Origin of the sequence: Grimontia kaedaensis, assembly GCF_023746615.1 — a bacterium.
Taxonomy (GTDB): domain Bacteria; phylum Pseudomonadota; class Gammaproteobacteria; order Enterobacterales; family Vibrionaceae; genus Enterovibrio; species Enterovibrio kaedaensis.
Window position 1 is genome coordinate 1,268,774 of the sequence record NZ_CP082276.1, and the last position, 115,343, is coordinate 1,384,116.

Sequence of the window (115,343 nt, forward strand, 5' to 3'; positions counted from 1 at the left end):
TACGCTCATTCAGCGTATCTTCCAGCCAACGGATGGTGTCGATGTCCAGGTTGTTCGTCGGTTCGTCAAGCAACATGATATCCGGATCAGCAAACAGTACCTGAGCCAAAAGCACACGCAGTTTCCAGCCCGGTGCTACCGCGCTCATCAAGCCATAGTGCTGTTCAACAGGAATGCCAACTGCCAGCAGCAATTCGCCAGCCTTGGACTCTGCCATGTAGCCGTCCATCTCAGCAAACTCAACTTCCAGATCAGCCACACGCATGCCGTCTTCTTCGCTCATTTCTGGCAGAGAATAGATACGGTCGCGCTCTTGTTTCACAGCCCATAGCTCTTTATGGCCCATGATAACCGTGTCGATAACTGTGAAGTTCTCGTAGGCAAACTGATCCTGGTTCAGCTTGGCAACACGCTCATTAGGCTCAACGCTAACGTTACCACTGGTTGGTTCCAATTCACGGCTCAGGATCTTCATAAACGTCGATTTACCACAGCCGTTCGCGCCGATTAGACCGTAACGGTTGCCTTCACCGAACTTAACGGAAATATTTTCGAAAAGTGGCTTGGCGCCGAATTGCTGTGTGATATTAGCTGTACTAAGCAAGGCAATAATCCTGAACTGAGAATGGAAAACGCCGCAAGACTACAGAGTTCAGCCCACTACTTCAAGCAAACGTAGAAACAAGTCACATTTCTGTCATTGCCTGTCCCGTTTTGCGGGAAAAATTTGCGCCATGTCCCAAGCTCCTACATTCCACCTACAAGACCCCAAAATCGGGGAATTTCTAACTACACTTACTGGATTACTTTGTCTCAAATTAAGAACAGCCGTCGGCAGTCCAAGAACACTCTCGAGACCACTATGAATAACAAGACTAACTCGACATTTTCCCGCTTCATCAACTTACCTCTCCTTGGCCTGGTTGTAGGCGCATTTTTTTCAACCATTCTGGTTGCTGCAGCCTCTTCTAATGCTTCAGCAGAAGCTGGCGCAAAGCAGGTGCTGTATGTCAATGCGTTTCACCGAGGGTATGGCTGGAGCGACGAAATAGAGAGCGGGATCCGAGATACTTTTGATGCATCCGGAACCAATATCAATCTGTCAGTGGTTTACCTTGACTCCCTTCGTTATGAAGAAGAGCCAGTCAGTGAGAAAGTCGCGGAGTTATTAGCGCTCAAGAAAGTCGCTGACTCGACAGACTTGGTTATAACTTCAGATAATGCTGCTCTCGATTTTTCCTTGCGCCACCAAAAAGCACTCTTCCCGAACCAATCAATCCTTTATACCGCGCTGAAAGATTACTCTGCCGAGACATTAAACCAGTCGTTGAATTCAACGGGGATATCTGAATACACAGACTATAAAAATGCCGTCGATCTGGCTTTGTCACTTCATAGTGATGCGCGATCTATCATATTTATCGGCACAACCGAAAAAGGCCATAACCAACGGGTGGTAGACATCGTCAAAGAAACTGTTCTTCCTGCTTACACTGATATTCTTGATACCGAAATCATCGTTGATAAATCTATAGAAGCACTGGATAAGGAATTGAGCCAGTTCCCAGCAGATTCTCTGGTTTTTCTGCTTAGCAATACCCTACCTAAGTCAGATGGGACAGATTACAGCCCAGCAGAAACAGCACGACTGCTTTCTTCGATCATCCCCTTCCCAGTTTATACCTACTGGCACTCACACATCGGTCACGGGGCCGTTGGGGGTCAGATAGTCACTGGTTACAGTCAGGGCAAGGCGGCCGCTCAGCTAGCGCTTGAGGTGCTTTCAAAAGACGTGGCTAGCGCACTGCCTTCTGCAAAGTCTGCCCCTGCTTCCTTGTTTTTCGATCTCGATTCTTTGGAAAAGCACAATATATCGCGAGATGCCTTACCTGAAGGTACACGCTTTATTAACTATCAACCGCCTATTTGGCAGGAATACAAAACTGAAGCCTTAACCACGCTTGTGATCATTTTTGGTCTCGCTTCCTTAGTCCTTGCTTTCTCACTGCTGACTAAAAGACAAAGTGAAACCATTCACCAGATCAATGATGAAAAGGTCGAACTCACCCATGCGTTAGACTTGAATCAGGAAGCACTTCATGATGTGACCCACCAACTCGAAGAGGTGAATCCGATTGATGAACTGACAGGATTGAGTAACTTTCGTCATTTCAATGATATGCTAGACAAAGAACTGCGCCGAGCCAGTCGCTACAAAACTCCACTCAGTCTACTGATGATATCGGTAGACCAGTTTGAAGGTTACAAATCAGCGCAGGGTGAAGAGAAAGCCAACGCTGTGCTTACAGGGATCAGTCAAGTCATCTCTGAAACCTGTCAACGCTCATCTGACGTACTGGCCCATTTAGTAGATGAAAAGTTTGCCATCATCCTTCCGCACACGACACGCGAAAACTCGCACATTGTTTGCCAGAAATTGCACGACCATTTACGCGCTAAAAACCTGCCCTTTATCCTTTCCAGCACGGGCGCTGTCACCCTCAGTATCGGCTTGTCATCGCTTGAAGCGAGTGGTGAGCGCATTAATCCCCAGCACATGTTCAATACCAGCGAAATGATGCGAGTCGACGCAGAGAGACAAGGTGGGAACGGAACCCGCTCTGACGTTATCGCTACACACTCTGAGCCGGGTTCCTCAAACAACGGTTAAACTTCCACAGCGACTTCCCTTCACTCCCAAATAGCACCGATCATCATGATATTGGTGCTTTTATCGCATAACGCTTTCACTATCTCTCAATTCAGTTAATGTGACTTCGTTGGTTGTTTTTCCTTAGATTTTTTACGGAAAAGCTACTGTGCATCCGAAATACCTTATCGAAAGGCGCGCATGTTTTATGCTGCGCCTCTTTTTTAAGCCCATAAACAAGAACATCTCTACCCATAAAAATAAGTCGGGAATCAAAAATCTCGATCATCATCACCAATATAAGGACGGCTAGGTATTTCACGTTGAAGCAATAAAAACTAACATCCTATTTGTTAGGAAAGATAGAGCACAATGAACCCTACAATCCCATACCTAGAACGTACACGCGTTCTCGTCGTTATCGGAGTTTGCTCTGTAATTGCGTACATTACAGGCTTTCTCTTCGGCGGCGCATTTTTGTATCACCTTGCCATTTCACTTGGTTACGGTATTACCTTCAATTCTCTTCACGTTTTTCTGCTGCGAAACTTCCCCCAATGGTCAAATCCAGTGCGCACCACAATTGCTATCACGACTGGATCGGTCATTGGCACCATGAACATGCAGCTATGGATATACCAATATCGCGGATTTTGGCGCCCTGAAGTCTTGCTTCCTACGCTTATCTTTACGGTTTCAGTGGCTATATTCACAGCTTGTTTCTTTATCATGCGGGAGCGGGCAAGAAGGGCTGAAAACGAACTAAAGGATTCAAAACTCCAGCAAGCCGAGCAGGAAAAAGCACTGATAAACAGTCAGCTCAAAAGCCTACAAGGTCAGATGGAACCCCACTTTCTCTTCAACACGCTTGCTAATATTCAGGTGCTGATAGACATCGATGCCCCAAAAGCCAAGCTGCTGCTTGAGAAAATCACAGATTTGCTTCGTGCCAGCCTTAAACAGCAGCGCAAAGACACTGTCTCACTTAATGACGAGTTAAAGCTTCTAGATAGCTACCTCTCTATTCAGCAAATCCGTCTGTCAGATCGCATGGGGTTTGAAATCAAGGTTGACCCTTCTATTTCAAAACAAACCCGTATTCCGCCCTTTCTGATCCAACCGGCCGTAGAGAATGCCGTGGTACACGGTATTGAGCCTGCAGTAAAAGGGGGCTACATCCAAATCAGTTTTTCGAAGCAGGAAGACATCCTCACCGTAGAAGTGTCCGATAACGGTATCGGTTTCAATGACGGCTCCAAAGGGAATGGAGTGAGCATGAAAAACGTGAAAGAACGCCTTTCAACACTCTATGGCGAGAAAGGACGACTCAAACTCATCCCCCATCAAGGAGGGGGATTCACGACAAGGATTTCATTTCAATGCGAGCAATAATTGCTGATGACGAACCCATTCTTCGCCATCATTTGAGTCGACTGCTTGGTGCAGTTTCATCAGATATTGATGTGGTTGGCAGTGCGCAAGACGGCATTGAGGCTTTGGATCTCATCAAGAAGCTACAACCTGATGTGGTATTTCTTGATATTAGAATGCCTGGATTGGATGGGTTGGAAGTCGCCAATCTCATCGGAGAGATGAAAAACGCACCACGCATTGTTTTCGTCACTGCATACGATCATTACGCCATCGAAGCTTTTGAGCATGGCGCGATTGACTACCTGATTAAGCCTATCGATGAAAAGCGACTCACCAAAACCTGCTCGCGTTTGAAAACCCGAACCAAACCGACGCTTAATGCCGATGAGTTCACCCAAATACTCTCTCAGGCACAGGAAAAACGGTCCGCGCCTCTCACTTGGCTGAAAGCTGCCAAAGGTGAAGATATTCACCTGATTCACGTTGATGATGTTGAGTATTTTAGAGCAGAGGATAAATACGTCACTGTCGTCACAAATGATTCTGAATACATCATCCGCACGCCGCTGCGAAACCTATCTCAGATGTTATGCGAAGAAACATTCTGGCAGATTCATCGCTCCGTCATCATAAAGGTATCCGCTATCGGCCGGGTGTTTAAAGACATTACAGGTAAAATGGTCGTTGAAGTGGCTTCCAACCAAAACCAACTGCCTGTCAGCCGAAACGCCCACTCTCTGTTCAAACAAATGTAGGGCTCTTCTTCAGGCAGCCAAAAGCTGCCTGAGTCGTACGAGGGGCCGTTGACCTTTGGTGATAATTTTTGCAGCAGTTTGTCGGGATTTTATGCTTTGTTGAGGTGTATTTGCTTAGAATGACTAGGCGACACATACCTCGCCGCGCCTAAAACGCTTATAGCGAGAACAAAATTTAACCACCAAAGGTCAACAGCCCCTCGTCATTTCAAATCCGCTAAATGCTGTTTATCACTCAAAATTGCATTTGGTCTCATCGTCCTTTCCTTTCTGACGATCTGGTGTAGCTTGGCAACCTGAAACAACGTCAACCCCTCAGGAGAAACGCAATGAACATTAAGGACAATTGGCTGAGCCGCATCGCGCTGTTTAGTATTGTCGTTTTCATTGCGGCAACTCCGGCCTGGTTAAACCAGGTTAATGCTGGCCCTACACAAAAGACGCTTCAAGACGCCTTCATGGATGCCAGCACAGGTAATAGTGATGCAGGCGAGCACGTACTCAGTACTGTTGAAGACTTGCTCATTCAATACCCAGAAGATGCGTTACTGACAGCTTACTATGGCAGCACCATGTCAATGAAAGCACGTGACGCTTGGTTACCATGGAACCGTCAGAAGTTTTCACAAATCGGTGTCGATTCACTCAATAAATCATTAAATCAACTATCAGATGAGTCATTCGACAAACCTTATTACGGGCTCAATGAAGGGCTTTACATACAGTCGCTTGCTGCCATCACCTTCATTAACCTGCCAGAATCCCTCGACCAGCGCGAGCGCGGCTTTGCCATGCTCAAAGATATGATGGCGTCGGAAGAATTGGGTTACTATCCATTTGGCCCGCGCGCTTGGATCCATATTGGTGCAGTAAAAGCCGCGATTGATATGGAAGACACGCCTACCGCTACCAAGTGGGCCAACGAGATGCAGCGTCTTGCCCCGACCCACCCCTATACGCAACAAGCAATAGAATTGGTCGAAAATTAATCGGCCGCCTTCCAAATACGCAACTTTCTGTCCATCGCTGGGGTCTATATATTGTTACCACGATCCTTAACTCCCAAGACGAGGCGATGTTATGTCCGCGCGAATTTTCCCCGTTCTCTTTGTACTTTTACTTGGCGGTTGTGCCAAAAGCGTTTATACCGATTTTGACCAACAGTTCCCCTATCAGGAAATAGAGAGCTACGATATTGCAATGAAATCGTCTACTTCTCCTATCTCATTGGATGACAGTCGCATTGAAAGAGCGCTTGAACAAGAAATGGCGGCAAAAGGAATTCAGGAAACTGACGCATCTCCAGATGTGACGTTACGCTATTTCGTGCAACCAAAAACTGAAGCCGTGGCATATGGACCCTCTTTCAGCTTTGGATATGGCAGTCGTCGTTTTGGTGCTCGCTATGAAACACCAGTAAGAATTGAAGAAAGGGATTATGGTCAGTTGGTCGTAGAAATGGTCGATAACCAAAGTAATCAGGTTGTTTGGCGCGCAGTATCCAATAGAAAGCTCACTGATAGCATGACGCCTTCAAGTAAGAATGACTTTATCAACGAGCAAGTGAAAGACATGTTTGAAAACTTCCCACCTTCAAATAGCGAAAAGTGAGTAAGTTAACACTAACTTTTATAGCTTATTCGGTCATAGACCCACCTACCACTCCATTTTAAACAGCTAACGTCATTTCTTCTGCTGCTCAAAGCATCGAGCAGCAGAGTATTAAACTCCAACACTAAAATATCAGCCTTTTATTTTATGAATTCATCTCAGCAAAAGACTTTCCATTAAAATCTGCATTTAATACCGCATTTATAAACATTTTAATAAAAGGCAACCGATTACAAATGTGATTTAACTTATCCTTCAAATCTACCAGAAGGAAAAATAAATTATTTAATTCATTGAGTTAAAAGAGGCCATTCAAAATAACCCTCAAAAATGCGGGTTATTCGATTGACATCACACATTTGGCCGATAAAATACCGCGCCGTTTAACCGATAGAATCATATCGGGCGCGTTTCTCTTTGTTATTGAGGTGTAAAATGGCAGCGGACAACAACTACAGCCTGGGACCAGTCCCACAGTCAGCTCGAAAGGGCATCTTATCCCTGACGATGGTCATGTTGGGATTAACCTTCTTTTCGGCAAGTATGTGGACAGGAGGAACGTTAGGCACTGGCCTCTCTTTCAACGATTTCCTCCTCGCAGTCCTCATCGGTAATCTTCTCCTCGGTATTTACACTTCATTTCTTGGTTACATCGGCGCTTCTTCTGGCCTTTCTACTCACCTTCTTGCTCGATTCTCATTCGGAACCAAAGGCTCCTGGCTTCCTTCCCTCATTCTCGGTGGTACACAAGTTGGTTGGTTCGGTGTTGGCGTTGCCATGTTTGCCCTGCCAGTCCAGAAAGCAACAGGCATTGATACCAACATCCTGATTGCAGTCGCCGGTCTGTCGATGACTGCCACCGTATATTTTGGTATTTCTGCCCTTATGATTCTCTCCGCCATCGCTGTTCCTGCTATTGCTCTTCTCGGCGGTTACTCAGTCATCGAAGCTCTCGACAGCTTGGGTGGTATTGAAAAACTTCAACTCATCTCTCCTGAAAATCCAATGTCATTCTCTACCGCGCTGGTTCTGGTGGTTGGTTCATTCATTTCGGCAGGAACACTGACTGCAGATTTCGTGCGATTTGGTAAGAGCGCGAAGGGCGCTGTAGTGGTCACCATGGTGGCATTCTTTATCGGCAACAGCCTGATGTTTATCTTCGGTGCAGCTGGCGCGGCAGCAACAGGTCAGTCAGACATATCAGAAGTGATGATGATGCAAGGGTTGCTCCTTCCAGCAATCATTGTGCTTGGCTTGAACATCTGGACGACGAACGACAACGCCCTCTATGCATCCGGCCTTGGCTTTTCCAATATTACTGGTTTGCCAAGTAAATACCTGTCCGTTGCCAACGGTATCATTGGTACTCTATGTGCACTTTGGCTGTACAACAACTTTGTTGGCTGGCTGACCTTCCTTTCAGCGGCGATCCCACCGATTGGTGGTATCATCATCGCCGATTTCATCAAGCACCGCGCGCGATACAAGAACTTTGCCAACACAGAGTTCAAAACCGTTAACTGGTCTGCGATTGGTGGTGTGGCCGCTGGTATTGCGGCTGGTCACCTGCTGCCAGGTATCGTGCCTTTAAACGCCGTACTGGGTGGTGCAATCAGCTATCTTTTGCTGGATATGCTAAACGATAATAAAAAGACTGAATCTGCTCGCGTATGAGCCTAAGAGGAAACCTCAATGTCAGCTTCTCTACTGATTAAAAATGTTGTTATTCGTGGTCAGGAAACACCTTCTCAAATCCTGATTGAAGGTGGCGTTATTCGCGCCATTGAAGGCAACGGCACTGAGCTGAAAACAGATGCAACCGTGATTGACGCAGAAGGCGGTATGGCAGTGCCACCTTTCTGTGAGCCTCACATCCACTTGGACACTACGCAAACCGCTGGTGAGCCAAGCTGGAATATTTCAGGCACCTTGTTTGAAGGTATCGAGCGCTGGGCTGAACGTAAAGCCATGCTGTCTATAGACGATGTGAAAGCACGTGCAAAACAAACCCTGAAGTGGCAAATCGCTAACGGTATTCAACACGTCCGAACCCACGTTGATGTGTCAGACCCTACCCTGACCGCGTTGAAAGCCATGATTGAAGTGCGTGAAGAAATGAAGCCTTGGGTTGATATTCAAATCGTGGCGTTCCCTCAAGAGGGCATTCTCTCTTACCCGAACGGCAAGGAATTGCTGGAAGAAGCGGTAAAAATGGGGGCTGACGTTGTAGGTGCCATTCCACACTTCGAGTTCACCCGCGAATACGGTGTGGAATCCCTGCACTACGCCTTTGAATTGGCGCGTAAATATGACCGCCTGATTGACGTGCACTGCGACGAAATAGACGACGAACAATCACGCTTTGTCGAAACCGTAGCGGCACTGGCACACAAATATGAAATGGGCCACAAAGTCACTGCCAGCCACACCACGGCAATGCACTCTTACAATGGTGCTTATGCGTCTCGCCTATTCCGCTTGCTACGTATGTCTGGTATCAGCTTTGTTGCGAACCCACTGGTGAATATTCACCTGCAAGGCCGTTTTGATGACTATCCAAAGCGCCGTGGTATTACCCGCGTGAAAGAAATGTTGGCATCAGACATTAACGTTTGTTTTGGCCACGACGATGTATTCGATCCTTGGTATCCACTGGGTACCGCCAACATGTTGCAAGTGCTGCATATGGGTCTGCATGTTTGCCAGATCATGGGTTACGATCAACTGAACCAATCGCTGGACTTGATCAGCCACCACTCGGCAAAAACGCTGAACATTCAGCACAATTACGGTGTGGAAGTTGGTAAGCCGGGTAACCTACTGATCCTGCCTGCTGAAAACGACTTTGATGCTCTGCGTCGTCAGGTGCCTGTTCGCTACTCAATCCGTGCAGGTAAAGTGATTGCAGAAACCCAACCTGCTGCCACCTCATTACACCTTGAACAAACCGAAGCCGTCACCTTTAAGCGTTAATAGAAAGCCCCGCAAACGCGGGGCTTTTTTTCTTATCCATTTAATCAGTTCAGCTCATCAAAGCCATTTATGCCTAGTGGAGCACCACCGCTAGCTGCATCCTGCGCGACTGCACCGTACAGCTTTCCAACTTCGAAATTCACTGTCAGCGGGCCGATAGCTACCGTTTTCGAACCTGTTGGTGTTATTGAAATCACCGCCTCTCCTGGCATCAAGCCGACACCTGTGATGGTCTGCTTGTAGGCAAAATTGCTTCTGATCGGACTGGCATTGAAAATATCCGTCGTCGGCGTAATGTATACATCCACGGTTCCAGCAGAAACCGAACCATGAACCAGTGAGATCTTGGCTTCTGTTGCGACTTTTCGGCGATCTTCCTCAAAGGGCAGCAGTTCAATATCAAACGCATCTGAAGCATCTACCGAACCCAAAACAATGGCGTTGTAGAATTTTCCCTGCTCAAGGGCCACAGGCACATCCTTCAGTACGTCTGTTGTCAAAGAAGGCACATTGACGGTCACGTCCTGGGTGCCAGCAGGGACCTGCAAGAACGGAGATTCGTTCAAATAAGTCAGGTCTGCGACGGCTGGCGTCGCACTGTTGTTCAGAACGACATTCACCGGAGGTGCATCTGCCACACCATGAACCGCACGCAGGTCCGCGCCTGTCGTTTGGTCAAAAATCAATGATGCGCCACTGCCAGATGCAGCAACCAATACAACGGGAGAAGTGGTATTACCGCCATAAACATTGGGCGCGGCAGTCACCAATAAGTCAGTCCCAGAAGCCAATGGCACAGTTCCACTATCAAAGACCACGGTTTTCGTTCCCTCTGGCGCAATGCGAATGCGGTAATCCCCCGAAGGAACTGAAAGCTGATCGCTGAATTGGCGATAACTCAGCGTCAGAGTTGGTGACGCTGTATTGACATCATCACCCGGTGCAGTCACATACACATCAACAGTCGGAACGGCTGGCGAGCCATGAACTGCCTGAATTCTCACATAGCCGCTCGCAACAGTAGAGTCGGCATTTTCGACCAACAGCACTTCGAGCGTGTTGTCAGCTACACTCCCCAACGCTATGGCAGAATAGTTGCGCTCAGCTTTCAGGTCGTAATCTTCTGTCAGCACCGTGGGTGTAGTCTGATCAGGCAATTGCGCGTTAACTTTGACGTTGTAGTTCTGCGACGCTACCTGCTTGAATCCACTACTTTCCCCATAGTCCAGCCCATCAACGAGCGAAGTTTGGTTTGCTAAAATATTCACTTTCGGCGCGTCAGCACCAGCATGAATCACCCTGAGTGAAGCTTGGGTATGAGAATTTCCGCTGCCGCTGCTTCCACCACAGCCATATAGCGAAAAGCCTAACATTACATACAAAATAATTAGCCATTGTTTCATCTCGTTACTCCTCTTTGTTCAACGAGTGTCCGTGATACACAACAGCGTACGGGTGGGATCAGAAGGTCAAATTCGAAGATTGAGACGCGCAAATATCAACTTAAGGACAAGCTGTTAGTGAGAGTGATCCAAAGCGGAACAACGACTTTTTGATACAACATTTTGTATTTTAAAGATAACGCAAAACTGATCGCGCAATCTTCTCGAAAATTGGTTCAGTTTATTAAGAAACTCTAATCTAACCAGTGATTTATCTTAGTCTCTATGACGAAACAAAATTCGCAAAATAACATCATAGTTTTTGTGTGAACTCTGCTTAAATTCGTAACCACTTTCCTGTACATAAAATCGCCATAAGCATCTAATTACATATTGGCATTGCCAGTTGGTAATGGAATACAAAAATACGATCAGACAAAGTTGGTGACATGTTTCCACAAATTATTATTCTCAACGGAACGGGCAGTGCGGGGAAAACCAGTATTGCCAAAGAACTCATTGAACGCTTACCTCGCCAGTACCTGAACTTCAGTATTGATAGCGTGCTTTACGCCCTCCCCCCTTCCGACCTGAAAGCCATGATAGAAGGTAAACCTATTTTTCGGGAAGGTTACAGCTACCCCACTTTAGTTGAAGGTTATCACCAAGCCGCAAAAGGATTAGCCAAAGCTGGCTGCTACTTGATCCTAGATAACGCCTGGACAATAGACGAAGAAAAACGAAACCTTCTGACAGCGCTGGAAGGATTTAACATTTGTATGGTTGGGGTGAAATGCCACTTGCTCGTCGCAGCAAAGCGAGAGAAAGAGCGCGGAGACAGAGCGATCGGTCTGGCTGAGAGTGAATATAACCAAGTACACCAGCACTTGAATTACGACATTGAGCTTGATACCACCAATCAGTCAGCGGAAGCGGCAACGGTAGAGCTGGTCAAATGGCTGGAAACCAACCCTACATTGCTGGGCGCTCAGCGCAGTCAGAAAAAGCTCAAAGCATGTATAAATGTGGCCTAGATTAACTCGACGACATATTTAATGTTTGGCACGGACTGAAGTTCTGCTTCTCCTCCAGCCTAGTGCCAGCATTGAAAGTACACTAAACCAACCCAAGCTACCACCACCTCCACCGCCTGAAGAAACGTTATCTGGTGTTGACGTTTGGGAAAGTGATAAGGTCGCACCCTCGAATGCCTGCGAGCCATAAACCATCACATAGTAAGTGCCCGAAGACATGCTTGAAAGCGAACAAGACTCCTGATTTGAACTGGATATAGAACGGCAATCATAGGCAGTTGTCGTCGGTGCAGCGCCAGAACGGACATATAAGTCTGCGTCACCCAGACCACCGTTTAGTGTAATCGTCACACCACCGCTAGACAGTGGGCTCACAGACATTGCAGAAGCACGGTTTGCAGATAGCACACCAGCATTCGAAATCGTAAAGGAGTAGTAAATTGCATCACCAGCGCTACCCTGAATATTCGATATAGGCGCAGAGGTATCAATCGGATCAGCGCGCTGTTCGGGTGCTTCAGAACTGTTTTGCGTGAGGGAAACAGAAACGCCCGAGAACGCCGCATAACCATGGACCATCACAAAGAACTCATCGCCGGGATTACCCTGTGCAATACAACTTTCATTGTTGCCGTAATAGTAAGGTCGGCAATCATAATCTGACTGAGAAGGTGTGCTGCCTTTTTTCAAATAAAGGTCAGCATCGCCGGAACCACCAGCCATAGCAATGCGTAAGCTACTGCCATCATCAGGCAGAGTGAAACTGTAGAACAACGTATCTCCACGACTGCCAGAAAGGCTGGAAATAGAATCACCCACATTAAGTATCTGCGGTGGCGCTTCAACTACATCTAATTGAATCGCAGCACCAGAATAAGCGCTCTGCCCGACCACCAGCACATTGTATTCACCGCTGCCTTGCAAGGTTACGTCACAGGACTCGTTGTTGTCCGATGTCGTTGAAGCGCAATCGTAGTCAGTGGTTGTTGGCCAACCATTAAATTTCACATAGAGGTCCGCGTTGCCGGAACCGCCGCTGAGAGTCACGGATGCAGAATCCGTATTTGCAGGCAAATTGAAGTAGTAGTGAGTCTCAGATCCTGCGCCACCCGTAGTGTTGTTCACAGGTACGCCATCAGTCAGTTCGGTGGCATCCAAACAGGCGTAAACGCCAACTTGTTCGAACGCATCCACCACATCTGCCGTGCTGTAACCTAAATCGTCCGCCGCTCTGACGACACCACAACCACCTTCATCGAAGGTCGAGTCGGGCGTCCAGTACAGTTTGTTTGCGAAAGCATAGGCTTTAAACGCCTTTACAATATCCCAATCTGGTTTGTTGGCGAGCAAATAGAAAGCGCGGTTGAATACACCACTGGAGTAGTGCACATCCATGCCTGCGTAATATTGGTTAGCGTGGTCGATTGAACGACCATCATCAGAAGGGGTTTCGAAGTAACGCAAAGCGCCAGTGGATTTGTAAATCGCACGGCCTACCTGCCAGTCCACACTTCCCTTCCAGTAATATTCGGCCGCTTCCCCGGCGATATCAGAGAAAGACTCATTGATGCCTCCAGACATACCCGAATAGATCAGATCTGAGTTCTGATCGGTAAAACCGTGGCTAACTTCATGCGCTGAAACGTTCACATCAACGAGTGGATAAAAGCGCGACTGGCCATCGCCAAAGGTCATGGATGAGCCATTCCAAAAGGCGTTTTCATAGTTGCTGCCATAGTGCACACGCATCACCAACTGGAAAGTCAACGGCGACATGTTCAACCAATCCTGATACATGTCAAATACCAAATTGCCAAAGAAGTGCGCGTCATTCAGAGGCGAATAAGCGCCATTGATGGTTTTGAAAGTATTTGTGTTATTCGCGTCGTTACAAGCATACGAGAAAGCCGATGAGCCAGAAGTCCCATGGTTCAGGTTCACTGTTTTCACGTTAGCGGTTTCAAGCGTACAGGTTGACCCCACTTTATTGATTTTTAGGGCTGGATAATCCGTGCCAAACAGGTACTGACCCGTTTTCTCATTCCCCCCAGGGCCGTGCGCAGTATCTTCTACATGGGCAAGACCTTCCCAAGTTTTCAGAATCTCACCAGTTTTGGCGTCAATGTAAGCGCGTGGGCGGGTTGGCTTTCTGGCAGGAAGGAAAAAGCTAACCTCATAAACCAAGCGTGGAGAGCCCTGCTCATCCAGCCAGACAAACAGCTCAGACTTTTCATTTTCAGGAATCACGATCTCAGCAGCTGGCGCGTTGATCAAATGCTGGTCTTTAAGGATTTGGATAGCACGTTGATGACTCATCGAAGGCGCAACAGAAGACATGGTGTTGCTGAGTGCAGAGACTTTCAAACCGCGGGCATTCTTGTACTGACTGTTTTCGCTATCAGATACCACACGACCTTTTCTGACGGGAACACCTTGATAATACTGTTGGTGTTTCACCTTCACTTTACCGTTGGGCAAGATGACGGTTTCTGAAGGGAAAAAGCCAGTTTTTGAAGACGATAAACTGCTTCGCATTGCCGCTGCAGCGGGCGCATTTTGAAATACAGAATCGTCTGCCACAGAAATCTCGGCAGCATTCCCTTTTAAAATTAGAAAATTAAGAAAAATAAAACCAAAAAGGAATAGCGCACGACGAAGCATCGACCCCTCCGATAGTTTCAAACTAGAAACATTCGTTTCACCTATGATTAATCATGGCTGAGGGTTGAGTATTGATAAAGTGAAAATAGTTATTTTTTGAATCTAATGATTCTTATATGAGAATTGAAAATTTAAAAGCTCAAATACTTTAAATTTAAATTATATTTATCAGCGATTTATATACAGAATGGGAAATGGCAATTTTAGTTAATATCAATCGAGTGCATGTAAACGAGAGCGACATAAGAAACTAGAGACATAAATAAGCTGTTATTTATCCCTCGTTGGCTGGAAAGCTTCGCTCGTTCGGCTCCTGGACACTCATCACTGGTACCGTCCTTCTAACTAACGGAAATTCCGAGAAAATTAAGCGTGATTCTCTATTGCGCGGTTTAGAACGAGTGTTTAGTGTTGTAACCGGATGGAATGCGCCATACTCATTTACCGAGCATCGTCATAAAAACAATCAGGATATTGTTGTGGAACAGCTAGAGTTTCTTATCTCCTTTTTTACGGAACACAAATTTCTCTTCACCCTCGTTGTGATCGCCATATTTATGTTGATCCGTCGTTTGCTGATCAAGTTAATCTGGGGTGATTCCAACTTCCTGAGCGAAGAACAACGCAAATGGATCTCCCGCACCAAAAACGGCTCTTTTACCATGCTTCTCTTAGTCATGTTTTTGGTTTGGCGCTCAGAAATCAACGAGTTCGCGTTATCACTGACTGCAATAGCGGTTGCCGTCGTCGTGGCTTCCAAAGAGATCATTTTGTGTTTTACTGGCTCAATCCAACGCGCCAGTTCCCGATCATTTCAAATCGGCGAGTGGATTGAAGTTGGCTCACTCTGCGGTGAGGTTATCGAACACAATTTGATGGCAACCAAAATTCAGGAGATTGACCTTCACCACGGCACCTACAATTACACTGGCAAAACGGTTACCTTCCCAAACAGCCTGTTTTTCACCACGCCCGTGAAGAATCTCAACTTCATGAAACGCTATGTTTATCATGAATTTAATATCACAGTGAAAGAAACCGCGAACCTTTACCCACTGGTACCAAGCTTGCTGGCGAGAATCGACGATCACTGTGAAGATTTCTATGAGGTAGCCACGCGTTACAACCATGTCATTGAGCGACACGCCGGCGTTGATCTACCGGGTGCAGACCCACATATTCATGTCACCTCAACAGAGATGGGCGACCCGCAGGTCCATGTTCGTTTGTTCTGTCCAACCGAACGTGCCACCGAATTGGAACAACTTATTCGCGAAGACTTCATGACCATGTACTGTGAAAGAGTCTTAAAACAGCCTCCTGTTACAATTGCTGAAGACCTGCTCTCGGATACAGACTCCAGCGCCTTACACTGCTAAAAAATCCTCCACTTTCGAAACCCAAAAGGCTGCCTATATAAAAAGGCAGCCTTTTTACTTTTTCGTCCATATTTTGCAACTTTGTTAAATTCAGAAAGTAAAAATTTCATCATTCCCTTGTCATAAAAGTACTTTTATGCACCGCTTTTGTTTTAAGTTGCCTTTTTTTGATCTTCTATTGTTGTACAGATGTTAACACCCGTTCGAAGTACATCTTTTATCAAAGAGGAACGTAATAATGCTGTCTACAAGGAAAACGCTAACAACGATTGCTGCTGCCTGCGCGGCCTTTTCCGCCTTCACCTTTGCGGCGACTGAGCTGACAATTGCGACGGTGAACAACGGCCACATGATTGAAATGCAAAAGTTGAGCAAAGAGTTCGAAAAAGAAAATCCTGATATCAAACTCAACTGGGTGACGCTTGAAGAAGGCGTACTTCGCCAGCGTGTGACCACTGACATCGCGACCAAAGGCGGTCAATTTGATGTGATGACCATCGGTATGTACGAAACCCCAATTTGGGGCGAAAAAGGCTGGTTGAAGGAAGTCGAAACCGATGCTGCCTATGATGTTGATGACCTGTTACCTGCAATGCGAGCTGGCCTGTCCTACGACGGCAAACTCTATGCCGTGCCATTCTATGGCGAAAGCTCCATGGTGATGTACCGCAAAGACTTGGTCGACAAAGCAGGCATGACGGTTCCTGACCGCGCCACCTGGGGTCATATCCGTGACGTTGCTGCGGCCATTCACGATCCAGACAATGGCGTTTACGGTATCTGCCTTCGCGGTAAGCCAGGTTGGGGCGACAACGCAGCGTACATCACCACCATGGCAAACTCTTTTGGTGCGCGCTGGTTTGACGAAGACTGGAAACCACAGCTGAACTCGCCAGAGTGGAACCACGCCGTAAGCTTCTATGTTGACCTGCTGAGCACTTACGGTCCTCCGGGCTCAAGCTCAAACAGCTTCAATGAAATCCTGGCACTGTTCAACGAAGGCAAATGCGGTATGTGGATTGATGCCACCATCGCAGCGTCTTTCATCTCAGATCCTAAGCAGAGCAAAGTGGCTGACAAAGTGGCGTTTGCACAGGCACCCGTTGCTGTGACAGACCGCGGTGCAAACTGGCTGTGGGCATGGGCGCTGGCAGTTCCTGCAGCAACCAAAAATGCTGAAGAAGCGCAGAAGTTTATCACTTGGGCAACGTCTAAGGACTACATCAATCTGGTCGCGAAAGAGAACGGCTGGGCGAACGTACCGACCGGTACCCGTCAGTCAACTTACGACAACCCTAACTTCCAGGAAGCCGCAGTATTCGCTGGAGCAGAACTGGCAGCAATCAACTCAGCAGACCCAGCAAACAGCACCCTGAAACCAACCCCATACGTAGGTGTTCAGTTTGCTGCTATCCCTGAATTCCAAGCGATTGGTATCGCAGCGGGCCAACAGTTCACCTCAGCACTGGCTGGCAAGGTATCTGTTGAACAGGCACTGAAAAATGCCAACAAGTCTGCGGATCGCGAGATGCGCAAGTCTGGCTACTACAAGTAAGTACCTCATTGCCGGGCACTCATCTGCCCGGCTTTTCCTTCTCAGCTGTACTGGTAATTTCTAATGCAAAAATGGTTGCCTCGGCTGTTGGTTGCGCCTTCCTTTGTCAGCTTGCTGCTCTGGATGATCGTTCCTCTCTCCATGACGATCTATTTCTCAACCATCAGATATAACTTACTTTACCCGGGAGACAACGAATACATTGGTTCGTTGAACTTCGAATTTTTTTACACGGACGAAGCTTTCTGGCCTGCGATCATCAACACCCTGACGCTGGTCGGCATGGTGCTGGTTGTCACCGTCGTTGGCGCACTCATTATCGCCATCGCGTTAGACAAACCCTTCTTCGGTCGCGGCGTGGCACGCGTACTCTTGATTTCCCCCTTCTTCATCATGCCAACCGTGAACGCACTCATCTGGAAAAACATGATGATGCACCCGGTGTACGGCGTGCTGGCCGCACTCTGGGAAAGTGTGGGCTTACAGCCAGTTGACTGGCTTGAACAATTTCCGCTCGGCTCAATCATTGCCATGATCAGTTGGCAGTGGATGCCCTTTGCGCTGTTGATCTTTATTACTTCACTCCAATCCATGGACCACGAGCAGAAAGAAGCGGCGCTGCTGGATGGTGCAACCGGCTGGCAGGTATTCCGCTACCTCACGCTGCCCCATCTCGCGCGTCCAATCGCCGTGGTCATGATGATTGAAACCATCTTTATGCTTTCCGTCTTCGCCGAGATTTTCGTCACCACTGGCGGTGGTCCAGGTTATGAATCCACCAACCTCGCTTTCCTGATTTTCGGGCAGGCATTGATGCAATTCGACGTAGGCGTCGCGTCTGCTGGCGGTCTTATCGCCGTGATACTCGCCAATATCGTCGCATTCTTCCTGATCCGCGCGATCGGCAAGAACCTGGTGACCTAAGGGGGCGTTATGGCTAAACATGTTTCATTAATCGATCAAACAGGCTGGCTGCGTCCCATCATTTGCTGGGCATTGGCGCTGCTGGTCTTCTTCCCAATCCTGATGATGCTGATCACCGCGTTCAAAACGGAGCAGCAAGCGATTGAGGTACCACCCAGCTTTATCTTCGAACCGACAATAGAAAACTTCGGGTTGGTTCAGGAGCGCAGTGACTATCTGAAATTCGCCATCAACTCCGTTATAACGGCATTTGGCTCGACCATCCTGGCATTGATCATTGCCATTCCAGCGGCCTATTCGATGGCTTTCTACCCCAAAAAACACACCAAGGATATGTTGCTCTGGATGCTATCCACCAAGATGCTTCCAGCCGTTGGTGTACTTGTGCCTATCTACATCCTTTGCCAGAAGATGGGACTACTCGATACCACCTTGGCGCTGACCATTATCTACACATTGATAAACCTGCCGATTGTGGTCTGGATGCTCTTCTCTTATTTCAAAGACATTCCGAGAGACATCCTTGAAGCGGTACGACTGGATGGTGCTGACACACTGGGCGAGATTCGCTATGTGCTGTTGCCGCTGTCACTAGGTGGTATTGCCTCAACCGCGCTGCTTTCCATCGTGTTGAGCTGGAACGAAGCTTTCTGGTCAATCAACCTGACCTCGGCAAACGCAGGCACGCTCGCCACTATGATTTCTACTTACTCCAGTCCGGAGGGACTGTTCTGGGCGAAGCTTTCTGCCGCCTCTACTTTGGCCTGTGCGCCTATCGTCATTCTCGGTTGGTTCTGTCAGAAACAACTGGTTCAGGGATTAACCTTTGGGGCTGTAAAATGAGCTACTTACAAGTCAATCATCTATATAAAAAATACGGCGACACGCTGGCGCTCAAAGACATTGATTTTGAAATTCAGAAAGGCGAATTCGTCGTCTTCGTTGGGCCGTCAGGCTGCGGTAAATCCACACTGCTACGCACCATCGCCGGGTTGGAAAACTCTTCAGATGGCGACATTCAATTAGACGGTCAATCGATCATCGAAACCCATCCATCCAAACGTGATGTGGCGATGGTGTTCCAGAGTTATGCGCTCTATCCGCACATGTCAGTGAAAGACAACATGTCCTTCGCGCTGAAACTGGCCAAGCGTCCGGAAACAGAAATTCAGGAGAAAGTGACCAAGGTTTCCAAAGCGCTGAAGCTTGATGCCCTTCTGGACAGAAAACCCAAAGCGCTATCTGGTGGTCAGCGCCAACGTGTAGCGATTGGTCGCGCCATCGTTCGAAACCCAAAAGTGTTTCTGTTCGATGAACCCCTTTCCAATCTGGATGCCGCGCTGCGTGTAGAAATGCGTATTGAGCTTTCACGTCTCCATCAGGAGCTTGGTGCAACCATGATTTATGTTACCCACGATCAAATCGAGGCCATGACCCTCGCTGACAAAGTGGTGATCATGAGTCAGGGTGAAGTGGCACAAATCGGCACGCCGTTGGAGCTCTACCACCAGCCAGCCAACCAGTTTGTCGCCACCTTTATCGGCACACCAAAAATGAACGTGCTGCCCGTGGATACGGCGATCAATAGCCACGATTCACTGAACGTTAAATTCAACAGTGATGCCCACATTCAGCTCGATCCTTCACTGTTTGAGGAATCAGCCGTGGGTGCCAAGTCCATCGGTTTCCGCCCTGAATCCCTCACCTTCTGTTCATCGGAAGAAGGCGATATGAAAGGCGATGTGGAAGTGATCGAGCAATTAGGCTCTGAAACCCTGACCTACATTCGCACCATGAGCGGCGAAACAGTGGTGGTGCGTGCCGACCCGAAATACACACCAAAGCTGCGCGAAGTCATCGGCGTCAAGCTCGATCCATCCCGAGTATATCTGTTCGATGCCAACGAAAATGCCGTGAACATTTATGGAGAAGTCAGCCATGTCTGAGCATAACCGCCTAGTCCACTTTGGGATCGGTGCGTTTCATCGCGGACATCAGGCTTACTATCTGCACTTACTTAACCAACAGCTCCCAGAAGAGGAACGTTGGTACTACACCGATGTGAATCTGCGGGAAGAAACCCGCGCCATTCCAGAGGCGTTAAGTAAGCAAAATGGGCGATTTCACTTCAAACGCATCGCGCCGGATGGCAATGCTGATTTCATTGAAATTACCAGTATTGATAGGGTTGAGGATGCGTCCTCCGACCCTTCAATCATCAATACTATTTTTAACGATGATGCCGTCAAAGCCATCACGATTACGGTGACAGAAGGCGGCTACTACCTGACTGAATCCAATGACCTCAATCTCACCCACCCTGAGATAATCCATGACATTCAAGTGGTGAAGTCGGGCAATGGCAAACCGAAAACCCTGTTTGGCTATTTAACGCTGGCGCTAATGGTTCGACAGAAAATGGCCAATGGCGCGATTACCGTTGCCACCTGCGACAACCTTCGCGATAACGGCAACCGACTTGAACATGCCTTCGCTCAGTTTGTTGAAGCCGCAGGGTTAGATGATTTAACACAATGGATTAGTGACGGCGTCACTTTTCCTTGTTCAATGGTGGACAGAATTACTCCTGTTCCACCTAAAGACTTGGCCGAGGAAATTGACCGGGTTGTCGGTAAAAAGGACCTTTGCCCTATCATGGGGGAAGACTTTGAGCAGTGGGTGATTGAATCTAAATTTGCCGCTGAATTTCCGCCACTGGAAAAAGTCGGCGTCACCTTCACAGATAAAGTACATGCGTTCGAAGAAGCTAAGATCCGCATCCTAAACGGCGGACACTTTGGGCTTTCTTATGTCGGTGCCTTGCGCGGCTACAAAACCTATGACGAAAATGTACGTGACGACAACCTGAATGAACTGCTCAAGCAGTACCATCAACGCGAAGTCATCCCAACTATTTATGAACACCCTTTTGATTTGGAAAATTATCGCCAAGTCATTGTATTGCGGTTCAGCAATACGTTTATCGCCGATTCGATTGAACGAATCGCGATGGACAGTATCAGCAAGTTCCCGCAGTTTATTTTGCCCACCATCAAATTAAATCTTGAGCGCGGATATGTTCCAACCGCGGCGATGACATTGGTCAGCTATTGGTACTGTTTTCTCGCTCTGTATCTCAACGGCCGATTCCAATTCAACTATAAAGATCCTTATCTCCACGTCGCTGAGAAGTGGATGCAGGAGTCCGATCCGGTCAAGGCCTTCCTTGCCGATCCCGACATCTGGCAAGGGCTGAACAAACGTTTCCCACTTTTTGGAGAACAGCTCGAAGAACAAATCAAACAAACGCTTGATGACTATCAGGAACGTTACCCATGACACTATCACTACAACAAAATGACGCACCATTACTTGAGGGAAAAGTCGCACTGCTAACCGGTGCCAACAGCGGCATCGGACTGGCGGTGGCATACGCCTACCTCGCCAGCGGTGCCAAGTGTGTGATTGCAGATATTCCTTTGGACCCATCGCCGGGCGTGGCTGCTCTGCAAAGCCAGTTTAGTGAAAACGTGGCATACCATCACTGCAATATCACCGACACAGAAGCACGGCATCATTTGGTGACATCGACGATTTCGCAGTTTGGTGCCATTGACGTTTTGTTCAACAACGCTGCGATATTCGACATGGGGCCACTGCTGGAAACCTCAGAAGAACAGTTCGACAGACTGTTCAACGTGAATGTCAAAGGCATGTTCTTCCTAATGCAGGATGTCGCTAAAGCCATGGTTGAAGCAGGCAAAGGCGGCAAGATCATCAATATGGCGTCACAGGCGGGCCGTCGGGGAGAAGCCCTAGTGGCTCACTACTGCGCGACCAAAGCGGCAGTGATCAGCTACACCCAATCGTCAGCACTCGCGCTGGCGGAACACGGCATTACCGTTAATGGCATCTCTCCCGGCGTGGTGGATACGCCGATGTGGGATCATGTCGATGCCCTGTTTGCCAAATATGAAAACCGAAAACCTGGTGAAAAGAAAAAACTGGTGGGCGAAGAAGTGCCATTAGGGCGCATGGGCGTGCCAAACGATATCGCAGGCACCGCACTATTCCTGGCTTCTTCCCTTTCTGATTACATCACCGCCCAGACCTACAATGTCGATGGCGGCAACGTAATGAGCTGAGCCTATGGCCACATACCTTGGCATTGATATTGGCACTTCCGCCGTTAAAGTTATCCTGATGGGCGAAAGCGGTGAAGTGCTTGACTCGCAATCAGAGTCTTATGGCTTCGACTCACCTCACCCGCTCTGGCGCGAGCAAAACCCGGAAATCTGGTGGACGGGCACCCGCACTGCCATGACTAAAATCCGCACCCGTCAGTCTTACGCATGGAGTGCGGTTTCAGCGATTGGGCTTTCCGGCCAAATGCACGGCGCAGTGTGCCTTGATAAACAGAACAATCCCGTACGCCCTGCCATTTTGTGGAATGACGGACGGGCATTTAAGGAGTGTGACACCCTCAACCGACAGCTTCCTCACCTTGGCGAAAGCTCTGGCGTGCCTGCTATGCCCGGGTTTACTGCGCCAAAGCTACTGTGGCTGAAAGAATTCGAACCGGAAGACTTCAGCAAAATCCACAAAGTCATTCTGCCGAAAGATTACGTGCGCCTGAAACTGACTGGCGAGCTTTGTACCGACGTCAGCGACGCGGCGGGCACCTTGTGGTTGAACGAACACCTTAGAAGCTGGGATGAAAACGTCCTTGCTGCCAGTGGCATCACGACCGCGCACATGCCAAAGCTGATTGAAGGTAACGAAATCAGTGGCACGCTAACGGTAGAAACGGCCTTGGAGTTTGGCCTTTCTATTGAGACGCCCGTCTGTGGCGGCGGCGGTGATGCTGCCATCGGAGGCATTGGCATTGGGGCGATCAACGAAGGCGACGCCTTTGTGTCGCTCGGTACCTCCGGCCAAATCTTCGTGGCGAAAGAGCGCTATGTCGCCAACCCACAAAAGCTGGTGCATGCCTTTGCCCACGCGATTCCAGACCGCTGGTATCAAATGGCGTGTCTGCTCAATGGCGCCAGCCCACTGGCGTGGTTTGGGTCTATCTGCGGTCAGTCAGTGCCAAACTTGCTGGAAGAAGCAGAGTTACATGACACTGAAAATGGTTCAGAAATGTTCCTGCCTTACCTCAGCGGCGAGCGAACTCCGCACAATAATCCCTTTGCGACGGGCAGCTTTCAAGGCGTTACTTCCACCACAGAACGCCACCATATGACACAAGCTATCCTCGAAGGCATTGCTTACAGCCTACGGGATTGTTTAAACGCCCTGTCAGAAGATGGCTTGCCGTTTCAGGAACTGGGCGCCATTGGGGGCGGCGCGCGCAGCCGATACTGGCTTCAAATGATTGCTGATGTGCTGGAAGTGCCAATCAACCAGTATGTCGGTGGAGAAACTGGCCCCGCGCTGGGTGCAGCCAGATTGGCTATGATCTCAGTACAGGGCGGAAGACTGGAAGAAGTCTGTACCACACCGGCTGTCTCGGAAGCGTTCCAGCCAAAGGCGGACCGTCAGGCGTATCATCGGGAGAAATATCAAATCTTTACCGATTATTACCGACGGCTTGAGCCAACAATGGGTGCGCGCGAAAAGGATTAGGTGAGCTTATGTCTGCAGCCAAGGATCCCGTTTGGGAATTCATACAGTTTGAGGAGCAGTCCATATTCTACAAAGAACATGGGGTGCCTCATCACAGCATTCACTGGCATGTTCACGAGCAATATGAACTGCATCTGATTGTTAAAACCAACGGCAAAGCCATGATTGGCAACCACCTGGGGCCCTTCTCGCCCGGCCAGCTCACCTTAGTTGGCCCCTGGCTCCCGCACAACTGGGAAAGTAATTTATCGCCCGGTGAAACCCATCAGCTACGCGATATGGTGATTTTGTTCGAACCGGACTTGTTCAACACCGCCGCCAAATCTTTTCCCGAACTCACGCAGCTCACCCCGTTGCTTGAACAGGCGAAAATGGGTATCGAGTTTTTGAATGTACCTTTCGACAAAGCGGTCGAGCACTTTATTAAAGTGAGGGAAAGTTCGGGCATGACACGACTGGTGAACTTCCTGTCGTTTATTGATTACCTGAGCAAAGGCAGCACCCGCTTACTTTCAAGCATGCCAGCTTCCGCGGTGAAAGATGCAGGTACGCTTCAGACCCGCATAAATGAAGTGGTGGATTACGTGATGGAGAACTACCAGCAGCCCATCCGGTTGAAAACCGTGGCTGATAAACTGGGGATGACAGAATCCTACTTCTCGCGCTTTTTCCATCAATCTTCGGGACACCGATTCACCGACTTTGTAAACCGTGTGCGCATTCAGCGCGCTTGTGTATTGCTGAGTGATTCAGACGATACCATTGCCGATATTAGCCAAACGGTGGGTTTTCATAATCTGGCGAATTTCAGCCGCCAGTTCCGACGCATCAAAGGGCTCAGCCCCTTGGCATATCGCAAGAAGCACACATCTCCAAGAGTGATGTAGAACCCCTATCTTCTTTTCAGGCGTTAAGGGTCGAAGCTCTGAACCTGTCCGGACTTCGGCACCTGCGCCTTATCCAGCAAATCCCTGTCTAAAAACTCTGTGAGCGCAAAACTGGCTTCGCAGTAGCTCTGACTTTCTTCAAACACCCCACGGGCATAATCGATACTCTCTTCCGCTAGGCGACGTTCCTCTGCCGAGTTTTCGCTGTCGCTGAATGCGATTTGCTGGGCAAGCAACTGGGTGCGCAGATTGTTGCGGCAGATAGGTTCGCTGACGTTCGCTCTTTGGCGGTCAAAAGTGTTTCGGTCGCTGTCGACGCCCTCAAGATCGAGAGGTGCGGCGGAATAGGCAGTTGGTGCGAGTAGTAAGAGCAAAAAAGCGGCAATTGCGCGGGAGAAAAAACGCATAAACAACGACATCTTTTCCATCAGTCCATGAATGTGTGGCGAGATTATTCCATAGATGAGACTTATTGTTGAGGCGTACACCTGATTTTTGGGCTCGGACAGTGTAACGAAATGCTGTCGATATTCCTCTCAATATACAACCTTCTAAATTTTTTGAACAAACTCCCACCACTTGCACCACGACTGCGAACTAAGTCGTGCCTTCACTTATGCACTTTGTGGTACATTCCGCCGGATAAATTGGACAGAGATGGGGTGTTGTTTTTTAAGGGGCAGAGGGTGGTGGCTTGGCTCCAAAGTAAGCCGACAGATCAAACACATTGTTTGAGTAAATCGGCTGCTGGAAGCTCATAGTCAAAAACTGAGCGTTTTCATTCCGGGACGCCCGTTTTTGACATGGCGAAAAGAGGCATAAAACCTTAACACACTGACTTATTGGGAATGTGTAGCGGATATGTCTAGGGATACACGAACTAATCGGGCGCCCCGCTTTTGGACTAAACGAGCTTTATGCCTGCTAATAAGCTGTTAACTATCTTTATCAAATTAGTACGAGGAAAATAATGGTAATAACTCCGAGAGTTGCATGTGATACATGCGAAACTAAACATTTACTGAAAGTGACGCTTGGTCGTGAAGATAGTCAAAATCACATATTCCCATGCACTGAGTGTGAGGAGGAAATGGAATTTGGTTTAGAAAACATGCACTCCGTTACTGATGTGAAATATAAATATGGTAAGAACTGTGTCGAAGCTAATTTTGAGTATGGGGATGCTATACAAGTTCACCTGAACCCAGATTTTGGTGTCGGACATAAAGTTGTTGAAGCTGGTGATATTATTACAGCTACCCTTTCAAATGTTCTGGAAATGCAGCGAATGCAAGAGGAGCTGGAGGAGCTAGAAAGCAATGGTATTATTGCTCACCGTGCGACTTACGATAATTACAACAGTGAGATAATGCGTTTTTACCTTAAAATTTGGTCGTTGCTCAATAAAGGAAAAGCAGATCTCGCTGATAACTACATTTTGAAAAATGTGGAGGTATTTGAAGAACAAACTGGAATGGATGAGGACTACTACAAGGAAAAATTTCTCAACTATGTTATAGGTTCATATGGTTTAGAGATTTATCAAAATTTACAATCAGCTCAGGCGCAAGCTGGTGACCTAACTGAGTTGATTGAATTCGGTAAGACTCAGTCAGTAAATGTATTCGATATATTTGAAGAGTTCATTGATTCCTTTAGTGAGTTTTCGCAAGTGTTTACGTATCTTAATAGAGGTATTGAAATTTCAGGGCGCGTCAAAGTATCTTCAACAAATTTTAATCGAACGAAAAAATATTACAGTTCAGCCTATGAAGCTTTAGCTAAGCTTTTATTCATTCCTGCAGGACTGAATAACTCAATCGTACGAGGTAATCCTCACTCGTTTGAACGAATTGACTCTTTAAGCAAGTATGTCAATAACGGTAACGGAGATAAGTTGAGGTGCTTAGCAGGAAATGCTGAATTACTAAAATTGTCAGAATGCTATGATAATCATCTAAGAAATGCGTCATTTCATAACAATATGGTATATAGCTCTAAAAAATCTAAAATTTCGTATAAAAAGAACAATGGCGATGCAGTTAGCAGCGATTACAAAGAGTATTTGACCATGTGCATTAAGGTCACAGAAGCACTTGCTGCACTGTACTTGTTCAGCTTAGTCGACTTAAAAGATAGTTAACAAAGCGTTTAAGACAGATTCCCAACGCATTGCATTTTTCATACCATCGTTGGGTTTTGAGTTTACGGTGGCATGGTTAATTTTCGTGGTGGCGTTGCTCACTACTTGACGCGGCGTTAAGCATCAAGGAGATTTATGGATTATCCCGGAGAGAAATTACTCTTAAAAATGTGGGAAACACTTGCTGAAAAAGGAATTGGCTCATTGCTAGTACCATGGCAAGAGAAACGCTTGGCAGATGCGAGAGTAGAGATTCGACGTAAAGAAATGCTTGCATTAGCGCAAGCTGAAATTGAAGTCGATTCAATAAAGTCTGGAAGATCAAGCTTCCAACTAAAACCAGAAGTTAAACTATTAAACGCTCCATCTGACAAAATAGATAAACAAGGCCGTGTTGAGCCCACCATAGACCTTACAGAATTAGCTACAGCTGTTGGTAATAACGACTTTTCTGAGTCAATCCGGAAGGAAACGAACGTTGCTAAATCAATATTAGTTGCAGAAAACATATTAAGCCAAGATCAGCAAGAACCGTCTGATACTCTTATTGAGGATGATTGGCTTTTCTCATGGAGAGACTATGCTGGAAGAGTTTCTGGTAAAGAACTACAAGACCTTTGGGGGCGAATATTAGCTGGCGAAGTTAAGCAGCCTGGATCTTACTCCATGCGTACATTGGAGTTCTTAAAGGGCTTGTCCAAATCTGAAGCTGAATTAATCAGCAAGGCTGCTCGTTTTGTTATTGACGGTAGAATATACCGAGAAAAAGAAGAGTTTTTAGAAGGTGATGGGCTATATTTTTCAAAACTCTTATTTTTGCAAGATATCGGAATACTTTCAGGAGTGGAGGCTCTCGGTCTAACTACCACTTATAAAACACAAGATAAAAGTAAGTATTTTAAGGGCCTAGTCGCCAGTAACAAAATTATCCTCATAGAGCATGAGGATAAAAATAAAACTGTAGAAGCGAACGTTTACTTGTTAACTCGCGTTGGTGCTGAGGTGTTAAAACTAGCTAGTTTTGGTGTCCACGATGACTACTTAGATTCTGTTGCTAAGGATTACGCTAAAAAAGGGTTTAATGTAAAAACAGCCGATTTTATTCAACAAACATCAGAGTCAGGGCGTTATTTTAACACCAAAGAAGTCAATCTTGAAGAAAATATTTAATAAAAGCCAATGGGGACAGGCATTTTTAGGGTTTCAATATTGTATTTTAGTAAACTTATATCGAGGAATCTATGATTACTACAGCAGACTTGACTCTACCTTCTGGTGAAATGGTTCGAGTGGAAATTCACGATTTGAAAAGTGACTCAATGGGACGAATTCATGAAGGAAAATTTAAAAACACATCGCCTTTGTCATCTCAACTAAATAAGGAAGCGCGGTTAGTTGGCTCTTGGTGTGGAATTCGTGAAATGAAAATTCAGCTTACATATCGTGGCTCGAATTATAAGCTTCCAATTCTTGTTGACATGCCAGTGCAAGAAATGGGTTCATTCCAAGTTATTGGTGATAACCAAGCATAAACACGTAAAAAATAAAGAACTAATAAGGATAGACACTTTTAGGTTTTTTCCTTAACGTGCCTATCCTTCCTTCCCGTGGGTTGAAATCGGTAAATTAGCTATCGGGCAAACGTATACCCGACCCTCTTTGACGATGAAGAAGTGGCAAAGCCGCTTTGACTGAAGTCTCAGTACCCATCATATTTCCGACTTCAATATGCGATGCTGTTTTTAGCCACTGCCTTGGCTCAATACCAAGGTGCTCTATTAATGGTTGGACTACAGGGACAGGTACTTTAAGAAAGACAACGTTACTTATAGAGGGAATTGAGTTGCTCATTACAATTACAGATTATCAACGAATTTATGGAATCGCCCACGCAATATTAAAGAGTGAGGGAGCAGATACTAATAAGTCATGCACATTTTATAATTATTGCGGAGCATACATACTGCAAAGAACTAATGGGGACAGACACTTTAAAAAGACTCTGTTCCTCGCCCTATCGGCTTATGCCTTTCTCCTGATAAGTCCGGAAATCAGCCCTAATTTTCAGTGTTTTTGCCACTTTCAGTGGGATTAGCTCAATTTGCGGACAACAAAAACATCAGGCGTTGGCCTGATGTTAAAGGGACGGATAGAAACAGGTAAATTAGCTGTCGGGCAAACGTAGACCCGATACTCTTTGACGATGAAGAAGCGGCAGAGCCGCTTTGACTGATGCCTCACTACCCACCATATTTCCGACTTCAATATATGATGCTGTTTTTAGCCAAAGCTTAGGCTCAATCCCAAGACGTTCAAGTAATGGCGGTAAGGTGGAATCGATTTTCCCCCGCTTATCATCACGAACTTGTCGTCCAGTCCAGTCGACTAACTCCAGATAATCCAATAGACGAAAAGGAATACCTTCTGGCTGATCTTTGCGGGGATATCCTGCGAAAACATGCAGACCTTCAGGGGTTATTTGGTCATTTCTTAACGCTTTAATTCGAGCTTTAACCGATGTGTACTCAGAAGTTTCGGGAGCATCAGCGATTGCTGCTCGTATGGGGTTGAGGTCTACATACGCCATAGCTGCCGCAAGAGCCTTTTCATCAAGCAATGCCTGGCTTTTAAAGCGACCTTCCCAGAAGTGTCCTGTGCATTGATCTTCTCGGTTCGCTTCCGCCGCAATGTGTTGATTCAATAACCGCATAAACCAACTGATGCTCGTCAGCCGCTCTCGCCAAATTTCGATGATTTCCATGCAACGTTCTTGTTCGGCTTCTGATAGAACCTCGCCACGCATAAAACGTTGAATCAAAAGAGGGCCTTGATGGAACATCAGCCAGCGCTCGATAACCTCAATCGGTGACAATGCTTTAGCGCAATCCTTGTTAATGTGCAAAACAACATGATAGTGATTGCTCATGATGGCGTAAGCACATACATCGATACAGAATGCGTTAGCTAGCTTTATCAAACGTTGTTCCAGCCCCGCCGGTGCTCAAAACACTTTCCCTGCTCATTGTTGTAGCCGCAAAGAAAAGAGCGACGGACACAACGCGAAACGCAGTGATAATAGGGAGTGGCATCGACGTTAATCAGTGAAGCACGCGCTGTGGTCATCGTGGGTCAGAAAAACATAGCTAAAGAATAGGTTTAACCTACCCCAGCTAATACATCATTGCATGTCGAATGGTTGGTAACGGGGAGGTGTGCACGAACGTATGAAACTGATAAATAGGTCTTTTTCTTAAAGTGTCTGTCCTCTCTTATCTAGTCTCAGGTTGGTATAGAGTCCTGCAAATAACTTTTGTTTGTGTAGCGCGTCTGAAATTCCGATCACACATTTGAATTAACATTTAGGTTGTTGTCTCTTGGTCACAAACTCTCAATTTGCGGCAAATCAACACACAGTAACTTTTTCAAAAAAATGCTGTCGGCAAGTCGTGAAAGACACGGAGAAAGCCCAACCACGGGACAAAAAGCTGCTCAGCTAATATTTTTCCCGTGCTGTGGGTATTGTATTATCGAAGGAAGTATGTATGAAAAATAGTTATCTGATATTTTTGGTTTCAGTTTTACTACTGAACGGCTGTGTAAGTTTTACAGAATACGAGCCTCCGACTTCTGGGCCGACGGCAAACCTCCGGATTAAGTCAAATGATATTGTTACTGCATTCCAAGTCATGGATAGTAATTGTGAAAATATGAAGGAGCTAGAGGTACTCGGCAATATACTTATGAATCGCTCTGAAGAAGAATCAAGTAATGGCATGCCATGGTTACCAGGAAGAAAAGGAGAAATAGAGCCGAAAGACTATAAAGAGTTGGTAATTCCCGCAGGGAAACCGTTCCACCTATATTACTTTGGCGCATCAAAAATAGTGACTGGAAAATACTGTCATGGTAATCAGATAATCGAGGTGGAAGAAGGTGCTAATTATGAATTCGATATGAGTTGCTCTGCATTCTATGGTGTTAAGATAGTAAAGGAAGACAACGGTTATAAGGCAGGAGTCATTAATTCTAGAATGCCGGAAAAATTCTGTAAAATTTAACGTTCCAATTTTAATTGGAAATCAGCAAACCACCCACTTCACATCCCGAATTGAGGGCAGAATAGCAGACTTCCATCACTATAAGGACTACTGGGACAGACACTTTTAGAAAGTCGATCTTTTTCTAAGAGTGTCTGTCCTCCCTTTTTCGAGGTCAACGCCGCAAAAGAATTGAGAAGACATGGTTACCTTCGGTATCCAACGCGACACTTAAGTGTGGAAAATCCTCATGAAGAGGAATCCATGTCATTCGTTATAAATATTGGGGCATCTTTGAAAATAAACATTCGATACTTAAAACAAAAGCTAAATGAAGCTTACGATATCAATGTCACTGATGTTACTCCTCTTTCGAGTATGCATGAATTATATAAACTCAAAACGACTTGCTCTCGACGCTATGTGGTTAAGCTTTATAAAGTTAGTGACTGCTCCTTATCGCAGTTGACTTCAATAACCGAGTTTAATGCTAGCTTGAAAGCTGATGGGGTTTCCGTAACTCTGCCGAAGAAGGGAGTTGATGGTGACTATGTCCAGCATCTTGGCGATAAGTATGCAGTGTTAAGCCATTTTGTACATGGTGACACAGTATCCACAATCAGCGCTTCTCAGTGTTACTTATTTGGTCGAGAGTGCGCTCGGCTGCATTTAACAAAGAGCAGGCAAGATCTTCCGGATAAAAAAGCTAAAGAGTTGCTGACTTTTCCTTTGCTCAATATCAAAGCAGGCTATAGCCATAAGCAACAAGAGATTGACGTCATAGAAAACTTGGCTACGCAAGCGGAGCTTAGCTTGTCCAAGTTGAGTCTACCTGAGGTCTTGTGTCATGGAGACTTTCATTGGGGCAATGCAATCTTCTCATCTCAGCAAGTCACGATACTTGATTTTGACTTCTGTTGTAGAAGTTGGCGTATATACGACCCTGTAGTCTTCTTGTGGAATCTTCTATTCACTAATTGTGGCGATATTAAACAACAATGGTCAGCATTCCTTAGTGGTTATCAGTCAATTTCAGTGCTTTCTGACGAGGAACTTAACGCTATTCCTTGGGTATTGGTAGCTCAGAATATTTGGCATATTGGGTTCATTGGCGAGGCAAAAATTGATGAGTGGGATTTTGATGATTACTGGTTTGATCGTAAGTTCGAGTTGTTTGAGGTAATCAGAGAAATATGTCCATAAGAGCAGGTAACTACAGGGACAGACATAGTAAGAAAGACTCTGTCCACTCACCCTACTGTTCTATACCTCCCTCCCGAGAAGTCCCGAAATCATCGCTTATTTTCTGTGTGTTAGACGATATCATCGAATTTCTAATCATTCTGCAGTGCCTTATAGATAACACCAATACGGTCATAAATGATGTGATAATGCGTATAGGTATATACAATTAAAAAGATACTGCTCAACACCACACGTGACTGATCTGCGCCATCATGACCAGCTTTAACATTAATCATCATCAAGGGGAACAAAGTTGTGATCGAAACAAACCGGCTCATATTGCGTGACTGGAAAGAGGTAGATTTTGCGCCTTTCGCTCAGTTGAATGCTGACCCAGAAGTGATGCAGTACTTCCCTTCAACCCTTTCCCAAGAAGAAAGCAATGAACAGGCGACGCGAATACAATCGCTGATTACTGAAAGAGGCTGGGGGTTTTGGGCCGTTGAGCTGAAAGCCACGGGGCAATTTATCGGTTTTGTTGGGCTTCACAGCCAAGATGAGCAGAGCGGCATTCCTTGCGCACCGTTTGTGGAGATTGGCTGGCGATTATCTTCTGAGTTTTGGGGAAAAGGCTATGCCCCAGAAGCTGCATATGGCGCGCTGGAGTTTGCATTTTGTAAGCTCGGTTCCCCTTCAGTTTATGCTTTTACCGCGCTTCCCAACAAACCTTCACAACGTGTAATGACCAAGCTGGGTATGGAAAACATTAACCAGAACTTTGATCATCCCAAACTCCCCAAAGGGCACGATTTAGAAAGACATTGTCTTTATAAAATTTCACGAGAGCAGTGGTTTCAGAGATCTAAATAGCTCAGTTAAATATTCGCTTTAAGTGTCTGCTTTATCTCCCCACTCAATGACAAAAATCATTACCGCAATAAGCCTGTGGGCAAAGTATTGGGGGACGATTCACGGTTTTGTGCTTCGAACTCTTTAGATCATCTGTTGAAGATTTGTTTTACATCTCAATAGTAGCGACACTCTTCACTCCTCCGGTAATAATTCTCAATCGCTTTTGTCATGCTATGCCTTTGGTTTTTGACGTGGCTAAGGAAGAGCTATGCGTAATAGGCTTTCAGGCCACTTTGATGGGTATCCATCAGTCAAAGCATGTCAGGAGAAGATTAATGTACTTTTGGAATATAGAAGCGCTAAAAAACAACATCAAGCAAGGCGTTTTCTCGGAGAAAGATCGCTTTAGTTATGTTTTGATATATATCGTGCTGGGTTTGTTTGGTACGTCGTTTGGTGCTTACTTTCCCATGGAAAGCTCAAATCTTTGGGACAAAGTTGATGACTTTGGTTTGCTTGTCATTACGATTGTTGGAACTTTTTTCGCCTATAAAGCAAATGGCGGAGACAAAGGTACAGACTTTCTTGGGCGCTATTTCAGTATCAACTTCGTTGTATCGCTCAGATTATTGCCTTGGTTGATACCGATGCTGGTTGGCTTAGGGATTTACTATTCCTATGCGTTTCCCTTAGAGGAAGATATCGTCACTACCCCCTTCGAAGTGATACTTTTTCAAGCTTGGATTGCGCTTATTTACATCCGCATGTGCAAACACATGGGTGATCTCAACGAGATAAAATGAAGCATCAGATCGGGACAGGTACTTTTAGAAAGGCCATGCCTACTCGCCTTAGAGGTTGCTGGCATCCTATCAAAACAGTATCTCTCCCGATTCACTTTCCCCTCTACCCCTCAAACTCTTCCATCTCAATCAAGAGCATATAGATCTTTCTTTCTAGCTCAACATCATAACTATCAATGCCTTGCATGCCTTTTGCTTTTATATCCAGTTCTCTCACGATATCTAAGACTTTTCCCGTCACACTAAAGGAGGTATTTGGACTACTAATTCTCAGCTCACAAGCGTTAACTCGGCATTCCGCTTTATCTAACTGAGCATCTTGGGAAACCACGTAAAGGTCAAAGTGGTCCTTAAAGCCTTGGGCGATATGGGTATGTTCATCGGTCTTTTCTTGCTTGGCGAACTCCGCATACCTCTCTTGGAAGTGATTGAATACCTTATTGGACTCCGACGGCGTAAGAACTCTTTCATAAGGATCGTAGTTCTCCTGTACAGTGACTTCAGTCCTTTGCTCGCTCTCTTGCTCGGCAATCGGAACTAGGTCATTAAGCTCAGATTCCGGGGCGTTGGAATAAGCCTGTGAGGAGTCATCTTCCGTACCGTTTTCTTCAAAGTCGTCATTGGACGCCAGAAAATCCTCTAAAGGAGGCTCTGCCTCGGCAGGTTTTGTGTCAAATGAAGGGGCTGTTCTAGGAAGTACTTTTTCGGTAGGGTCAGGCGTCTCGATGAAAGCCAAAGATGTATTAGACGCGCTTTCGGAAAGCAATTCACGGCTGATGTCTCGCCCTTCTTCAGCAGCATGAATCTGAGCGCGGGTGGCGTGATAGGTGATTAAAGACCCGCCACTTGCCCCGATAACCACACCCAACAACAGGACAAGAAAACCGTTCGCTCTTTTTTCCATCTCTCAACTCAGTATCAAACCACTCCACCCGTGGCGTCCAAAATACTACCTGTTGTGTAAGACGCATCTTCAGAGAGTAAAAAGCATATGGCTCTCGCAACTTCTTCTGGCTCTCCGCCACGTTGCATAGGGATGCGCGGTGCAAGTCTCTCTACTCTGTTTGGCTCTCCACCGTCGGCATGAATACCGGTGTGAATAAAACCCGGTCTGATGCCGTTAACGCGAATGCCTTCGGCAGCAACTTCTTTGGCAAGCCCAATGGTTAGGGTATCCACCGCGCCTTTACTGGCGGCGTAATCGACATACTCACCTGGCGAACCAGAACGCGATGCGCCAGAGGAAACATTCACAATCGCTCCGCCCTTTCCGCCGCGTTCGGTGCTCATGCGTTTTACGGCTTCGCGGGCGCAAAGAAAGCTACCCGTTACGTTGGCTGTTAGCACTTTGTTGATACGCTCGGCAGTTAAATCCACCAGTTTACTTTGGTTGAAAAGAATACCTGCGTTGTTCACCAAGCCAGTCAGAGGCTGAGCGTGGGCATCAATCGCTGCAAAAAGCGTGGCGACGCCCTCCTCTGTTGAAATGTCGGCTCTCACCGCAAAGGCACTGCCGTCCTTTTCTTCAATTTCTCTGACCACTTGGTCCGCTGCATCTTTGCGGGAATGGTAATTCACGCAAACCGTATATCCTTGTGAAGCCAGTAGCTTTGCTGTCGCAGCACCAATGCCACGACTTGCGCCTGTCACCAACGTGATTTCATTCTTGTGGCTCATCGCTTACTTCTTCCCTGCGTTAGGAAAATCAATGCTGTCGATATCCACCACTTGCCAAGGACGGTTTTTGTTTCTGAAGATGCGTTTGTTCTGCTTGGGGTAATCCGCTTCATCATGATCGAGACGCTGACCTACCACAATACAGCGAAGAGTTTCGTTGCCTGTGTTGGCCATGACGTGTGGCAGCCCGCCAGCAGGGTAGCCGATGAAGTCGCCCTCACCCACTTCGAAATCTTCATCATCAATCGTAACTGTCGCAGTGCCAGAGAGAACATAAACGCACTCGTCTTCAAAGTAGTGGACATGATATTCGGTCGAATCAAACCCCGGCTCTATCTCGACAATATGGAAGCCAAGTCCGGTCAAGCCCACCAAATCACCGAGAGATTTGCCCGTTCGCACCGCGTTGGGGTTCAGGAAGTGGGTTTTGGTCTGCCCTTCCATGGATTCGATATCTTGCTTTTTGACGATGTACTGACTCATTGCTTCTCTCCTTTTTGTTCAACCATGCACGGCCTTTGTGGCGAGAATCAACGTGATAATTGGGCGATGCGGAGAAATGAGATCATTGTCGCGTGAGGGAGAAGAAAACCGCTGACTTTGCAGCGGATTTTCCTGATTACGCTTTGAAAGTTCAGCCCTATAAGGCTTTCACTCAATGGAAATGAGGGGTGAAGTCTTCGTCTAAATCTAGCCTTTCACCGTGTAGCGAGACCGGGTTCATCACGTTGTCGATTCGCGGATCCGCCAGCATACGCTCCATGCCTTGATCCCGAGCCTCACGAGAAGGCCAAATGATCCAGGAAAACAATACAACCGAAGGGCCATATTCAAGTTCTGATACCGTGACCTTTCGAGAAGATTCCTGCTCATTGCAGTGCACCACATTGAGTGCGCCATAAGCACGCATCAAGGGGATCGCGTCTTGAACCAAACGCTTGTAGGCTTCTTTATTGGCAACGGGTAAGGCCGTTACCAGTCCATCAACATATAGCATGATCTACACTCTCCGCCGATTCAGTTCCACTCCAATAGCGACCTTGAAAACGACTTTATGATCAAGCCACTGACTTTCTATATTATTGATTTAATATGATTATTGGTTTAAACCGAGTGAAAGCACTCAGTACATCACCATTGCTCTTCCTTGTTACGGAGATACTACCTCTAGCAACTTGTCAGTTCCTGACTCAAAATAGAGACATGCAAAAAGTATCTTATTTGTACTTGATATTGGGAGGAAAAAATATTTATGAAAGAAAGGTAAACCCGTCTCTTTTTAGATGGAGCAGACAGGCCTATTTGGAGGAATATTCGAATCAGCGAAGGTATTCAAATAGTGCGGAATTGGTTAATCAGGGAAATGACTTCATCACCAATATCGCCAAATTCTTCCGCTGTGAGTTTCCTATCCAGAAAATCGTTGTAGCCACGAATCTGCGATTTATCGAAGCTTTCCAGATTTCGAAAGCCCATCGACCAGGAAGGAAAAGTACGCTTTGAGATCTCAGCCCGGTCTAACACCACAACACTACCATGGCGGTCATCCTGTTCAATTTTGTTGAAGAGCGCATCAACCTTCTGATCATCACCCTCCAGGATCTGGAAAAAGTTCCCTTTGGCGTAGAGCAAAAGCCCGCTGACATCCAGCTCCCCATTGTTCTGGCGCGCTTTCCCCAGCAATTGCATCAATTTACTTTCTGTGAACTCAACGGTTGCAGAACTGGCATAAATGATTCGAATCATGCTTCCCCCAAGCTACTTTTATATGGCGATTTATCAACTAACTATAGTTGGTCTCGACAGCAAAGATGGGAGTCGTAAGCCTATGAATATATCGAATAACATACTCAATATGACAGTAAAGCCTGATGGGAAAAACGCCGGGAGTGATAGAAGCACTGTCTGTCATTTCCGCCCCCAGCCAGCGACGCACCGATGCCCATCAAAATGCCGGCGAGGTAGCCAAGGATAAAAAGAAACAGAACGGCGATAAGAAAGAAGGTCACGGACTGCTGGAACCTGAAGCTGGGGATAACATGAATTTTTGGTGAAAATGAGGAAGCTGGTTTGGCTCAATGTTTAGATGAAAAACAAAGAAGTAAGCAGTATTGGGTAGGGTTAAATAGTGCCGCGTTCCAAAGCAGTAGATACGGATTCAAGGAATAGATGATTTAAACAGGTTCACGGGAATATCGAGGTCTTTGCCTGTGTCTTGATAGATTTTGAAAGCTGCAATGATACGATGACCACCATCTTGCAGCACGTAGGTCTTCTCGCATGTACAACGGACCATTTGAATCGCTTCGTTAATGTCTGCGCCCTCCTTGAGTTCCTTGAGGATAGACTTGAACCGCGTATCCTCTCCCCCGAACCCAGTTCAAATCCATTGCGACCAGTTCGCTGACTTTCATCATTGTTATTACGCATACTCCCTTCAACATTGAGTATGCACAGGATCAACTCACTTTGGCTTCTCAGCTTCAGTGCAAACAGTTATTCGTTGGCTACCAGCCATTTTCTCAAAAGGCCAGCCAATTGCGTTTGTTCTTCCTTAGACAGGACAGCAAGGATCTGGCGTTCATTCTCAACATGCTGTTCGATCACTTTGTCTATCAGCGCTTTGCCTTCTTCTGTCAGAGTAACCAAACAGCTTCTTCTGTCAGTGTCACTGGCTTGCCTTATGACAAGGCCACGCTTCACCAAACCATCAACACGCGTACTCATGGCACCGGAAGACAGCATCAGGGTTTGATAAAGATCTGTCGGGGTGACAGGTTCGCCAGCGCGGCGTAGGGAGGCGAGAATATCGAACTCAATACTGCTGAGTTCATTTTGCTTAAACACGTCATCCAACTTCGGTGTGATGATCTGTTTCGCTCTCCCCAAACGTCCAATTACCCCCATTGGTGAGCAGTCTAGATCCGGTTTCTGTGTGGCCCATTGGGCGATGATGGTATCGACATGATCAGCTTTCATTACGTCTTTCACTTCGGCACTGAATTTATCTTTTTCAAAAGATACTTGATCATAAGAGACAAAGTGAATACTTTATCTTTTGTAAAAGATACTTTTTGAAAAAACTTTGACCGGAGACACACGTGGCAAATTACCTGTTAGCTGCACTCGTTCCTATTTTATGGGGGAGCACTTACGCAGCCGTTAGCCTTTTCTTGCATGATCTCTCCCCTTTCTGGGTGGCGGTATGGCGTGCATTGCCAGCGGGTTTATTGCTTCTGTTATTGAAACCGGGTCGCCCGCCGCTTCCTTGGTCCAAAATGACTTTGCTCAGCGTGTTTAACATCGCAGCTTTCTTTCCACTTCTGTTTATCGCAGCTTATCGACTGCCCGGCTCTGTGGCAGGTACGCTTGGCGCAACATTGCCACTTCAACTGATGTTGATGCAGTGGCTCGTTGAAGGAAAACGGCCACAACTTAAAATGCTGCTGTTGGCATTGGTCGGCTTCTCAGGGATTGTGATGATCCTGAATCCTACTGCTGACATTGACCCGATTGGTGCTGCTGCCGCACTGGCGGCGACCGCGTTGGTCGCAAGGGCATCACTCTGGCTGAAAGACTGGCCTGTTACCGATATTTTCCGCCTGACAGCCTGGCAGTTAACACTGGGCGGTTTATTACTGGTGCCATTGGCATTTATTGTGGAAGGCGCACCAAAATCCATTACCACCCATGAATTACCGGGTCTAATTTGGGTGAGCTTGCTCAACAGCTCATTCGCGTATTGGGCGTTTTCACGCTCGATTAAGAAGATTGGCGCAGACAGCATGGCAATGATCAGCATGCTAAACCCCGTAGCCGCCGTAACGCTGGGTATTTTCCTTGTGGGTGAAGTGTTGGGACCTTATCAATGGCTCGGCATTGCCATGGTGATGATGAGTTTGGTGCTCATGGTTTACAACAAACAAAGAACGCAACGAAAGCTGGCGTTTAAGCCCGCTCAATAATCAAGTTTCCAAAGCCCCTGCAAAGGGGCTTTTTTATAGATAAGACAGCAGGGTGATTGAGATACATAAAAGGTTGAAGCAAATCTAATATTTAAGCTCAAGTGGATGCATATCTTTCCAATGCTTTTTTGGATAAATACTCGCTCATACACATTAAATACAGAATGATAATTCACCCAATATAAAACCAGCGGAGATTTACCTCTATTAAGCTATGGAACAACACACCAATACGCTTTTCAACTCAACTTGAACAGCGCCCAAAGCCAATGCTAAATGATCTCTCACTCAAAGGAATGGAGGAAGACATCATGGAAATTCGTATCGACGATCTGAGCGGCCCGGAAATCAAAGGCCTCCTCCAGGAACACTTGAATAACATGCACGAAATCAGCCCACCGGAAAGTGTGCATGCACTCGACCTCAGCGCCCTGAAATCACCAGATGTGACGCTTTGGAGTGTGTGGATCGAGGGTGAGCTTGCGGGTTGTGGCGCGTTAAAGAAAATTGGCCCTTCTCACGGTGAAATCAAATCTATGCGCACTTCACAAAATCACCTGAGAAAAGGTGTCGCTGCGAACTTGCTCGCACATATTCTCCAAGAATCACGCAGGCGTCAGTACACACGTCTAAGTTTAGAGACAGGTACTGAACCAGAATTTCAGCCAGCGCATCGTCTCTACGAGCGTTTCGGCTTCGAAGCTTGCTCGCCATTCGGGGAATACGTGGAAGACCCTAACAGCGTCTTTTATACCCGATCATTGCAGCAGTTCAGTCCGGCCTAACGTTAAGGACAACGTAGACTCAGGGTTATATGAACAAAAGAATAGAAATTATTGATTACCACCCGCGCTACACAGAGCAGACCATTTCCATGTGGCGCGCCAGCAAAGAGAGAGCCTTGGGTATTCCCGAGGTTCATGATTTTGAAGCGCACCGCTACTATCTCAATCGTATCCTTACCACGAGCAATCGCATTTATCTCGCTGTTGAAAAACGCGCTGAAGTTGTACTCGGTATGATTGCCTTTGATGAGAACTTTATCACCCAGCTTTACGTCGACTGCGATCATCAGAATCAGGGGATTGGCAGCGCCTTGGTAGACTTGGCAAAAGAGACCACCAGCCAGAACCTTCAGTTATACACCTTCGAGATAAATGCCCCCGCCCGATGCTTTTGGCAAAAACACGGTTTTGAAGAAAAGCAGATTGGCCAGCATGACAATGAAGAAGGTTTAACCGATGTGCTTTGCGAATGGCACCGCGATGACGATTACCCAGAACTCCGCTACGCCTTTAGCTAACCTGTCGCGTTCCGTTTGACTACCGACGATTTATTACTACTTCTACTGAGGAAACTCACCTAATCTGAATGATGATTGCATCAGGTTGGTGAGTTTTCTTTATGCACGTCTCTTCCGTTCAGGGTTCGTTGGATGAAACCCAGCGAAGCGAAAAGTTATTTCAAGGGGAGCTGCTGGTTTTCCAACAGCAGGAAGCCTGTAAGCCCCTGCTCGATATTGCCCGCCACATCATTGATCAATGCTTTGCTGTTTCCGACCCAGAGCTTGCGCATCTTTCTCTCTCGCCGGAGCAATATTTAGACCGTGCCGCCGCCACGCAGGATGGATTTAAACAAAGCACGGAAGTCAAAGAGGCAATCAATCATTTATTGCAAGGCTGTGGCGTGAACCCAGAAGACAATTACATCGACTCGCGTGTGCTTCGCATCGTCCCTTGTCTCGATGCCTTCGATAAAGGAAACAATGCGACACTTCGCCATCACAGAGATACATGGGGCGCGAATATTTACTGCCAGCAGAATTGGTGGCTACCTATATTCAAGTTAGAATCGGGACGCAGCATGGCGTTTTATCCTGACTATTGGCGTAAACCCATCGCCAATACCACGGATAGCTGGTCATATTCTGACTTTTTACAAACGAGAAAATCCACACCATTGGGCACAAAAGTACCGTATCCCAGCTCACCACAAGCCACAGACACCGTGGATGAAAGCAACCGATTCTGTCCAGTTATCGAGCCCGGTGAGATCCTCTGTTTCTCTTCTGCACACCTTCACGCCAGCAGAATTAACCGAACCGGTAAAATACGCTTCAGTGTCGAATGGCGAACCATCAATCAAAACGACATTCTCGAAAATCGCAGCGCGCCAAATATCGATAACGCAGCTTCTACGCCCATGTATCAATGGTTTAAGAGAATCAGCGATGGTGAAACCCTGCGCATTTAAATCTTTGGCTGGAACGCGCTCTTTACCGCCGCTTCGCGTAGTTTCCCGCGTTTTAATCTTGCTCTCAGGGCCCAACTTCCCGGTAAGACGCCCAATAAATCAACAAGCCAACCACATGATATTTCATGAAATTGACGCCAACCATTCATCAATATCTTTTATCGTCACGAACAACAAATTGACTTGTCGCTTGCTTCGCAAAGCTGTAACTTGCGCGCTCTTTGGTGCGGTGCTGAGTAAGTGGATGATGATGTGCGCCGCCGGAGTTCAGTACGCTGAGTAGCGGCCCTGTCTTGGCAACCAGCGGTAACGATAGTCTTGATTATTCAATCAGTTCTTACAAATGTGAGCGGCATGTTGCCGCAGAGCAACTATCGTTTACTTGAGTTAGTGTCAACGACTGATGCGCTCACTCCATCCGTACGAAAATCACTACCTGGGGCATTGACAGCAATGACTGACAAAAACACGGCTCGACCAGCAGTCGAGGGCGATAACCAAGCTATTTCTAATGACCGATTGCTTGTTGGCTGGCGTGAATGGGTTGCCTTACCAGATTTAGGTATCTCTGCGATTAAAGCGAAAGTTGACACCGGCGCACGTACTTCGTGCCTGCACACTTTCGGTATCGAAGAATATGAAAAAGACGGCGAGAAGTGGGTGAAGTTCATGATCCACCCAATTCAAGACGACGGCATGACCGAGAAAGAGTGTCACGCCAAAGTTAAAGATATGCGCACTGTGCGTGACTCTGGTGGTCACGAGACGCTGCGTTACGTTATTGAAACAACTTTTGTTGTTGGCGATCTGTCTTACCCCATCGAGATGACACTGACTGCCCGTGACAACATGGTGTTTAGAATGCTGCTGGGTCGCACAGCGATGGAAAACCGACTGATTGTCGACCCGGTTAAATCTTTCCTCGTTCAGGCGCAACAAGGTTAACTATATGAAAATTGGAATTCTATCTAGAAACGAAAACCTCTATTCCACTCGCCGCCTGATAGAGGCGTGTGAGCAACGCGGCCACGAATACAAAATTATTGATGCACTGCGTTGTTACATGAACATCAACTCGACCCAACCTTCTATTCACCTGAAAGGTGAAGACCTGGTGGGTTTTGATGCAGTGATTCCGCGTATCGGCGCGTCTGTAACCTTCTACGGCTGCGCGGTTCTGCGTCAGTTCGAGATGATGGGCGTATACACTTTGAACGATTCCGTAGCAATTTCACGCTCACGCGACAAACTTCGTTCACTGCAGCTACTGTCTCGTAAAAATATTGGTATGCCGATCACAGGTTTTGCGAGTAAACCCGGCGATATTAAAGACCTTCTGGGCATGGTTGGTGGCACCCCTGTGGTGATCAAACTGCTGGAAGGTACTCAGGGTATCGGTGTAGTACTGGCAGAAACCCGTAAAGCGGCAGAGAGTGTTATCGAAGCCTTTATGGGCCTGAAAGCCAACATCATGGTTCAGGAATACATCAAAGAAGCGGGCGGCGCGGATATTCGCTGTTTCGTTATCGGTGACAAGGTGATCGCAGCGATGAAACGTCAGGCTTTGCCGGGCGAGTTCCGCTCGAACCTTCACCGTGGTGGCAGTGCGTCGCTGGTACGTATTACTCCTGACGAACGTAAAACAGCGGTTGCTGCTGCGAAGGCGATGGGTCTTCACGTAGCGGGCGTTGATTTGCTGCGCTCTGAGCGCGGACCTCTGGTGATGGAGGTGAACTCTTCACCGGGTCTTGAAGGGATCGAGACTGCTACCGGAAAAGACGTGGCAGGACTGATCATTGAACATATAGAGAAAATAGTCTCTTCTCCGAGGACGAGGACACGTGTCAAAAGCAAATAACAAAAATAATGCATTCGAAATTGGCGGGACAAGTATCCCGCCAGGTCAACGCGCAAGTGTTGAATTTGAAGTTGCTAAGCTTTACACACACTCACCGCTGTCTGTGACAGCGGAAGTTATTCATGGTAAGAAGCCCGGCCCTGTTTTGATGATAAACGCGGCCATTCATGGTGATGAGCTAAACGGTGTTGAAGTCGTTCGTCAAATCCTGGATCGTCTGAACCCTGCTACTCTGAAAGGCACGGTGATTGCGATTCCTGTGGTTAACGTTTTCGGTTTCATTCACAAATCCCGTTACCTTCCAGACCGTCGAGACTTGAACCGCTGCTTTCCGGGTTCTGAGCGTGGCTCTATTGCAGGCCGTATGGCGTATCAGATTTTCGAACAAATCGTTCGTCGCTGTACCCACATCCTTGACCTGCACACAGCGGCTATCTACCGTACCAACCTGCCTCAAATCCGTGCAAATCTGTCAAACGAAGAAACCTACGACATGGCATTGGCTTTCGGTACCCCAGTGGTTATCGATGCAGCCCTGCGTGAAGGTTCTCTGCGTTCTGAAGCTGAAAAGATTGGTATTCCGGTACTGACTTATGAAGCCGGTGAAGCACTGCGTTTTGAGCCATATGCGATCACTGCGGGCGTGAAAGGCGTTAAGCGTGTGATGCAGCACCTTGGCATGATTCGCAAGAGCACCAAACGTAAGACTCAGGTTGAACCTGTGATTGCGCGTGCAACCCGTTGGGTTCGTGCAGAAGCAGACGGCATCCTGCGTTCTCATGTTCAACTTGGTCAGCGTGTGAGCAAAGGTCAGTCACTGGCTTCAATCAGTGCACCAACCGGTAGCGAAGAGATCCAGATCTACGCACCTGCAGGCGGCATTATCATTGGCCAGCAAACCCTGCCACTGGTCAACGAAGGTGATGCGATTTATCACATTGCTTACTTCGAAGAACCGGACAAATTGGTTGAACAGCAGGTTGAAAACTACCTCGACGAAGTGGTTGACGACTCAAGTAACGAAATTAAATGGGGTATTGGCGTGCAATAAGCACTTCAATAACCAACAGAAAAGGAGCGCTTCGCGCTCCTTTTTTAATAGCTTTAATTATTTACATTTCATGAATTTAGATAAAATCACTATCTTCGTTACCATATCCATTCCGCAAGACAATGAAACGAACAACGTTCATTACCCACTCAAATAGTGATGAAAAACACAATATTCACTTTATTTTAACATAATCTTTTCATTCTCATTTCTGATACCTGACTCAAAGTTAACCAATGTCTAATATTTGAGTGACATCAGAGGACTGACCAGAGGAAATTTGAAATGAAGGGAATCATTTTAGCTGTGTTGTTCACGCTCACGTCTTTGTCGGCGTTTGCTGGTTCAACCGCATCAGGTACATCAACCACCGGATACACCCAAACGAAATATCCCATTGTGCTGGTACATGGACTGTTCGGCTTTGACAGCATCGCAGGTATTGATTATTTCCATGCTATTCCACAAGCCCTGTCCCGCAGTGGCGCCAAAGTGTTTGTTGCGCAGGTTTCTGCAACCAACAGTTCAGAACAACGCGGCGAACAACTGCTACAACAGGTTCGTTGGGTGAAGGCAGTCACCGGTGCAAAAAAGGTGAACCTGATTGGACATAGTCACGGCAGCCCTACAGCTCGCTATGTCGCTTCTGTCGCGCCACAGCATGTGGCATCAGTCACCAGTGTTGGCGGCGTAAATAAAGGGTCTGAATTTGCAGATGCTGTTCGTGGCATCCCTCCAGGTAGTTTGGGAGAAGGATTGGCTGTGACCGCTGCCCACGCACTTTCTGGTCTTATCAGCGTCCTGTCCGGCGGTGCGAGCCTGCCTCAAGACCCTTTGGCGTCTCTCCACTCTCTGACCACCAAAGGTTCATTGGCGTTTAACGCTAAGTACCCTGAAGGTGTCCCAACTAGCCGTTGTGGCGAAGGTTCTTACCGCGCTTCAAACGGTGTGTATTACTACTCCTGGTCTGGCACCAGCACGGTCACCAACGTATTGGATATCAGTGACCCAGCCATGTTTATTACAGGTCTTTTCTTCTCGGAAGCTAATGATGGTTTGGTCGGCCGCTGTGCAACTCACCTCGGCAAAGTCATTCGCAGTAACTACCGCATGAACCATTTGGACGAAGTGAATCAGTTTTTTGGCCTTCATAGTTGGTTCGATACTGATCCCGTTACTGTCTATCGCCAACATGCCAACCGCTTGAAGCGACAAGGACTGTAATCGATTAGGAGAGTCATTATGCGTATCAGGTTCACGGCTTATAAAATCGCTATCGTTATCATCGCAGGTTTCCTGCTTCTGGCTGTGCTCTATATCTACACGGGTAACAGTGAAGAAACGGCTAACCGCCAAGCACCTTCCCATGAAGGAACGGAAGTTGATATATCGTCTGACCGCGATACGTTTGAGTACTTTCTATCCACGCTGGGTGAGCGCGATCTCGCCCAGATAACCCAAGACTATGAAAACTTTGCTGACACAATAAGCTTCGGCGAAAAGCAAAAAGTCCTTTTTGAGAAATATCAGGCTTATCGTCAGTCTTTGACTCTTATATCACTGCCAAACGACATGACTAGGCTGGGCTATCTCACCTTTATCAACGAACAAATGCAAAAACTGCAAGTAGAACACTTCTCCGATGCTGAGCGCCAACGCATTTTCTATGGGGAAAACCTTGCCCGTGAAATGACCATCAAGCGCATGGAGTTGGAAGCACTGGGCTTGGACAAAGAAGCAATGAATGCCCAATGGAAGGCCGAGTTAGATCAACTGCCACCCGACATGAAAGAGAGTTATCAGAATGCCGCTTTACTGGGCGAAATGAATGCCCTATCAGCCCTAGATGACAGCGAAAAGTACCACCAGTTGAATGAGTTGGTTGGCGAAGAAGCAGTCTCACGCCTGAGAGCATTTGAGCTGGAAGAAGCAAAGTTTGACACTCAATTCCAGCAATACCTGACCGAGCGGCAACATTTGTTGGATGAGAGTTATCTGTCCGATACCGAGCGTGAACAGGCGCTGGGGGCTTTAAGAGAGTCGTACTTTACTGATGAAGAACGCCGCCGTGCTGAAGCGCTGGAACGTATTCACGACGGCGACACAACAAACAACACCAATGCTATCTAATTGGCGTTGCACTAAATAGTTAGTCGGCCTGGGAACCCCATTTCAACACCGACCACTGATATTCTCCCGCTTTTTTGAATAGCTGACTGCAAGGGTTAACCACATACACTTCGTCGGCAAACAGACACATCGGCAGGTCGTTAATCGAGTCGGAATAGAAGCTGACATGCTCGAAATCTTCATCTAGAGTTGCAATCCATTGGGTCAAGCGGTGCACTTTACCTTCACGAAAAGAAGGTACGCCGTCAGGCTTGGGCTGGTACTGGTTATTTTCCACCACCAAATCAACACCCATTGAAACGTCCGCCCCCAGCACTTTAGCAATAGGATGAACAAGGAAACCAAGAGAAGCTGACACGATGACAATGCTGGCTCCTTCTGCCCTCAACGCTTCAAACCGCGCTTTGGCTTCAGGGTAAATGTGTTCCAGCATACGTTCTTGAACAAAACGCTCCGCCAGCGCATCAACATCTTTGACGGAGCAGGAATTCAACGGTGAAAGGCTATACGCTAAATACCCATCCAGCTCCAAGGTGCCCGCGAAGTAGGCATCCATATACGCTTCATCTTTTTTCAGAAAGTCCGGATCATTCACCATGCCTAAATCGATCAGGTATTGATGCCAGCGGGACATAGAGTCACCTTCCACCAGCGTGTCATCCAAATCGAACACTGCAAGATGTGAGGTCATGGTTATCTCCTTGATTTATAAGAGTGATGCAGAGCATTCTGACTAACACTAATCTTGGCACAACTTGATGACAGTGAGATAACTGAGCGCAAAATTATGAGAAGTGAGCGCGCTAAGTCTGAGAGGCAATCAGCGAAAATAAGCTGCGGGTGCCATTAAAGAAACCCGCGGGCGAACCGCGGTACCAAATCTACGCTGAAATGCCTTTTGCGCAGCAGCAGACTCATCCACGACTTCGAGGGCGACAATTTGATCGTATTCGTCAACGTAAAGTCTCAGGTTGCCAATGTAGAGTGCCTTGTCATCGACTCTTACTAAAAATTTCATCATTTCAGGGAGTGGCAAAGCGCGATAGACGAGCTCGTCGTCCTCATCAAAGGCGCGCTCCAACTCCAACAGGCGCATGGTTTGGCGCGGCAAGGCGAAATAGAAGGTTTCATCCCAGTCCGCCAGCAAGCCCAAACGTTCCTTGTTGCTCCCTACATCAGTAGAAACCCACAAAAGCGCACGCTCATTCGCGAAAGGTCTAAAAGTATCAGTCTCTTGCTTAAGATCTTGCGCGATCACAGCTGGGATAATAGATATTTTCCCCAACACCATGACCTCATCATCTTTGATCTGAGAAAAATCTATCCACGTATCTGACCTAGTGTTATCGGACGCGCAACCGGAGAGCAGAAATAGCGGCAACACCAGCCATGCCAAGCCTCGAAGCAGCAAGGTATCGGCCAGTATTGGTGATAGCAGCGTGAAAGTGCGTTGTTCTAAAGCCATGAACCAACATTAGTACACGCACATCAAAACGCCGCCTAATTCGTGAGATGAAATTAATTTCTGGAACTTGCGGTCAATGACTCCACCAACACGGGCTTTCTCTATGTTGGTGACAGTATCAACCAAGACTAAGGTGAACATTATGCTTAACTGGGATTCTGTGATTACCACTGCCAAAAACGGCAACCCTGTACCACCCCGCCGGGTTGAGAAATCAGAGGTGGAGTGGCAGGCCGAGCTAAGCCAGGATCAGTTCTACGTAACTCGAAAACACGGGACTGAGCGCCCTTTCAGCTCTGAGATGTGCGGCTTGTTTGAACCCGGTATTTATACTTGCGTTTGTTGCGGAGAGCGCCTGTTCAACGCGAACGAAAAGTTCGATTCGGGTACAGGTTGGCCCTCCTTTACCGCGCCGTTGGAAGAAAACGTCGTCGCGTACAATATGGATATTTCTCATGGTATGACTCGGGTCGAAGTGATCTGCAATGTCTGTGACGCGCACCTTGGACATGTGTTTCCAGACGGTCCTTTACCAACGCGCCTTCGCTACTGCATCAATGCCGTGGCACTCGCCAAAGCGAAGTGAGGATATCGGTATTCGTAATTAGGCGTCCTTTAGGGCGCCTTTTTCTCACCCATTAATTCTCACCCGCCGAGTAAATGTATCACTTCCCTGACAATGGGCGTTCCAGCTCAAACAAATCTCAACGATTCAAAGTGTTTTGATATGAGTTGCAAAATAACAGCCAGAAAATCCCTATAATCAGATGAATCAATTGTACTGCCTATTCACTTGTTGAATGCGGTATTGCGGGCCAATTCGAAGCTGGAGTAGTCACTGAATGGCACGAGGTTCGACGGCGTGGGCAGCAGTCGTCACACTTATATTTTTTCTGGCATCTTTTGCCGGCACAACGCCGTTCAATCTTCACGATGCCAATATCGCGCAAGTCAGTATTGCTTCTGGCATTGGGATGATTGGCTGCCTTTACGGCGGCATTCGCACCCTCCTCGCCCTGATCTTTGCTTCCACACTCGCTTTTGGATTAGCTATTTATAGCTGGGACCCTAGTGCCACCCTCATTCCCGCACTTGTCACTGGTGCTATCATGCCTCTGGCCTGTTATCTCTCCGCACAAATCTGGAAGAACTTATTCAGCAATGGCGGCGTCCGGTTTGAAACCTTGAAGCACTATGTTTTGCAGGTTTGTATCCTGCCCGGCTTCCTCGTTTCTTTGGTTGCCGCTTCAGATTCTCTTTATGGCAGCTACACCGGAAAAGGTGGTTACTTTTACGATCTTTATGAACTCACTTCGACCTATGCACTTGGCATTCTCCTGGTTGCTCCTTTCTATCAATTATGGCGCCTAGAAGAAGAACCATTTCGTCAGTTTTCCCCAAACGCAATTTTAAGCATCATTCTCTATCTCACTCTCACCATCCTGGCGTTTATCGCCGGTGCACCAGGGCTGATTTTTGTCGCCCCTGTCATCCCTTTGATTCTGGCATTTAAAGGCGAGGAACTTGCCTCGCTTGCTGCATTGTTCGGCATGGGCATCATTGTTACCACCATTGCACCTTACAACCTTGGCCCCTTTGATTTGCCCAATAAAGTGCAAGGCCATGCCTCTCTGCTCACATATGTTCTGATGAGTGTCATCACCCCTCTGGCCATCGGACTACATGTCAGACAAATGAATGTGGTCTCACAATCCAGAGATAAATGGCAGTCCAAAGCGCGTACCGACCAATTGACTGGATTGCCAAATCGCTATGCCTTCTTCCCAGAGTTTGCAAAGCAGTTTGAGCATGCATCGAAACAAGGGAAAAAACTGGTGGTTGCCATGATTGATGTCGACCATTTTAAGTTGGTCAATGATACCTACGGTCATGCCTTTGGAGATGTGGTGCTGATGGACATCGCTTTGCTGATGCAGGAAGAAATGCGCGATTCCGACCTATTAGCCCGTGTAGGCGGCGAAGAGTTTGCGATTCTGTTACCCGGCACAAATGAAGACCAAGCCTTCAAGGCGCTGGAGCGTTTGCGCACGCGGTGTGAATCTCATATATCGAGTTATCAGGAGATTGAACTGAGTGTTACCATCAGTATAGGCGCGGCGGTATTTGCATCGCCCGAGCCGAAAGATGCCTTTCTCGGCCGTGCAGATAGTCTGCTTTATCAAGCCAAGGAAGGTGGTAGAAACCGCACCATCATTTCCTAACGCGAATCTGACCGACTCAACGGTCGGCGATACCGCCGCTCGTCAACAGAGCAGGGTTCAAAAGAACCTCGAGCTTCTCACGAGGTAGATCTGTCTCTTCTTCCGCCACGTCAATGATAGGCCGGCCTTCGGCATAGGCTTTCTTAGCAATCGCGGCGGCTTTGGCATAACCGATAACAGGGTTCAAGGCGGTCACCAGAATTGGATTTTTCGCCAATGCTTGCTCTACCACCTCTTCCCTGACTTTGAAGCTGGAAATCGCTTTCACCGCCAGCATGGTTAAGCCGTTGGAAAGCAGATTAATGCTCTCCAATAGTTTGTCCGCCACCAGAGGTAACATGACATTCAACTCGAAGTTGCCAGATTGCCCGGCAAGGCTCAGTGTAGCGTCATTCCCCATCACTTGCGCTGCCACCATGGCGGTTGATTCAGGAATCACCGGGTTAACTTTCCCCGGCATAATCGACGAGCCCGGCTGCAAGCCTTCGAGCTCAATCTCTCCCAACCCCGCCAAGGGACCTGAGTTCATCCAGCGAAGATCATTGCTGACTTTCATCACCGCTACAGCAAGGTTTCGGAACTGACCTGACAATGCCACAGCAGCATCTAGGCTACCCATCGCGTTGAAGGGATGAGGATTGGCTTCAAAGCCCACACCAGTTAGCGCTGAGACTTCTGTAGCAAACAGCGCGGCAAATTGAGGGTGAGCATTCACGCCCGTGCCAACTGCCGTACCGCCTTGCGCCAGTTTCTTCATACCTTTCAGGCTGAACAGAATGCCCTCGTGACAGCTTTCAAATTGGCGTCGCCAAGCTTCCAGTTCTTGCCCGAAGGTTACGGGCATCGCATCCATCAAGTGTGTGCGACCGGTTTTGACGATGTGGCCTACTTCCGCTTCTTTGACGCTAATCGCATCCAACAGTACATTGATAGCAGGCAACAACCGACTTTCGACTTCAAGAACAGCACTGACCTGAATGGCGGTGGGAATAGCGTCATTGCTGCTTTGGCTCATGTTCACATGATCATTTGGCCCAACGGCGACACCGCATTTAATCGCCGCAAGCGTCGCAATCACTTCATTCATGTTCATGTTGGAACTGGTACCGGAGCCTGTCTGGTAAACATCAACTGGGAAATGCAGTAGGTGATCACCAGCAATGACTTCATCACAGCTTTCGGTAATCGCTTCTGCTATCTGCGGGTCAAGCAAACCCAAACTGCTGTTAATGCTAGCTGCGCAGTATTTCACCATCGCCAATGCGCGGATAAATGGCACAGGCATGGTACGTCCGCTAACAGAAAAATTGTTCACAGCGCGTTGAGTCTGTGCCTGATAAAGGACATGTTGCGGTACTTCCACCACGCCCATACTATCTCGCTCTATACGGGTATCGTTTTTCTTCATTGCCTTTTCCCCACAAACTGCTTTGAAAATCATCAACCAAAAATAAACAACCCCTAGTACCAGTATGACCTCTATATTAAAAATTGGTGTCTCACAGGCCCCATCGCTTGGCACTTTCTCTCTGATATTGGAAAGCCCTGTGAAAGACACATCATTTCGCATAACATACGCCGTAATTTCGACTCTAAAGCAAGGCGTATAACCATGAATGATGACGATATCCTGACCAGTGAAAACCTGATTGAGATCGTTGAAAACCAGTTGGCCGACAACAACCCTAAGAAAGTAAAAGAGACGCTGATGCGTCTTCGTATGACGGGTTCTACTCAAGAAGAAGCGCTGGAATACATCGCTTGCGCGCTGATGGTTGAGATTTACGACGTAGCAAAAGGTGAAGGTGAATTTAACCTTAAGCGCTACGAAGAGCATCTCGACATGCTGCCAGAGATGCCATGGCAGGATGATTTGGAAGACTAAGGTCTATTCATTCATCACCTCCAACACTAAAAAAGCGCCCTCAGGCGCTTTTTCGTAATTTAGTTGTAGTAACGACGATGTATCCCTAAACCTGCAGTGGTGAGGAAATTACGCTCAGGTCATTCAGCCAGTACAACAAGAAGATATGGCAAACCACCACTACAGCGGTCAACATAGCGCGCATCATGGTGTACCAGAAAGGGTAAATACCTTTAAACATCAACACCACTTCCAGAATAAACAGCACGGCAAAAGACACAATCAATAAATAGATGGAATAAGGCAAAGGCATCAGCAACGCACCGACTGCCACCAGTGAAAAGACAATCCCTACCGTTAAGCCGTTGGTTGGTTTGTCCGGTCTTGCGCCGCTGATGGTCATTCCCCATACGGCACCAGAAAGGAATGCCAGAATCATTGCACTATAGCTGTTAAAGGCATAAACCAGCCCGTGCTGCCAGGCATCCGGCCAGACAGGCAGTAAAATGCCCAAGGCAATGAACGGGATAAGTCCCAATGCACCGTACGTTAACGCTGTTTTCTTCATATTTGGCTCGCTTGTTTCTATTCCTTGTTTCTCGCTACGCAATGGGAGAAGTAAACCGATCAGTCCTGAAGCAATGGGTGTCCTTCGGGAAGCTGTTTATGGATCCAAAGCACCAGTTTGTGCTTCATGTTTGGCCCATCTTCTTTATCGGACGCCAGAGGCGTTAGGACCTTATCCTCTACTAACAACCTGTAAATGCACTCAATCTTAATTTTATTCGACGTCCCTTCATCGAAGGTGGCGAAGCCACGTTTACGGGCGTATTGCTCACCGATCTGGAGCGCTTTTTTGAGCAACTGTGCCTCATGCTTGATTTTTTTCATGGTGTTACTCCGCTGTTGTTTTCGCCAGCATAGCAGACGATAAGAGGGAACAGTGTGACCATTACCGAGAGAACCCCAAACACAACATGACTTATCAATACCCTAGCCGCAAAATAGCGCCTCTAACCACTCAAGGTACAGATGAAATGGACGCTCGCTCTCAAGAATATCTCAACGCATTTCTCAACACTCTCTCCCCGGAAAAGCGCGACAGCTACACCCATTTTACCGCTGACTATTTCTGCGCCGACGAATACAACGCCAATGCGTGTGCGGAGTTGATTAAGAAAGGTGAAAAGCGCGCTAGCTGTAGCCTGGAGCTCTGGTACAGCCAAGAAGGTGAAGAACGCCCTCAAGTCGGCCATCTGCATGTTGTGACTGATTGGCATGGCAATCCGCACTGCATCATCGAACTTACTGATGTCTCCAATTGCCCCTTTAATGAAGTGACGCCCGAGTTCGCCGCATCTGAAGGTGAAGGAGACAAAAGCTATGAATGGTGGCGTGAAGCTCACTGGAATTTCTTCAGCAAAGAATGCGAAGAGTTGGGCATAGAAATGCGGGAAGATATGTTGCTTGTCCTGGAGTCTTTCCAAGTAGTGTACGACGCTGAGTAAAACCAACCAGAATTAACAATGAAGCCCAGCGATGCAAGGCTTCGTTGTTGGAGGGTCATTGATACACGGTTTGGTTACGCCCGTTACCTTTGGCTTCGTATAAACGATCGTCAGCTACTTTGATTTGCTGATCGAGGTTCCCCTCAATGTTAGACACACCAATGCTAATAGTGACTTGTATGTTCTCTTCCTGATGCGGAATGGGTGTTCTTTCCACACGTTGTCGCATCTTCTCCAGACAAGTCACGAAATCGTCAAAGTTACCATCCGCCTTGATGCAAAACTCTTCGCCACCAAAACGGGCAACCACGTCATTCGGGAAGTAGATTTTTAGGATATTCGCCACCATCACTATGGTTGCATCACCAACATCATGGCCATAGTTGTCATTAACCTTCTTGAAGAAGTCGATATCCAACATAGCAATATTCCGCTTTCTCTCGCAATCGCCACAGGCATCACCAAACAAAAAGCGACGGTTCCACAACCCGGTGAGCGCATCCTGATTCGCCATGCGAAACAGCTCTGTGTTGGCCTCTTTCATTTCTAGAATTTGGTGTACTCGACAATAAAATTCTTCTTGGTTAAAAGGTTTGTTCAGGAAATCATTCGCACCAGCTTTCAAAAAACGTGCAGTGATCGTATTAGCATCACTGCCGGAGATCCCAAGAATCGCCAATTGGTTTTTGTCTATCTTCTGGCGCAACTCATGAATCATGGTGATACCGTCTTTTACCGGCATATCGTGATCAGTCAATACAAGTGTGATGTCAGGATTTTTCTCAATAATTTCTATCGCTTCCTGCCCGTTTTCCGCCTGCAATGTTTGAATATACTGATGTTCTAGCAACTGCACGACGTGACGACGGACCGTAATAGAATCATCCACCACCAGGCATTTGTGATGTTGATTGTTGGTGAGACGATTAATAAGCGGCAGAAGATAAGACACAGACGCCATACTGTCTTTCAAAAGGTAATCAAGTACCCCTTTCGCCAGCATTTTCTCACGTATGTCTTCTTGAAACATCGCAGTCAGCACGATCACTTTCTGCTTTTGAACCAACAAAAGGTCGATGATTTCACCGTCTTGCGCATCCGGCAGGCAGTAGTCCAACACTGCACACAATAACTCCGGCTTTGAAGAGAGAATGTGTTCCGCTTCTTCGTAGCTAGCCGCCAGAAGTACCTCGTAGCCCGCTTGCGTGATGATTTGGTTCAAATAATTTCTAAAAGCGCGACTGTCTTCCACAACCAGTATTTTCTTGCTCAAGGAATAACCCTTAATTTCCTAGTACTAATTTATTTAACAATAGCTAACTATTTATACAGCGCTCTCAAATTTTCCATCTAGATTGAAGCAGATTGCTTCCAGCACCCTAGATCAGCATAGTTGAATAATGTGATCATTCAATTGCACATCATTTTATTTTACATTTTAGAATGAAAATAAATTACCATTAAAAACAATAATTAAGAAGAATTATCACGTAAACACATAAAGTAGTCTGGTTATTTAATCATCAGACTTGGCGACTAAAAACAGCCATTTGTGATGCATTCAAAAAGCGTAAAAAAGTCTGAATTTACAGTCTTAAATACAAGATAATATGTATTGATTTCTTACATCAAAAATCGGGGGGAATATTCAATTTCTGATGTGCTCAGGAAAGGCGAATTCGTCTATCTAACGACAATAAAACTATCTTGACGAACAATATAGTCGTTGAAAGCCATTGATTGTTATAGCCAAACAATCTGAATCATCATGTAGCAACCTTTGTCCATGAAGGACAAAGAGCGTTTGGCATAAGAAAATTCTTTGGCTAACTGGCTTTTTTGGATCAACAGCCATCAGGCAAGATGCCAATGCATAGTCCTTGAGTTGGATTCTGGCTTCTAAACGCGCTCACCTCTCGGCTCAGCAGATACAATACAACCCAACAGCAACCCTATACCCAATAACTTGTTCAAGCTTTAGCTCCCATCTTCATGCTTTCTGTGAGCAATTTTCTCGCGCCATCAGGTCAATTAGAGAGTAGAGGTTTTTACATAGTCAGGCTTATAACTGGTTACAAAACCACCATTGTGGAATTTTCAGAAATAGCCAACACTGCATAGACAAGAAAATGTAGGAGGATATTGTTATGACTCTCGTGCTTACCGTGATTGTTTTTATCACATGTATCGTATTGCTGGCGATAGGCGTGGTATTTTCCCGCAAGCCAATCAAGAGCAGTTGCTGCGCGTCTTCTGAGCTTGACAAAGATAAAGCTGCCTGCGCTGTTACTCCGCAAGATAATAAGGAGTAAGGGCAACAAAAAGGCGAATCATCTGGCTCGACTTTCTTTTGACCTCACTCCCTTCAGCCGTGTTCAGCGGTGATTTTGATGGCTTAACCGCTTTCAGTGACTTTCATGCACTAACTCATCAATCCGCTGCAATATCGTTCAATAACTTCCCTTCTGGCTTTGCTAACGTCTTCTTAATCTGAAAGGAGAAAGCAATGAACAGTCTGATTCTGGCGATGACCACCTTTGCCTTTGTCGGTGCGGTAACACCCGGCCCAGTAAATATTCTCGCCACCAGCACGGCGATCACCCAAGGACTAAAAGAAGCCATTAAACATGTTATCGCGGCTTCGCTGGCGTATGCCTTGGTAGTGATTCTGTGTGGGGGAGTGATGCAAAGTTTGCTGTCGTTGATCCCTTCGCTGGAAACCACCATGCAATTCCTTGGCAGCGCATTTCTTTTGTATCTTGCCTACAAAATTTTCACGGCACCTGTCTCCGCCATTGAGAAAAACACACAGACGCAATCAGGTTGGTGGACAGGTTCCATCACCCAGCTTCTCAATCCAAAGGCTTGGTTATATGCCCTTTCCGGCGTGAGCATTTATGTGGTTGGCAGGGAAAACGAAGTGTATTGGCTGGGCATGTATACTTTCGTTTCTTTGCTGGTTTGTCTGATTAGCATTGGCTTTTGGGCTGTACTTGGACATATTTTGTCCAGCAAGCTTGAAAACCCCGTTCATCAGCGCCAATTTAATAGAGTGATGGCGATTGTATTGGCATTGTCTGTCGCGGCAATTTGGATTTAATTAGGGTCTGGGACGAGCAATGAAAAAGGACACCACCACACAGTTCAAACAAAGCACGCTGTTGCCTTGGGTGGAAATGCGCGTCGCCAATCAAAGCCGCGCCTGTTATGAAGCGCACTCTCACGATGAGTTTTCATTCGGCATTATTGAGCAGGGCCATTCTGACTATAAAAACCGCCATCGCGTGAATGATGTTCGCGTCGGCGACATCGTCACCATTAATCCCGCTGATGTGCATTCCTGCAATCCAAAAGGCAACACCTGGTCTTACAGCATGTTGTTCGTCGATACGCTGAAAATGGGCGAAATCCAACGGGACATCCTTCAACACGCACACCGTGGTTACAATCAGGACTACACGCCTTTCAAGAACGATTTGGAGCGCAATCCGCTCATTCAAACCCGTTTTCTGGCGTTGTTGGAAGCATTGATAGATGACAACAGTCCGCTAAAGGCGCAGGTGGCGTTTTACGACTTTATTGAATCCAGCTTTTGGCAGCACAAATTGAGCGCAGAGAAAACTCACCGTGAGGTCGATGTTCTGAGAGTCAGGGAAAAATTGATGGATGAGCTCACCGAGATCCATCAGCTCGACAACTTGGCAGAAGAAGCGGGAATGAGCCGCTATCAATTGATTCGTGCATTCAGACAGCGCTTTGGTCTGCCGCCTCACGCTTATTTGATGGATGAAAAAATCAAACGTGCGAAAGTATTGCTTCGTGAAGGGAAGGAAATTTCAGAAGTGGCTTGCGAACTTGGCTTTTCCGATCAGGCGCATTTTCAGCGCCACTTCAAAAAGAAACTGGCAGTGACACCTAAGTACTACCAGTCCCATTTTATCGGCGACTAATCAGCCGAATCGGTAAGCATCCATCGCCAGTAGTTTGTCATCTTGCCAGCTTTGGTGAATGCGCTCTGCGTCGTCTTCCCCGCTTGCACCAAGCGCCGCAACCAATGGCAGGAAATGGTCATCCGTTGGGTGATTAAAGCGAGCATTCGGTGCGTCAGTCAGATAATTCACTACCGCTTCGTGGTCTTTATTTTGCAGCTTGTGCGCAATCCAATCCGTAAACGCTTCCGCCATCGCAGAGCCATTCGGCGTTTTCTGACGGCTGAAAATTTCACGAAGGTTGTGGGTTATCGCCCCTGAACCAATCAGCAAAATGTTTTCTTCTCTTAGCGGCGCGAGCACTTTCCCGAGCTCGTAGTTCATCTTTGTGCCTTGCTTACTGCTGATAGATACCTGCACCACCGGAATGTCCGCATCGGGATAAATCAGTCGTAGCGGGATCCAAACACCGTGGTCCCACCCTAAATTCTCATCTAACACTGCGCCATACCCAGAAGCTGATACCATATCCGCAATTTTGTAGGCCAGATCGGGCGCCCCCGGTGCAGGATAGGTCAGTTCATAAAGCGGCTTTGGAAAGCCGTAAAAGTCGTAGATCACCGACGGCGAGACACCGGAAGTAATCACGACATCATCATCGCTGTCGAGATGACCTGAAAAAATGACGATCGCTTTAGGTTTGTTGAGTGTGCCACTAAGCGATTTCATAAACCGAGAAGCATCACTGTTATCAATCGCCAGCGTTGGACCACCGTGTGATAAAAACAGAACAGGTTGAGTCTTATTCATTGATGTGTCTCCTTTTTCTAACCTCCCGCGAAGTTTCTCGTTTCTGTGTCTCAGCGGTATCGATATCTAACGTTACAGCAGATATAGTCGAAGAATTAACCGCTTGAATTTGACAATCTTGTTCAGAAAAATCGAACAGAGGGCGCTGATATGGAAATCCAAACCTTATTACTGTTTGTGGTGGCTTCACTTTCTATCAATCTGATCCCCGGTCAGGATGTGGTTTATATCGTGTCCAATACCATGGCAGGAAAACTCAAGATGGGGCTTCGCGCTGCAATGGGTTTAGGTGTGGGCTATTTCGTGCATACCTTCGCAGCCGTAGTTGGTCTTTCGGCGATTATCGTCAATTCCGCGGTCGTCTTTATGGCGGTGAAGTATTTGGGAGCCGCTTACCTTTTGTATTTAGGTATTCGTGCGCTGAGAAACTTCTTTTCTGGCAACTCGAAGATCACTATCAGTGCTTCCGATGCGGGTAATAACATTAATGTTTTCAAACAGGGCGTGATGGTGGCGGTGTTGAACCCCAAAGTCGCGTTGTTCTTCCTGTCATTCCTTCCCCAATTCATTGACCCGACAGCGGCCTCACCCGAATACCAACTTCTGGTTCTTGGCGTCGTCTTTTGCATCACCGCCACGCTTTGCAATCTCTCGTATGCCATTGTGGGAAGCTGGTTGTTCTCCTCGGCAAAATCCCAACGGTTCTCGCGTGTGATTGAAGGGACTTCAGGTGTTCTCTTGATCGGTTTGGCAGGAAAAATCGCCTTGAGCAGAGAGTAGACTCCTATTCATAGCTCGCTGTTTTACCTAAATTTCACTTTTCCTCGACCATACTTCTGATAGTTCGAGATCAAACAGGATAAGAAATGAAAATATTAGTGGTAGAAGACGAACCACAGTTAGGTGAACAAATACTCGATACCTTAGAAAAGAATGGTTGGGTGCCGGAGCTCTCTGAAGATGGCATCGATGCTCTGTATCGCGCCACCTCAGAGCCTTGGGATGCCATTGTGCTCGATTTAGGCCTACCGAAAATCGATGGCCTGACAGTGCTGAAAAGCATCCGCGACGAGAATATCAACACCCCAGTTATCATACTTAGTGCGCGCGATACCCTTTCGCAGCGCGTTGAAGGTTTGAATGCCGGTGCCGACGACTACCTCACCAAGCCGTTCGAAATGCTCGAACTTATTGCCAGACTTCGTGCTCATCTAAGACGCGCTTCCGGCACTGCATCGCCTGTTCTACAAATGGGCGACTTGAGTCTGGATACCCGAACGTCGACCGTGCTATGGCGGGGTCAGGCAGTCACGCTGACCGCGCTGGAATACAAAGTGGTTGCTTACTTCATGCATAACCCTGAGAAGATGATTTCCAAAACAGAGCTGGTTGAGCATATCTACAAACAGGATTTCGAGCGCGACTCTAACACCGTCGAAGTTTTCATTGGGCGAATACGCAAGAAGATAGCGCCAGATATCATCAAAACCGTGCGCGGATTGGGGTATCAACTCAATGCGCAGTAGAGTCAGTTATATTGGTAAACTGAGCCTGAAAAGCCGCCTGCTTTTGGCAACTGTGATTTGGGCAACCGTTATGATTTCTATTGCCGGGATAGGAATCCCAGTGCTGATGAACGATTATCTCATAACGGCGACCAAAGAGCGCTTGCAGCTGTCGATGGATGAAATCTCCAACAACTTGCAGCTTGATGAAAATCAACAGTTGGTGTTGGCACAGCCTCCCTCAGACGCCCGTTTTGAACGTCCTTTCAGTGGGCTGTATTGGCATATTACTCAGGGAGATACGGTATTGCGGTCACCGTCACTGGCGGACAAGGATTTCAAACTCTCCGACGGGCCCATCAAGGAAATGCTGGGTGCGAGGAAAGAACCTCTCATCACCATTACCCAGACCTTTGTACCCAAAGGCGGAACAACGCCAGTCACCGTCAAAATTGGTATCGATGAAGACCCGACTGAAGACGTATTGCAAAGCCTCTCCAGTAAGCTTTGGGTGATCCTATCTATGCTGTTTTTGGGCGTGATTGTGTTGGTTGGATTACAGGTAGCTTGGTCGCTGCTGCCGCTGAATGACATGCAACGGGAGTTGGTAAAACTTAAAGAGGGCAAACAAGATGCCCTCAGCACTAACTACCCGCAGGAAGTCTCGCCGCTGGTCTCTGATCTCAATGCCCTACTGTTTCATTATCACGAGTTACTTTCCCGCGCCCGACAACATGCGGGGAATCTTTCCCATGCGCTCAAAACGCCCTTATCTGTGCTCAAAAATGATGTGCTTTCACTGGATGAGGAAAGCCAGAAAAAGCTGCTGCCTTCCATTGAGCGGATCCAGAACCAGATTGACTACCACCTTGGCCGCGCCCGGGTCGCAGGCTCGATGAATATCCTCGCGGTGAAGTCCAACCCCAGTACTCGAGTGGATGCGATCACGCTGGCATTCGACAAGGTTTATGCTTCTCGTGAAGTCATTGTCATTAACGAGCTTGATGATGAATTTGACGTTGCCGTCGACCCTGCTGATTTGGATGAAATGTTGGGGAACCTCATCGAGAACGCTTATAAATGGGCAAACAACTTGGTGCGGATTTACGCTATTGATGCGGGAAAAGAAACCGTTCAAATCTGTGTTGAAGATGACGGAGAAGGTATTCCCGACGAAGAGCTAACCAACGTGCTAAAACGCAGTGTCCGACTCGATGAATCCACGCCCGGCACGGGCCTTGGACTCAATATCGTCAATGAAATTGCCCACAGTTATCGCGGAAGTCTCGAGTTAACGAAAGGAAGCATGGGCGGATTGAAAGCGGTGCTGACAGTGAAACTCGCTCGCTAGGGTCTGTTGACCTTAAGGGAAGAACAATTTCGACTATGTTGAGCCGCCATTCATGGCGGCTCTTTTTCTTCCAAGAGCTAACTTCATCTAAGGGCTAACATTCGCCAGCGGCATCTCGTTGTCGCTAACCACCAGCACCCTACCATCGCTATAATAATCGTGCTGGTCATCCACCGCCAGCGGGGTCAATGCCTGATAGTACTCTGTTGAAAGTTCAGGAAGCTGAGTATTGATCATGTTCGCCAATTCATCGCGCTCTGCGTCGATGTTCGGGTCAATGCTGTGTAGTACTGTGATGATCCCTGAATACATGGTCAGCTTTAACCCATCGTCATAGCTAATGGCACCTACCCACAGCGGCTGATTCAAATCTTTATCAATCCCTGCCTGCCACCAGCGAATATGTGAGCGTTTCAGTAAGTCGCCCGGCAATTGGAACGCCATATCCTGAGGACGTTCGTTCCAGAATAAATCGGATACAGGTGGTGTCTGACCTTTCAGCAGATCAACATAGTCAGCCCAATCAATATCGTTACGAGAGAAGGTTTGATTCTCCAGCCAACCTAATTCATTCATCATGGTTCTTGGCGACTCGCCAACATAAAGCACATTCACCCCTTGTGCATCAAAGAATGGCGATTTGCCAGGGTAAACTTTGTAGCTCAGTGAAACTGGCGTTACCGTCTCTGTCGGTACTGCGTCGACAAAGTTGTCGGCGTACCAGAAGTAGTGGCTGTAATTTACGCCAAGCATGGCGACCAGAAAGAAGGCACTGACTTTTGGCACTAGCTTCTTCCATTGGAAGGCATAGCCTACCCAAGCAAGAATCGCGGTCGCCGCGATGGCCATTAAGCTATATTGATGCTCGCTGACCATCGAGACAATGGTGTCCAACAGAGGAAATTGCTCAACACCTGCGGCCAACACATAACCCCAGAGGATGAACTGCCCTGCGCCCAGAATCAGACCGATTGTCGAGTAGAACGTGAAACGTCCCCATGAGACTTTCTGCGAACCTGCCATAAAGGGAACTACCCAGGCAACCGGCCCCAATAGTCGGGCGAAGGTCATCGCATAAGCCCCTTTTGTTGCCATCAAACGTCTACAACGTGCAAATGCTCTACGGGTTTTGGGCTGCCACTTCATCAGTTTTTGCTGCACAGGTTTACCGAATTTTCGTCCTGCCAGATAGCTGAGTTGGTCGCCGAGAAAACCGCCCAGCAAGACCATGATCACACCTGTGATAATGCCGTCATACAGGTGGTAACCCGCGGCCAGCAGGAAAGGCTCTGCTGGCACAAATAAGTTGGGGCCTATCAGCGCATCGAAAAAAGCGCCCAGAAATAGTCCGATAGACTCAAACATGATGACCTCTTATTCCTTTGCTCTCATTCATTCCGTTGGGCTTACTTTTGGTCCTGATAGTGACCAAAGCGGTATTCCATTTCGTTATTACGCATTTCACCAAAGAAGAAGCGTCGGAAGTTGGCCTTCAGGTATACAAAGCCTGTTGCAACCATGCCATCTTGATCCAATCGGCGCGGGTCGAACTGGAAAGCCTGATTAATGAAGCGGAAGCGCATCAGCTTGCTGGCACGGCGAACATAATCGCAGTCTTCGCATAGGGTGATTTTTTCATCAAAGCCTGCGAGCTGTTTGTGTGCCGTGCGGGTTGAGAAAATACATGCACCCACGGCTGTCGGGAAGAAGAACTGCGTGGCAAACATACCCCCATTAAATGCTGCGTAGCACACCTTTTGAACCGCTGGCAGGGCCTTGGCACCCATGTAAACACCAGCTACCTGAAGATTCTTTTCATTCAGTTCTTTTAGTGATTCTTCGAGGAACTCTGGTTCCAAACGCACATCGGCATCGAGAAACAACACACGTTCATAGTTGGCAATAGAGGCACCCGTGTTACGGCCAAGACTGACACCACGGGTTTCCATGCGATGCACAGTCAACGCTGGCAGGTGTTTTGCAAATGAACGGGCAACATCGCGGGTCGCATCATCGCTGTTTGAATCCACCAGCACTACTTCGAAGTCTTGATGAGTCTGGTTGATCAAGTCATCCAGCAGTCGGCCGATACGCTTTTCTTCATTGAGGGTAATAATGACAACGCTAATAGGTTCCATCTCTTTCTCCTTCACTTGATTGATGGAGAGAGAATAAAGAACCCACACTTAACGCCCGGTGAGTGCGATGTTCAGATTCAGTTCATGTTGGTACCTGGAAAAGAAAAAGAGAGAAGCATATCCAGTTTATGGGTGAATATCTGGCGCTGCCTGGCAATGGGATATAGGGTCAGTCCAGGTTTGTTTTCGAAAACCATATTAACGGTGAGCAGCGATGGAACTGGATTATTTGAGCCTCAACAAAGAAGCGTGGAATAAGCGAACGGCAGTTCACATTGAATCGAAGTTCTATGATGTTGATGCGTTCAAGCAGGGGAAGTCTTCACTCAATGCCATCGAGCTAGAACAAGTCGGAAACGTTGAAGGTAAATCCCTCCTCCATCTCCAATGTCACTTTGGACAGGATACCCTTTCCTGGGCACGTTTAGGCGCAAAAGTCACCGGCGTAGATCTGTCTCCCGCTGCGATTGAACAAGCCCAATGTCTCAGTCGCGACTTGGGCCTCGAAGCAAGGTTTATTGAAAGCGATATCTACGAGTTTGGAGAGAGCAACACAGAGCAATACGATGTCGTTTTCACCTCTTACGGTGTGCTTTGTTGGCTACCGGACTTATCGCGTTGGGCAAAGACAGTCTCAAATGCGTTGAAAGTGGGTGGGGAGTTCCACATCGTCGAGTTCCATACTTTTAATGACTTACTTTATGGGTACTCCTATTTTCCAACCACAAAACCGGATATTGAAGAGGAAGGCACTTACACGGAAAACTGCGATGGCACCACTTCGACCATGGCTACCTGGCCACATCCACTCAGCGAAGTCATCAATGCGCTGATTCAGGCAGGCCTTCGAATTGATGTTTTTGCTGAGTATCCATATAGCCCCTATAACTGCTTCGAAGGTTTGGAGTATGTAGAGCAAAAAGGCTATCAATTGCTTCACAAAGGTCAGCAAGTGCCATTGCTATATACCATCAAAGCCACGAAAGACGCTCGCTGACTTCCAAGAAACGGTTGTCAGTGAACCAATGGTAGGTATTTAATTCGCTGGTCATTATACATATAAAGAGAAATAAAAATGTCCTCTACCCCAGTTTGGCCAGCCATTTTAAAGCTCGATGGAGACGACGAACTGCTTTTTATTGCCAGTCAAAGCCAGTTTGAAGATGAAGCAACAGATATGATTTTCAGTGATGAAGATATGCTGATTGATTCTGAAGGTACCTGCTTTTTACTGTCGATGAAAAGCCAAAAAATTTTACTGGTTCCACACACTAAGCAATTCGATGCCATCGAAGTTTCTGCGCTGGTTCAAGCCCATGAATTTTGCAAAGCAGAAGTCTGTCTGACCAAAATTCATTTCCCCACAGTCAGGGAGGCCATCGCAGCATTAGCGCCATTCAAGCGATAAATACTCTCGATGAAAAACAGACATGCCCTATGTGATTTCTGCCGCAATTGATCTGCGTATCTTCAGTCATTTACGCTTACAACCCCATCACGACTGTTCCTTGTCATAACCCTATGTTTAGCTAGCCTCGCACGACGCTAAAAACAACTGATGGGTGAAATAACGTGGAATTCCTGCTTGAACAAAACCTGATTCAGGTAAGCTCTTTTTTCGCCGTAACACTCGGCATTTTGGTTCTGTTTATCGGACGGAGACTGAACCAAGCTGTTCCTGTATTAAAAGAGTTCAGCATTTCTGAACCTGTTACTGGCGGCATTCTGTTCTCAGTGTTGTTTTCACTTTTTTATGCCTTCACAAGTATCGAAATCTCCTTCAATCTCGTCGCAAGGGACATATTGCTGGTCTATTTCTTTACCACTATCGGCATCAACTCTAGCCTTGGAGATTTGATGAAAGGCGGACGACCTCTGGTGGTTCTCCTGCTCATCACGATAGGCTATATGGTGGTGCAGAATCTGACAGGGATCACTGTTGCAGGGTTGTTTGGTCTTGAATCCCCTGTTGGTTTGTTAGGCGGCAGCGTTTCCCTGATTGGCGGACATGGCACAGCGATCGCTTGGTCACCAAGAATTACTGAGGAATACGGTATTTCCAATGCGATGGAAATCGGTATCGCCAGCGCCACCTTTGGGCTTATCCTCGCCAGCTCAATGGGTGGCCCCATCGCCAAATTCCTCATTCAAAAGCACCAGCTAAAACCGCAAACAGTTGAACCTTTAGATATCGGCTCAGAAGCAAACCAAGCGCCAAAGCAAATCAACAGCTTCGATTTCCTGGATGCCGTTCTGGCGATTCATATCTGTATCATTCTGGGCTTTGCTATCAATTAAGGGATATCGGAGCTTGGTCTGCAACTGCCGCTGTTTGTCAGTTGTTTGTTTGCAGGCATCATCATGACCAATCTCGTTCCCAAGTCTTTCCCGAGACTCACAGGCACGCAATGGCCATCGCGCAAGCCTGCCGTTGCTTTACTGGCAGACATTTCACTCGGTACGTTTCTCGCGATGTCTCTGATGAGCATGCAACTTTGGACGCTCATCGATTTAGCAGGCCCGATATTTACCATTCTTGCCGCCCAATTCCTCGTTGCGGTATTGATCAATATTTATGTGGTGTTCCCAGCCATGGGTAAGAATTTTGATGCCGCAGTAATTTGTAGTGGCTTTGGTGGTATCTCGTTGGGTTCCACACCAACCGCAATGGCGAACATGTCAGCCGTATCTCAGCGCTACGGTAACTCGCATTTGGCATTCATTATTGTGCCTTTGGTATGCGCTTTCTTTATCGATTTGGTTAACCCACTGATGATTCCTTTCTTCTTGGCGAACTTCTGATCGACTTACATTGGCACTTGGTTCCTGCATCAAGTGCCAATCCTCATCGTCTCGTGTTTTCTCTCGTTACCCTCTTTTCAGTCTCTGGCATTCGTTGGTGCAATTAATTGTGCTTCTCCAATTCGGTGTTGAAGGATGTTATATCCAGCCAATGCTGGAGAGCCTTCGGCGGGTACATCCAGTTTCTCCACATCTAACGCAAAGACAGTAATCTCGTAGTTATGCTTGGAAGCTTTGGGTGGAGGACATGCCCCACCAAAACCGACAACGCCAAAATCGTTGCGCTGCATTTGCGCGCCTTTTGGCATGTGATTTCCGCCCTCTTCTCCGGCATTAAGTTTTAGATATTGCACATCGGCAGGGATGTTTATCATCACCCAGTGCCACCAGCCGCTACCAGTTGGTGCATCCGGGTCGTACATAGTCACCGCATAGCTTTTGGTGCCTTCCGGCGGGTCGACCCATTTCAACTCTGGAGAATGATTGTTTCCCTTGCAGCCCCAGCCATTAAAGATCTGACCTTTCTTGAGTGACTCTCCTTCTGTGACCTGCGGGCTTGTCAGCGTCATGGCAGATGCACTTATCGCTGCAAACAGAGAAAAAGCCGCCATCAATTTAGGATTCATCATGGTGTCCTTCTTTGTGGATGAGTCCCAAGTATTGTCGGGTATAGCGTGACTCAATGTTTTCTTTGTGAGATGCAAAAACGCGAATATACTCGCGCTCTGTTATCAGCTAAATGCAGGTATGACTGTGAATCAGGCACCAACTAAAATCACTTTCTTTGAATGGCTGACGCCGCTTGTCGCATCAGGAAAGAAAACCATCACTATTCGCGATGAATCAGAAAGTCACTATGTGCCGGGAACGCGCGTCGATGTTCACACGCTGGAGAAGGACGAATACGTCTGCCAGATTGATATCGTGTCAGTAGAAAAAATTGGTTTTGATGACATCAACGAAGAGCACGCTGCTCAGGAATTCATTCCGCTGGAAGAATTAAAGCCGTTGATACGCAAAATCTACCCAAACGATGAAGATTTCTACGTGATCACCTATACGCTGGTCGCCTAACTTCTGACAGACGAAAATACGTAAAGGCCACCCTAGTGGTGGCCTTTCTGTTCCTACTACAGGATGCTTTTCAACGCCTCAAAGAAACGATCAATTTCCTCGAAGGTGTTGTAGTGCATCAGCCCCACGCGGAGGATGCCGCCTTTCTCTGTCACTCCAAACGCATCGGTCAATTTGTCTGCGTACAGGTGGCCACTCCAGACATAGATTTGCTGCTTACCCAGAACTTCTGCAATCTCCATGGGATCACGGTCGCCGAAGCGAAGTGCAAACGTCGCTGTTCGTCCTTCCACTCCATCAAGGCCAAAGAGTTCTGCACTGTCGACGTTCTGAAGTTTCTCATGGAAATAAGCCGAAAGTGCGGACTCGTATTGATGGAGGTTATTGTAGCCATCTGCCAACTGACTACGAAGCGTATCGCCATCACCCAATGAGGCTAAATACTCTACCGAAGCGACGAAGGCGCTTAACGCTTCGAAATTCAACGTACCGGTTTCAAAGCAATTAGGGGCAAAGCTTGGAGCTGGCTCCACTTTGTAAGGCGTCACAGCCGAAAGCATGTCGAACTTTCCGTAAAGAAAGCCAAGGTGAGGCCCATAAAACTTGTAGGCAGACCCCGCGAGGAAATCAACATCCAACGCTTTCACATCCACCAGTTGGTGAGGAAGCAAATGCACGGCATCAACAAATACTTTTGCACCCACAGCATGACTTTTTGCAATCACAGCTTCTAGGTCAGTGATGGTGCCCGTAATATTGCTCGCTGCCGTAACAGCCACCAGTTTGGTTTTCTCGCTGAGTAGGGTCTCAAGCGTATTTAAATCCAGTGTTCCGGAGTGATCTTTGATCGGCAGATGGTGAACCGTCACACCACGATCTTGGGCGGCCATGATCCAGCTTGATCGGTTAGCACCATGATCCGCGACAGACACGATCACTTCATCGCCTTCCTCCCATTGCTGGCTCAATGCGCGGCTAAAGCTGAACGTCACTGACGTCATGTTCGCCCCGAAAAAGACTTCATTGGGTTCAGAGCCTAATAGTGCTGCGGCACTTTCACGGGCTTTGGTCACTAAGTCGACTGTTTCCTGGCTGACCTGGAATTTCCCGCCAAGGTTTGAGTTGCCGCCTTTCAGGTACGCGCTGAACGCATCAATAACGGAATCTGGCATTTGTGTGCCACCGGGACCATCAAGGTAAACCGGAGTAACGCCTTTGACTTCTCGCTGCAACGCAGGGAATTGGGCTCTTAATGCATCGATATTGTTACGGTTAAGCGGTGAATACGAAGACATCGCGCACTCCCTCCTCGCCTCGGTTACTCGACAGTGTTTCTGAGATATGGTGATAGTAACGCTGGTCATCCAGAATGATGAATTGGTTTGGCTCCAGCACAGTATTCAGATGTGGGTGTTGATCCACAGGTGATGAGAAAATCTGAGTGAAACCACCAGCAATGTTCTTACGCTGCACACAGAAAATGCCTACAAAGCGGAAGCCATCCTGATGAATACCCTCCGGCGCTGGCGCGCTGGTATCGCTTGCCGAACAGGTCACGCGGATCTGATGCACGTCGATGTTAGCGCCAGAGTGTTCAAGCCCAGTGGCACTGGCAAAGGACTTCAGCAAGTGCTGGAACTCGGCCAGGTCTATCATTTCGTCAGACATAGGTTCAAAGTGGCGTTCAATATCACCCACTACCCGGTTTACCTCAGATGACTGCATGAACGGCGCATGGGGTAAACGGACAATATCGCCTTTGTCTGAGAGCGAAAAACGGGCATAGCTTCGGAAACGGACATCGCTATCGACATAGGGATCTTTGGGTAGCTCACTGAAGTAAGGGAGCAAGGTCGAAGCAACATTCTCCGGGGTTTGGAAGGCTTCAATCAGAAACTTGTTTTGCATATCTCATTCCTTGTGGATTGGTCTGACAAAACCCAATCTGTTACTAGATTGTTAAAAGAATCTTATGCCACCCAAATACATTTCATCAATAGCAAAAACCAAATAAAGTTTGATATGCCAGTATTAAATCTCGCCACTTTCCGCATTTAGAATATCTGATTGCATTTAACGAACAGCGTGGAATTAATCTCCGTGATCTAGATCGTCCATAGTGAATAAAGACTATGTCTGTGTGTAAGGCGTAATCACCTAATGTGTGTGGGTTGATCTTTCATTGGTGTCAGTCACTATTAATCACCAGACAACAAGGGAAGTAAGAGAATCCATGACATTGGAATGCCGGGTTGTAGCCCACATTGAAGAGTTCGGTGAAAAAGCCTGGGATACGCTGCTCGCTGACGATTATCCTTTTCTTCGCTATGCCTTTCTAAAAACGTTCGAAACCAGCCAAACAATTAGTGGAAAAAGCGGCTGGTACGCCCAATATATTGGTGTTTTCCGCGACGATGAACTGATAGGTGCGGCACCTTGCTACCTCAAAACTCACCCTTATGGAGAGTATGTCTTTGACTGGTCGTGGGCAGAAGCTTATGAAGATGCGGGCTTGGAATACTACCCTAAGGTTATTTGTGCTGTGCCGTTTACTCCAGCATCAGGCCCGCGCCTTTTAGTGTCAAAGAGCGAAGATGACTTAGAAATTCGCCGATACCTAATGGGGGCCATGCATTCACTCGCCGAAAAACTCGAATGTTCGGGTATTCACATTCTTTTCCCGCCAAAAACTTTGATTGAAGAAAGTCAGCCTATAGGTTTCTTGGAAAGACGCGCCGTTCAGTTTCATTGGTTTAACCGCGACTACAGAACATTTGATGACTTTCTGGATACCCTCACTTCCCGCAAACGCAAGAATATCCGAAAAGAGCGCAAAAGCATTGTCGCTCAAGGCGTCTCAGTCGAAGTTGTTGAAGGACATGAGGTGACAGCAGAACAGCTGAGTCGGTTCTATCAATTCTACCAACGCACTTATCTCAAACGCTCGGGCCACACTGGCTACCTGAACCAGGACTTCTTCGAACAGCTCGTGTTTGCAATACCCGACGCTTTGGTATTGGTGTTTGGTTTCGTTGACGGAGAACGTGTTGCTGGCTCATTGTATTTTCGCTCTGAAGAAACCTTGTATGGGCGTTACTGGGGCTGCTTGGCAGAGTTTGAGAACCTTCACTTTGAACTTTGCTATTACCAGGGCATCGAATACTGCATTGCCAATAGAATCTCCCGTTTTGATGCAGGGGCACAAGGCGAACACAAGCTGCTTAGAGGGTTTGAGCCAGTCATCACCCACTCGCTTCATCATTTGCGTCACCAAGGCTTCCATCAAGCAATCGAAGATTATCTGCAACGAGAGCACGGACTAATTCAGGGTTACTATGAGGATGCACTGGCTCATTTGCCTTTCAAACAAATATCAGACTCACAATGATTTAGATAATGCTTAAACAAAATAAATATTGAAAAGGGGCTCTTATGACAGATCTCACCCTGCGCTGCGAATGTGGCGAGCTAGAAGGAACGCTAAAGCGAGTGTCACCTCAATCGGGCAACCATATGGTTTGCTATTGTGATGACTGTCAAGGGTTTGCCAAACATGTGGGGAACGAAGAAAAGTGGTTGGATGAATGGGGTGGCACAGACATTTTTCAGCTTGCTCCTGCCGATGTTGTGATTGATAAAGGTGCTGAACAGCTTCGGTGTGTTCGAATGACCCCAGGCGGTATCTACCGCTTTTATACCGCTTGTTGCCAAACGCCGATTGCCAACACCATCAGTCGTAAACACCCTTTCGTCGGTATTCCTACAGCCGCTATTCATGGCGCAAAAAAGGAAGAAGCACTAGGACAAGTGAAATGTTATGTCATGGGCTCTTTTGCAAAAGGAACACCACCAACAAAACCTCACCCTAAGTTTTCCATGAAGTCACTCGTTGCGGTGGTCGGCTTTATGCTGAAAAACAAAATCAAAGGCAGGCATGTCCCAACCCCGTTTTTTAAAGATGATGGGAAATCGATATCGCCTCCCGACCAAACTATTAACCGGGATTGAAAGCCCTCTTTCTATTTGATGCATTTCGGACGCTGAAGCTCTGCGAAGTGCTCAACACGGTTTCGCCCTCTTTCCTTGGCGACATATAGCGCTTGATCTGCCTCGTCGAAAAGGTTTTGCGTCGTTACCGTCGCAGAGTTTGGCTGTAGCGTAGCAATACCGATGCTCATGGTCAGTTTACAGTGCCAAGGAAAATCAAGGTCTTCGAACCGCCGCCGAATACGGTCAGCAATCTCTGTGGCATCCTCCTGATTAATTTCAGGACAAACGACTAAAAACTCATCGCCGCCCCAGCGGCCGACGTGATCGTGCTTTCTCAACTGCAAACGAAGGTGTTCAGCGGCTACGGTCAATCCTCTATCTCCCGCGAGATGCCCTTCAGAATCGTTGAGCCCTTTGAAGTTGTCTAAATCCACAATGAAGACAGATAACCCCCTGCCATAGCGTTTTGCCCGCTTCACCTCATCATCTAGCCGAACTTCAATGTGGCGCCGATTAAACACCCCGGTTAGCGCGTCATGAGTGGTATCAAGCTGGAGCTTATTCATGGTGGTCATGTCACGGGCGGTCGCGATGATGCCCTTATGTCGACCTAAGCTAAATGAGGAGATAGACACATTGAGAGGAACATGAACCCCTGTCTTAGTTAAACCCATGATCTTGGAGTTACCGGCCCCCATCACCCGGCTTCCTTTTTCACTGACAAACTTTTCCCGAAGCTTTCTATGGCTATCTCGGAGAGCGGAATCCACCAGATCTTCGATTCTCATTTCCCGCAGCTCTTCCTCACTGTAACCAAAAATCTTTGTCGCCATTTTGTTCGTTCTGAGGATCTGCCCATTCGAATTCGAATAGATAAACGCATCTGGAGAGGAATTAAAAATCGTATCTATCTCTTTTGCACGCATCAGTACTTTTCGGCTGATCACAGAAATAGAGAAAGCGAACGCAAGGATGATCAGCAAAGGATGAGTACTACTCAGTAATATCCAAAAAGCATTGTCCTGATTACTCGCAGCTGTCTGGTAATACTGGTTTTGAAGGTTTGGGATAAGATCTTCTCGCAGCCTGACCAAAGCCTCCCGGGCTTTCGTGTCATCCACTGCCACATATCTATCAGCATCCACGGCGGAAAGATCGGCACGGTTCAGGTAGAGATCGTTGAGTTTACGAAAGTAGGCATTCAGGGTTCTTTGGACAACAAGCAAATCCATGCGGTCGCGTTCCGGGAGTTCAGACATCATCAAGCGTCGCAGCGCATCCACTGTTTGCCAATAGCTCTCTGTCGCGTCGAAGTAGTAGGTATCATCACGACGTAGTACATAGTTTTTAAGATGGTGGATGAAACCGACATAGCCAAAAGATCGCTCAAGGGCAGAAAGGTCGAGCGCAATCTGCATCGTTTCAACAGACGCTTGATTCCAAGACTCGTTCATCTCGCGAACATACTCTGCTTGGTGAACATTATGAAACACCGAAATCGCACCGACGGAGAGCGCCAGCACGACCAATATAATGTTCAACTTCCGGAATGTCATAAGGCAGTTTGCCTAACTAGAAAGTCATCTGTCTTTTAGTTTAGACAGTATTACTGGTTACAGTGCCTTGCATGATTGATTTGTGAATTGGTAGCGCTATTCAATTCCATCCTCAATTAATGGTTTTTAGACCATAAAATGAAAAAGGCAGCCGAAGCTGCCTTTTGTTTGATCTGTTATTGGTTAGGTCGTCTGCAGTTTCGCTTTCACTGCTTCCATTCTTTTGTTCCAAAACTCTCTGTACTTGAAGTAACCGTAGGTCGCTACCAAAGAGAAGAACAGGTAAGACAGTGCGAAAACGAACGGTGAGGTAATCAGCTCACGCTCCAGGCTCCACATCACCCCAAACACCGTGATACCCAGCTTAACCGCAAAACCTGAAATCAGTAACAGGAGAGCCAGTTGAGGGTATTTGGTGTGACGGAAACTCAGCCAATAACAACACCCAACAGCTACCGTTGCCAGCGAGAAGCCCACCATAAAAGAATGGAAGTGATCGCCCGCGAGGATACCACCAACAACTGAAAGAAAAATAACCGCAAAAAAGGCCATTTCTACTCCAATAAGCAAGGTTAATGAAAGATTGAGCACGTTTTGCTCAGATGCGGCCATTTTCCCATACTTACTGGTAAAGCGCGAAATCTAAAAATATTACAATCATGTAACATAAAATCGACTAATCAGTAGGTTACTTGAATCAATGTGGCTATATTTCCATCACTTAGCGATAAAATAATGCGTTAAAAAGTTGTTGCTTTGTTACTCTTGGAAACATTTCGTTACGAATTAGATATTAAAACATGCGATGCGAGTAAGCGTTAGAAGAGCTGTCAGCATTATTAACACTTTATTTTGTAAGGATATACTATTCAGCGTCTACTTCTTTCTTGCGCTTTCGTCAAAGTTTAAGAATGCTGAACACAAAAAAAGCCGGGATAAACACCCGGCTTTTTCTATACAAGGACAGCTAGCTCTAAGCGACTGAAGAAAAGTTCTCTTGCAGCAATTTCTTGTCGTGATGAGCCTGATTCAGTGCACTGACTTCTACTACTGGCCCCAACATTTTTACGCGCATCAGCGCACCATGAGATCCAGCCACTTCAGCGATACGGCCTTCAGAGTAGTCATTAACATATTGGAAGGTTTCAATGGCAAGATGCAGCAAATTGAAGTCCTGTCGACGGACAGAAAGGTAGGAACGCCACATTAGCGCATCGAAAACTTCTGCGGCATTGTATGCTCTGATAACAAACCGCCAACCTCTATCTTCGCCATAGAAGTCCAAAGGGAAAAGCTTGCGGATTCGTTTTGTCGTTTTCAATGTGATTTCTCTTATTCCATGTGAAAACCCGTTGTACCTCAAAGCACAGTGGCTTCAGGCACATACAGTTTTGAGTATAGAAGCTGATTTCATAGTCGCCACAGCGAAAAGCGAAATAAATTACTGTTTTTGTTTTTCTTTTTTGGAAAATAGGTCTAAGCAAAAACTCGCTAATACTGCCTCATCTCCGTTATTCAGAATATTGTTCTGACTATAAGCAGGATTAATGCAACACAACCTCATGACCTAAACTACGCTTTTTAGTCGGTAGCATTTCTTGTGCTTACAGGGGGCGGGCAGTTTACATGAAATTGAAGATTTTCCGATGGATAATCGTCGTTGTGATGGTAATTGGTGCTTTTATATTCGGTGTTGAGTATCAGAAATTTACCTATCTCGATGCTTGTTTAGATATGGGCCAGCAGACCAATGTTGGTAGTCACCGAGTTTGCGTGACCAAACAAAAATAGCCAATGCTGGAATCCCACCTTGGGCATCTCGCTATTCATCAATGGAAACAATCAAACACAATGAAAAATATCTTCACCTCACCTACTAGCTACATACTCTGTTTATTTGGCTGTTTTATATCCAAACAGCTTCCAATAACGCCAACCGCTTAGTCATTGTGCTATTTTTGAGTCTAATTTCCTGTAAAATACACACTAAGTGACAGGTTTATTGATGAATAAAACCGACTCCAGTACGGGGAATGAAAAGCACAGTGACCCAAAGATGATTGAGAGTAAGAGACAGTCTGGATCAAATTGTTATTTATAATTTTTCACCCAGATTTGTAGCAACTGACCCGGAAGCTGTCTCTTCTATCAAGCATGTTCGTCAGGCCAGAATACTGTATTTTTCTCCTGCACAGCGCGTACCGTCACAGTTTTTGACGAGAGACCACAATCGCATTTTGCTTTTGTTTAACAAAATCATGACATGTTCTGCCACTATCCTTGAACATACCGTCATATTCTGTGTCATATATGCTAAGACGCATCCAAATCGAGAATGCCGTCTTACATAATAAGAGCCGTCGAACCCGATAAGAGCCTTAAATGCTAAAAAGTCTTTCCAAATCACGTCAGAGCATCCAATCCAAGCTTTCCGCCATCGTCCTTGGCGTTAGCCTTGTGTTTGCTTTAGTCTCAGTGACTGTTCAGCTCGGCATTACCTACAGCCACACTGTAGATTGGACGACCAAATCTCTCGAAAAGCGCGTTAAGAGTACAATCAGCACTATCAGTTATTCCCTCAAGCAAGATGACCTGACACTGCTTGTTCGCCAAATACAGCAACTGGCTGATATGCCTTATGTCAGCAATGTGTACCTCATCGGTGATGACGGCCAACAATACTGGGCTGACAATGCCTCACGCAGCAAAACTGATGAACATTTCATGCACCACGATTTGTTTTATCAGGGCAAAGACATTGGCGATTTGGAAATCTACCTGGATTATGACGCAATCAAAGACGATGCCTTCCAGAGCGCCACACCCTCTGCACTTATCTATATTTTCGAAGCCATGTTGGTGGCTTTCCTGCTGATTGTTATCGTCCGCCGTACTTTTACCCGCCGAATCCGCGCGCTGGTTGAAAGCGTTGACCGCATCGATCTCAACCGAGTGAACAAGTTTGCAATTCCTGAAAAATTGACCAGCAGCGAAGACGAACTCGGTCAGGTGGCGCGTTCTATCCAAGAGCTTTATATGCGTATACGTGGCGACTTCGTGCATAACAAGCTGAAAGAGCGCACGCTTAAACAACATAAGTCCTTGCTGGCGGAAGAGGTATCGGTACGTGCGCAGGAATTAGAGTGGCAAAATCTAGCTAACAAACTGCTCGCTGATCTTTCCCTTCGTTTGCTCAAGGGCCACAAAACCAATGTGGAGCATGATGTACGTATCTGCATGCCAACACTGGCAAAGCTGTTTGAATCAGACCATGTGTTCTGGCTTTCCATCGATCAAGAAAGAGTTTCCTATCGCGCGTCTTACCCCGTCGACAGTCACGAACCCTCCATTGATTTCAGCGATAACTACAAAGTAAAACGTTGGCTGATGGAAGCGCATGAAGTTGCGACTGTGGATATTAACAATATTGATGAAAACGCTATTGCGGAGCGTGATTTCCTTGAGCACTTGGGCGTTCACAGCCTTTCTATGTTCCCCCTGACTGATGGCCGCAAGAGCTTTGGCCTGGTTGCAACAACCACTAATCACCGTTCAATGCGGTGGAACGAAAACAAAAGCCTGCTGTTGAAACGTTTTGCCACCATGCTGAGTGAATTGACGATCCGTGAGCGTGATCATTTGGCGATGACCGAGCTGCAGGAAGAGCTCATCATGGCGAACGAAAGGTTGCGTTTGGAAGCGGAAACCGATGAGCTGACAAGACTGCTTAACCGACGTCCATTTAGTCGACTGTTCAGTACTGCGCTATACGATGCGGAGGATGAAAATGCCTCGGTCACCATCCTGATGATCGATATTGACCACTTCAAAGCCTACAACGATATCTACGGCCACCTTCAAGGTGATAAAGTGCTGAGCTTTGTTGCACGCGCTATGGACAAAGTAGCGAAGGAATACCACGCACCATTGGCAAGATTTGGTGGTGAAGAGTTTGCGATGCTATTACCAAAAAGTGATGAAGATTCCGCTCAGCACGTGGCGTGGGAGCTTTGCCAGACAATTCGCGACTTATGCATTCCCCATCAGGGTAGCGCAAACAGTGGCATTATCACTATTAGTATCGGCGGCATCATCTGTAAGCCGACGCCTGACACCCAGCCAAACCAATTGTTGGAATCTGCTGACCAGTGTCTCTACAAGGCTAAACGTGCAGGGCGAAATCGCGCAGAGCTCAAACGCTACAATGCGTCGACTGAAGAAGTGGTCTAGCACAAAAAGTCGATACAGCCAGGACAGCCTCAGTGCCCTTTTTTTCCTATCAACATGTTCCAAGGAGTAGTTGATCTTTTGTGATGGTTTTTGCAGCAGTTTGTAGTGACTATATACAAAGCAGAGGCTTCGATGTGTACTGGCTTACATGAGAAGCCGATAACGCAAGAGAAAGCCACCACAAATGCAGCCCGAAGGATTCAGCCCTGAGCCTCCTCTTCATTTTCACCATTCTTTTTCATTGATTGTCTCTTAAATTAGAAACTCTAGATTTCCCAACTATGCAAACATTAGCCATCGATAAATTGCATGTGCATGAGGTTCCTTATGGGGTCTGTCATACCACCAAGACAAATCTGCCATATCGTCAGCTCGCTGAATGATACCGCGCAGAATGATCTGGTTTTTGCCAACATTCGCCAGTTTCCCCAACCGCATTATGAGCACACACTTGTTGTACTGAAGAAATCCAAAGTGCAACCCGTAAAGCTGCCTAGGCAGGTTAGCTGTCTGGAGCTAGCCCTGAAAGGATCACTCATTCGCCGCCTTCGTGAATGCCACAAAGCCCTTTCAGCACTGAAGCCGGATGTTTGCCAAACTTATGGCGATACCACTTTCCCACTCCAATGGCTGGCGCACCGTCTCGATATTCCGGTGAAGCTTCATATTCACACAGACAGTATTGATCGCCCGAATAGGTTTGGTCGCGCTTTACGCCAATGGAAATACCGCTTGTTTTCCCACTCCGCTGACTTTGTCGTTACTACTGAGGATACTGGATTAGTTTGGTTGGAAGAAAAAGTGGGGCTGGAGCCCGGCAAGGCACACCTTATCCGCACAGGCATCGACAACCGTCATCACTGTCCGCCACTTCGTGAAGTCGACCCAAGCATCACTAATCATTTTGTTGGTACGGTGCCAATCCCTACACAACGTTTTGTAGTGGGTGTTCCAGTCTCTGGGTTCAGTAAATCGACTGTCTTGTCTTTTTTAGATGAGTACATGGCGGCGAGAAAGCAGTCACCAGCATTCGCCCGTGAGTGCTTAATACTGTTACTGGGTAACAGCCCTCACCTTCGTGCTTACCGAAATGTACTGGACAGTTTCAGTGTTACAGAAGAAAGTGTGAGGTTGTATAGCCACCTTTCCGATAACGACCGTTTTTACAGCCATATAGATGCGCTTGTCAGCCTCAGCAATGAGACGCAAACACCAGTCGCTTTGCTGCAAGCAATGTCAATGGGGTTGCCCGTTGTTACCAACCGTTCAGAATCCGGTCAAAGTGAAGGTGATCATCCCCTTCGTTGGCAAGTGGCCAAAAATGATCCACTCATGCAGTATCAGCTCCTTACACTGTTTTCAGACAGTCGCTTACGTCTGAAGCTCGGCCAAGCCTCCCGCAACTACATCATGCAGAAGCATAACCACCATGAACACCGCATTCGTTACCGCGCATTGTACGAACTCGCAAGGCAAAATACGCCTGTACTGCACGGAGAAGAAATGCCAACCCCAAGAATTACCCCATCTCAGCTAAACCGCTGAGAGAGTCATTTTTGTGTAAACTTTTCAGATACAACCCTTGTCGCAAATTCAAGAAATTGTGGGCTATTATTCAGTCGGGTATTGTGAATAAAGGCAGCGACTGACAATGAAAATTTTGGTTGTTGATGACATGACTTCCATGCGGCACGTAATGTTAAATCTGCTTCGAAGTATTGGTTATCTTGATTTGGAAGAAGCTACCAATGGCTGGCAGGCATTTCAGATGATGCAGAAAACAGCTTACGATTTGCTGATCACCGATCTTAATATGCCCAAAATGGACGGTCGTGAACTGCTACAAGAGGTGCGCGGCAATGAGAAATTGTCCCGCACCCCCGTGCTAATTGTGTCCTGCGAACAAGATAAAAACAAAGTGAAAGAGCTGCTCCAGCATGGTGTAAATGGTTTTGTAATTAAACCCTTTAATGGTATCACTCTGCAGAAACAGCTTAACCGGATTGAACGCCAACAGACGATGGAAAAAGAGAAAGCAGAAAAGAAAGGCTGGATTAGCGGAGGTTAAACGCCGCTTCCATCTCCAGCTCTATCGCAGTGCAACGCCAATATTCAAACACCACTTCCTGAGCAACTCCAGACTCATCGAGATTCACCTTCGTTATCTTCATGGCCGGAGATCCCGCTGTTGAACGAGTCGCCAACGCCACATCCTTGTCAAACGTCGTCGACACTAATCGATAACATGACTTTGTGAAACGGAGCTGCCACTGAGAATTGTAAAGCTCAGAGAGATCACCTTCTAACCCATGTTGCAACAAGTTTGGAACACGCTCTGCACGGATGTAATGCTCTGCATACATGACTGGGCGTCCGTCAACACTGTGAACCCTTTCAAAGCGAAAAACATCAGAGAAAGGTGGAAGGGATAACGCCTCACTGCTTTCTTTGTTTGCCATCATACTGTCGCTGGAAAGAACTTCTGTCGACGGTTTTCTGCCTTGGGAAACAGAGATATTGGTAAAGTCATAGGGTTTAGAAAGGTTCACAATCAGTGGACGCTGGGAAATAAACCAACCTCGGCGATCCTCACGAAAAATCAGTCCATCTGCTTCTAGCAAGGACAGCGCTTCCCGCAGAGTTATGCGTGTGGTTTTGAATGCTTCAGCCAGTTTTCTTTCGGAAGGGAGTTTGGTACCAGCAGCTAACTGGCCGCTTTGAATTTGTTCGCGGATAGCATCTGTGATTTTAATGTATTGCAAGAGTAGCCGTTCAAGAGCAGTCAATGGTTGTATTCAGCATACCTTACTAACTATGGGAATACAGCCAGTTATATCAACCTATGACTAACTCCAGCGCACTCCCGCCAGAGAAATTATTTCCATGCGCTCAAGTTCACGCAGTAAGTTTCGGGCATAATCGGGCTCACAAACAGACAGTGCTGATAGTGCCGCGCCCAAAGGGAGGTTTTTTTCAAGCAACGAGAGGAAAACGCTAGTTGCGCTGTCACACACCATCACGTCGCCATTCGCTGGGCTGAACAGTACCATTTGATCACCAGACTCGTAGCTACAAATATCCAACGAGAAACCATCTGCAAGGCAGACTTCGACATCTGCTTTCAGCACCAGATTATTATCTATTAGCTCGGTCATTCTCATCGTTACTGCTCCACTACGTATACCTAAGCCATCTAAATTCAGTATTCAAATGGCTTGGGTATAGTCGCTTTGCGCCATCGAACCCAACTGATCACAGCAGCGACAATTTAACTGTATATGCTGATGCTTGTTTCCCACACGGTATTCGTGGGTAATTATCAAAAGGTCGCAATATTGAGACAAAAAATACCCCTGCTCACGTCAGTTCAGGGGCATCGTACTCCTCTCAATCCAGCATTAACGCTGGAGTGAGTACTTTTCTATGAGGGTATAGAGCGTCGGGCGCGAAACACCAAGAAGATTAGCCGTTTGAGACATATTGCCTTCTGCTCGAGCAAGAGCTCGGGTAACAGCATGACGCTCAGCTTCTTCACGAACCTGACGTAAGTTCAATGGTAATCCGCTGTCTTTACGATGCTCTTTGGTAAGCGCTAAATCTACCGCAGTGATTTGTGTGCCGTCAGCCATGATCACTGCTGACTGTACCTTATTCTGGAGCTCACGCACGTTGCCTGGCCAGGAATAAGACATCAGCGCTTCTACCGCATCTTCGGTGTAACCCACCAGCTTGCGGTTCATACTTTGGTTGAACTGCAAAAGGAAAGTTTTTGCCAGCAATAGTGTGTCGTCTTCACGTTCACGAAGCGGTGGAATAGTAATCGTCACTTCGCCTAACTGGTGGATCAGGTCTTCACGGAATTTGCGATCGCCAGATCGGTGATTCAGATCCTGATGTGTCGCTGCCACCACTTTCACGTCAACGGCAATAGAGCGCTGACCCGCGATACGATCAACCATTCGCTCCTGCAAGAAGCGCAAGATTTTTGCCTGAATCGAAGGTGACATGTCGCCGATTTCGTCTAGAAATAAGGTGCCGCCATGTGCCGCTTCGATCTTGCCAATCTTCACCTGACGGGAATCGAAGTTACCCTTCTCAACACCAAAGAGTTCGCTGTCAAGCAGGTCCTCAGGGATAGACGCACAGTTAACGGTAATAAAAGGATGATCACTGCGTGGACTGCGATCATGAATGGCACGTGCAAGCAGCGCTTTACCTGTACCACTTTCACCGCAAATAAGAGTATTCACTTCGGTGTTGGCCACACGATCGACCATGCGCAAGGTTTGCACCATTGGCGGGCTACCACCAAGAATAGATTGTTGTTGACGCTCAAACGCTTTTAACCGTTCCACTTCGTGCTCAAGCTTGGCTGTATGCCTTGCTCGCTTCACCATCATGCGGAGCAGTTCATCACTGAAAGGACGTTCTATCACATCTGTAGCACCGACTTTCAACGCCAAGACTGCATCTTTTTGGCTGTTCACTACCACCAGTATTTTGGTACGGGGAGCAAACGAATGGATGTCTTTAATAAGATTAATCGCAATGGCGTCGCTACTGCCCATCACAACCACTGAGGTCAGCATTTGGTTCAGCGCTGTTGCCACGCTTTGCGTAGGAGCAGAAACGACGGAGGTAATATCCTCCAGAATTTGGCTAAGTTGCCGTTGAGACGCATGATCGTCTTCAATAATTAGCAGTGCGTCCTGACGTCTTGTAGTCAGGCTAGGCTCGGTATCAACCATGAATCTCCCCTTTGGGTATTAACACCGTGTATTAGATTTGCCTCAGGCCACTAACGAGCGGTTTCCCACACGTTCCGGAAGCAACACGGACGTCCGTGTTTTTGCCTTTTTGGCGTTACAGATCCAACGGGCACCAGTAAAAATGCTGTCAGTTTGGGCACAGAGTTACTCCACCAACAACAATCCTTTACCAACCGGAATCTTTAAAAGTCACGGTGCTTTCTAACGTTCTTGTTCTTACGCAGCATTCACTAACCTAAAAGGCGCGAGGCCCTAACTCGCTATCAATTCGCTGCGCGCCTGTAAAACACGGAAGTTCCAGAAAACACACGGTGACGACACGTTTTGAGGAAATGAGGCAGGTCGGTACGGTCAAGCTTTTCTTTGTTGTTATTGACTTGTCGGTCTGCCAGTGTCGATACGACTTGGACACTGGGCGCCGCAAAGCTTCTCCGAGCTGTTTCTTTCGCTCGAGAGATACTCTAGCAGCGTCGTTTGGAAACGTTTCCGATAAAGGAAGGAATTGCGCTTAATTCTTATTTTGTAGGCACATTCTCTGAATTTAAAAGGATAAATTCCGACTAAACGTGCTGGGTTCTAACCGAAAACTGCGCTCGTACTGACATAAGTATGAGTCCCAGTTTGTTTTCGCCGTCGTCCTTTCCTCCACATCCCCAATAACTGTCGCATGGTGAGTTTTCAATCAGTGTGGCAGGCGCAGTCTCGAGTAACAACTGGCACAAATCATGGTTTTGAATGAACTTTTCCATCACTGCAAAGTGCATGATGTCATATCTCACATCTATCCAATCTCTGCGCACAAAGTTTGCCAATTCGCGGCTGAGCTTAAACGCTTCACAAGGCGTCCTCGCTGTTTGCATCCGGCGCTGCAATTCAGGCTCAGTAAATTTCTGGGCATGGTAGAAGTGCTCTGTGGTTGCCCAGCACTCACCATCTACTTTTATCGGAGCAGGGTAAAAGTTAGACAGGAAACCATAAGGCTCGTCAGGTTCATAAAAGCGAATTTCATTGACTGACATGGTATTCGTTCCGCGTTCACATCTTTTAGTTATCTTAGTCAACAGCCTGATTTTCCGTTCAAAATGTCTAAAAAATGTGAGCAGAATTAGATCTATTGATAGGCACTCAGTTTCCTCACGGTGCAAATCCTTTCAAAGTGCTGACATTACTCTATCTTGGTTTTGTTTCAGTAGATTGAAGGATTAACCCGTTCAAATGGAGTGGAAATATGAAACTGGCTGCGTTGGTTACCTTAGCTGTGGTTTGTGCGGTTTTATTTGTTCCTGTTCACGCTGTTATTCCTGTCAAAGGTGCTGACTGCAATGACTGGAATGCGAAGACTTTTTGGTTCGAACCATGGGGAAGCTCTGGGGTACATAAAGGCATCGACGTTTTTGCCCCATCAGGGACACCGGTACTGTCGGCCACAGGCGGGCTAGTGCTATACACCGGAGAGATAGCAAGAGGTGGTAAAGTCGTTGCCATTCTTGGGCCAAAATGGCGTTTACACTATTATGCCCACTTGGATGAAATCTCGCCGGACACTTCAGGATGGCTTACACAAGGTGAATCGATTGGCACGGTCGGCAGCACAGGTAACGCCATTAACAAACCTGCTCACCTTCACTATTCCGTTATGTCACTGCTTCCTTATCCTTGGTTGTTCAGCACCGAAACTCAGGGATGGAAAAAGATGTTCTATCTCGACCCAGCCGCCCAGTTTTCCCGGTGCGTCAGCGGTTAATCAGAGCACCAAGTAACGCGACGCCCTCTCGAATTTCGCTGAGGGAGCTATTACCGAAGCCAGCCACCAATGCGCGATCTATCTCTACTGAGCGATGACTGTTATCTTCCTGATGGCAATAGTAATCCAACGTTCGAATGGTATATCCCTCCGCTTCAAACGCCGATTTAACCTCTACTGCTGTCGGTCCCCCTTTCCAGCTAAAGGTCACATGTAACCCCGCGGCCTGACTCAGTATCTCCACCTGATCCCCACAAGCATGGGTTAGCCATTCGACAAAAAGCCGCTGTTTCTCCTGATAAAGGCTACGCATTTTACGGATATGTCTAAGGTAATTGCCTTCGGTAATAAAGGCCGCCAGCGCTTCTTCTATATGGATCGGGGTATCACCACCAATAGCATCCTTAATTTGTAAGCATGACTCCACCAAAGCTTCCGGTACGACAAGGTAGCCAACACGCACAGAAGGCAGAAATGCCTTACTGAATGTCCCGATATAAATCACCCGCGCATCTTCACCATGCAATTGCGTCGCGAGTCCCTGAAGCGAAGGATAAGGTCGGTTGGCAAACTGGAATTCACTGTCGTAATCATCTTCGATGATCCAACGATCTTTCTGGCTTGCCCACTCAATGCAGCGCATTCGCTGCGAAGTATTCAGGCTGTTGCCCATGGGGTATTGGTTGCTCGGCGTCAGATAAACAGCTTGGCCTTCGAACTGCTCAATCTTGTCGACATCCGCGCCGGACTTCGGCAATACCGGCAGCTCTTCAATCTTCATTCTGCTTCGCTTAAGCACCTTTCTCATTTGCACATAGCCAGGGTTCTCCATCATCACGCTATCACCAGCCTTCAAAATGGCATTCGACGCGATATAAAGCGCTTGCTGGGCACCCGAGGTGACAATAATCCGGTGTGCGGGCGCGGAAACAGAGCGGCTGACAGAAAGGTATTCACTCAGCGCTTTTCGGAAAGTCAGGCTGCCCTGAATGTCATTTTGCCCAGCGATGAAACTTCTCTGAAACTGCAGCTGCATCGCTCTCGCCCATTTCTTGTAAGGGAAATTAACGAGATCAGGTACGCCCGGTGCAAAGGCACGGTTTCTTTTTTGGGTGTCGAAAGCTTCTGGCGCTGCTGCAGTTTCATCGGAGTACGATCGGGTGACTGACGATTCGCCGTTTTCTGCCTGAAGGAATTGCTCAGGTGTCGACACATTCACGAAGTAACCCGCACCGCGTCGGCTTTCCAAATACCCTTCTGCTTTCAGCTGCTCATAAACTGCTGTCACCGTGTTTCGGCTCAATCCCAATTCCTGCGCCATAAAACGGGTAGCAGGAAGCCTGCCTTGATGAGGCCAACGGCGGTTCAGGATCTTTTCTTGAATCGCGGCATAAAGTGCGCTTTGTTTTGAACTTTTTTCACTGGCGAGCTGCAAATCACCAATGTCGATCGGCTGCATATTGGACCCATTTACTTATCTAAACTGGCTCTATTTGTGGAGCCATTTATCACTACACTACAGGAATTAACGACGAAGAAGCAATGAGCAAACAAGGAAGACGTTTATGACGCTAGGCAACACCCATCGGACAACCGTAAGAAAAGCCGCTCACAAAGCAGTTAAAAATAAAGAAGCGCTTTACAGCATTATTGATGAATCCAAACTTGCCCACGTGGCTTTCAGTGATGAGCGCGGCCCAACAGTGATTCCTATGCTGGCATGGCGTGAAGGTGACAACATTTACATTCACGGCGCCAGAAATAGCAAGATGCTTAAACACCTGAAAAACGGCGCGGATTGCTGCGTGACCTTTACCATTCTGGATGCTTGGGTGTTAGCGCGTTCCGCTTTCCACCACAGCGCACATTACCGCTGTGCGATGGCATTTGGACGTTTTAAAGTCGTCGAAGATAACGCCCAAAAAGCGGCAGCTTTTGATGAGTTCCTGGAGCAAATCGCACCTGGAAGAAGCAAAGAGGCTCGCCCCGGTAATGAAAAAGAACTGACAGCGACAGAACTTTTAGTGATGCCACTTGCTGAAGCTTCCGTCAAGATTGGCCGTCATGGCGTGAATGATGATTTGGCAGACATGGATTTACCCGTGTGGGCGGGAATTCTTCCCTTCCGCACCGTGGCAGGGCCTTTGGAGCCAACCGCTGACAATAGTGTCGATAAAACACCGGACTATTCATCTGCCTACCCGGGCCGCTGGTGCGAATAAAAATTCATTCCCCAAGGGGCTTTGTCTCTTGGGGATTGTGTAGCTCCCTGATATATTGAGTTTTCGTCTATCAGGAGAGGACAAGGATGAGCACATTCAATCGGGTAGCCATTGTCGGCGGTACCCACGGGAACGAATTCAGCGGTATTTATCTTCTTAAAAAGTGGCAGGAAAGCCCTACACTTATTAGCCGCCCCACCTTTGAAACAGAAACCCTTTTCGGCAACCCAAATGCATTCCGCGATAACAAACGTTATTTAGATTGCGATTTGAACCGCCAGTTCATCCCTGCCGATCTTGCGAACCCAGAACTGGGTAATTACGAGCAAAGCCGAGCTAAAGCTATCAACCTTCAGTTGGGACCGAAAGGCAACGCTCGAACTGATCTCATCATCGACCTACACAACACCACCAGCAACATGGGACCAACCCTGATACTGCTGAAAAACGATGCCTTCAATACCCAACTCGCCGCTTACGTGGCTGATCGAATGGACAATGCAGTGATTCTGTTTGAAGACCACTGTTCTATGGAAGAGCATTACTTCCTTTGTTCCATCGCTGACCAGGGTATCATTATTGAAGTGGGTCCTCAGCCTCAGTCTGTTATTCGTCAGGACGTGCTGGAATGGATGGATGATATGACACGCCACATTCTCGACTTTGTAGAGCTATTTAATAAAGGCGAAGTTCCGACACTACCAGAAACTGTTTCGGCATACCGCTATGTAGAAACCTTGAAGCTGCCTGAAAACGAACAGGGCGAACGTATCGGCATGGTGCATAAGGATGTGCAGGACGCTGACTTCACACCACTTCGAAACGGCGACCCTATCTTCACTAAGTTCGATGGCACAGAAGTTTATTGGGATGGCGACTACGAGGCTTACCCGCACTTTATAAATGAAGCCGCTTACTACGATAACAACCTTGCCATGTCATTGGGTGAGAAAGTTGATATCCCTGTGATTAAATAATTCGCAATACATATACGATCAAAGACGCCCTCAAATTGAGGGCGCTTTCACACACAATTCAACCCTACTTGTCAGGATTGGGTTTCCCCTGCAATCACAGAAGGGTCACCTTCGACCACCGGCATATCGCCGATATCAGCCGAGCCTGAAACCTGCGTAGGTACTGGGACGCTGGGGTCTGCCAAGGTCAAGCTACTACACTGCCCTGTCGCCGATTGCATGGTCTGTTCAATCTCTCGCGCTTTGATTACATACTGGTTGGAACTTCCCATGGCAACGCCATCGTTGAGAGAAAATGCTGGCGTGTACTTGCCGCTATCCTGCTCATAAGGAATCCCCCAAAAGTCACCGTTTCCGCCATAGTTGAACAGGAACGTTTGTCCCGCGTATGTGCCCGCGGAGCCAGAGCGATCATTAGCATTGCTGTGAGTGTAAGTGAACTGCAAAGGCCGATCGAAACTCACCACATCTCCATTGCCATCTTGTAATGCCGAAAGTTGATTCCACGACTGTATACCCGTTTCCCAGACATAAAATTCAGTCACAATGGATGAGTCATAAATGTCATAAGGGTTGGTTACTGTCGATGTCACCATGGGCCCACTTCGTACACCCCAACTGTGCGGCGTTGAATCTATATCGTTCTGTGTGAGTGAAGCATTGTATCGGACAGGCTCAGAGCTGTTCACATTCACCAGTGTCAACGCATTACCGCCAGAGGTACTGAAAGTGAAGCTATGCGGACCACTCGTTGTTTCAAACGGGCTGCTGGCGCCACTCCAATTCACTAAATCACCACTATCCAATGTACCAATCGGACAGTTGTCATAGCAGTACAGCGTCACCGAACCACCATTTAGCAGCTCACCTGAACCCGTTTCACTTCCGTTAATAAAGCTTTGCTCGTAGTAGGTCAGCGACGTTTTCCCTTCCAGATATTTTACTTCGCCCCCCAATTGCTCGGAGTACATATAGAGTGATTCATTTGTACTCAGGGTAATTTGCACCGGGCTAATCGTCGCTACAGAAGGACCGTTCTCACCCCAACTCAACTTACCGGTTTTATAAAAACCGTCTGAACCCACACTATCCTGTGCAGCCGTGAGGTAATTCACCACCCACTGATCAAAAGAACCATCGCTAAAGACGGTGCTGTCCCAGTAACCGAACTGAATACCTCTGGACTGTGAGAGACTTAGCGTTTTCACTTCGTTTTTGATCAAGCGCCCTGGCGCATTCACATAGGTATACTCGGTTTGCGCACTGCCGTCGTTTCTCACAACGGTTTCGCCATTGGTTACAGCACCTTCAGTCTCTGTCCAAAGGCCCCAGTAACCCACATATCCGTAGCTATCATAGTTTCCGTTATTAGCACTTGAATAGAGGATTGGAAAACCCGCATTTACACTGACTTCTGCACCTGATGACGCGTTATATAGGTCATATCGATGTACGTAGCTGTCAAACTGGGTTCGGCTCAAACAAGTGCCCGCATTGCTGCCGGACTTGTAGGGCAAGCTGTCAAAATCTGACGCGTTTTGCAGCAAAACGTTATCGCTATCAAACGACAAAGCATAAGCTCCCGATTGGTCAGAAGAGGTCAGTGCCACACCCGTGGAGCGATCACTACTCATTACCACGCTGGCACTTTGTGTATAGCTGCTGGCACCCTGCTGGCTGGATTCATAAAGCGTAAAACCTATCGAACCAGGTTCGCTGTCCAAAGTGATCACTTCACCTCCACCCAATTGGTTGAGGTTGGTGAAATTGTCATAGAAATCAAAATTGAACGTAAACTGCCCGAAAGGGTTAGAATCAGAAGCTCCTTCGCTAATCACAGCCTGGAATTTTATCGCCTGATTACCGCCACCCCCTTCCATTTCGGGGATCCACACGTTGACGATCAAGGGATCAAGATCAGAGGCCCGAGTGACGTTTGCCAATGCTTTTAAATAGGACGGTGTATTCGCTGCGCCAGATGACTGGCCTGACGACCCATCATCTTCTGAGTCAAAACAAGCGGCTTCATCCGCCAGTACTAAATAGGGACCAGCGTTCGCGAACTCCGTGACATTAAACTGTGCCGTGAAACAGAGAATACTGTTCACCAATTCGATAGGTTGTAACGCCTCATTCCATACGTAAGATTTAGTCTGCGCATTCGAGTAGTCTGTACCAGAGTCGTTGAATGCAGCATGAGCAACACCCGAAGATAAGGCCATCGATGACAGCAGCCATACAGTTTTAGTCATTTTCATTAGTCACAACCTCCAACTGTTGGGGGAGTTGTAAACTACTGGTAGAAGTCGCAGATCCTGCACCATCGCTATCACTGCACCCTAAAATACCGATAGAAAACAGGCATATAAAGCCCAATTTTATTAACCCTTTCATTACACCCTCACCTCATCATCCGTTTCCAAAGAGATAAAAGTCTCAAATTTAAGACTCTATATACACATAGTTTTAGTGTGGGAAACAAACGTTGTCAGCTTTGTGCGTAAATCAAAGGCGAGGAACATATCCCATTGAAATCATTGACTTAAATCCGGTATGACGTACTGACAGAAAGAGGAGATTGCTTTGAAAAATAAGGAGTTATACACAAACTGAGACAAATTTCCGGTTGGACTATCATAAACATATAATGTGATACTCATCACCCATTCAACAAATATGGTAATCAATAAGTAAAAACCGAAATAGAAACGTGGTGAATGTGATCTCGATCTGCTGAAGGGTGTTGAAGGTTCCCTAGACTGGGGCCAGAAACATTAACAGTAATGACACATAAATTAAAAAAATATTGCTGTTATTCCATGCAAACACAGAGGGATACATTAATGAGCGAAGTTTTATTAGCAGTTTTTGCTGGTGCAATTGTTGGTTTTTTCTTTAGCGCCGTGAAGCTGCCTCTCCCTGCCCCCCCAGTGATATCAGGAATCATGGGTATCGTTGGGATTTATCTTGGCGGCATGGCCTACCAGACAATTGTCACGAGATTCTTTTCATAGTCTCGCCCACATCCTTTACCCCAAGCGCAGAAATTTAACGCGCTCAAATTTCATATTTTATTTACGACATAGAAAATTCGAGGAGGACTGGTGTCTACAGGGAAGCTACCGCCGGCGGCAGATGGATTACAACTCAACTTCTGTAAAACATTGGCGTGTCGAAACTTTGGATTGAGTGATGAGAAGTATTATTTACTTCAAGATTCGGATCCGACTCGTCCCGGCTTGGTGTGCCGAGAGTGTGGTGCCTTTCCTCCTCTCCTTAACAACCAGGGTGTGATTGAAGAACTGAGCCGCTTGAAACAGCAAGACTCAGGTAACCTCGCCGCGTGCAATACTGAAGGCTGCGAAGCTTTTGGCAAGCCTGTACTCACACACCGCGAGCATTATCACGCGTTTGGCTACAGCGGGGAGCGTCAACGATACCGCTGCAAACACTGTCAGGCGACGTTTGTGGACAAATGGTCCAATGCCAACCCGAAACTGGATATTCAACAGCGTCTATTGGGTTTACTTTTTACTGGCCACCCGGTTCGGGAAATTTGCAGAAAACTGCATATCAATCCAAAGACCTTTTACGATCACCTGGAACAAATTGCCGCCCGCTGTCGAAACAAACTGGCCAGCGTTGATGCGCGATTCCTACAATTGGCAAAGGAAAATCCGCTGGCTTCGGCTCTGACAACATTGCAACCTCGAAGCGACAACGGCGTAATGTGGCTAACAACCGGTGATGCCGAACATGGTTATGTATTGCTGCAAAACATCAACTATTCATCCGACGAAGAAAAGCCGGAGGACATTGAAGATGTATACGCAGAAAATGCCAGACTGATGCCAGACAACTTCATCCACTTCACAGACTCGTTTGAACCGAACCCGGAAGGGTTGCTCAGTCAAGTCAACGAAAAATACAAAGAAGTTCTGTCGCGCAGCAATGTTGAAGACCTTTACACACGTCCAATCCACGTCGATTACCCGTCGAAAGGCTGCCTGATCCGCCCGCAATATGCAGCATATGCGCAGTATCTTCGATTGAAAGAACTGACGGAGAGCTGGGGTGAACTCAAGGTTTACATACCTCAAGAACCCTTGCTTCGCTCTGCCATTATCAGTGTGTTCAAAGACCGCCTGCAAGACAAACAGTGCCACCCTGTTTATGTTGTACAAAACGCACAATGGCTAGAGCATGACACTGCAGGCAGTATCGATATCATGTTGTTGAGTTGGTGGCGTGATCGCTGGGCATTTACTCAAAAAGGCCAAGCAGCGAAAGCGATTTGCCATTTAGGGAGAGAAACCGGTAGCGAAGCAAAATGGCTGCAGCAAGCGACAACAACTGCATTGGAAGATTATCAAGATCGCTTCCACCTAAATTTTCGCTCCCTGATAGACGAACCAAGGCGTAGACTGCGTCCCGGTGGCTTGCTACCACTGCTCGACATTTTCCGGGCGTGGAACAACCTTTGTCATCAGAACAGCGAAGGTGTTACACCAGCACAGGCTTTGGGGCTAGCCCGTCATCCTTACACTTTGGCGAACCTATTGGCTTAACCGTTAGAGTTCATTCTATTTTTCTGGCCATTTCTCACTGAAATACCAGATCCAAGATAATAAAAAAAGCGAGGCCATAGCTCGCTTTTTTATTGAATGCAAAACCAGATTACTCGTCAGCTTCAGCTTCTGAGTAATCTTCACTTGCGCCCCTACGGGAAGTAGAACACAAGTTGTAAACGACATGCTTATGGTTGATTTCTTTCAGGTATTTCAACCAACAAAGAGCATATGATGATTCAGCTGCACGACGGCCATTCACTTCATCAACGAATTTCTGCTGCTCTTCATCTTGTGGAACCATTGCACCTTCGAACAGTGCTTTCATGGTACGCCCACTAGTTTCCAAAAGTTGTGCTTCTTTGATGGTGAAATAGCCTGATCGAGCAAAACCTTTTGGAAAATGCTTGTCATCAAAAAACTTTTGACCACTAAACATTATTTAGCTCCTTAACAAATTTTCGCAATATTCTTCATTAAACCATTAAGGTGTAAAGCAAAATATTATTGATCTGACGATTAAGAAATTTAATTCTTAATCCGGTTTATAGCGGTGATTTTGAATTATGTCGAGCAATTAACGACAAATTTATGATGAATTTTTAGGTAACTTATCTAAGGATTTCTCCAAGGTCGAGACAATAGAAAGTAAGCCTTTGTAACAATGTGAAAAACGTCAAGAATTGACAGAATTCCATCTTGGTCAGCTCAGAAGGTTTCGCCTTACCAGCACCTTTCCCTACCCCCAAGTCTAAGCTAAACCTCAAATTTCTACTGACCTTCGGCGCTTTCGGCTCACAATGAAAGAGACAAAGACTTCCCTTTCCATTCAATCTTTACCTACTGATGAGATTCTTCTCGTAACAATCGAAAACATTAATCAAAAACAGTGAATTTTTTCGTTTTATTTAATCGTCTCGCTAGACTTATGCTTAGGAGGAATTGGTGTCATCGTTATGCCAAGGAACTTTCATCAATTAGTCACATAACTTCGGCTATATTTGACGAGACAGAGGGTTAGAGGAATAATCAACACCCTTTTATTCTATGAAAAAGTATTCCGAATTATTGTTAAACGAACAGGGTAAATACAATGGCCAAGTGGGAACAGTGGCTGAAAAACGACACAAACCGTAAAGAAAAGTTTAATTCCAAATTCAATGACGAATTTGACGATCGACCTCAACGCGACAAGAAGGCGCGCCGTAAGGCAAAGCCGAGCCGCTCATCTCATGAGGATTACCCGTTCGATTGATGAAAAAAAGCCAGCGTCTTCGCGCTGGCTTCGATATCTCAAGTGTTAACGTACCATCAGAAAAACATTTGGTAGGTGTAGCCCGTCAGTACTGCCATGCCAAGAACCACCGCTAGGAATGCCAGAATCATCTGGTTGCGAAACATGGATTTGAGCATGATGACTTCAGTAATACTCGCGCCAGCACTGCCAATAACTAGCGCCATTACGGTTCCTATGCCCATGCCCTTAGCCAGTAGCGGCGCACTCAGCAAAATCACTGCCTCAGCGCGGATGTATAGCGGAATACCAATCACAGCCGCTAAAGGTATAGCAAATGGATTATCCTCACCCGCGATAGAAGCAATCCATTCAGCAGGCATTGCACCGTAAATCAGAGAGCCCACACCAACGCCGATGAAAATGTAAGGCATCGCCGTTTTAAAGTCTTTCCACACTCCGCGCCAAATCTTCATCCACTTGTTCTCTTCTACCTTTTTCGTACCACAGGTAGAGCCACAGCAGCTTTTTTCCGGCTCTTCATAGGTAGAAGGTTTCAGATACTTCTCGAATCCCAATTTTTCCAGTAGATAACCTGATGCCACTGAAATCACCAGAGCAGAAGCAAAGTAGTACGCCGTTACTTCTAAACCGAAGGTCACTGCAAAAAGACCAATGATCATTGGGTTGAGTAACGGGCTTGCAAACAGGAAAACCATCATGGTGCCAAATCCTGCCTGTGCACGAATCAGACCTTTAAGAAAAGGAATCGTCGAGCAAGAACAAAATGGTGTGATTGCGCCAAGAAATGCTGCCATCACATAGCCTTTACCGTTTTGGCTACTCAGCATACTGCGGATTTTTTCCGGCGGGATATATTGCTGCAATACACCCACTAGATAACTGATCACCAAGAACAGTATGGTGATTTCCACCGCCAGAAAGGCGAACATGCCCAGGGTTGATTGAGCGGTCTCCATTGTCATCATTAAAATCTCTATATTTCTGGAATATTCGAAATATAGAGATTCACGCTCTCCTCTGCAAGATATTTCTGTTATTATCGAAATATTGTTTTTGTACGGGAAACGCTATGGAACTCGAAGCCGTTGCTAAAGCATTGAAAGAACTGGGACACCCTACTCGGTTAGCGATATTCAAAAGGTTAGTCAAAGGTGGGCATGCTGGTATCGCAGTGGGTGTCGTTCAGGAGGAATTGGACATTCCTGGTTCAACCCTTTCCCATCATTTGTCGAGTTTGATGTCTGCGAACCTGATTGAGCAGCGACGTGAGGGACGAACCCTTTACTGTATCCCCAAGTACGAGCAACTCGATGGCGTCTTATCCTTTTTGCGTGACGAGTGCTGTGCTGATGAATCCCCCAAGGAGACAGATACTCTAGAGTAAAGAAAAAGCAGGGCGATTGCCCTGCTTCTGATTTGATTAGCTTTGCTTTTCCTGCCACTCGACGTGGCGTTGCTCCACACGCTTTTTCACATCTCGCCACTTCTCTGCGCTCTGCAGGTCTCGAACCGTAAATTGATGCTTCTTTGCCAGTGATGCGGCTTGAGGCACTTCAATAATTGGCAAGTTGTCGAGTGCTTCAATTGATGATTGGCGGTTGTTGCACAAGAGCAACATATCACAGCCCGCTGCCAGCGCTTGCTGACAACGTTCAGCCGGACCACCCATGACTGTCGCCCCTTCCATGCTCAGATCGTCTGAGAACACAATCCCTTGGAAACCAAGCTGCTCTCGCAAGACTTTTTTGAGCCAGTACGGAGAACCACTCGCTGGCAAATCATCATAGTGTGGGTAGATAACATGTGCTGGCATTATGGCATCCAAGACACTGGCTTCAATTTGCGCGGTGAATATTGCCATGTCCTGCTCGAAAAGGTCGTCACGCTCATCTTTCGGGCTTTCGAAGTGTGAGTCGGCAATAACAGCACCGTGGCCAGGGAAGTGTTTTCCCGTTGTTGCCATACCAGCCTCTTTCATGCCTGCCATAAATGCCGTTGAGTAGCGGATAACCGTATCATTGTCATCGCCAAATGCGCGGCTGCCGATAGCCTTGCAATCAAAACCCCGATCCAGCACAGGAGCAAAACTCAGATCGATGTCATGCGCCATCAACTCAGCGGCCATTAGCCAACCCGCTTCTTGCGCCAATATCAGGCCGTCTTCCATTTGCGCATAAGACTGCGCAGGAGGAACGATTGTAAACTGCTCTCGGAATCGCTGAACACGACCACCTTCCTGATCAACACCAATCAAAATCGGACGTTTAGCCGCTTTACGAACGGACTCTGTCAGCGCTGCCAGCTGGCGACTATCGTGGTAATTACGAGCGAAAAGAATTAAGCCACCTACACTTGGGTGTTCCAGCAATTCGCGCTCTTCAGCGTCCAGCTCACACCCTTCAAGATCAAGCCACAATGGGCCCATGGGTCACTCCTGTTTGAATTTCATTTTAAGCTGGCAACATATTACGCTGACACGCACACTCTAGAAAGCCTGATACCAAAATTTGGTGCTGGGAATTGCAATCCTATGAGAAACTTAGCAACTGAAGTCTAAAAAGAAGAGAGGCGAACAAATCATGTACATCGGCATAATGTCTGGCACCAGTCTGGACGGTATTGATATGGTCGCCGCCTCTTTTTCAGAACAAAGCGTTACCCTGCATCATCAGGCTGAATATCCATTTCCAGAAACACTGAAAGAGAAGCTGATCGCCTTAAGCCAAGGCGCGCTTGTTACATTGGAAGAAATCGGCACCATCGATCACTTCCTCGGTAAAACATACGCGGAAACTGTGAATCGCTTTTTAGCCGAAAACGACCTAAAAGCACTCGAGATTACCGCCATTGGCTGCCATGGTCAGACCGTCTTCCATAAACCTACTGGACCAATGCCTTTTACCATGCAGCTTGGCGATGCCAACATCATTGCAGCACTGACAGGCATTACAACGGTTGCTGATTTCCGCCGCAAAGACATGGCGCTTGGTGGCCAAGGTGCACCGCTTGTTCCTGCCTTTCATCAATTCCTTTTCGGCACAGATGCCTCTACTAAGGTAGTGCTGAACATTGGTGGCATCGCCAACATTTCAGTACTCGCCCCCAACCAACCTATCGTCGGTTATGACACGGGCCCGGGGAATATGCTGATGGACAGCTGGATAAGTGAACACAAAGGCAAACCCTATGACAAAGACGGCGCGTGGGCATCAATCGGTACAGTCAATCAAGCGCTACTGAACCAGATGCTCAGTGATGAATATTTTGCCCAACCTGCCCCCAAAAGCACTGGTCGTGAGTTGTTCCATCGCGGGTGGTTAGAGGCTCAACTCAAGAATCTCAACCAACCAATTTTCCCTGAAGATGTTCAAGCAACCCTGCTCGCGTTCACCGCGCAATCTGTCGCAAATGACGTTCTTCGCTTTGGGCAAGGTGAGCTTCTGGTATGCGGTGGTGGTGCGCAAAATAAAGCATTAATAGCTGCATTAAAAACTGCTCTGCCCAATTGGCAGGTGATGGCGACAGATAAGAAAGGCGTAAATGGTGATTCGTTAGAAGCGTTAGCCTTTGCCTGGCTGGCACATCAAGCGCTGGAAGGAAAGCCAGGGAACCTGCCGGATGTCACTGGCGCCAGCCGTTCTTGCCGACTGGGCGCTATTTACTATCCCGATTAGAGTCCTTTAACCCTAGCCTGATTGAGTGCCAAAACGGTTCGGACGTTTCAGCGCTACTGGCATCTGATTACTGGTGCGCTTCAAGTAAAGCAGATACTGGCTAAAGCTGAGTGGACGAGAGTAGTGGTAGCCCTGAGCAATATCGACACCATATCGTTTAAGTACAGCGGCCGTTTCCAGATCTTCTACCCCTTCTGCCACCACCATCAAACCAAGTGATTTTGCCATCTCGGTCGTTGCTCGGACGATGTTCTGCTTTCTTGGGCTGTTTGTCAGCGAATTGATAAAGCTACGGTCGATCTTTAGCTCGGTAAACGGCAGTTGTGAAAGGTAAGTCAGCGAAGAATAACCTGTACCGTAGTCGTCAATTGATACTTCAATATCGTATTGAGACAGACGATCAATCACCTGATGCAGCCTTTCATAATCCGACACCATGGTCGATTCTGTCAGCTCTAGCGAAAGTGTGCCCGTGGGAACATGGTATTGCTCCGCAACATCCGCGATTTTGTCCACCAGATTAGGAATCGCGATGTCTGAAGCACTCACGTTTATCGATAATCGACGGCTAAAGCCAAGCTCTATCAGTTTGCTCTGTTGGTAGAAAGCGCGTTTAATTACCCAGAGCGTCAGGTCATTGATTAGGCCGACTTCCTCTGCCAATTTCACAAACACTTCAGGGGAAACCTGTCCGAATTTGGGATGGTCCCAGCGCAGCAAGACTTCAGAGCCATGGATTGAGCCAGTACGAAGATCGATCTGGGGCTGGTGATACAAATCCAGCTCGTCGTTCTCTATCGCCCTTTTCAGATCGGAAACCAAAGACATGTTCATCGTGCGATTGAAGCTGTTAAGTGAGTCATATGCGTTAAAGCGCTTTTCAGCGGTAGATGTTTCCGCCACTGCCTGCATAGACTTCCGCAGCAAGACATCGGTTGCACTGCCATCTTTCGGGAACTCACTGGTGCCAATGGTGCCTTGCGTTCGAATACTCAAATCACTGAGTTCCACATAGTGGTCGACTTCATCGAGTGCGCTTGCCAGCAGAAGCTTGATTTTCTCTTGGTTTGTAGACATCACCACGAAACCAAACAAGCCTTCCTTGATACAGGCAATGCGGTGTTTGCGATGATAGCCAGTTTCAAGCACCTTTACAGCATCACTGTCGAGCGCGACATGCAGGCGTTCACACACCTCACTCAAAAAGAACTGCTTCTGATCCACTGACATGTAAGGTGCCAGCGAATTAAAGCGATCTATCTGGAAGCAGCACAACGTAAATTCGCGGTTTTTTTCAACCAGCTGGTCCACCACGAGCGTCAGGACATTTACATTGGGTGATGATGAAAGCATGTCATGTGTCAGTTGATAAACAGACTCTTCTCGTTGCTGGCGGAATCGTTCAGCAAGAGCCAATGCCATCAGCATTACTGTCATCACATTCCCCATCATGAATGCGTAGCGCGTAGCTAGAGTGTATTCAATATTGCCAGTTACCAACAACGGCGGAAAAACACCCGCAACAACCAGTGGTAACCATGAAACGGTGAACATCAGGCTCCACCTCTGAGCCAATGCCCAGCGGCGCCAGACCATAACTCCAACCAGAGTATAAAAGATAGGCTGAATAGCGATCAGAAAAGCCGCAGCAATATGCTCTGGGATCACCACAGAAATGATCATTAACCCTATAAGTACCATCAAGGCATAGTTCACCACTTGGCGCAGTAAGCTCTGCACCTTATGAACACGAAGGTAAAGATGGGCAAACAATAATGACAGGATAAACAGCGCAAAGGTTAATCCCACGGTGTTATTACTAAAGAAAATCTGAATGGCTGACGGGAATAGATAAATGCCGAAACCGTGGACAGCACCTAGCAATATCACACTGGTAATCACATAGCCTGTATAAACGATATAGACCCGTTCACGCAGTGACACGTACACAGCGAAGGTATATACCGCCATAGCAAGCATGATGGCAGTGAAACCTCCCCACATAGCATGCAGCAGTTGCGTCAGCGTATGATATTCATGCCTATCTAACAGCCAGATAGGCATAGCTGGGAAGCCTTCAGAATAAACATGCAGGTAGATTTCATAGCGCTCGAAGCCATCCATCATAAAGTGAACCGCTGGAGGCATATCACCCACCAAGTAACCACGCTCTTGGCTGTCACCCAACCGCCATCGTTTCACCTCGTGTCCGTCATCGTCAAATTGGTAAATGTTCAATCGATCAATCATGGGTGTATCGAAATAGAGAGAGAAATAAAGGTGTTCAGACTCGAGGTTTTGCACATCGAGCTTTACCCAATAGGATTTACTTGCAAGCTCCCAAGGAATCTCGGCTGGGTTATCAATGTGGCGGAAAATCGCGGACTCGCGGACATAACGGAGAATGTGGCTGTTAGTGCTGTCGACAAAGTAGCTATAGTTAACTTCGACATTTTCGGGGGAAGACGACAGCGTAGGGAAGAGCCCGGCGAATCGGGTGCCAGCCAGCGTACAAAGAATGACGATAAAAAACGTCGCCGCAATCCACAACGTGCGATTAGGGATTAAAGGCTGAAATTTCATTCATTCTCCCGACTAAATTAAGCCTTGAACTGAAGTGAAAAGTTCGGGAAAGCAACAGCATTAGGATTCCTAGTCATATGCCAACCATGACGCAGCTCTTCTTATCATCCGGAGCTGCTGAAAATTCCTACAATGACATGTTTCAATTTAGATACGTATGACTACTTTTTCAAACACCACTAAATGAAAAAACCGAAATATTGCTGACTTTACGGATAGATCACATTCAAATGTGACTTCGAACATATGAATGACTCATGAACATTTGTTCACGCAGTAAAAACTTCGTAGACTCTGAGGCTAATTACCTGCCGCAGGATAGAGTCATGACTACGACACGCACGTTAAGCAGCAACTTCGAAAGCCTGCTTGACGACACCAACCTCCTCACTGAGATTGCTATTCTTTACTACCAACAGAACACGACGCAGGAAGAGATTTCCAAAAAGTTCGGTATTAGCCGTGCTAAAGTCAGCCGTCTACTTCGTCGTGCGCGTGAAGAAGGTATCGTAGAAATTTCCGTTAAGTTCCATCCGGTACACAGTGCCCAACTGGAACAAAGGCTAATGGAAAAGTTCAGTCTAAAACGTGCATTAATCGCGCTAGACCAACCCAGTGTTCAAGAACAGCGCAACCAAGTAGCGACACTGGTTTCTTCCTTTATTGATGGTAACTTGCAAGAAGGTATGGTTGTTGCCGTCGGTCAGGGTCAAAACGTCGCAGCCGTTGCAGACCACCCAGGTATCGTCTCTCATCGAAACGCGCGATTTGTCTGCGCTATCGGCGGCACACACCGCAGTGGCGACATTATCAACGCGGACCATATCTGTCGCCGTCTGGCCAAGAAGTTCGGTGGCAGCAGCGAAACCCTTTATGCACCAGCCTATGTCGATACGCCGCAAATCCGCGATGTATTCCTAAACCACCCCAATATCAACGAAACACTGAATCAAGCACGTAAGGCGGAATTCGCTTTAGTGGGTATTGGTGACATGGATGAAAACAGCCATATGGTCAAACTCGGCTGCTTCTCAGCGCGTGAATTCGTTGAAGCACGTGTGAATGATGGTATTGTCGGTGATATTGGTGGATTTGATTTCTTCAAGCTGGACGGCAGCCGAGCCAACACACTGATGCGTGATCGCGTTGTCGGGCTTGAAATGCGAGACTTGAGACTGATTCCAAATGTCATTGCTATGGCTAGTGAAAGCCGTAAAGCTTTGTCTATTCTCGGTGCATTGAAAACAGGCACAATTGACGTTCTCGCAACCAGTGCAAGTTGTGCCATGGCGCTACTAAATATGGTAGATAATGAAGCTTGATTTTGAAGCGCTCAACGCCCTGATGGTCAATGAACAAACAGGACTCCAACAGATCTTGTGATAAGCAAACGTTTCTATGAGATCCCAGTGAGGTTTATCAAATATGAGCGTTGACTTTGTCGCCCAAAAACACAAATATGACCCAATCATTTGCTCAGGTGCGTTGCATTTGTTCATTCGACTTCTACCCCGATGCATTGAATGATCAACCAAGGCACTTCTGAGCCCCCTATTAGATACAACAAAAGGTTTAAAAGATGAGCACTAAATTGGAACAATTACGCAAGCTCACAACCGTGGTTGCCGACACGGGTGATATCGATGCGATCGCCAAATACCAGCCGCAAGACGCGACAACAAACCCTTCTCTGATCCTGAAAGCTGCTGAAATCCCACAATATGCCCCGCTAATTGAAGAAGCGATTACCTACGCAAAAGCGAAAAGCCAAGACGTTGAACAACAACTGGCTGATGCGGGTGACCGTTTAGCAGTCAACATCGGTAAAGAAATCCTGAAAGTGATCCCTGGCCGCATCTCCACAGAAGTAGATGCGCGCCTTTCTTATGATTTCGAAGGTAGCGTTGCGAAAGCACGCAAGCTGATCAGCATGTACAACGAAGCGGGTATCAGCAACGACCGCATTCTGATCAAACTGGCGTCTACCTGGGAAGGTATCCGTGCCGCAGAAGTGCTGGAAAAAGAAGGCATCAACTGTAACCTGACTCTGTTGTTCTCATTTGCCCAAGCTCGCGCTTGCGCTGAAGCAGGTGTTTACCTGATTTCCCCTTTCGTTGGCCGCATCATGGACTGGTACAAGGCGAAAGAAGGCCGTGATTTCGAAGCAGCAGAAGACCCAGGTGTACTGTCTGTTTCTGGCATCTACAACTACTACAAAGAGCATGGCTATGAAACTGTTGTTATGGGTGCAAGCTTCCGAAACACTGGCGAAATTTTGGAACTGGCAGGCTGTGACCGCCTAACTATCAGCCCTCAACTGTTGCAAGAGCTGTCTGATGCAGAAGGTGAGGTTGTGCGGAAGCTAAACGACGACGTGGAAGTGAAAGAGCGCCCAGCCGCAATGACGCATGCTGAGTTCCTTTGGGAACATAACATGGACGCGATGGCCGTCGAAAAGCTAGCCGAAGGTATCCGCAACTTCGCGGTTGACCAAGGTAAGCTGGAAGTCATGATTCGCGACATGCTGTAATCCAGAAAAACAGAATTACTCAGAGCGGCTATTGCCGCTCTCTTATTTCATATATGATCTGGTTTTAAAACCCGGTCAGATAAGTCTAATTCAACAAGGTAAGCCCAAGATGGAACGTAAAACCCTTGCCAATGCGATCCGTGCCCTCAGCATGGACGGTGTACAACAAGCTAACTCTGGTCACCCAGGTGCCCCAATGGGCATGGCAGATATCGCCGAAGTCCTGTGGCGTGACCACATGAACCACAACCCACAAAACCCTGAGTGGGCAGACCGCGACCGCTTCGTGCTGTCAAACGGTCACGGCTCTATGCTGATCTACTCTTTACTGCACCTGACCGGTTACGAGCTGTCTATCGATGATCTGAAAAACTTCCGTCAACTGCACTCGAAAACCCCAGGCCACCCTGAGTACGGCTACGCGCCAGGCGTCGAGACCACTACGGGCCCGCTGGGTCAGGGGATCACCAATGCTGTCGGTATGGCGATTGCGGAAAGAGCACTGGCTGCTCAGTTCAACCGTGAAGGCCACGACATCGTTGACCACAACACCTATGCGTTCCTGGGTGACGGCTGTCTGATGGAAGGTATCTCTCACGAAGCGTGTTCGCTGGCAGGTACACTGGGTCTGGGCAAACTGATCGCGTTCTGGGATGACAACGGCATCTCTATCGACGGTCACGTTGAAGGTTGGTTCACTGACGACACACCGAAGCGTTTCGAATCTTACGGCTGGCACGTTATCCCTGCCGTTGACGGTCACGACGCCGATGCGATCAATGCAGCGATTGAAGCGGCGAAAGCAGAAACCGATCGTCCTACCCTGATTTGTACCAAAACCATCATCGGTTTCGGTTCACCAAACAAAGCAGGCTCTCACGACTGTCATGGTGCTCCACTGGGCGCAGACGAAATCAAAGCCGCACGTGAGTTCCTGGGTTGGGAACACCCTGCGTTTGAAATCCCAACTGACGTTTACGGTCAGTGGGATGCAAAAGAAGCAGGCGCTGCAAAAGAAGCCGCTTGGAACGAAAAACTGGCTGCGTACGAAACTGCACACCCAGAGCTGGCGGCAGAATTCAAACGCCGTGTAAACGGTGACCTGCCTGCTGAGTGGGAAGCAAAAGCCAACCAAATCATTGCCGACCTGCAAGCGAATCCAGCGAACATTGCGTCACGCAAAGCGTCACACAATGCACTGGAAGCCTTCGGTGCGATGCTGCCTGAATTCATGGGTGGCTCAGCTGACCTGGCGCCTTCCAACCTGACAATGTGGTCTGGCTCAAAAGCCCTGACCGGCCAAGATGCATCTGGCAACTACATCCACTACGGTGTGCGCGAGTTCGGTATGACCGCCATCATTAACGGTATCGCACTGCATGGTGGCTTCGTCCCATACGGTGCGACCTTCCTGATGTTCATGGAATACGCCCGTAACGCGATGCGTATGGCGGCACTGATGAAAGTGCAGAACATCCAGGTTTACACCCATGATTCTATCGGTCTGGGTGAAGACGGTCCAACACACCAGCCGGTTGAGCAAATCGCGTCTCTGCGCCTGACGCCAAACATGAGCACATGGCGTCCATGTGACCAGGTGGAATCTGCGGTAGCGTGGAAACTGGCGATTGAGCGTAAAGACGGCCCAAGCTCGCTGATTTTCTCGCGTCAGAATTTGGCACAGCAAGAGCGTTCAGCGGAGCAAGTGGCAAACATCGCTAAGGGTGGTTACATCCTGAAAGATTGTGCAGGCAAGCCAGAGCTCATCCTGATTGCCACTGGTTCAGAAGTTGAACTGGCCGTCGAAGCAGCAGCACAGCTGACGGCTGAAGGCAAAGCGGTTCGCGTAGTCTCTATCCCATCTACTGACGTGTTCGACAAGCAAGATGCAGCATACCGTGAGGCTGTACTGCCATCAGACGTGACAGCACGTATAGCTATCGAAGCAGGCATCGCTGACTTCTGGTACAAGTACGTGGGCTTTGACGGTCGTATTATTGGTATGCACACCTTCGGTGAATCTGCACCGGCAGGAGAGCTGTTCAAGATGTTTGGTTTCACCACTGCAAATGTGGTCGAAACAGCAAAAGAACTGCTGGTGTAAGCACCCAATCAATACTGAAAACCCGCCAACTGGCGGGTTTTTTACTGTCTATTTCTCTTATGAATGCTCAATAGTCAACTGAAATTATCAAGTACTTTCATACTGATACATTGATTTAGTTTCCACTAAACAAACAAAACTTTCCCACCCTACAAATTTTTGTGCCTCGTCCCTTTCGTATCGCCTCCTTAGACTGACAAAAAATCACGAACAAGGAGTGACAGCATGACAACGGACACAAAAACAGCCAGTCAGGAATACATTGAATGGAATGTTGACCTCTCGGCTCCAATCTCAATAAAAGGCGGTTCACTACCTTTCTCAGATACCCCTATGGTCGGCGTAAAACGCATGATGTTTGAACGTCGTGGTGATGAAATCGCCCGACGCGCTACCTCTTGTGTCCGCTATGCACCAGGAAGCTCGTTCAAACCACACAGTCACCCAGGCGGAGAAGAATACATCGTACTGGAAGGAACATTCTCTGATCAAAATGGTGACTTCACTAAAGGTTGGTACGTGCGCAATCCGGTTGGTTCAACTCACGCCCCTTTTACCAAGGAAGGTTGTGAGATCTTCGTGAAACTTTCTCAAGTGCCTTCGACCGAACCGGACTACTTCTATCTCAACACTAACGAAGCTGATTGGACATCAGTGTCTGAGCTCCACAAAACGCTGCCGCTTTGGAATTCGGATCTGGAAGAAACCTCGTTAAATCAGCTAAAAGCGGGTTATCAATCCACAGAAGAAACCTTCGACAGGGTCGTTGAATACTTTGTTCTCTCTGGTAGTGCAACCATCAATGGTACTCAGTATGAACATCACTCTTGGATGCGCATCCCCGCTAACACGCCTGTCACGATCGCTACCAATAGCGGCGCGGTAATTTACAGAAAAATTGGTGCGGGCGAAGTACGCGTTTAACCCTTCTGCACAACATATTCATAAAAAACAACAGCCGGAAAACCGGATAAGGAAAAGTCATGTCTTCGGAAAGCAAAATCGCGTTATACGAAACTACGGGTTTCCCGAACCCTGCACGCATTCGAGCAGCGTTGGCTGAAAAAGGATCTTTGAATCAGGTAGAGTTTATCGAGGTTGACGTTATGAACCTTGAACACCGAACCGAAGCGTTTTACGCCATAAACCCTTTGGGAACAGTACCTGTACTTCGTACGCTGGAAGGTGAGTATCTTTCAGAGTCTACCGCTATTACCGAGTACATTGATGCTTTGTTTGATGGGCCATCTCTCACAGGTACAACCCCACTTGAGCGCGGCATGATTCACATGATGCAGCGCCGTGCGGAGTCCATGGTAATGGATGCTGTGGCTGCCTACTTCCACCATGCTACAGCAGGTCTTGGTCCAGCAATCGAAACTTATCAGTGCAGTGAATGGGGCAATCATCAAAAGCAACGTGCACTAGCCGGTTTTTCTTACTTCAATCAACACCTAGAGCACAACTTGTACGTAGCTGCAGATAACTTCTCGATGGCTGATATCACGTTATTCTACGGTCTAGCATTTGCAGAATTTGCTGGCATCGACATTCCGGCGGAGCTCACCAACCTGATTGGTTGGAGACAAACTATGTCGGAGCGGCCTTGTTTTTCTGCGAGCTAAAGGAGGTATGCCATGAAAGTGCAGCCTTTCTTTCATGCTGAGACCGGTTCATTGACATACGTGGTATCCGACAGTGGCCTAGCTCTTATCATTGACCCTGTTCTCGATTATAAAAATGGTGATATCTCTCACTCGCACATCGATCATGTTCTCGATTACATCAAGCACAAAGGTCTTGAGTTACGATTCGTCCTGGATACCCATATCCATGCAGATCACCTCTCGGCATCCCATTATGTAAAGCTGGCTACCGGCGCAAAAATGGTTGTCAGTCAAAGAATCAGAGAGGTGTTTCAGCAATGGAAAAAGAAGTTGGGCTTGGAGAATCTGGCAACGTTTGATTTTCTCGTTAGCGGTAAATCAAAGATACATTTTGGTTCAAAGATCATTGAAGTCATAGAGACGCCAGGCCATACACCAGCATGCGTTACCTATAAAATCGATGACAACATCTTCGTTGGAGATACGCTATTTGCGCCAGACAAAGGAACCTCTAGGGCGGATTTCCCCGGTGGTAGTGCAGAGGCTCTCTATAACTCCATCCAAAAGTTATACGAGCTACCAAATAACACCAATGTCTATTTGTGCCACGACTATCCACCCATCGGCTCGGCACCTACAACGTGCGTAAAAATAGACTGGCAGAAACGCAGAAACATCATGTTGAACCAGAACACATCCATATATGAATATGTTTTTGCACGAAGTCAGAGAGACGCATCGCTGAAAGAGCCCAAGCTACTGAACGTCGCAGTGCCATATAACTTGACTTTCAAGCTCCCCGAGAAGTAAAGCAAAAAAAGGGACCGGTTATGCCGGCCCCTTTTCCTACCTCTGTCAATTAGCCGTTGATATCAACCATTCCTTAAATGGCCTGAATTTGCTGTCTCCCTCTTCATTGTTTTTCCATACGAGGAAGTAACAAAAACGAGAGCGAAACTGATACAACTCACGATTAAAAGGGCAAATCAATTCACCTGACTTCAGTTCATTTTCTATCAATCGACTTCTGCCCAGCGCCAAACCATTACCTCGTCTAGCCAGTTCAATCACACTCGCAAAGTCGTTAATTTTAAGCCCTTGGAGCTTCTTCGGCATGGATGCCCCAACACGATCAGACCATTCCTGCCAAGAAGGATAGCCACTGCTAGCCGGAACCGAATAATCATGTAAAAGAGGTATACCCTCAAATTCATCAGGTGGAGATTGCTCCAGTCCATATTTTTTGGCAAATTCCGGCGTACACACTGGGAAGATATCTTCGAACATTAAGAGCTGGGCACATAATCCCTCCCACTGTCCCAACCCGTATCGAACACCGATATCGATTCCTCTCTCTGAGTAGTCAACAAGCGCAACATCGGTTTCTACCTCAATATCGCATTCTTCATTATCCAGTTGGAAGGCATTAATCCTTGTAAGAAGCCATTTTGAGGCGATAGAAGGGCTAGCAGAAACCGTAATAGTATTTTCTTCAGGCTCATCAAAAAGGTGATTCAAACCGCGTGTTATTAAGTCAAATCCACGGTGAATGTCTGGAAACGCGCGCAACGCTTCTTCGGTCAGTGTTAACCTAGTCGAACCGGACGTCGCACGATTAAAAAGCCGTATATCGAGCCAGTCTTCTAATTGTCTGACTTGCTGTCCCACCGCAGCGGGTGTGACATTTAATTCCTGTGCTGCACCAGCGAAGCTGTGGTGCCTTGCTGCAGCTTCAAACGCTCTTATGCCATTAAGATAGGCTATTCGATTCACCTTACCTTTGTAGAACCTCTTTCTCGATGCATCCATCATCCAACCTCAATTGTTCCCACATTATTCCGTACATCCAACACTTGCCAGAGAGCCTTCATCAATCCACACATGAACGTATGTCGAGTTAGGCATTATAATATTCTGATTATTTGAATATGTTATTCATATTGATTAATAATATATAGCTCGACCATCAAGAACCTTACACCCTTTAAATCAAATAAGAGATAATTATCGTAATTGAAACAGTACTAGCACCAAGTTTTCATACAAATATAATCATTCAAAATGTGTAACATTTCATATCCTCAACCAATCTTGACGGATCGAGTAGTTTTCAAGTATTGGCCAGAGAGATTTAAATCTCATACTGAAATGAATTACAAAGCGTTATGGACGCTTGATAGGCTATTAAACTATCGAATTACATATATTCGATAAATTTGACTAAACAGTACACCATAGTCTGTGGGCTAAACTATATAACCATTTAGTCAAAACACAATCACGGATTTTTCATGCTTAATTAGTAAAAACAGATATAATAGCTTTTTCAGTTTTCACTAAAATATTTTTTACGAATATCTCTTAGACCTTTATTGATAGAAAAATAACGTAATTATCCAATTATTATCAATGGTTTAATTATTTACAAAATAAAGTAGACATTTATTGCATTATAATCTAAGCAAAAATATGCATCTCCACACTCCACATAAACTAGTACTTTTCTAGTCCTAATTTAAATTTCAATTAATCACCACCAAAAGAATGTCTCATATACGAGACAATAATCCCTTCACTAGTCATCAAATGTTGTATATCAATTACCAATTAAACATCAATGACGATGAAATTTGCAAACCAAAAACTATACACATGGATCGATTTGGAGATCGAAATGACCAAGATCATCAAAGGAACTGAAGGTAACGACACAATAATTGGAACAGACGAAGATGAAATCATTTATGGATACGGTGGAAATGATTTCATTCAAGGCTGGGACGGCACTGACTTTATCTACGGCGGCGATGGCGACGACATAGTTATTGGTGGTGATGGCACAGACGAAGTGCATGGAGATGCAGGTGATGACTGGGTTCGCGGTGGTCTGTTAGATGACTACCTCTATGGCGGTTCTGGAGATGACAGGGTCGAAGGCTTCCATGGAGATGACAACCTCTATGGTGGAACAGGAAACGACAGACTTTTCGGCGGTGAGGGTAATGACAACCTTTATGGCGATGAAGGCGACGACCAGATACGCGCTGGTCAGGGCGCGGACATCGCGCATGGTGGCGATGGAAACGACGTCATTTTTGGGGACGAAGGCAACGACATCTTAAATGGTGACGGAGGCAATGATGTTCTGTGGGGAGAGGAAGGCAATGATATCCAAAACGGTGGTCTTGGCAATGACTCCCTGTTTGGGGGCATAGGCAATGACACACTCAATGGGGAATCAGGTAATGATGTTCTTCATGGTCAGGATGGCAACGACATCTTAAAAGGCGAAGATGGTGACGATACACTTCACGGCGGCAACGGTAACGACAGCATTTATGGTGGAGTAGGTAGCGATTACCTTCATGGAGATTCTGGCGCAGACCACTTAGAAGGTGGCGAAGGAGATGACCATTTAGATGGCGGTAGCGAAAATGACGTACTCCATGGTCAAGATGGTAACGACACACTCACTGGTGGGACAGGTAACGATATTCTGACTGGTGGAGCGGGTAACGATGAACTCCGTGGTGGCGATGATAACGACAGACTCTATGGCCAAGACGGAAATGACAAAATATTTGGCGATGGTGGTAACGACTATATAGAGGCAGGCGCAGGCAACGATACCGTTGACGGCGGTGACAGTAATGACGAGATTTACGGCGAAAGTGGCGATGACAAGATCCATGCAGGCGCAGGAACTGACTATGCCCACGGCGGCAATGGCAACGATAAAGTTGATGGCGGCGATGGTGACGATGTTGTTGATGGCGGCGCAGGCAACGACCATGTATTAGGCGGCAATGGTGACGACCGTGTTTATGCCGGCACAGGTTGGGATCATCTATGGGGCGGCGAAGGTAACGATAAGCTCTACGCTGGTGATGACAGCATAGGCGACGCCCTGTTTGGTGAGAATGGTGACGACGAGCTCTATGGTAATAAAGGAAACGACTACATCGTTTCGGGCGCCGGAAATGACAAAGCCTATGGCGGCGCGGGTGATGACGTTCTTTATGGCCAGGATGGTGACGACCTTATCGAAGCAGGAGAAGGCAACGACTACGTCGAAGCGGGCAACGGTAACGACGTTGTCAAGGGCGATACAGGCAATGACACCATTTATGGCCAGGGTGGCATCGATAATATCGATGCAGGTGCAGGGAATGACTATGCCAACGGTGGCAATGACAAAGATAGGGTTGATGGCGGCGATGGTGACGATGTTGTTGATGGTGGCGCAGGCAACGACCATGTATTAGGCGGCAATGGTGACGACCGAGTTTATGCCGGTACAGGTTGGGATCACTTATGGGGCGGAGAAGGTAACGACAAACTCTACGCTGGTGATGACAGCATAGGCGACGCCCTGTTTGGCGAGAATGGCGACGACGAGCTCTATGGTAATAAAGGAAACGACTACATCGTTTCCGGCGCCGGAAATGACAAAGCCTATGGCGGCGCGGGTGATGACGTTCTTTATGGCCAAGATGGTGACGACCTTATCGAAGCAGGAGAAGGCAACGACTACGTCGAAGCGGGCAACGGTAACGACGTTGTCAAGGGCGATACAGGCAATGACACCATTCATGGCCAGGGTGGCATCGATAACATCGATGCAGGTGCAGGGAATGACTATGCCAACGGTGGCAATGACAAAGATAGGATTGATGGCGGCGATGGTGACGATGTTGTTGATGGTGGCGCAGGCAACGACCATGTATTAGGCGGCAATGGTGACGACCGAGTTTATGCCGGTACAGGTTGGGATCACTTATGGGGCGGAGAAGGTAACGACAAACTCTACGCTGGTGATGACAGCATAGGCGACGCCCTGTTTGGCGAGAATGGCGACGACGAACTCTATGGCAATAAAGGAAACGACTACATCGTTTCGGGCGCCGGAAATGACAAAGCCTATGGCGGCGCGGGTGATGACGTCCTTTATGGCCAGGATGGTGACGACCTTATTGAAGCAGGAGATGGCAACGACTACGTCGAAGCGGGCAACGGTAACGACGTTGTCAAGGGCGATGCAGGCAACGACACTATTTATGGCCAGGATGGCAATGACACTATCTATGCCGGTGCAGGCAATGATGGTGTAGACGGTGGTAACCACAATGACGTGATCTATGGCCAGGACGGTGATGATGGTCTGTCCGGTGGTTCGGGCGACGACTACGTCAACGGCGGAAACCACAACGACCGCGTCTACGGCAATGACGGAAACGACCATCTTGTCGGCGAAAACGGTCATGACCTGCTGGTTGGCGGCCACGGCAACGACAAGCTCGAAGGCGGCAACGATAACGATAAGCTCTACGGCGAATGGGGGGATGACGCCCTGTACGGCGGTGCCGGTAACGATGAGCTTTATGGCCAGGATGGCCACGACTATATCTTGGGTCAGGACGGTGACGATCTTATCAAGGGTGGCACCGGTAACGATACCATTGGTGGTGACAACGGGAATGACACCATTTATGGCGAAGACGGCCACGACCGCATCTGGGGTGGCACCGGCAATGACACCATAGATGGCGGTAACCATAACGACACCATTTACGGCGAAGATGGCAATGACAAAATCTATGCCGGCGCAGGCAATGACGGTGTTGACGGTGGTAACCACAATGACGTGATCTATGGCCAGGACGGTGATGATGGTCTGTCCGGTGGTTCGGGCGACGACTACGTCAACGGCGGAAACCACAACGACCGCGTCTACGGCAATGACGGAAACGACCATCTTGTCGGCGAAAACGGTCATGACCTGCTGGTTGGCGGCCACGGCAACGACAAGCTCGAAGGCGGCAACGATAACGATAAGCTCTACGGCGAATGGGGAGATGACGCCCTGTACGGCGGTGCCGGTAACGATGAGCTTTATGGCCAGGATGGCCACGACTATATCCTGGGTCAGGACGGTGACGATCTCATCAAGGGTGGCACCGGTAACGATACCATTGGTGGTGACAACGGGAATGACACCATTTATGGCGAAGACGGCCACGACCGCATCTGGGGTGGCACCGGCAATGACACCATAGATGGCGGTAACCATAACGACACCATTTACGGCGAAGATGGCAATGACACAATCTATGCCGGCGCAGGCAATGACGGTGTTGACGGTGGTAACCACAATGACGTGATCTATGGCCAGGACGGTGATGATGGTCTGTCCGGTGGTTCGGGCGACGACTACGTCAACGGCGGAAACCACAATGACCGCGTCTACGGCAATGACGGAAACGACCATCTTGTCGGCGAAAACGGTCATGACCTGCTGGTTGGCGGCCATGGCAACGACAAGCTCGAAGGCGGCAACGATAACGATAAGCTCTACGGCGAATGGGGGGATGACGCCCTGTACGGCGGTGCCGGTAACGATGAGCTTTATGGCCAGGATGGCCACGACTATATCCTGGGTCAGGACGGTGACGATCTCATCAAGGGTGGCACCGGTAACGATACCATTGGTGGTGACAACGGGAATGACACCATTTATGGCGAAGACGGCCACGACCGCATCTGGGGTGGCACCGGCAATGACACCATAGATGGCGGTAACCATAACGACACCATTTACGGCGAAGATGGCAATGACACTATCTATGCCGGCACAGGCAATGACGGTGTTGACGGTGGTAACCACAATGACGTGATCTATGGCCAGGACGGTGATGATGGTCTGTCCGGTGGATGGGGCGACGACTACGTCAACGGCGGAAACCACAACGACCGCGTCTACGGCAATGACGGAAACGACCATCTTGTCGGCGAAAACGGTCATGACCTGCTGGTTGGCGGCCATGGCAACGACAAGCTCGAAGGCGGCAACGATAACGATAAGCTCTACGGCGAATGGGGGGATGATGCCCTGTACGGTGGTGCCGGTAACGATGAGCTTTATGGCCAGGATGGCCACGACTATATCCTGGGTCAGGACGGTGACGATCTCATCAAGGGTGGCACCGGTAACGATACCATTGGTGGTGACAACGGGAATGACACCATTTATGGCGAAGACGGCCACGACCGCATCTGGGGTGGCACCGGCAATGACACCATAGATGGCGGTAACCATAACGACACCATTTACGGCGAAGATGGCAATGACACAATCTATGCCGGCGCAGGCAATGACGGTGTTGACGGTGGTAACCACAATGACGTGATCTATGGCCAGGACGGTGATGATGGTCTGTCCGGTGGATGGGGCGACGACTACGTCAACGGCGGAAACCACAATGACCACGTCTACGGCAATGACGGAAACGACCATCTTGTCGGCGAAAACGGTCATGACCTGCTGGTTGGCGGCCACGGCAATGACACCCTCGACGGCGGTAATGACAACGATAAGCTCTACGGCGAATGGGGGGATGACCGCTTAATCGGAGGTGAAGGTGACGATATTCTCCATGGTCAGGACGGTAATGACCGCCTCGAAGGCGATAACGGCAACGATGCGCTATACGGGGGTAATCATAACGATGTCCTGATTGGTGGCCACGGTAACGACTACCTCGAAGGTGGAAATGATTGGGACCACCTCTATGGAGAATGGGGTAATGACCGCCTAGTTGGTGGAGAAGGCGACGATGTTCTCCACGGCCAAGACGGTAACGACCGCCTTGAAGGCGATAACGGCAACGATGCGCTTTACGGGGGCAATCATAACGATGTCCTGATTGGCGGCCATGGAAATGACCACCTCGATGGTGGGAACGAAGACGACAAACTCTATGGCCAGTGGGGTAATGACCGTCTAGAAGGTGGTAACGGTAATGACGGCCTTTGGGGTGAAGACGGCAATGATGTTCTGGTCGGCGGCCATGGTAACGACCACCTCAATGGCGGTAACGGCAACGATGAACTGCATGGCCAATGGGGACATGATGACATACACGGCCTCGCCGGTAACGACAGACTCTATGGTGGCACAGGCAACGATACCCTTCGCGGAGGAGATGGTGCTGATTACATTGAAGGTGGTGAAGATAACGACACACTTACCGGTGGAAACGGCGGTGATACCATCTTTGGCCAGGGGGGAGATGACCACATTGAGGGTGGTTTCGGAAACGATACCCTATCAGGTGGCATCGGTAACGATGTTATTTATGGCCAAGGAAATGAAGATAATATCTACGGTGGTGATGGTAACGATGTCCTTAGCGGCGGTAACGAGAAAGATATTCTTGATGGTGGCAGAGGCAGCGACTGGCTATATGGTGGAAACGATAACGACAAAATTTGGGGTGGCGACGGAGGAGACCACCTTTGGGGCGAATCGGGTATTGATTATCTATATGGCGGCTTTGGCAATGATTTCATTGATGGCGGTGATGGTGATGACCATCTGCATGGTGAAGGAAATGAAGATACTATCTATGGCGGTGCAGGCCGCGACACAATATGGGGGGGCAATGAAAAAGACGAACTTCATGGTGGTGACGGAATAGATAAGATCTTTGGAGGGAAAGATAATGACCTGATCCATGGTAACGAGGGTGATGACGAGCTCTGGGGAGAAGATGGTTCAGACCTCATTATAGGCGATGGTGGTTTCGACAGAATATGGGGCGGAGATAACGACGACTCACTCTATGGAGAAGGCAGCGGAGACACTATTTGGGGTGGTAATGGAAACGACTATGTTAATGGCGGTAATGATATCGATGCTTTATATGGCGAAAAAGGCAACGATACGGTCGTCGGTGGCACGGGGAACGATTTCATCTCTGGTGGCAGTGGATACGATATTTTGTGGGGTGGAAAGCATGCGGATCTCTTCTATTTCGACTACTGGTCAGAGCATGACGTCATCAAAGACTTCAACATCATGCAAGGTGACAAGATTCAGATCAATGACACCTTGGCGATCAATTTCAACCAGATTTCTTACTGGCAAAACGGGTCAAATGTTGAGCTTCATGTAAACAGCAATGTCCGAATTACATTAGACAACATGTCAACGTCGGACATAAATAGCGACATTTTCTATTTCAGCTAACACTGATGCCCCCTTAACGGGCTATCGATAAATATTGCACTTAAACATTTTGCGGCTCACTTAGTGAGCCGCACTTTTGTTTCACCCAAGAAAACCTATGCCAACGCTCAACCAATCCTGCCTCGCTCTGCTATGCCAGTAAGTTAGTATCGAGAAGTATCAGGTGAGTTGAAGGAGGTTGTAATGCGCAAAGTAAAAGGAATGCCCTTGGCCGTGATTGCGGGTTACGGTGAGGGACTGGGTGAAGCCATCAAACAAACCTTTGAAAATGACGGTTACCAAGTTGTCACTATCAGTCGCTCGGGTGGAATGATCCTCGCCGACACGACAGATGCGAATGAAGTAAATCGCGCGTTCGCACAAATCAGTGTTCTTCATGGCACTCCTGCTGTTGTGATTTGTAATACAGCAATGCTTACCATTGAGCGCTTTCTCTCGACCACTTCAAAGCGGTTTGAAGAAACCTGGCGCACGTCAGTAATGAGTGTTTTCAATATTGCTCAGGCCACCATACCAATGATGATTAAACAAGGCGGCGGCACGTTTTTGGTAACTGGGGCGACAGCAGGCATTAAGGGAAGTAAAAATTTTAGTGCGTTTTCTTCTGCTAAATTTGCTTTACGTGGACTTACTCAATCCCTTGCCAGAGAATTCCAGCCGCAACGCATTCATGTCTCGCATATTGTTGTTGATGGCATCCTTTGGTCTTCAAAAAGTCAGGAACGTTTTCCTAGCCTGCGTCAAGAGACTGCCATAGAGCCCAACGATGCTGCCAAAGTCTACCTTAGCCTGGCTAAGCAGCCTGCCAGCGCCTGGACCCAGGAAATAGATATTCGCCCTTACAGCGAAGTCTTTTAACAAAGAGGCGTGATAATGAACCAGTGTCATCAAACCGTGATTATCGGTGACTGACAGAGTGGACTTTACAAAACCTACTTACTCGAACAGCAACATCAGGATTACCTATTACTGGCAGCACGGGAGCACTTTAACGAGGCACGGACTGTAGTGATTCATTTTCACCTCCTAGTTTAACGCGTGAGTAAACCTTGAATTGATTGTAAATCT

Annotated in this window: 106 protein-coding genes and 2 pseudogenes (1 of these 108 cut by a window edge); 70 read left to right on the top strand and 38 right to left on the bottom strand. The window is 47.4% G+C overall.

Features of this window, described 5'->3' with window-relative positions; genetic code table 11:
• A protein-coding gene (locus K6Q96_RS22620; RefSeq protein ID WP_251880349.1) for an ABC-F family ATPase crosses the window boundary here: on the bottom strand, window positions 1–604 show its 5' portion. The gene continues 989 nt to the left of window position 1, outside the view; only the first 604 of its 1,593 coding nucleotides appear in the window; its start codon is at window positions 602–604; its stop codon lies beyond the left edge, outside the window.
• Between the two features lie 258 nt (window positions 605–862).
• On the opposite strand from K6Q96_RS22620, the gene K6Q96_RS22625 reads away from it, so the two are divergent.
• The 7 genes from K6Q96_RS22625 to K6Q96_RS22655 all read left to right on the top strand — a co-directional run bounded on the left by K6Q96_RS22625 (window position 863) and on the right by K6Q96_RS22655 (window position 9,363).
• Window positions 863–2,671, top strand: coding sequence for a GGDEF domain-containing protein (locus K6Q96_RS22625; RefSeq protein ID WP_251880350.1), 1,809 nt, complete (start codon window positions 863–865; stop codon window positions 2,669–2,671).
• Window positions 2,672–3,022: 351 nt separating this feature from the next.
• Entirely contained in the window at window positions 3,023–4,042 is a 1,020-nt protein-coding gene (locus K6Q96_RS22630) for a sensor histidine kinase (protein WP_251880351.1), read from the top strand.
• Window positions 4,030–4,779: a LytR/AlgR family response regulator transcription factor gene (locus tag K6Q96_RS22635; RefSeq protein WP_251880352.1), complete on the top strand. Its 750-nt coding sequence runs from the start codon at window positions 4,030–4,032 to the stop codon at window positions 4,777–4,779. Before K6Q96_RS22630 ends, K6Q96_RS22635 begins: the two co-directional genes overlap by 13 nt.
• 329 nt (window positions 4,780–5,108) lie before the next feature.
• Window positions 5,109–5,768 carry a hypothetical protein gene (locus K6Q96_RS22640; protein WP_251880353.1) on the top strand — a complete coding sequence of 220 codons (660 nt, stop codon included), beginning with the start codon at window positions 5,109–5,111 and terminating at the stop codon, window positions 5,766–5,768.
• Between the two features lie 91 nt (window positions 5,769–5,859).
• Window positions 5,860–6,390, top strand: a complete 531-nt coding sequence (locus K6Q96_RS22645) for a DUF4136 domain-containing protein (protein ID WP_251880354.1) — start codon at window positions 5,860–5,862, stop codon at window positions 6,388–6,390.
• A 435-nt stretch (window positions 6,391–6,825) separates the two neighbouring features.
• Window positions 6,826–8,064, top strand: a complete 1,239-nt coding sequence (gene codB / locus K6Q96_RS22650) for a cytosine permease (RefSeq protein WP_251880355.1) — start codon at window positions 6,826–6,828, stop codon at window positions 8,062–8,064.
• 18 nt (window positions 8,065–8,082) lie between these two features.
• Complete coding sequence (locus tag K6Q96_RS22655; RefSeq protein ID WP_251880356.1) at window positions 8,083–9,363, top strand: cytosine deaminase; 1,281 nt, start codon at window positions 8,083–8,085, stop codon at window positions 9,361–9,363.
• Window positions 9,364–9,407: 44 nt separating this feature from the next.
• Here the strand turns inward: K6Q96_RS22655 and K6Q96_RS22660 are convergent, their stop codons facing one another.
• Window positions 9,408–10,766, bottom strand: coding sequence for a DUF4397 domain-containing protein (locus tag K6Q96_RS22660; RefSeq protein ID WP_251880357.1), 1,359 nt, complete (start codon window positions 10,764–10,766; stop codon window positions 9,408–9,410).
• A 428-nt stretch (window positions 10,767–11,194) separates the two neighbouring features.
• On the opposite strand from K6Q96_RS22660, the gene K6Q96_RS22665 reads away from it, so the two are divergent.
• A complete protein-coding gene (locus tag K6Q96_RS22665) occupies window positions 11,195–11,779 on the top strand; it encodes a chloramphenicol phosphotransferase CPT family protein (RefSeq protein ID WP_251880359.1) in 585 nt (194 codons plus the stop codon).
• Between the two features lie 18 nt (window positions 11,780–11,797).
• Here the strand turns inward: K6Q96_RS22665 and K6Q96_RS22670 are convergent, their stop codons facing one another.
• Entirely contained in the window at window positions 11,798–14,440 is a 2,643-nt protein-coding gene (locus tag K6Q96_RS22670) for a M4 family metallopeptidase (protein ID WP_434802176.1), read from the bottom strand.
• A gap of 479 nt (window positions 14,441–14,919) precedes the next feature.
• Between K6Q96_RS22670 and K6Q96_RS22675 the strand changes: the two genes are divergently transcribed.
• From K6Q96_RS22675 to K6Q96_RS22715, 9 genes are all read left to right on the top strand, one after another.
• Window positions 14,920–15,819, top strand: coding sequence for a mechanosensitive ion channel family protein (locus tag K6Q96_RS22675; RefSeq protein WP_251882379.1), 900 nt, complete (start codon window positions 14,920–14,922; stop codon window positions 15,817–15,819).
• Between the two features lie 238 nt (window positions 15,820–16,057).
• Window positions 16,058–17,374, top strand: coding sequence for an ABC transporter substrate-binding protein (locus tag K6Q96_RS22680; protein WP_251880361.1), 1,317 nt, complete (start codon window positions 16,058–16,060; stop codon window positions 17,372–17,374).
• A gap of 75 nt (window positions 17,375–17,449) precedes the next feature.
• A complete protein-coding gene (locus K6Q96_RS22685) occupies window positions 17,450–18,298 on the top strand; it encodes a carbohydrate ABC transporter permease (protein WP_251880363.1) in 849 nt (282 codons plus the stop codon).
• Between the two features lie 9 nt (window positions 18,299–18,307).
• Complete coding sequence (locus tag K6Q96_RS22690) at window positions 18,308–19,141, top strand: carbohydrate ABC transporter permease (protein WP_251880365.1); 834 nt, start codon at window positions 18,308–18,310, stop codon at window positions 19,139–19,141.
• A complete protein-coding gene (locus tag K6Q96_RS22695; protein ID WP_251880366.1) occupies window positions 19,138–20,244 on the top strand; it encodes an ABC transporter ATP-binding protein in 1,107 nt (368 codons plus the stop codon). The genes K6Q96_RS22690 and K6Q96_RS22695 overlap by 4 nt, the downstream gene beginning before the upstream one ends.
• On the top strand, window positions 20,237–21,637 hold the full coding sequence (locus K6Q96_RS22700) for a mannitol dehydrogenase family protein (protein WP_251880369.1): 1,401 nt from the start codon (window positions 20,237–20,239) through the stop codon (window positions 21,635–21,637). The genes K6Q96_RS22695 and K6Q96_RS22700 overlap by 8 nt, the downstream gene beginning before the upstream one ends.
• On the top strand, window positions 21,634–22,443 hold the full coding sequence (locus K6Q96_RS22705; protein ID WP_251880371.1) for an L-iditol 2-dehydrogenase: 810 nt from the start codon (window positions 21,634–21,636) through the stop codon (window positions 22,441–22,443). Before K6Q96_RS22700 ends, K6Q96_RS22705 begins: the two co-directional genes overlap by 4 nt.
• A gap of 4 nt (window positions 22,444–22,447) precedes the next feature.
• Window positions 22,448–23,926: a xylulokinase gene (gene xylB, locus K6Q96_RS22710; protein ID WP_251880373.1), complete on the top strand. Its 1,479-nt coding sequence runs from the start codon at window positions 22,448–22,450 to the stop codon at window positions 23,924–23,926.
• A gap of 8 nt (window positions 23,927–23,934) precedes the next feature.
• Window positions 23,935–24,813 (top strand): helix-turn-helix domain-containing protein, encoded by an 879-nt coding sequence (locus K6Q96_RS22715; protein ID WP_251880374.1) that lies wholly within the window; start codon window positions 23,935–23,937, stop codon window positions 24,811–24,813.
• Between the two features lie 23 nt (window positions 24,814–24,836).
• On the opposite strand, the gene K6Q96_RS22720 is transcribed toward K6Q96_RS22715, so the two are convergent.
• Complete coding sequence (locus K6Q96_RS22720) at window positions 24,837–25,232, bottom strand: hypothetical protein (protein ID WP_251880376.1); 396 nt, start codon at window positions 25,230–25,232, stop codon at window positions 24,837–24,839.
• A 671-nt stretch (window positions 25,233–25,903) separates the two neighbouring features.
• Here K6Q96_RS22720 and K6Q96_RS22725 point away from each other — a divergent pair.
• The 4 genes from K6Q96_RS22725 (at window position 25,904) to K6Q96_RS24965 (ending at window position 29,051) form a co-directional block, all read left to right on the top strand.
• Complete coding sequence (locus tag K6Q96_RS22725) at window positions 25,904–26,956, top strand: hypothetical protein (RefSeq protein ID WP_251880378.1); 1,053 nt, start codon at window positions 25,904–25,906, stop codon at window positions 26,954–26,956.
• 135 nt (window positions 26,957–27,091) lie between these two features.
• Window positions 27,092–28,126, top strand: a complete 1,035-nt coding sequence (locus K6Q96_RS22730) for a DUF2806 domain-containing protein (protein ID WP_251880381.1) — start codon at window positions 27,092–27,094, stop codon at window positions 28,124–28,126.
• Window positions 28,127–28,197: 71 nt separating this feature from the next.
• The gene (locus K6Q96_RS22735) at window positions 28,198–28,488 is read left to right on the top strand and encodes a hypothetical protein (RefSeq protein ID WP_251880383.1); all 291 of its coding nucleotides are present in this window, start codon (window positions 28,198–28,200) and stop codon (window positions 28,486–28,488) included.
• Between the two features lie 311 nt (window positions 28,489–28,799).
• Window positions 28,800–29,051: a DUF2026 family protein gene (locus K6Q96_RS24965; protein ID WP_353621791.1), complete on the top strand. Its 252-nt coding sequence runs from the start codon at window positions 28,800–28,802 to the stop codon at window positions 29,049–29,051.
• A gap of 69 nt (window positions 29,052–29,120) precedes the next feature.
• On the opposite strand, the pseudogene K6Q96_RS22740 reads toward K6Q96_RS24965, so the two are convergent.
• A pseudogene (locus tag K6Q96_RS22740) lies at window positions 29,121–30,079 on the bottom strand (transposase).
• A gap of 419 nt (window positions 30,080–30,498) precedes the next feature.
• On the opposite strand from K6Q96_RS22740, the gene K6Q96_RS22745 reads away from it, so the two are divergent.
• The 4 genes from K6Q96_RS22745 to K6Q96_RS22760 all read left to right on the top strand — a co-directional run bounded on the left by K6Q96_RS22745 (window position 30,499) and on the right by K6Q96_RS22760 (window position 33,833).
• A complete protein-coding gene (locus tag K6Q96_RS22745) occupies window positions 30,499–31,014 on the top strand; it encodes a hypothetical protein (RefSeq protein WP_251880385.1) in 516 nt (171 codons plus the stop codon).
• A gap of 243 nt (window positions 31,015–31,257) precedes the next feature.
• A complete protein-coding gene (locus K6Q96_RS22750; RefSeq protein ID WP_251880387.1) occupies window positions 31,258–32,196 on the top strand; it encodes a phosphotransferase enzyme family protein in 939 nt (312 codons plus the stop codon).
• Between the two features lie 297 nt (window positions 32,197–32,493).
• Window positions 32,494–33,048, top strand: coding sequence for a GNAT family N-acetyltransferase (locus K6Q96_RS22755; protein ID WP_251880389.1), 555 nt, complete (start codon window positions 32,494–32,496; stop codon window positions 33,046–33,048).
• A 317-nt stretch (window positions 33,049–33,365) separates the two neighbouring features.
• Window positions 33,366–33,833, top strand: a complete 468-nt coding sequence (locus K6Q96_RS22760; protein WP_251880390.1) for a hypothetical protein — start codon at window positions 33,366–33,368, stop codon at window positions 33,831–33,833.
• Between the two features lie 103 nt (window positions 33,834–33,936).
• Here K6Q96_RS22760 and K6Q96_RS22765 read toward each other — a convergent pair whose 3' ends face one another.
• From K6Q96_RS22765 to K6Q96_RS22785, 5 genes are all read right to left on the bottom strand, one after another.
• Window positions 33,937–34,737 (bottom strand): hypothetical protein, encoded by an 801-nt coding sequence (locus K6Q96_RS22765; RefSeq protein ID WP_251880392.1) that lies wholly within the window; start codon window positions 34,735–34,737, stop codon window positions 33,937–33,939.
• Window positions 34,738–34,751: 14 nt separating this feature from the next.
• A complete protein-coding gene (locus K6Q96_RS22770) occupies window positions 34,752–35,510 on the bottom strand; it encodes an SDR family oxidoreductase (RefSeq protein ID WP_251880394.1) in 759 nt (252 codons plus the stop codon).
• 3 nt (window positions 35,511–35,513) lie between these two features.
• Window positions 35,514–35,993 (bottom strand): cupin domain-containing protein, encoded by a 480-nt coding sequence (locus tag K6Q96_RS22775; protein WP_251880396.1) that lies wholly within the window; start codon window positions 35,991–35,993, stop codon window positions 35,514–35,516.
• 172 nt (window positions 35,994–36,165) lie between these two features.
• Window positions 36,166–36,507, bottom strand: a complete 342-nt coding sequence (locus K6Q96_RS22780; RefSeq protein ID WP_251880398.1) for a DUF1428 domain-containing protein — start codon at window positions 36,505–36,507, stop codon at window positions 36,166–36,168.
• A gap of 335 nt (window positions 36,508–36,842) precedes the next feature.
• Window positions 36,843–37,256 carry a BLUF domain-containing protein gene (locus K6Q96_RS22785; protein WP_251880400.1) on the bottom strand — a complete coding sequence of 138 codons (414 nt, stop codon included), beginning with the start codon at window positions 37,254–37,256 and terminating at the stop codon, window positions 36,843–36,845.
• Between the two features lie 125 nt (window positions 37,257–37,381).
• On the opposite strand from K6Q96_RS22785, the gene K6Q96_RS22790 reads away from it, so the two are divergent.
• Window positions 37,382–37,564: a hypothetical protein gene (locus tag K6Q96_RS22790; protein ID WP_251880402.1), complete on the top strand. Its 183-nt coding sequence runs from the start codon at window positions 37,382–37,384 to the stop codon at window positions 37,562–37,564.
• 104 nt (window positions 37,565–37,668) lie between these two features.
• On the opposite strand, the gene K6Q96_RS22795 is transcribed toward K6Q96_RS22790, so the two are convergent.
• Both K6Q96_RS22795 and K6Q96_RS22800 read right to left on the bottom strand, forming a co-directional pair.
• On the bottom strand, window positions 37,669–37,806 hold the full coding sequence (locus K6Q96_RS22795; RefSeq protein WP_251880404.1) for a hypothetical protein: 138 nt from the start codon (window positions 37,804–37,806) through the stop codon (window positions 37,669–37,671).
• 200 nt (window positions 37,807–38,006) lie between these two features.
• Entirely contained in the window at window positions 38,007–38,489 is a 483-nt protein-coding gene (locus tag K6Q96_RS22800; RefSeq protein ID WP_251880406.1) for a MarR family winged helix-turn-helix transcriptional regulator, read from the bottom strand.
• 122 nt (window positions 38,490–38,611) lie between these two features.
• Between K6Q96_RS22800 and K6Q96_RS22805 the strand changes: the two genes are divergently transcribed.
• From K6Q96_RS22805 to K6Q96_RS22845, 9 genes are all read left to right on the top strand, one after another.
• Complete coding sequence (locus tag K6Q96_RS22805) at window positions 38,612–39,475, top strand: DMT family transporter (protein WP_251880408.1); 864 nt, start codon at window positions 38,612–38,614, stop codon at window positions 39,473–39,475.
• Window positions 39,476–39,786: 311 nt separating this feature from the next.
• A complete protein-coding gene (locus K6Q96_RS22810) occupies window positions 39,787–40,260 on the top strand; it encodes a GNAT family N-acetyltransferase (RefSeq protein ID WP_251880410.1) in 474 nt (157 codons plus the stop codon).
• A 29-nt stretch (window positions 40,261–40,289) separates the two neighbouring features.
• Complete coding sequence (locus K6Q96_RS22815) at window positions 40,290–40,778, top strand: GNAT family N-acetyltransferase (protein ID WP_251880412.1); 489 nt, start codon at window positions 40,290–40,292, stop codon at window positions 40,776–40,778.
• Window positions 40,779–40,879: 101 nt separating this feature from the next.
• Window positions 40,880–41,728 carry a type 2 periplasmic-binding domain-containing protein gene (locus K6Q96_RS22820; RefSeq protein WP_251880413.1) on the top strand — a complete coding sequence of 283 codons (849 nt, stop codon included), beginning with the start codon at window positions 40,880–40,882 and terminating at the stop codon, window positions 41,726–41,728.
• Window positions 41,729–42,181: 453 nt separating this feature from the next.
• Window positions 42,182–42,673: an ATP-dependent zinc protease family protein gene (locus K6Q96_RS22825; RefSeq protein ID WP_251880415.1), complete on the top strand. Its 492-nt coding sequence runs from the start codon at window positions 42,182–42,184 to the stop codon at window positions 42,671–42,673.
• A 4-nt stretch (window positions 42,674–42,677) separates the two neighbouring features.
• The gene (rimK, locus tag K6Q96_RS22830; RefSeq protein ID WP_251880417.1) at window positions 42,678–43,586 is read left to right on the top strand and encodes a 30S ribosomal protein S6--L-glutamate ligase; all 909 of its coding nucleotides are present in this window, start codon (window positions 42,678–42,680) and stop codon (window positions 43,584–43,586) included.
• The gene (locus tag K6Q96_RS22835; protein ID WP_251880419.1) at window positions 43,570–44,637 is read left to right on the top strand and encodes a succinylglutamate desuccinylase/aspartoacylase family protein; all 1,068 of its coding nucleotides are present in this window, start codon (window positions 43,570–43,572) and stop codon (window positions 44,635–44,637) included. The genes rimK and K6Q96_RS22835 overlap by 17 nt, the downstream gene beginning before the upstream one ends.
• 285 nt (window positions 44,638–44,922) lie before the next feature.
• Window positions 44,923–45,861: a lipase family alpha/beta hydrolase gene (locus K6Q96_RS22840; RefSeq protein ID WP_251880421.1), complete on the top strand. Its 939-nt coding sequence runs from the start codon at window positions 44,923–44,925 to the stop codon at window positions 45,859–45,861.
• A gap of 18 nt (window positions 45,862–45,879) precedes the next feature.
• On the top strand, window positions 45,880–46,767 hold the full coding sequence (locus tag K6Q96_RS22845; RefSeq protein WP_251880423.1) for a lipase secretion chaperone: 888 nt from the start codon (window positions 45,880–45,882) through the stop codon (window positions 46,765–46,767).
• A 19-nt stretch (window positions 46,768–46,786) separates the two neighbouring features.
• Here the strand turns inward: K6Q96_RS22845 and K6Q96_RS22850 are convergent, their stop codons facing one another.
• Window positions 46,787–47,458, bottom strand: coding sequence for an HAD family hydrolase (locus K6Q96_RS22850; RefSeq protein WP_251880425.1), 672 nt, complete (start codon window positions 47,456–47,458; stop codon window positions 46,787–46,789).
• Window positions 47,459–47,587: 129 nt separating this feature from the next.
• Window positions 47,588–48,232, bottom strand: coding sequence for a hypothetical protein (locus K6Q96_RS22855; RefSeq protein ID WP_251880427.1), 645 nt, complete (start codon window positions 48,230–48,232; stop codon window positions 47,588–47,590).
• Window positions 48,233–48,374: 142 nt separating this feature from the next.
• Between K6Q96_RS22855 and msrB the strand changes: the two genes are divergently transcribed.
• On the top strand, window positions 48,375–48,818 hold the full coding sequence (gene msrB / locus K6Q96_RS22860) for a peptide-methionine (R)-S-oxide reductase MsrB (protein ID WP_251880429.1): 444 nt from the start codon (window positions 48,375–48,377) through the stop codon (window positions 48,816–48,818).
• A 256-nt stretch (window positions 48,819–49,074) separates the two neighbouring features.
• Window positions 49,075–50,454, top strand: coding sequence for a sensor domain-containing diguanylate cyclase (locus K6Q96_RS22865; RefSeq protein ID WP_251880431.1), 1,380 nt, complete (start codon window positions 49,075–49,077; stop codon window positions 50,452–50,454).
• Between the two features lie 16 nt (window positions 50,455–50,470).
• Here K6Q96_RS22865 and K6Q96_RS22870 read toward each other — a convergent pair whose 3' ends face one another.
• Window positions 50,471–51,862 carry a class II fumarate hydratase gene (locus K6Q96_RS22870; RefSeq protein WP_251880433.1) on the bottom strand — a complete coding sequence of 464 codons (1,392 nt, stop codon included), beginning with the start codon at window positions 51,860–51,862 and terminating at the stop codon, window positions 50,471–50,473.
• 204 nt (window positions 51,863–52,066) lie between these two features.
• On the opposite strand from K6Q96_RS22870, the gene K6Q96_RS22875 reads away from it, so the two are divergent.
• The gene (locus K6Q96_RS22875) at window positions 52,067–52,339 is read left to right on the top strand and encodes a hypothetical protein (RefSeq protein WP_002542441.1); all 273 of its coding nucleotides are present in this window, start codon (window positions 52,067–52,069) and stop codon (window positions 52,337–52,339) included.
• Between the two features lie 85 nt (window positions 52,340–52,424).
• Here the strand turns inward: K6Q96_RS22875 and K6Q96_RS22880 are convergent, their stop codons facing one another.
• Window positions 52,425–52,886, bottom strand: coding sequence for a DUF3429 domain-containing protein (locus tag K6Q96_RS22880; protein ID WP_251880435.1), 462 nt, complete (start codon window positions 52,884–52,886; stop codon window positions 52,425–52,427).
• A gap of 59 nt (window positions 52,887–52,945) precedes the next feature.
• Window positions 52,946–53,209 (bottom strand): DUF5062 family protein, encoded by a 264-nt coding sequence (locus tag K6Q96_RS22885; RefSeq protein WP_039850626.1) that lies wholly within the window; start codon window positions 53,207–53,209, stop codon window positions 52,946–52,948.
• 146 nt (window positions 53,210–53,355) lie between these two features.
• On the opposite strand from K6Q96_RS22885, the gene K6Q96_RS22890 reads away from it, so the two are divergent.
• Entirely contained in the window at window positions 53,356–53,826 is a 471-nt protein-coding gene (locus K6Q96_RS22890; protein ID WP_251880437.1) for an ASCH domain-containing protein, read from the top strand.
• A 55-nt stretch (window positions 53,827–53,881) separates the two neighbouring features.
• Here the strand turns inward: K6Q96_RS22890 and K6Q96_RS22895 are convergent, their stop codons facing one another.
• Window positions 53,882–55,099: a diguanylate cyclase gene (locus K6Q96_RS22895; RefSeq protein WP_251880438.1), complete on the bottom strand. Its 1,218-nt coding sequence runs from the start codon at window positions 55,097–55,099 to the stop codon at window positions 53,882–53,884.
• A gap of 874 nt (window positions 55,100–55,973) precedes the next feature.
• On the opposite strand from K6Q96_RS22895, the gene K6Q96_RS22900 reads away from it, so the two are divergent.
• The 3 genes from K6Q96_RS22900 (at window position 55,974) to K6Q96_RS22910 (ending at window position 57,776) form a co-directional block, all read left to right on the top strand.
• Window positions 55,974–56,138, top strand: a complete 165-nt coding sequence (locus K6Q96_RS22900; protein WP_251880440.1) for a hypothetical protein — start codon at window positions 55,974–55,976, stop codon at window positions 56,136–56,138.
• Between the two features lie 194 nt (window positions 56,139–56,332).
• The gene (locus tag K6Q96_RS22905) at window positions 56,333–56,926 is read left to right on the top strand and encodes a LysE family translocator (RefSeq protein WP_251880442.1); all 594 of its coding nucleotides are present in this window, start codon (window positions 56,333–56,335) and stop codon (window positions 56,924–56,926) included.
• Between the two features lie 19 nt (window positions 56,927–56,945).
• Complete coding sequence (locus K6Q96_RS22910) at window positions 56,946–57,776, top strand: AraC family transcriptional regulator (protein ID WP_251880444.1); 831 nt, start codon at window positions 56,946–56,948, stop codon at window positions 57,774–57,776.
• Here K6Q96_RS22910 and K6Q96_RS22915 read toward each other — a convergent pair whose 3' ends face one another.
• Window positions 57,777–58,565, bottom strand: a complete 789-nt coding sequence (locus K6Q96_RS22915) for a DODA-type extradiol aromatic ring-opening family dioxygenase (RefSeq protein WP_251880446.1) — start codon at window positions 58,563–58,565, stop codon at window positions 57,777–57,779.
• A 150-nt stretch (window positions 58,566–58,715) separates the two neighbouring features.
• Here K6Q96_RS22915 and K6Q96_RS22920 point away from each other — a divergent pair, with 150 nt between their 5' ends.
• The 3 genes from K6Q96_RS22920 to K6Q96_RS22930 all read left to right on the top strand — a co-directional run bounded on the left by K6Q96_RS22920 (window position 58,716) and on the right by K6Q96_RS22930 (window position 61,421).
• Entirely contained in the window at window positions 58,716–59,345 is a 630-nt protein-coding gene (locus K6Q96_RS22920) for a LysE family translocator (protein WP_251880448.1), read from the top strand.
• Window positions 59,346–59,431: 86 nt separating this feature from the next.
• Window positions 59,432–60,091 (top strand): response regulator transcription factor, encoded by a 660-nt coding sequence (locus tag K6Q96_RS22925; RefSeq protein WP_251880450.1) that lies wholly within the window; start codon window positions 59,432–59,434, stop codon window positions 60,089–60,091.
• Window positions 60,081–61,421, top strand: a complete 1,341-nt coding sequence (locus K6Q96_RS22930; protein ID WP_251880452.1) for an ATP-binding protein — start codon at window positions 60,081–60,083, stop codon at window positions 61,419–61,421. The genes K6Q96_RS22925 and K6Q96_RS22930 overlap by 11 nt, the downstream gene beginning before the upstream one ends.
• 87 nt (window positions 61,422–61,508) lie before the next feature.
• On the opposite strand, the gene K6Q96_RS22935 is transcribed toward K6Q96_RS22930, so the two are convergent.
• Complete coding sequence (locus tag K6Q96_RS22935) at window positions 61,509–62,786, bottom strand: LssY C-terminal domain-containing protein (RefSeq protein WP_251880454.1); 1,278 nt, start codon at window positions 62,784–62,786, stop codon at window positions 61,509–61,511.
• A 41-nt stretch (window positions 62,787–62,827) separates the two neighbouring features.
• The gene (locus K6Q96_RS22940) at window positions 62,828–63,559 is read right to left on the bottom strand and encodes a glycosyltransferase family 2 protein (RefSeq protein WP_251880456.1); all 732 of its coding nucleotides are present in this window, start codon (window positions 63,557–63,559) and stop codon (window positions 62,828–62,830) included.
• Window positions 63,560–63,773: 214 nt separating this feature from the next.
• Here K6Q96_RS22940 and K6Q96_RS22945 point away from each other — a divergent pair, with 214 nt between their 5' ends.
• From K6Q96_RS22945 to gltS, 3 genes and pseudogenes are all read left to right on the top strand, one after another.
• The gene (locus K6Q96_RS22945; protein ID WP_251880458.1) at window positions 63,774–64,556 is read left to right on the top strand and encodes a class I SAM-dependent methyltransferase; all 783 of its coding nucleotides are present in this window, start codon (window positions 63,774–63,776) and stop codon (window positions 64,554–64,556) included.
• Window positions 64,557–64,634: 78 nt separating this feature from the next.
• Window positions 64,635–64,967 carry a DUF4144 domain-containing protein gene (locus tag K6Q96_RS22950; RefSeq protein ID WP_251880460.1) on the top strand — a complete coding sequence of 111 codons (333 nt, stop codon included), beginning with the start codon at window positions 64,635–64,637 and terminating at the stop codon, window positions 64,965–64,967.
• A 164-nt stretch (window positions 64,968–65,131) separates the two neighbouring features.
• A pseudogene (gltS, locus tag K6Q96_RS22955) lies at window positions 65,132–66,361 on the top strand (sodium/glutamate symporter).
• A gap of 77 nt (window positions 66,362–66,438) precedes the next feature.
• Here the strand turns inward: gltS and K6Q96_RS22960 are convergent.
• Complete coding sequence (locus K6Q96_RS22960) at window positions 66,439–66,987, bottom strand: YbhB/YbcL family Raf kinase inhibitor-like protein (protein WP_251882380.1); 549 nt, start codon at window positions 66,985–66,987, stop codon at window positions 66,439–66,441.
• A gap of 127 nt (window positions 66,988–67,114) precedes the next feature.
• Between K6Q96_RS22960 and yqfB the strand changes: the two genes are divergently transcribed.
• Window positions 67,115–67,435, top strand: coding sequence for a N(4)-acetylcytidine aminohydrolase (gene yqfB / locus K6Q96_RS22965; protein WP_251880462.1), 321 nt, complete (start codon window positions 67,115–67,117; stop codon window positions 67,433–67,435).
• Window positions 67,436–67,491: 56 nt separating this feature from the next.
• Here yqfB and K6Q96_RS22970 read toward each other — a convergent pair whose 3' ends face one another.
• On the bottom strand, window positions 67,492–68,730 hold the full coding sequence (locus tag K6Q96_RS22970; protein ID WP_251880464.1) for a cysteine desulfurase-like protein: 1,239 nt from the start codon (window positions 68,728–68,730) through the stop codon (window positions 67,492–67,494).
• Complete coding sequence (locus tag K6Q96_RS22975) at window positions 68,708–69,343, bottom strand: 2OG-Fe dioxygenase family protein (protein ID WP_251880466.1); 636 nt, start codon at window positions 69,341–69,343, stop codon at window positions 68,708–68,710. Before K6Q96_RS22975 ends, K6Q96_RS22970 begins: the two co-directional genes overlap by 23 nt.
• Before the next feature lie 325 nt (window positions 69,344–69,668).
• On the opposite strand from K6Q96_RS22975, the gene K6Q96_RS22980 reads away from it, so the two are divergent.
• Together K6Q96_RS22980 and K6Q96_RS22985 are read left to right on the top strand one after the other, a co-directional pair.
• Window positions 69,669–70,823 (top strand): GNAT family N-acetyltransferase, encoded by a 1,155-nt coding sequence (locus K6Q96_RS22980; RefSeq protein WP_251880468.1) that lies wholly within the window; start codon window positions 69,669–69,671, stop codon window positions 70,821–70,823.
• 44 nt (window positions 70,824–70,867) lie between these two features.
• On the top strand, window positions 70,868–71,443 hold the full coding sequence (locus tag K6Q96_RS22985; RefSeq protein ID WP_251880470.1) for a DUF6151 family protein: 576 nt from the start codon (window positions 70,868–70,870) through the stop codon (window positions 71,441–71,443).
• A gap of 11 nt (window positions 71,444–71,454) precedes the next feature.
• On the opposite strand, the gene K6Q96_RS22990 is transcribed toward K6Q96_RS22985, so the two are convergent.
• The 3 genes from K6Q96_RS22990 to K6Q96_RS23000 all read right to left on the bottom strand — a co-directional run bounded on the left by K6Q96_RS22990 (window position 71,455) and on the right by K6Q96_RS23000 (window position 74,302).
• Complete coding sequence (locus K6Q96_RS22990; protein ID WP_251880472.1) at window positions 71,455–72,981, bottom strand: GGDEF domain-containing protein; 1,527 nt, start codon at window positions 72,979–72,981, stop codon at window positions 71,455–71,457.
• 183 nt (window positions 72,982–73,164) lie between these two features.
• Window positions 73,165–73,533 (bottom strand): NADH:ubiquinone oxidoreductase, encoded by a 369-nt coding sequence (locus K6Q96_RS22995; RefSeq protein ID WP_251880474.1) that lies wholly within the window; start codon window positions 73,531–73,533, stop codon window positions 73,165–73,167.
• Window positions 73,534–73,954: 421 nt separating this feature from the next.
• Window positions 73,955–74,302, bottom strand: coding sequence for a hypothetical protein (locus K6Q96_RS23000; RefSeq protein WP_251880476.1), 348 nt, complete (start codon window positions 74,300–74,302; stop codon window positions 73,955–73,957).
• 1,061 nt (window positions 74,303–75,363) lie between these two features.
• Between K6Q96_RS23000 and K6Q96_RS23005 the strand changes: the two genes are divergently transcribed.
• The 3 genes from K6Q96_RS23005 to K6Q96_RS23015 all read left to right on the top strand — a co-directional run bounded on the left by K6Q96_RS23005 (window position 75,364) and on the right by K6Q96_RS23015 (window position 79,279).
• Window positions 75,364–77,211: a sensor domain-containing diguanylate cyclase gene (locus K6Q96_RS23005; protein WP_251880478.1), complete on the top strand. Its 1,848-nt coding sequence runs from the start codon at window positions 75,364–75,366 to the stop codon at window positions 77,209–77,211.
• A 327-nt stretch (window positions 77,212–77,538) separates the two neighbouring features.
• The gene (locus K6Q96_RS23010) at window positions 77,539–78,756 is read left to right on the top strand and encodes a glycosyltransferase (protein ID WP_251880480.1); all 1,218 of its coding nucleotides are present in this window, start codon (window positions 77,539–77,541) and stop codon (window positions 78,754–78,756) included.
• A 106-nt stretch (window positions 78,757–78,862) separates the two neighbouring features.
• The gene (locus K6Q96_RS23015) at window positions 78,863–79,279 is read left to right on the top strand and encodes a response regulator (protein ID WP_251880482.1); all 417 of its coding nucleotides are present in this window, start codon (window positions 78,863–78,865) and stop codon (window positions 79,277–79,279) included.
• On the opposite strand, the gene K6Q96_RS23020 is transcribed toward K6Q96_RS23015, so the two are convergent.
• The 4 genes from K6Q96_RS23020 to ybiA form a co-directional block, all read right to left on the bottom strand.
• Window positions 79,266–79,973 carry a UTRA domain-containing protein gene (locus K6Q96_RS23020; protein WP_251880483.1) on the bottom strand — a complete coding sequence of 236 codons (708 nt, stop codon included), beginning with the start codon at window positions 79,971–79,973 and terminating at the stop codon, window positions 79,266–79,268. The genes K6Q96_RS23015 and K6Q96_RS23020 overlap by 14 nt on opposite strands.
• Window positions 79,974–80,057: 84 nt before the next feature.
• Entirely contained in the window at window positions 80,058–80,372 is a 315-nt protein-coding gene (locus K6Q96_RS23025) for a hypothetical protein (RefSeq protein WP_251880485.1), read from the bottom strand.
• 237 nt (window positions 80,373–80,609) lie between these two features.
• Window positions 80,610–81,959: a sigma 54-interacting transcriptional regulator gene (locus K6Q96_RS23030; RefSeq protein ID WP_251880487.1), complete on the bottom strand. Its 1,350-nt coding sequence runs from the start codon at window positions 81,957–81,959 to the stop codon at window positions 80,610–80,612.
• A 581-nt stretch (window positions 81,960–82,540) separates the two neighbouring features.
• On the bottom strand, window positions 82,541–82,999 hold the full coding sequence (gene ybiA / locus K6Q96_RS23035; protein ID WP_251880489.1) for a riboflavin biosynthesis intermediates N-glycosidase: 459 nt from the start codon (window positions 82,997–82,999) through the stop codon (window positions 82,541–82,543).
• A gap of 209 nt (window positions 83,000–83,208) precedes the next feature.
• Here ybiA and K6Q96_RS23040 point away from each other — a divergent pair, with 209 nt between their 5' ends.
• Window positions 83,209–83,724, top strand: a complete 516-nt coding sequence (locus K6Q96_RS23040) for a M23 family metallopeptidase (protein WP_251880491.1) — start codon at window positions 83,209–83,211, stop codon at window positions 83,722–83,724.
• Here K6Q96_RS23040 and pdxR read toward each other — a convergent pair.
• Window positions 83,714–85,183: a MocR-like pyridoxine biosynthesis transcription factor PdxR gene (gene pdxR / locus K6Q96_RS23045; protein ID WP_251880493.1), complete on the bottom strand. Its 1,470-nt coding sequence runs from the start codon at window positions 85,181–85,183 to the stop codon at window positions 83,714–83,716. The two genes, K6Q96_RS23040 and pdxR, sit on opposite strands and share 11 nt — an antisense overlap.
• A 106-nt stretch (window positions 85,184–85,289) precedes the next feature.
• On the opposite strand from pdxR, the gene K6Q96_RS23050 reads away from it, so the two are divergent.
• Together K6Q96_RS23050 and K6Q96_RS23055 are read left to right on the top strand one after the other, a co-directional pair.
• Window positions 85,290–85,946: a pyridoxamine 5'-phosphate oxidase family protein gene (locus K6Q96_RS23050; protein WP_251880495.1), complete on the top strand. Its 657-nt coding sequence runs from the start codon at window positions 85,290–85,292 to the stop codon at window positions 85,944–85,946.
• A gap of 86 nt (window positions 85,947–86,032) precedes the next feature.
• The gene (locus tag K6Q96_RS23055; protein ID WP_251880497.1) at window positions 86,033–86,923 is read left to right on the top strand and encodes an aspartoacylase; all 891 of its coding nucleotides are present in this window, start codon (window positions 86,033–86,035) and stop codon (window positions 86,921–86,923) included.
• 71 nt (window positions 86,924–86,994) lie between these two features.
• On the opposite strand, the gene K6Q96_RS23060 is transcribed toward K6Q96_RS23055, so the two are convergent.
• Window positions 86,995–89,181, bottom strand: coding sequence for a hypothetical protein (locus K6Q96_RS23060; RefSeq protein ID WP_251880499.1), 2,187 nt, complete (start codon window positions 89,179–89,181; stop codon window positions 86,995–86,997).
• 585 nt (window positions 89,182–89,766) lie between these two features.
• Here K6Q96_RS23060 and K6Q96_RS23065 point away from each other — a divergent pair.
• Together K6Q96_RS23065 and K6Q96_RS23070 are read left to right on the top strand one after the other, a co-directional pair.
• Entirely contained in the window at window positions 89,767–89,937 is a 171-nt protein-coding gene (locus K6Q96_RS23065) for a XapX domain-containing protein (protein WP_002538364.1), read from the top strand.
• 90 nt (window positions 89,938–90,027) lie between these two features.
• Window positions 90,028–91,491, top strand: coding sequence for a lactate dehydrogenase (locus K6Q96_RS23070; protein ID WP_251880501.1), 1,464 nt, complete (start codon window positions 90,028–90,030; stop codon window positions 91,489–91,491).
• Between the two features lie 109 nt (window positions 91,492–91,600).
• Here K6Q96_RS23070 and K6Q96_RS23075 read toward each other — a convergent pair whose 3' ends face one another.
• Window positions 91,601–91,930 carry a MaoP family protein gene (locus K6Q96_RS23075; RefSeq protein ID WP_251880503.1) on the bottom strand — a complete coding sequence of 110 codons (330 nt, stop codon included), beginning with the start codon at window positions 91,928–91,930 and terminating at the stop codon, window positions 91,601–91,603.
• Between the two features lie 654 nt (window positions 91,931–92,584).
• On the opposite strand from K6Q96_RS23075, the gene K6Q96_RS23080 reads away from it, so the two are divergent.
• Window positions 92,585–92,746 carry a hypothetical protein gene (locus K6Q96_RS23080; protein WP_197475377.1) on the top strand — a complete coding sequence of 54 codons (162 nt, stop codon included), beginning with the start codon at window positions 92,585–92,587 and terminating at the stop codon, window positions 92,744–92,746.
• Window positions 92,747–92,802: 56 nt separating this feature from the next.
• On the opposite strand, the gene K6Q96_RS23085 is transcribed toward K6Q96_RS23080, so the two are convergent.
• The gene (locus K6Q96_RS23085; RefSeq protein ID WP_434802190.1) at window positions 92,803–93,711 is read right to left on the bottom strand and encodes a permease; all 909 of its coding nucleotides are present in this window, start codon (window positions 93,709–93,711) and stop codon (window positions 92,803–92,805) included.
• Window positions 93,712–93,818: 107 nt separating this feature from the next.
• On the opposite strand from K6Q96_RS23085, the gene K6Q96_RS23090 reads away from it, so the two are divergent.
• Window positions 93,819–94,133 (top strand): ArsR/SmtB family transcription factor, encoded by a 315-nt coding sequence (locus K6Q96_RS23090; protein WP_251880507.1) that lies wholly within the window; start codon window positions 93,819–93,821, stop codon window positions 94,131–94,133.
• Window positions 94,134–94,169: 36 nt separating this feature from the next.
• Here K6Q96_RS23090 and nagZ read toward each other — a convergent pair whose 3' ends face one another.
• Window positions 94,170–95,174: a beta-N-acetylhexosaminidase gene (nagZ, locus tag K6Q96_RS23095; RefSeq protein ID WP_251880509.1), complete on the bottom strand. Its 1,005-nt coding sequence runs from the start codon at window positions 95,172–95,174 to the stop codon at window positions 94,170–94,172.
• 154 nt (window positions 95,175–95,328) lie between these two features.
• Here nagZ and K6Q96_RS23100 point away from each other — a divergent pair, with 154 nt between their 5' ends.
• Window positions 95,329–96,423: an anhydro-N-acetylmuramic acid kinase gene (locus K6Q96_RS23100; RefSeq protein ID WP_251880511.1), complete on the top strand. Its 1,095-nt coding sequence runs from the start codon at window positions 95,329–95,331 to the stop codon at window positions 96,421–96,423.
• Window positions 96,424–96,435: 12 nt separating this feature from the next.
• On the opposite strand, the gene K6Q96_RS23105 is transcribed toward K6Q96_RS23100, so the two are convergent.
• Window positions 96,436–99,006 (bottom strand): EAL domain-containing protein, encoded by a 2,571-nt coding sequence (locus K6Q96_RS23105; RefSeq protein ID WP_251880513.1) that lies wholly within the window; start codon window positions 99,004–99,006, stop codon window positions 96,436–96,438.
• 326 nt (window positions 99,007–99,332) lie between these two features.
• Between K6Q96_RS23105 and K6Q96_RS23110 the strand changes: the two genes are divergently transcribed.
• From K6Q96_RS23110 to K6Q96_RS23135, 6 genes are all read left to right on the top strand, one after another.
• Complete coding sequence (locus K6Q96_RS23110) at window positions 99,333–100,328, top strand: sugar-binding transcriptional regulator (RefSeq protein WP_251880515.1); 996 nt, start codon at window positions 99,333–99,335, stop codon at window positions 100,326–100,328.
• 257 nt (window positions 100,329–100,585) lie between these two features.
• Window positions 100,586–101,536 (top strand): transaldolase, encoded by a 951-nt coding sequence (tal, locus tag K6Q96_RS23115; RefSeq protein ID WP_251880517.1) that lies wholly within the window; start codon window positions 100,586–100,588, stop codon window positions 101,534–101,536.
• Window positions 101,537–101,645: 109 nt separating this feature from the next.
• Window positions 101,646–103,640 (top strand): transketolase, encoded by a 1,995-nt coding sequence (gene tkt / locus K6Q96_RS23120; RefSeq protein WP_251880519.1) that lies wholly within the window; start codon window positions 101,646–101,648, stop codon window positions 103,638–103,640.
• A 225-nt stretch (window positions 103,641–103,865) separates the two neighbouring features.
• Complete coding sequence (locus K6Q96_RS23125) at window positions 103,866–104,564, top strand: cupin domain-containing protein (RefSeq protein WP_251880521.1); 699 nt, start codon at window positions 103,866–103,868, stop codon at window positions 104,562–104,564.
• 59 nt (window positions 104,565–104,623) lie between these two features.
• Complete coding sequence (locus K6Q96_RS23130; RefSeq protein ID WP_251880523.1) at window positions 104,624–105,265, top strand: glutathione S-transferase family protein; 642 nt, start codon at window positions 104,624–104,626, stop codon at window positions 105,263–105,265.
• A gap of 12 nt (window positions 105,266–105,277) precedes the next feature.
• The gene (locus tag K6Q96_RS23135; protein ID WP_251880525.1) at window positions 105,278–106,057 is read left to right on the top strand and encodes an MBL fold metallo-hydrolase; all 780 of its coding nucleotides are present in this window, start codon (window positions 105,278–105,280) and stop codon (window positions 106,055–106,057) included.
• 45 nt (window positions 106,058–106,102) lie between these two features.
• On the opposite strand, the gene K6Q96_RS23140 is transcribed toward K6Q96_RS23135, so the two are convergent.
• The gene (locus tag K6Q96_RS23140; protein WP_251880526.1) at window positions 106,103–107,059 is read right to left on the bottom strand and encodes a LysR substrate-binding domain-containing protein; all 957 of its coding nucleotides are present in this window, start codon (window positions 107,057–107,059) and stop codon (window positions 106,103–106,105) included.
• Window positions 107,060–107,921: 862 nt separating this feature from the next.
• Here K6Q96_RS23140 and K6Q96_RS23145 point away from each other — a divergent pair.
• Together K6Q96_RS23145 and K6Q96_RS23150 are read left to right on the top strand one after the other, a co-directional pair.
• A complete protein-coding gene (locus K6Q96_RS23145; protein ID WP_251880528.1) occupies window positions 107,922–114,275 on the top strand; it encodes a calcium-binding protein in 6,354 nt (2,117 codons plus the stop codon).
• 183 nt (window positions 114,276–114,458) lie between these two features.
• Window positions 114,459–115,133 carry an SDR family NAD(P)-dependent oxidoreductase gene (locus tag K6Q96_RS23150; RefSeq protein ID WP_251880530.1) on the top strand — a complete coding sequence of 225 codons (675 nt, stop codon included), beginning with the start codon at window positions 114,459–114,461 and terminating at the stop codon, window positions 115,131–115,133.
• Window positions 115,134–115,343 lie beyond the last annotated feature (210 nt).

What these genes read in the sequence shown, in the direction of transcription:
- K6Q96_RS22640 (WP_251880353.1), top strand. Translation starts at nt 5,109, where the DNA reads ATGAACATTAAGGACAATTGGCTGAGCCGCATCGCGCTGTTTAGTATT.
- K6Q96_RS22720 (WP_251880376.1), bottom strand. Translation starts at nt 25,232, where the DNA reads ATGTCGTTGTTTATGCGTTTTTTCTCCCGCGCAATTGCCGCTTTTTTG.
- tkt (WP_251880519.1), top strand. Translation starts at nt 101,646, where the DNA reads ATGGAACGTAAAACCCTTGCCAATGCGATCCGTGCCCTCAGCATGGAC.
- K6Q96_RS23090 (WP_251880507.1), top strand. Translation starts at nt 93,819, where the DNA reads ATGGAACTCGAAGCCGTTGCTAAAGCATTGAAAGAACTGGGACACCCT.
- K6Q96_RS22905 (WP_251880442.1), top strand. Translation starts at nt 56,333, where the DNA reads ATGAACAGTCTGATTCTGGCGATGACCACCTTTGCCTTTGTCGGTGCG.
- K6Q96_RS22695 (WP_251880366.1), top strand. Translation starts at nt 19,138, where the DNA reads ATGAGCTACTTACAAGTCAATCATCTATATAAAAAATACGGCGACACG.
- xylB (WP_251880373.1), top strand. Translation starts at nt 22,448, where the DNA reads ATGGCCACATACCTTGGCATTGATATTGGCACTTCCGCCGTTAAAGTT.
- nagZ (WP_251880509.1), bottom strand. Translation starts at nt 95,174, where the DNA reads ATGGGCCCATTGTGGCTTGATCTTGAAGGGTGTGAGCTGGACGCTGAA.
- K6Q96_RS23125 (WP_251880521.1), top strand. Translation starts at nt 103,866, where the DNA reads ATGACAACGGACACAAAAACAGCCAGTCAGGAATACATTGAATGGAAT.
- K6Q96_RS23150 (WP_251880530.1), top strand. Translation starts at nt 114,459, where the DNA reads ATGCGCAAAGTAAAAGGAATGCCCTTGGCCGTGATTGCGGGTTACGGT.
- K6Q96_RS22815 (WP_251880412.1), top strand. Translation starts at nt 40,290, where the DNA reads ATGAACAAAAGAATAGAAATTATTGATTACCACCCGCGCTACACAGAG.
- K6Q96_RS23065 (WP_002538364.1), top strand. Translation starts at nt 89,767, where the DNA reads ATGAGCGAAGTTTTATTAGCAGTTTTTGCTGGTGCAATTGTTGGTTTT.
- K6Q96_RS23100 (WP_251880511.1), top strand. Translation starts at nt 95,329, where the DNA reads ATGTACATCGGCATAATGTCTGGCACCAGTCTGGACGGTATTGATATG.
- K6Q96_RS23110 (WP_251880515.1), top strand. Translation starts at nt 99,333, where the DNA reads ATGACTACGACACGCACGTTAAGCAGCAACTTCGAAAGCCTGCTTGAC.
- K6Q96_RS22970 (WP_251880464.1), bottom strand. Translation starts at nt 68,730, where the DNA reads ATGTCTTCGTATTCACCGCTTAACCGTAACAATATCGATGCATTAAGA.
- K6Q96_RS22775 (WP_251880396.1), bottom strand. Translation starts at nt 35,993, where the DNA reads ATGAGTCAGTACATCGTCAAAAAGCAAGATATCGAATCCATGGAAGGG.
- K6Q96_RS22945 (WP_251880458.1), top strand. Translation starts at nt 63,774, where the DNA reads ATGGAACTGGATTATTTGAGCCTCAACAAAGAAGCGTGGAATAAGCGA.
- K6Q96_RS22705 (WP_251880371.1), top strand. Translation starts at nt 21,634, where the DNA reads ATGACACTATCACTACAACAAAATGACGCACCATTACTTGAGGGAAAA.
- K6Q96_RS22915 (WP_251880446.1), bottom strand. Translation starts at nt 58,565, where the DNA reads ATGAATAAGACTCAACCTGTTCTGTTTTTATCACACGGTGGTCCAACG.
- K6Q96_RS22850 (WP_251880425.1), bottom strand. Translation starts at nt 47,458, where the DNA reads ATGACCTCACATCTTGCAGTGTTCGATTTGGATGACACGCTGGTGGAA.
- K6Q96_RS22745 (WP_251880385.1), top strand. Translation starts at nt 30,499, where the DNA reads ATGAAAAATAGTTATCTGATATTTTTGGTTTCAGTTTTACTACTGAAC.
- K6Q96_RS23085 (WP_434802190.1), bottom strand. Translation starts at nt 93,711, where the DNA reads ATGACAATGGAGACCGCTCAATCAACCCTGGGCATGTTCGCCTTTCTG.
- K6Q96_RS22980 (WP_251880468.1), top strand. Translation starts at nt 69,669, where the DNA reads ATGACATTGGAATGCCGGGTTGTAGCCCACATTGAAGAGTTCGGTGAA.
- K6Q96_RS22645 (WP_251880354.1), top strand. Translation starts at nt 5,860, where the DNA reads ATGTCCGCGCGAATTTTCCCCGTTCTCTTTGTACTTTTACTTGGCGGT.
- K6Q96_RS23055 (WP_251880497.1), top strand. Translation starts at nt 86,033, where the DNA reads ATGAGCACATTCAATCGGGTAGCCATTGTCGGCGGTACCCACGGGAAC.
- K6Q96_RS22875 (WP_002542441.1), top strand. Translation starts at nt 52,067, where the DNA reads ATGAATGATGACGATATCCTGACCAGTGAAAACCTGATTGAGATCGTT.
- K6Q96_RS22635 (WP_251880352.1), top strand. Translation starts at nt 4,030, where the DNA reads ATGCGAGCAATAATTGCTGATGACGAACCCATTCTTCGCCATCATTTG.
- K6Q96_RS22790 (WP_251880402.1), top strand. Translation starts at nt 37,382, where the DNA reads ATGGGAAAAACGCCGGGAGTGATAGAAGCACTGTCTGTCATTTCCGCC.
- K6Q96_RS22715 (WP_251880374.1), top strand. Translation starts at nt 23,935, where the DNA reads ATGTCTGCAGCCAAGGATCCCGTTTGGGAATTCATACAGTTTGAGGAG.
- K6Q96_RS22870 (WP_251880433.1), bottom strand. Translation starts at nt 51,862, where the DNA reads ATGAAGAAAAACGATACCCGTATAGAGCGAGATAGTATGGGCGTGGTG.
- K6Q96_RS22950 (WP_251880460.1), top strand. Translation starts at nt 64,635, where the DNA reads ATGTCCTCTACCCCAGTTTGGCCAGCCATTTTAAAGCTCGATGGAGAC.
- tal (WP_251880517.1), top strand. Translation starts at nt 100,586, where the DNA reads ATGAGCACTAAATTGGAACAATTACGCAAGCTCACAACCGTGGTTGCC.
- K6Q96_RS23040 (WP_251880491.1), top strand. Translation starts at nt 83,209, where the DNA reads ATGAAACTGGCTGCGTTGGTTACCTTAGCTGTGGTTTGTGCGGTTTTA.
- K6Q96_RS23135 (WP_251880525.1), top strand. Translation starts at nt 105,278, where the DNA reads ATGAAAGTGCAGCCTTTCTTTCATGCTGAGACCGGTTCATTGACATAC.
- K6Q96_RS23015 (WP_251880482.1), top strand. Translation starts at nt 78,863, where the DNA reads ATGAAAATTTTGGTTGTTGATGACATGACTTCCATGCGGCACGTAATG.
- K6Q96_RS23140 (WP_251880526.1), bottom strand. Translation starts at nt 107,059, where the DNA reads ATGATGGATGCATCGAGAAAGAGGTTCTACAAAGGTAAGGTGAATCGA.
- K6Q96_RS22765 (WP_251880392.1), bottom strand. Translation starts at nt 34,737, where the DNA reads ATGGAAAAAAGAGCGAACGGTTTTCTTGTCCTGTTGTTGGGTGTGGTT.
- K6Q96_RS22845 (WP_251880423.1), top strand. Translation starts at nt 45,880, where the DNA reads ATGCGTATCAGGTTCACGGCTTATAAAATCGCTATCGTTATCATCGCA.
- K6Q96_RS22865 (WP_251880431.1), top strand. Translation starts at nt 49,075, where the DNA reads ATGGCACGAGGTTCGACGGCGTGGGCAGCAGTCGTCACACTTATATTT.
- K6Q96_RS23050 (WP_251880495.1), top strand. Translation starts at nt 85,290, where the DNA reads ATGACGCTAGGCAACACCCATCGGACAACCGTAAGAAAAGCCGCTCAC.
- K6Q96_RS22890 (WP_251880437.1), top strand. Translation starts at nt 53,356, where the DNA reads ATGGACGCTCGCTCTCAAGAATATCTCAACGCATTTCTCAACACTCTC.
- K6Q96_RS22960 (WP_251882380.1), bottom strand. Translation starts at nt 66,987, where the DNA reads ATGAATCCTAAATTGATGGCGGCTTTTTCTCTGTTTGCAGCGATAAGT.
- K6Q96_RS23130 (WP_251880523.1), top strand. Translation starts at nt 104,624, where the DNA reads ATGTCTTCGGAAAGCAAAATCGCGTTATACGAAACTACGGGTTTCCCG.
- K6Q96_RS22690 (WP_251880365.1), top strand. Translation starts at nt 18,308, where the DNA reads ATGGCTAAACATGTTTCATTAATCGATCAAACAGGCTGGCTGCGTCCC.
- K6Q96_RS22910 (WP_251880444.1), top strand. Translation starts at nt 56,946, where the DNA reads ATGAAAAAGGACACCACCACACAGTTCAAACAAAGCACGCTGTTGCCT.
- K6Q96_RS22660 (WP_251880357.1), bottom strand. Translation starts at nt 10,766, where the DNA reads ATGAAACAATGGCTAATTATTTTGTATGTAATGTTAGGCTTTTCGCTA.
- K6Q96_RS22880 (WP_251880435.1), bottom strand. Translation starts at nt 52,886, where the DNA reads ATGAAGAAAACAGCGTTAACGTACGGTGCATTGGGACTTATCCCGTTC.
- K6Q96_RS22785 (WP_251880400.1), bottom strand. Translation starts at nt 37,256, where the DNA reads ATGATTCGAATCATTTATGCCAGTTCTGCAACCGTTGAGTTCACAGAA.
- K6Q96_RS22825 (WP_251880415.1), top strand. Translation starts at nt 42,182, where the DNA reads ATGACTGACAAAAACACGGCTCGACCAGCAGTCGAGGGCGATAACCAA.
- K6Q96_RS22780 (WP_251880398.1), bottom strand. Translation starts at nt 36,507, where the DNA reads ATGCTATATGTTGATGGACTGGTAACGGCCTTACCCGTTGCCAATAAA.
- K6Q96_RS23075 (WP_251880503.1), bottom strand. Translation starts at nt 91,930, where the DNA reads ATGTTTAGTGGTCAAAAGTTTTTTGATGACAAGCATTTTCCAAAAGGT.
- K6Q96_RS22900 (WP_251880440.1), top strand. Translation starts at nt 55,974, where the DNA reads ATGACTCTCGTGCTTACCGTGATTGTTTTTATCACATGTATCGTATTG.
- pdxR (WP_251880493.1), bottom strand. Translation starts at nt 85,183, where the DNA reads ATGCAGCCGATCGACATTGGTGATTTGCAGCTCGCCAGTGAAAAAAGT.
- K6Q96_RS22935 (WP_251880454.1), bottom strand. Translation starts at nt 62,786, where the DNA reads ATGTTTGAGTCTATCGGACTATTTCTGGGCGCTTTTTTCGATGCGCTG.
- K6Q96_RS22975 (WP_251880466.1), bottom strand. Translation starts at nt 69,343, where the DNA reads ATGCAAAACAAGTTTCTGATTGAAGCCTTCCAAACCCCGGAGAATGTT.
- K6Q96_RS22855 (WP_251880427.1), bottom strand. Translation starts at nt 48,232, where the DNA reads ATGGCTTTAGAACAACGCACTTTCACGCTGCTATCACCAATACTGGCC.
- ybiA (WP_251880489.1), bottom strand. Translation starts at nt 82,999, where the DNA reads ATGTCAGTCAATGAAATTCGCTTTTATGAACCTGACGAGCCTTATGGT.
- K6Q96_RS22930 (WP_251880452.1), top strand. Translation starts at nt 60,081, where the DNA reads ATGCGCAGTAGAGTCAGTTATATTGGTAAACTGAGCCTGAAAAGCCGC.
- K6Q96_RS22820 (WP_251880413.1), top strand. Translation starts at nt 40,880, where the DNA reads ATGCACGTCTCTTCCGTTCAGGGTTCGTTGGATGAAACCCAGCGAAGC.
- K6Q96_RS23080 (WP_197475377.1), top strand. Translation starts at nt 92,585, where the DNA reads ATGGCCAAGTGGGAACAGTGGCTGAAAAACGACACAAACCGTAAAGAA.
- K6Q96_RS22770 (WP_251880394.1), bottom strand. Translation starts at nt 35,510, where the DNA reads ATGAGCCACAAGAATGAAATCACGTTGGTGACAGGCGCAAGTCGTGGC.
- K6Q96_RS22730 (WP_251880381.1), top strand. Translation starts at nt 27,092, where the DNA reads ATGGATTATCCCGGAGAGAAATTACTCTTAAAAATGTGGGAAACACTT.
- K6Q96_RS22750 (WP_251880387.1), top strand. Translation starts at nt 31,258, where the DNA reads ATGTCATTCGTTATAAATATTGGGGCATCTTTGAAAATAAACATTCGA.
- K6Q96_RS23030 (WP_251880487.1), bottom strand. Translation starts at nt 81,959, where the DNA reads ATGGTTGATACCGAGCCTAGCCTGACTACAAGACGTCAGGACGCACTG.
- K6Q96_RS22700 (WP_251880369.1), top strand. Translation starts at nt 20,237, where the DNA reads ATGTCTGAGCATAACCGCCTAGTCCACTTTGGGATCGGTGCGTTTCAT.
- K6Q96_RS23105 (WP_251880513.1), bottom strand. Translation starts at nt 99,006, where the DNA reads ATGAAATTTCAGCCTTTAATCCCTAATCGCACGTTGTGGATTGCGGCG.
- K6Q96_RS22940 (WP_251880456.1), bottom strand. Translation starts at nt 63,559, where the DNA reads ATGGAACCTATTAGCGTTGTCATTATTACCCTCAATGAAGAAAAGCGT.
- msrB (WP_251880429.1), top strand. Translation starts at nt 48,375, where the DNA reads ATGCTTAACTGGGATTCTGTGATTACCACTGCCAAAAACGGCAACCCT.
- K6Q96_RS23005 (WP_251880478.1), top strand. Translation starts at nt 75,364, where the DNA reads ATGCTAAAAAGTCTTTCCAAATCACGTCAGAGCATCCAATCCAAGCTT.
- K6Q96_RS22680 (WP_251880361.1), top strand. Translation starts at nt 16,058, where the DNA reads ATGCTGTCTACAAGGAAAACGCTAACAACGATTGCTGCTGCCTGCGCG.
- K6Q96_RS22760 (WP_251880390.1), top strand. Translation starts at nt 33,366, where the DNA reads ATGTACTTTTGGAATATAGAAGCGCTAAAAAACAACATCAAGCAAGGC.
- K6Q96_RS22995 (WP_251880474.1), bottom strand. Translation starts at nt 73,533, where the DNA reads ATGGCCTTTTTTGCGGTTATTTTTCTTTCAGTTGTTGGTGGTATCCTC.
- K6Q96_RS22925 (WP_251880450.1), top strand. Translation starts at nt 59,432, where the DNA reads ATGAAAATATTAGTGGTAGAAGACGAACCACAGTTAGGTGAACAAATA.
- K6Q96_RS22670 (WP_434802176.1), bottom strand. Translation starts at nt 14,440, where the DNA reads ATGCTTCGTCGTGCGCTATTCCTTTTTGGTTTTATTTTTCTTAATTTT.
- K6Q96_RS22840 (WP_251880421.1), top strand. Translation starts at nt 44,923, where the DNA reads ATGAAGGGAATCATTTTAGCTGTGTTGTTCACGCTCACGTCTTTGTCG.
- K6Q96_RS22990 (WP_251880472.1), bottom strand. Translation starts at nt 72,981, where the DNA reads ATGACATTCCGGAAGTTGAACATTATATTGGTCGTGCTGGCGCTCTCC.
- K6Q96_RS22885 (WP_039850626.1), bottom strand. Translation starts at nt 53,209, where the DNA reads ATGAAAAAAATCAAGCATGAGGCACAGTTGCTCAAAAAAGCGCTCCAG.
- K6Q96_RS22655 (WP_251880356.1), top strand. Translation starts at nt 8,083, where the DNA reads ATGTCAGCTTCTCTACTGATTAAAAATGTTGTTATTCGTGGTCAGGAA.
- K6Q96_RS22985 (WP_251880470.1), top strand. Translation starts at nt 70,868, where the DNA reads ATGACAGATCTCACCCTGCGCTGCGAATGTGGCGAGCTAGAAGGAACG.
- rimK (WP_251880417.1), top strand. Translation starts at nt 42,678, where the DNA reads ATGAAAATTGGAATTCTATCTAGAAACGAAAACCTCTATTCCACTCGC.
- K6Q96_RS22810 (WP_251880410.1), top strand. Translation starts at nt 39,787, where the DNA reads ATGGAAATTCGTATCGACGATCTGAGCGGCCCGGAAATCAAAGGCCTC.
- K6Q96_RS23010 (WP_251880480.1), top strand. Translation starts at nt 77,539, where the DNA reads ATGGGGTCTGTCATACCACCAAGACAAATCTGCCATATCGTCAGCTCG.
- K6Q96_RS22725 (WP_251880378.1), top strand. Translation starts at nt 25,904, where the DNA reads ATGGAATTTGGTTTAGAAAACATGCACTCCGTTACTGATGTGAAATAT.
- codB (WP_251880355.1), top strand. Translation starts at nt 6,826, where the DNA reads ATGGCAGCGGACAACAACTACAGCCTGGGACCAGTCCCACAGTCAGCT.
- K6Q96_RS22735 (WP_251880383.1), top strand. Translation starts at nt 28,198, where the DNA reads ATGATTACTACAGCAGACTTGACTCTACCTTCTGGTGAAATGGTTCGA.
- K6Q96_RS23060 (WP_251880499.1), bottom strand. Translation starts at nt 89,181, where the DNA reads ATGAAAATGACTAAAACTGTATGGCTGCTGTCATCGATGGCCTTATCT.
- K6Q96_RS23145 (WP_251880528.1), top strand. Translation starts at nt 107,922, where the DNA reads ATGACCAAGATCATCAAAGGAACTGAAGGTAACGACACAATAATTGGA.
- K6Q96_RS23025 (WP_251880485.1), bottom strand. Translation starts at nt 80,372, where the DNA reads ATGAGAATGACCGAGCTAATAGATAATAATCTGGTGCTGAAAGCAGAT.
- K6Q96_RS22800 (WP_251880406.1), bottom strand. Translation starts at nt 38,489, where the DNA reads ATGAAAGCTGATCATGTCGATACCATCATCGCCCAATGGGCCACACAG.
- K6Q96_RS22795 (WP_251880404.1), bottom strand. Translation starts at nt 37,806, where the DNA reads ATGGTCCGTTGTACATGCGAGAAGACCTACGTGCTGCAAGATGGTGGT.
- K6Q96_RS22920 (WP_251880448.1), top strand. Translation starts at nt 58,716, where the DNA reads ATGGAAATCCAAACCTTATTACTGTTTGTGGTGGCTTCACTTTCTATC.
- K6Q96_RS22625 (WP_251880350.1), top strand. Translation starts at nt 863, where the DNA reads ATGAATAACAAGACTAACTCGACATTTTCCCGCTTCATCAACTTACCT.
- K6Q96_RS22665 (WP_251880359.1), top strand. Translation starts at nt 11,195, where the DNA reads ATGTTTCCACAAATTATTATTCTCAACGGAACGGGCAGTGCGGGGAAA.
- K6Q96_RS22630 (WP_251880351.1), top strand. Translation starts at nt 3,023, where the DNA reads ATGAACCCTACAATCCCATACCTAGAACGTACACGCGTTCTCGTCGTT.